The organism is Rhodococcus tukisamuensis NBRC 100609, from assembly GCF_001894985.1.
GTDB classification, from domain to species: Bacteria; Actinomycetota; Actinomycetes; order Mycobacteriales; family Mycobacteriaceae; genus Rhodococcus_G; species Rhodococcus_G tukisamuensis.
Map to the genome: position 1 here is coordinate 113092 of NZ_BCXG01000004.1, position 115343 is coordinate 228434.

Consider the following 115343-nt stretch of genomic DNA (forward strand, 5'->3'; position numbering starts at 1 on the left):
CCCACGATGTCATTGCCCCCAAAGTCATCCGACATGGCCGGTTGTCTCCTCTTCGTTCGCACGATTGCGCACCGCCGACGCCACGGCGATCTTCGACCGCACCGCCAGACCGCCCTTGAGCGCCCACCGCACCGGAGCCTGCCACCAGTGCGGATGCCGGTCCGCCTGGAACCGGTAGGCGCTCTGGTGGTGAGCCGGCAGCATCAGTTCGGGGTGGCGCCCGGCCGCGTGACCCTTGGTATGGGTGACCTCGGCGGACGGGACGAACACGTTGAGCCAGCCGGCCCGGCCCAGCCGGTCGCCGAGGTCCACGTCCTCCATGTACATGAAGTAGCGCGAGTCGAAACCGTTGACGGCGTCGAACGCCGCGCGGCGCATCAGCAGGCAGGACCCGGACAGCCAGCCGACCGCACGCTCGGAGACCTGCTCGTTCTCCTGACGGTAGCGCTGCGTCCACGGGTTCGACGGCCACACCGTGCCGAGCAGCGCGTGTCCGGCGCCGGACACCAGTCCGGGGACCTCGCGGGCGGACGGGTAGACGCTGCCGTCGGGCTCGAGCACCAGCGGCCCGAGCGCGCCCGCCCGCGGCCAGCGCTCGGCGGCGGCGAGCAGGGTGTCGATGGATCCGGCGCCCCAGCGGATGTCGGGGTTCGCGACGACGACGAACTCGCACGCGGGATCCAGCTCGGCGACCGCGCGGTTGATCGCGCCGCCGTAGCCGATGTTCTCCCCCGTGCGCAGCAGGCGCACGTTCGCATTCGACGCGGCGGCCGCCTCCGGCGCACCGTCCGTCGAACCGTTGTCGACCATGACGACCTGCGTCGTCAACCGGGTTGCGTCCTGGAGGCTGTCCAGGAACTCCTGGAGATGCCTGCCGGGCGAATAGGTAACCGTCACCACGGCCAGCTGCGAACTCACGCGGGCAACCTTAGTCGCAGACCGCGGGCACCTCCGCCAGGGCCGCCTCCAGCGCCGCGCGCCACGGCCGCAGCGGGGTCAGACCCGCCGTCGCCCACGCCGCCGGGGAGAGCACCGAGTAGGCCGGACGAGGGGCCGGCCGCGGGAACTGCGCGGTTCCGCAGGGCCGTACCCGTTCCGGGTCCGCGCCCACGGCGGCGAACACCGCGCGGGCGAGGTCGAACCAGCTGGCCTGCCCGGAGTTGGTCGCATGCAGGACGCCCCTGACCGCGTCGCGGCCGGCCAGCTCGAGCAGACCGGCCGCGAGGTCACCGGCGAAGGTCGGCGAGCCGACCTGGTCGTCCACCACGTCGACGTGGTCGCGCTCGCGTTGCAGCCGCAGCATCGTGGCCACGAAGTCGGATCCGGTCCCGGTGTACACCCAGGCGGTGCGGACCACCACCGCGGCCGGGTCCGCGGCCAGCACCGCCCGCTCCCCCGCCAGCTTGGTCCGCCCGTACACGGTCCGGGGACCCGTCGGCGCGTCCGGCTCGTACGGGACGGTCGCGTCGCCGGCGAACACGTAGTCGGTCGAGACGTGGACCAGCCGGGCGCCGACGCGCGCGGTGGCCTCGGCAAGGGTGCGCGGCCCGTCGACGTTCACCCTGGTCGCGGCGGGCTCGTCGGACTCTGCGGCGTCGACCGCGGTGTACGCGGCGCAGTTGAGCACCACCGAACCGGGCCGAACAGCCGCGGCCACGGCGTCGGGATCGGTGATGTCCAACTCGCCCGACCCCAGGCCGACGACGTCCAACCCGAGAGTGGCACCACGGCGGAGCAACTGGGTACCGAGCTGGCCACGGGCGCCGGTCACAAGGATCTTCGTCACATCGGAAAGTCTGGCACGCCGGTCCGAGGTCCGAGACCGGGGCCGTTTCGTCAGTAGCCTGAGACCGGGTCGAAGGGACACCGTATCGACAGGAGGACCTAATTCGTGCCGGACAGCAAGGTGCGCGGCGGCAGTACGCCGGGCCGAAGACCGCCCAGGGGTGATCGGTCGCGCCCGACCACCTCGGCGGGCGGGCTGACCGCCCACCCGGGACGACTGGCCCTTGCCATCGTGTCGGCGCTGGTCCTCGTGGTCACCGGGTTCGCCTGGCGCAGTGTCGACTCCCTCGAGGCCAACCTCGCCACCGCCCGACTCGGGCTCGGCGGCACCAAGGACGGCGCGCTGGACATCCTGATGGTCGGCACCGACAGCCGCACCGACGCGCACGGCAACCCCCTCTCGCAGGGCGAGCTCGACTCGCTGCGCGCGGGCGACGCCGAGGCCGACAACACCGACACCGTCGTGCTGATCCGGGTGCCCGTCGACGGCAGTTCCGCGACCGCCCTGTCGATTCCGCGCGACTCCTACGTGGACGTCCCGGGCATCGGCAACTCCAAGATCAATGCCGCGTTCGGCGCGACCAAGGCCACCGAACTCGACCGGCTGAAGGCGGAGGGCGAATCCGACTCCGAGGCCGAGCAGCAGGCCACCCAGGCCGGCCGCGAGGCCCTGATCAAGTCGGTCGCGAACCTGACCGGGGTGACCGTGGACCACTACGCGGAGGTCGGTCTGCTGGGATTCGTCCTGCTCACCGATGCCGTCGGCGGCGTCGACGTGTGCCTGAACAACCCGGTGGACGAGTGGATGTCCGGGGCCAAGTTCCCGGCAGGCGAGCAGACCCTCCGCGGCGCCGACGCGCTGTCCTTCGTCCGGCAGCGACACGACCTGCCCCGCGGCGATCTCGACCGCATCGTCCGCCAGCAGGTGTTCATGGCCTCGCTGGTGCACCAGGTGCTCTCCGCGAAGACGCTGAGCAACCCGAGCAAGCTGAGCCAGCTCAGTTCCGCGGTACAGCGCTCGGTGGTGATCGACGACGACTGGGACATCCTCGGTTTCGCCAAGCAACTGCAGGGTCTCGCCGGCGGCGAGGTCAAGTTCGAGACGATCCCGGTCGTCGACATCAACGCGACCACCGACTACGGCGAGTCCATCGTGCAGGTCGATCCCAAGGCTGTCCGCAAGTACGTGGCCTCGCTCGCGGGCCAGGGCGAGGACACTGACTCCGACGCGGCGTCGACACCGTCGGTGGACCCCTCGACCGTGACGGTGGACGTCGCCAACGACAGCGGAATCGGCGGGCTGGCGACACGGGTCGCGGAGGCGTTGTCCGCGAAGGGCTTCCTCGAGGGCGCGGTCGGCAACAACACCGGCACGTCGGTGAGCACCAGTCGGGTCCTGGCCGCCGACTCCGACTCCGACGGCGCGAAGTCGGTCGCCGCGGCGCTCGGCGGGCTGCAGGTGGTCGGCGACCCGTCGCTGCCGGCGGACACCGTGCGGGTGGTGCTCGCCACCGACTACTCGGGTCCCGGTTCCGCCTCGGCCACCACGTCCGGTTCCGCCGAACCGACCTCCGACATCGTCGAGAAGGGCACCAACACCACCCCGGTCACCCCGGGGCCGGCCATCGATGCCGGCCGCAAGGGACCCCAGTGCGTGAACTGATGCGGTGTGTGAACTGATGGCCGTTCGACTGGTGCAGTGCGCCAACTAGAGAAAGCGGATTCGTGAGCGAGACCAACCTGACCGCGGCCCTGCTCGACCCGATCCTGCAGCGGGACCCGGCGCGGCCGCGCGTCACCTACTACGACGACGCCAGCGGCGAGCGCATCGAGCTGTCCGCGCTCACCCTCGCGAACTGGGCTGCCAAGACCGCGAACCTGCTGCGCGACGAGTTCGGTCTGCTGCCGGGGGCCCGGGTGAGCGTGCTGCTTCCTGCGCACTGGCAGTCCGCCGCCGTCCTGCTCGGCTGCTGGTGGACGGGTGCGGAGGTGCTGCTGACCGCCGCCGACGACGCGGACCTGGCACTGGTCACCGCCGAGGGACTGGACGAGGTCGCGGACCTGCCCGAGGTGGCCGTGCTGTCCCTCGACGCGTTCGGCCGCCCGGCCGACAACCTGCCGGTGGGCGTGACCGACTACGCGACCTCGGTGCGGGTGCACGGCGACCAGTTCCGCCCCGACGCGGCGGCGGCCGGCGCCCCCGCTCTGGACGGCCTGACCGTCGCCGAGGTCCTGGCGGACGCTCGCGAATCCGCGGCGGCGCAAGGCTTCTCCGCCGACGACCGGGTGCTGTCCACCACCGGGTGGTCGAACACCCGCGAGCTGACCGACGGACTGCTGGCCGTGCTGGCAGCCGGAGCCTCGCTGGTGCAGGTCGCGAACCCGGACGAGCAGAGGTCCGAGCGTCGCGTCGCGAGCGAGAAGGTGACCCGGGTGCGGGCAGGCTAGCCGCTCAGCCCACCCAGGCTGCCGAGGCCGCCCATGCCCAAGCCGCCGCCCAAGCCGCCGCCGTTGCCGCCGTTGCCGCCGCCGTTGCCGCCGCCGTTGCCGCCGTTCATGCCTGTCAGCAGATTGCTGATCAACCCGATCATGGCCAGCAGTACGTTCTCGCTGATCGATCCCATCGTGCCCTCAACTCCTTGCGTTACCGGAAACGGTCACACCGCACCGCCGTGACAGTGCGCTGTCCTCCGCGCCGCGCCCCGATCGCCGCACTGCTCCCATTGAACGCCTCACCCGGGGCATTGGCCAGGGTCGCTCGGCATCTGGCACCGGGTGCACGACCGGACACCGCGCCGCGCAGAGACCCGGCGCGGCGCGGTGGCTCAGGCGGCCAGGGCCTGAACCGGCGACACCCGTGCCGCGGCCCTGGCCGGCAGCAGCGCCGCGGCCACGCCCGCGACCCCGCCGACCAACACGATCACCACCAGCGTCAGCCAGGCCGAGGACGGCAGCACCACGTCCCCGGCACCGAACACCGATGCCGTGCCCGCCACACCCAGCACCAGGCCCAGCAAGACCCCGACCGCCGACGCGACCACCGCCACCAGCACGGCCTCGTACACCAGCAGCGTCCGCAGGCCCGCCCGGCTCACCCCGACCGCGCGCAGCAGTCCGGACTCACGCCGCCGCTCGAGCACCGACAGCGCCATCGTGTTGCCGACCCCGATCAGCGCGATCAGGATCGCCACCGACAGCAGTCCCACGACGATCAGCAGCAGCGTGTCGAGCACCGAGGCGAGCGCGGCGCGCATGGCCACCGCGCCACCGACCTCCGCGGTCGGGTCGAGTTGTCCTGCCGCGTCGGTGATCTCGGACTGCACCGAGTTGACCTGTTCGTCGGTCAAGCCGTCGGCCAGCCGGATCCACAGTGACTCGGTGACCGGGGCGGGAGTCATCGCCAGCACCTCCGACCGCCGCACCAGCGCGGGTTGTCCGTCCGGCCCGGCGACCACCGTCAACGCCCGTGTGACCCCGTCGTGGCGGAGTTCGAGCCACTGTCCCACGGCGACGCCGAGGGCGTCGATCTGCTCGGGCGAGAGGGAGATCTGCCCGGCCTGCGGCAGTGCGAGCGGGATCCGCAGCGCCGCGCGGGTGGCATCCGGGTCCACACCGGATAGGGTCACCCGTTGGCCGTTCGGGGCCGTCGCCTCGGCGCGCAGCAACGGCGCCACTGCCGTCACCCGGTCGAGTGCGCCGACCTGGCGCTCGAGGTCGACGGGTATGCCCTGCGGCGCGGCGCTGACAACGGTCACGTCGACGGGGAACTGCTCGTCGAGCGCCTTCGGCGCGCTGGCCCCGACCGCCGCGATGCCGACCACCATGGTCGCGGTGACCGTGACGCCGACCAGCAGCGCGGTCGCGGTCGCGGTGGTGCGGCGCGGGTTTCGCAGCGCGTTCCCCACCGCCAGCTCCCCCAGCGGTCCGGCCAGCCGTGCCGGGGCCCGCCCGAGCGCGGCCACCGCGGCGGGAATGACGGTGCGGCCCAACAGGACCACGCCGAGGAAGAGGAGGATCCCGCCGCCGCACGCGACGGTCACCTGTTCGGCGCGAACCCCCGCGGCCAGCACCACCACGCCCACGAGCAGCCCCGCGCCGCCACCGACGTTGCGGGCCAACGAGGACGAGGCCGGTTCGGGCTTCGCCTCGACGGGGGCCAGGGCGGCGAGTGGCGCCACCCGCGTCGCCGCCCGCGCGGGCGCCATGGCTGCCAGGTAGGTCACCACGAGCCCGACCGCCAGGCCGGCCCCCACCGCGGCCGGCGAGACACCGAGGGTGTCGAGCGGGACCGGGGCGTCGAGGGCTCCGGCCACCCGGGTGACGGCCCAGGCCAGCCCGACCCCGACCAGTACCCCGGCGACGGAGGCCACCAGCCCGACGGCCAGCGCCTCGATCCGCACACCGCGCCGCACCTGGGCGCCGGTCGCCCCGATGCAGCGCAGCAGCGCCATCTCCCGGGTCCGCGCGGCCACGAGCACCGCGAATGTGTTGGCGATGACCAGCCCCGACACCACCACCGCGATCGCCGCGAAGGCCAACAGCACGTTGCGGATCACGTCGGCGCCGCCGAGGTACTCGGCCGAGGCCGCCGCCGCCTGCTCGGCCCCGGTCCGCACGGTGGCATCCGGCCCGAGGGCGCCGGCCACCGCCGCGACGAGTGCCGACTGATCTCCGTCGACGCCGGCCGCCCGGATCTCGTGGTGCGCCCCGCCCGCGGTCCAGGTCGCGAGCTGGTCCGCGGTGGCGAACAGCGAGACCCCGCCCATCCGCCGGGCGCTCCCGGACAGGTCGACCTCCCCCACCACGACGGCCTCACCCGAGACCTCTCCGGGGTCGGCCGAGAGCGCGGTCACCGCAACCCGGCTGCCGAGCGGGAGCCCGGAGCCGGAGCCGACGGCCACCTCGCCGGGTGCGTCGGGGAAACGCCCGTCCGACAGGCGCTGCCAGCGCAGGTCCTCGTCGACCGCAAGCGAGGTGGCGGTCCCGAACAGCTTCCCGTGTTCCGCCGCGGACACCCGCACCGCGGTCTCGGTGTCAGTGGTCACCGCCCGCACCCCGGCCACCTCGCCGACGGCCACGGCGGCGCGGCGGGCCTGCTCCGCGTCGCCCGCGTCTGCCACCACCACGTCGGTGTTCCGGTACTGCCCGGCAAGGGAATTCGTGATGCCGGCCTGCGTGGTGGCGCCGAGCACCAGCGTCGCCACCACAAACGCGACGGCGATCAGGACCGCGAGGGCGGAGGCCAGGTAGCGGCCCGCGTGGGCGCGGGCCTGCGCGAGGGTGAGGCTCAGCATGTGCGCGCCCCGAGCTCACGCATTGTCTCGATCACCGAATCCGTCGTGGGACTGTCGATCTCGCCGGCGATGTGGCCGTCGGCGAGCAGCACCACCCGGTCCGCATAGGAGGCGGCGACCGGGTCGTGGGTGACCATCACCACGGTCTGACCGACTTCGCGCACGCTGGCCCGGAGCAGGCCGAGCACCTCGGCACCCGAATGGGAGTCGAGGTTCCCGGTGGGCTCGTCGGCGAAGATCACGTCCGGCCGGGGCAGCAGGGCCCGCGCGACCGCGACGCGCTGCTGCTGGCCGCCGGACAGCTCGTGTGGCAGGTGGCCGAGCCGGTGCCGAAGGCCGAGTCGGGTGACCACCTGCGCCATCCAGTCGGGGTCGGGGCGCATCCCGGCCAGCCGCATCGGCAGCAGCATGTTCTCCTCCGCGGTGATTACCGGCAGCAGGTTGAACGCCTGGAACACGAATCCGATGCGGTCACGACGCAACTCGGTCAGCGCGCGGTCGCCGAGCCCGGTCAGGTCGGTCTCCCCCAGGTAGACCCGACCACCGGAGGCCTCGTCGAGGCCCGCGAGGCAGTGCATGAGGGTCGACTTCCCCGAGCCGGACGGTCCCATGATCGCGGTGAACTCCCCGCGGCGGAAGTCCACGTCCACCGCGTCCAGCGCGCGAACCGCGGCCTCGCCCTCCCCGTACAGCTTCGTCAGTGCGACCGCACGGGCCGCCGGATTGTCCAGTGTCGTCATGAAATCGACGCTACGAGCGCGGACCGGTCGGGCGCATCGGCGCGCGGTGGGATCCAGGGCGCGGGAGCATCGGCGTGCGGGGGGACCCACCGGGCGGCCCCGTCATACCTGGGTAGGACGTCAGCCGCGGAGCAGGTCCTCCGGCCGCACCAGCCCCGCCTGGTAGGCGAACACCACCGCCTGGACCCGGTCTCGCGAACCGGTCTTCGAGAGAACCCGTCCCACATGGGTTTTCACCGTCGCCTCGGAGACGAAGAACTTCGCCGCGATCTCGCCGTTCGACAGTCCGTGCGCCATCGCCTCGAGCACCTCCACCTCCCGCTTCGTCAGTGCCTCCGGCAGCTGCGGACGTGCCACGGGGGTCGCCCCGGCCAGTATCGGGCCGACGTGCTGGAGCAGCCTGCGGGTCGACCGGGCGGCGATGACCGCGTCGCCCCGGTACACGGTCCGCACCGCGTCGAGCAGCTCCTCGGGCTGGGCGTCCTTGAGCAGGAACCCACTGGCCCCCGCGGAGATGGCCGCGAGCACGTACTCGTCGTTGTCGAAGGTGGTGAGCACCACCACCTTCGGGGACAGCTCCAGCGCCGCGAGCCTGCGGGTGGCCTCGATGCCGTCCATGTTCGGCATCTGCACGTCCATCAGCACCACGTCCACGGGTACCCGCGTCAGCTCGCGCAACCCCTGCTCGCCGTCGGCGGCCTCGACCACCACGCTCATGTCCGGCTGGGAGTCGATCACCATCCGGAAACCGGCCCGCACCAACTGCTGGTCGTCGACCAGTCCGACCCGGATCGGCCCGGATTCCGTCATGTCATGTCCTCTCGTAGGGCAGTTCGACCTGGACCCGGTAGCCGCCGCCGGCCTGCGAACCCGCCGCGAACCGGCCCCCGTGCAGTTCGACCCGCTCCCGCATCCCGATCACACCCTGCCCGCCCGCGCTCGGTGCGACCAGGGCGGCGGCGGCGCCCCGGCCGTCGTCGACGACGGTCAGCTCGAGCGCCCGCTCGCCCCACCGCTGGCCGACCGTCACCTGCGCGGCGGGTCCGGCGTGCTTGAGCACGTTGGTCAGCGACTCCTGCACGATGCGGTACGCGGTCAGTTCCGCCCCGGTGGACATCTCGTGGGCCTCGCCCTCGACCTGGTGCACCACCGCGAGGCCGCCGCGGCGCATCTCCGCGATCAGGTCGTCGATGTCGGAAACCCTTGGCGTGGAGCTGTACTCACGGGGATGGTCCGAACGCAGCACCGACAGCAGCGCGCGCATGTCGGTCAGCGCCTGTCGCCCGGTCTGGGCGATCGTCTCGAGCGCGGCGACCGCCGCGTCGGGGTCTGACCTGGCGCTGTAGCGTCCGCCGTCGGCCTGCGCGATCACCACCGTGAGCGAATGCGCGACGATGTCGTGCATCTCCCGGGCAATTCGGGTCCGCTCGTTGATCGCGGCGATCTCCGCCTCCTGCGCGCGCTCGAGCTCGAGCAGCCGGGCCCGTTCGGTCAGACCCTCCAACTCCTGGTTGCGCACCCGGCGCAGGTCCCCGAACGCCCACACCGCGACCACGAACACGATGAGGAATGCCGTCAGGAAGACCTTGCCCTGCCACGTCGTGGACTCGCCGCCGAAGTACCGCATCCCGGCGCCGATCACGCCGAGAACGGCGAGGCCCAGCCCCCAGCTGCTGGCCCAGCGTGGGCCGTAGCCGGCCAGGGCGTACACCGCGATCGGCACCGCGATCACCGAGGGCAGCATGGTGTGCGGAACGACCACCAGGTGCAGCACCGAGAAGCCCGCCACGGTGAGCCCGGCGGCCGCGACCCGGGTCCGGCGCCAGGCGAGCGGCACGGTCATGCCGAGCGAGACGACCAGCCCAATCCAGCCCTCGCCCGAGGTGAGCGTGAGCAGGCCACACATCAGCGTGAGCACGACGGCGATCGCGCGGTCGATCCCGACCACGTGCGCGGCACTCCAGCGGTACCAGCGCTCGCCCAGCGGGAATCGGACCATGTCGCCAGCGTAGCCACCGGACGGCGCCGCACCGCACCGCGGCCACGGCCGACCCCACAAACGCCAGTTCCCCGATGTCACATCGGGTGTCCCCGGGGGGGAACCGATGTGACATCGGGGAACGTGGGGTGGTGGGCCGCAGGGCCTGTCGAGGGGCTGTGCGGTCAGCTCACTTGAGCAGTGCGCGGGACATCACGACCCGCTGAATCTGGTTGGTGCCCTCGTAGATCTGGGTGATCTTGGCGTCGCGCATCATCCGCTCGACCGGGAAGTCGGTGGTGTATCCGGCGCCGCCGAACAGCTGCACTGCGTCGGTGGTGACCTCCATCGCGACGTCCGACGCGAAGCACTTCGCGGCGGCCGAGATGAAGCCGAGGTTCTTCTCGCCACGCTCGGCGCGGGCCGCCGAGGTGTAGACCATCAGGCGTGCGGCCTCGACCTTCATCGCCATGTCGGCGAGCATGAACTGGACGGCCTGGTTGTCGGCGATGGCGCGGCCGAACTGCTTGCGGTCCTTGGTGTAGGCCAACGCGGCGTCGAGCGCGCCCTGGGCCAGGCCGACGGCCTGCGCACCGATGGTCGGGCGGGTGTGGTCGAGCGTCTGCAGCGCGGTCTTGAAGCCGGTGCCGGGCTCGCCGATGATGCGGTCGCCCGGGATGCGGCAGTTCTCGAAGTACAGCTCTGCGGTCGGCGAACCCTTGATGCCGAGCTTGTGCTCGAGCGGGCCGACGGTGAAGCCCTCGTCGTCCTTGTGCACCATGAACGAGCTGATGCCGTTGGCGCCCTTGTCCGCGTCGGTCACGGCCATCACGGTGTACCAGGCGGACTGGCCGCCGTTGGTGATCCAGCACTTGGAGCCGTTGAGGATCCAGTCGTCGCCGTCCGCCTTGGCTCGGGTGCGCATCGCGGCGGCGTCGGAGCCGGCCTCGCGCTCGGACAGCGCGTAGGAGGCCATCGCGTCACCGGCGGCGATCGACGGGAGCACCTGCGCCTTGAGCTCCTCGGAGCCGTTCAGGATCAGGCCCATGGTGCCGAGCTTGTTCACGGCGGGGATCAGCGACGACGAGCCGCAGACGCGGGCGACCTCTTCGATGACGATGCAGGTGGCGACCGAGTCGGCACCCTGTCCGCCGAACTCCTCCGGCACGTGCACGGCGTTGAAGCCGGAGTTGACGAGGGCGACCCGTGCCTCCTCGGGGAAGCGGGCCTTCTCGTCGACCTCCTTGGCGTACGGCGCGATCTCCTTCTCCGAAAGCGCGCGGATCGCCGCCCGGAGCTCGTCGTGCTCTTCGGCGAGCTTGAACAGGTCGAAGTCCGGGTTTCCAGCCATCTGCAGCTCCTCTGGGAGAAAGTGGTGATCCGCCGCGACCGAAGTCCGACGCGGCACTCAGTGCCAAACTGAGGCCACTATACCCCAACCACCGGGACGTTCCTGGCGCACTACGTGCCACGGTGCGGCACCGAGTGCCAGACCCTGCGCAGGATTGGCGCCGCCTTGACTCCGGCCCCGCGGTCAGCGCCCCGAACCCAGCCGCTCCTGCAGCAGGTCCGCCACCCGGTTCGGCGCGGTCCCGCGCGGGAAGACCGCAACCACCATCTCGTCGGCGAACCCGTCCGCTCCCGCGGCCCGGTGGACCCGCGTCCGGATCTCGGCCAGCGCGGCGCGCAACTCGCCCGAGGTGGCGCGCACCCCGTCGCGCACCATCCGACGCAACAGGTAGTTGTGGGTGGCGGTCACCGAGGCCGCGAACTGCACCAGCTCGAGGTCCGCCTCGTCGGGCAACTCACGACGCAGGTACTCCACGAACAGCCGCTCGTAGCGGTAGCCCGTCACGATCTCCCGGTCCCGCAACGCCGGTACGCCCTGGACCACCGCGTAGCGCCGTTCGGCCACGTCCCGCCAGTGCGAGAAGCGCTCGAACACCAGCATGGCGGCGTCACACACGGCCTTCCACGGGTCGTCGTGGTCGGCGTCCAGGTACTCGGCGGCCTGGGTCAGCAGCGTCTCGTGGTCGGCGAAGACCACGTCCTCCTTCGCCCGGAACTGCCGGAAGAAGGTGCGCCGCGAGATGCCCGCCGCCTCCGCGATCTCGTCGACGGTGGTGGCCTCGTAGCCCTTCTCGGCAAACAGCCGCAATGCCTCCGCCACCACTGTGAGCCGAAACTGTGCGGGATCGTCGCTGGGCATGCGGACCAGCGTAGGCCCTGCGGGCCTGTGCGCCTTTCTGGTAGCCGGAGCAACCAGAAAGGCGCACAGGCGGCGGAGCCGCCTAGGGGGCGACCGACGACCAGTCGGCGAACCCGGTGGGATCGTGCCTGCCGAGGCTCGCGTGCTCGAACAGGCCGGCGCCGGGCTCACCGTTGCAGGTGGCGCTGGCGGAGAAGTCGCTGACGCCGAAGGGAATACGGCCCGCGATCGCCGGGTCGGTGAGGTCGTAGACCGCGCGTTCGACCCACTTGCGTCCGCGCCACTGGCCGTGCGTCCACTCGGGATCGCCGCCGTAGCCCGCGCCGACGTGCAGCGCGATCCCGGTTCGCGGGGTCACCTCGATCGTTACCGGGCTGCCGTCGGCCGCGGTCAGGTGCAGGGTGGCCGCCCGGGCCCGCCGGGTGCCGGAGACGTAGTCGAACTCGACCCGCGGCCAGCCGAGCTGCTCGATCCGGCCGTCGTTCCAGACCCGGGTCGCGTCGTTGAGAGTGCGGAACCCGTCCGGGCTCTCCTGGATGATCACGATCACCGAGAACTCCTCGAACCGCAACGGCACGTACAGCCACCAGAAGCCCTCGGACGGGTTGTCGACGAGCCGGCCCGCCGGGTCGCCGTCGCCGACCGGGCGGATCCCCCACGACCGGTCGCGGGTGCCCATCCACCGGTCCGGATCGACGACGACGTCCTCGCCGTCGACCGACAGCACGCCCGACCAGGTGCCGGTCTGGGCGAACCGGCTCGAATCCAGCTGCGGCCGCAACCCGTTCATGAGCAGGTGCGGCTGCTCCTGCACCGCGGGGCAGGAGCCCTCCCAGGTGAGGTCGAATCCGAGGCCGCCGGCGTCGTCGCCCTCGCACACCACCCGCAGCCGCCGTAGCGGCTCGAGCACCTCGATGCGGAAGCCGCCGACCGCCAGGTCCAGCGAACGCTCCTCGAGCGCGTCGGAGAACCGCACCGCCCACTGCCGATCACCCTTGCGGACGGTCGCGAACGCGTCGGTGACACCCAGGTTCGGGTACGCCCCGAAGCCGGTCACCAGGAACAGGTCGCCCTCGGTGTCGAGGGCGTTGAAGTACGAACGGTCGTAGAAGTTCTTGTCGCTGGTGGCGACCCGCGCCATCGACAGCGAGGTCTGGTGGATCGGGTACTCGTCAAGCGGCGCAGGCATGTCGACTCTCCCAGGTTGGAATTCGTTGCAACGATGAACGTAAATCCGAACGTCGCAGAATCTAACCCGGAAGTCCCGCCCCGATGCGCGAAACGGGCAACTGCCCGCCCGCGCTTCTCGGTCAGCCCAGCAGTTGGGCGCGCAGCGCCGCGTCCTTCTCGAGCACCATCGACTCGAGGCCGGCCTGGAACTTCTCCATCGCCGCCCGCAGCGCCGGGTCCGACGCCCCGAGGATCCGCGCCGCCAGCAGGCCCGCGTTGCGGGCGCCGCCGATGGACACGGTCGCGACCGGAACCCCGGCCGGCATCTGCACGATCGACAGGAGCGAGTCCATCCCGTCGAGGTACTTCAGCGGCACCGGCACGCCGATCACCGGCAGCGCGGTCGCCGACGCGACCATGCCGGGCAGGTGCGCGGCCCCGCCGGCGCCCGCGATGATCACCTTCAGCCCGCGATCGGCCGCCTCGCGGGCGTAGTCCAGCATCCGCTGCGGGGTGCGGTGCGCGGAGACCACGCCGACCTCGAACCGGATCCCGAACTCCGCCAACGCTTCCGCCGCTGCCTCCATCGTCGGCCAGTCGGAGTCGCTGCCCATGATCAGGCCGACCTGAGGCCCGTTCGTATCACTCACCGTGTCACTCCCCGTCAATTCGCTCGGCTGGTTCAATTCCCCGTCGCTTCGCTCGGCTGGTTCAATTCCCCGTCGCTTCGCTCGGCTGGTTCAATTCCCCGTCGCTTCGCTCGGCTGGTTCAATTCCCCGTCGCTTCGCTCGCCCCGCCATGCACGTCCCAACCGTCGGTCCACTCCCCGTGCGAGAGCCAGTGCGCCGCACGCTCGGCGCGCTCGCGCACCTGCGCCACGTACGCCGCGTCGTCGATCGAACCGCCGGCCGCGCCGACCACGTTCACGTGCCCGATCTTGCGGTCCTTGCGCTCGCCCTTGCCGTACAGGTGCACCTTCGCGTCCGGCATCCGGGCGAACAGGTGGTGCAGTCGCTCGTCCATGCTCATCGCCGGCGCCTCGGGCGCCCCGAGCACGTTCGCCATCACCGTCACCGGCGCGATGGGCGAGGTGTCGCCCAACGGGTAGTCGAGCACCGCCCGCAGGTGCTGCTCGAACTGCGAGGTCCGCGCGCCGTCCTGCGTCCAGTGTCCGGAGTTGTGCGGTCGCATGGCCAGCTCGTTGACCACCAGCCGGCCGTCCGTGGTCTCGAAGAGCTCCACCGCCATCGCCCCGACCGCGCCGAGCTCGGCCGAGATCCGCAACGCCAACTGCTCGGCCTCGGTCGCGAGCTCCACGGGCAGGTCGGCCGCGGGCGCGATCACCACGGCGCACTGCCCGTCCCGCTGCACGGTCTCCACCACCGGCCAGGTGGCACCCTGGCCGTACGGCGAGCGCGCGACCATGGCGGACAGCTCGCGACGCATCGAGACCTTCTGCTCGACCATCAACCGCACGCCCTTGTCGAGCTGCTCGGTGACGATCGCCTCGGCCGACTCGGCGTCGGTCGGCATCCACACGCCCCGGCCGTCGTAGCCACCGCGGACCGCCTTGACGACGATCTGCCAGCCGTGCTCGTTGCCGAAGCGCTCCACGTCCCCGGCCCAGGTCACCTCGGCGAAGGCCGGCACCGGCACACCCAGCTCGGCGAGCCGCCTGCGCATCGCCAGCTTGTCCTGCGCGAAGACCAGCGCGTGCGGCGGCGGCTGCACGTTGACGCCCTCGGCGACCAGCACCTCGAGGTGTTCGGTGGGCACGTGCTCGTGGTCGAAGGTGAGCGCGTTCGAGCCGACCGCGACCCGGCGCAGCGCGTCCAGGTCGGTGTGGCTGCCGAGCACCACGTCGGAGCTGACCTGTGCGGCCGGCTCGTCCGGTCCGCCGGAGAGCACCCGAAGGCACTGGCCCAGCTCGATCGCGGCCTGGTGCGTCATCCTCGCCAGCTGCCCGCCACCGATCATCGCGACCACCGGCATGCCGGCGGCAGGGCCTCGTGGGCTCGTGGGGCGGGGCTGGGATCCGGGTTCAACGCTCACGACTGAACATGGTGTCATGCCCGGTTCGCCGTGGGTACGTCGAGGTCGGCGGCACCCCCCGAACGCGACGGACGCCCCACCCATCCTGACAGCCGCCTGAGATCGGAGTGTCCGTCGCACGTCACACCGGGCTCTTTCGTAGACTCAACCGTTGTGTCATTTATCGATCAAGTCGTGAGCCGCCTCCCCCGACCCCTGCGGGGGCTGGTGTTGCAGCATCACGAACTGGTCAAGTTCGCCCTCGTCGGCGGCACCACGATGATCTTCGACCTCGCGATCTTCTACTCGCTGAGCCTGACGATCCTCGAAGAGAAGCCCGTCGTCGCCAAGATCATCTCCGGCGTGATGGCGACGATCCTGAGCTACATCCTCAACCGTGAGTGGGCGTTCAAGCACCGCGGCGGACGCGAGCGCCACCACGAGGCGCTGCTGTTCTTCACCATCAGCGCCGTCGGCGTGGGCCTGGCCGCCGCCCCGCTGTGGATCGCGAACAACGTCTTCGACATCCGCGGCACGCAGGACGTCACCACCGTGGTGATCGTCGACTTCGTGCTCAACTACATCATCGGCAACCTGCTGCAGATGGTCTTCCGGTTCTGGGCGCTGCGCCGCTTCGCGTTCCCCGAGGAGAACGGCCGCGTCGAGCCCGACGGCACCATCGCGTTCGACGCGACCCCGGACCAGCTCGCCGAGGAAGAACTCGACCACAGCTGAGGGCTATCGCGGTTCGACCGGCGCGACGGGATCCTCACCGCGGGCGGTCGGCACGAACACCGCGAACAGCGCCGGTCGACGGCTCTGCAGTGCGAGGCGTCCGCCGTCGGCCTCGACCAGCGCCCGCGCCAGTGCCAGGCCCACCCCGGTCGACCCCGCCCCGGAGAACCCGCGTTCGAAGATGTGCGGGGCCAGCGCGTCGCTGACGCCCATGCCCTCGTCCGACACCTCCACACACACCATCGCGTCGCGCCGAGGCTCGACGCCCGGCACCATCCGCACCAGCACCGTGCAGGTGCCCGCGCCGTGCCGCAACGCGTTGTCGACCAGGACCGACACCGACTCCCGCAGTCGCGGCGCCGTCGCCGACGCCCACAGGTCCGGTGACCCGCGCAGCACCAGCGACCGTCCGGCCTGCTCGAACTGCGGCTGCCACTCCGCGACCACCGTCCTCAGCTCCGCCAGCACCGGCACCCGGCGGTGCCCGCCGCCGAGAGTCCGGGACGAGCGCACCAGGTCGTCGATCGCCTGCGTGAGCCGATCCACCTGGGCGAGCGCCTCGTCCGCCTCGTGGACCACCGCCGGGTCCGGGTGCACGGACAGCTCGTCGAGCCGCAACCGGACCGCGGTGAGCCGGCTCCGCAGCTGATGGGAGACGTCGCCGACGAGCTCGCGCTCGCGCTGCAGGCGCCCCGCGATCTCGACGGTCGCGGAGTCCAGCACGTCCGAGACGCGGTCGAGTTCGGGGATCCCGTGCCGCCGCGCGTCCTGACGGAAGTCGCCCTGCGCCAGCCGGGCGGCGCGGTCCGCCACGTCCTGCAACGGGTCCGCCAGCCGGCGGGCGGTGACCGATGCCACCGCCACACCCGCGCCGAAGGTCACCAGCACCACCAGCCCGACGGCGGCGGCGGCCTGCCGCTGCATCGTCTGCATCCGGTCGGCCGACACCTCGAGCCGCAGCGAACCGGACTTGCCCATCGAGATCGACTCGACGAGCGGCTCGTCGAGCGGCTCCGCCCCGATCTCGACGTGGGCGACCGAGTCGTCGGGCATCGGATAGGTCACCGAGAGCCGGCCGCCGTCCGGGATCGCCAACCGCAGCGTGTCGACGTCGAGCCCGCCCTCGATCACACCGGCCTCGCCCTCCTGCGAGATGATCTCGTCGGCCAGCTGGTCGAGCCGGTTCTGCAGGCTGGTCCGACTGAAGTCCTCGACCCACATCCAGCCGAGGTACATCAGCGGCAGGCCGAGCAGCAGACCGGTGAGCAGGACGACGGCGACGATGGACTGCAGGATGCGACGACGCACTTCGGCGGCCTGTCAGTTGTTGAAGCGGAACCCGACACCGCGGACGGTGGCGATGCGACGTTCGGCGACCGGACCCTCGTCACCGATCTTCCGACGCAACCACGACATGTGCATGTCCAGCGTCTTCGACCCGCGCAGATCCGCGTCGCCCCACACCTCGTGCAGGATGACGTCGCGCGAGACCACCTCGCCGGCCCGGTCGATGAGCACCTTGAGGAGTTCGTACTCCTTGTTGGCCAGGGCGATCTCGGTCCCGCCGACCAGCACCCGGCGGGCGGCCGCCTCGAGCCGGATGTCGCCGACCTCCACCACCGAGTCGTCGGCGTTGCCGCCGCGGCGCATCAGGGCGCGCACCCGGGCCATCAGCTCGGCCAGCCGGAACGGCTTGCCTACGTAGTCGTCCGCGCCCGCGTCGAGGCCGACCACGAAGTCCACCTCGTCGGTTCGCGCGGTGAGCATCAGCACCGCCAGGCTGGACCCCTTGGCGCGCAGCTGTCGGCAGACCTCGAGCCCGTCGATGCCGGGCAGCCCGAGGTCGAGGATCAGCAGGCTGAAGGTCCCGCCCAGGGCCATGTCGAGCGTCTCGGGTCCGGTCTGGGCGACGGTCACGGTGTAGCCCTCGCGGCCCAGCGCGCGGGAGAGCGGCGTGGCAATGGCCTCGTCGTCCTCGGCAAGTAGTACGGCAGTCACGTCACCACAGTACGGAGCCGCGCAACCGCTGCGTATCCGTTGCCACCGATCAGCCGAAATCGACTGCTCCGCCGGGGTTCTCCCCCGGGTCCAGGTACGTCGAGTCGAACACCTGGTGGTAGAGCAGCGAATGCACCCGCTGCACGTCCGGGATGTCCTCGAACTCGAGCGGATCGTCGGCGGCCGACACGATCACCAGGGTCCCGGTCCTCAGCATCCGGTCGAGCAGACCGTGCCGGAACTGCACATTGCTGATCCGGCCCAGCGGAATGTCGATGCCCGTGTGGGTGATCACGCCGTGCCGGATCAGCACCCGACGGTCGGTGATGATGAAGTGCGTCGACTTCCAACTGACGAGCGTGCCGACGCATCGCCAGCCCACGATCCCGAGCCACCCCGCGAGCACGACGAGGAGGGCCACCGTGCGCGCTGCCCCCTCGAGACGCGACTGGGCGAGGCCGGCGAGGAACCCGGCGGCCGCCGTCGCGAGGAGAAACGTGATCGCCGGCAGCAGCAGCATCTTCCAGTGCGGGTGCCGGTGCAGCAGCAGTTCCTCGTCCGCGGCGAGGGCATCGTCCGGGTATCCCATGCGCGAAATTGTGCCACCTATGCTCGGCCGGAGACCGTGCCCTCCACGACCGGCCCGGCCACGTCCTCCGCCAAGTCCACCGCCGCGTCCGCGGCGGCATCCGCGACATCCAACTGCGCCTCCGCCTGCAGCGCCGCGGCACGTTCCGCCGCCTCCTGTTCCGCGGTCGCCAGTTCCTCCGGGGTCGGCGGGGACCCGGAGATCAGCGCGTTCGCCCATCGCGTCGACGGGTCGATGTCGAGCAGCAGGGCCTTCACCAGCAGCGTCATCGGGATCGCCAGCAGCGCTCCCAACGGGCCGAGCACCCAGCCCCAGAACACCAGGGCCAGGAAGGTGAGCGTCACCGACAGTCCGACCGCGTCGCCGACGAACTTCGGCTGGATCACCGACTGGATGATCACGTTGATCACGCTGTAGACCACGATCACCCAGAGCATCAGCACCGGACCGCCCTGCAGCAGGGCGATCAGGGCGGGCGGGACCAGGCCCACCACGAACCCGACGTTCGGGATGTAGTTCGTGATGAAGGCGAGCAGGCCCCACAGGATCGGCAGCGGAATCCCCATGGCCCACAACGCGGCCGTGTCGATGACCGCGACGATCAGGCCGAACACGGTCGAGACGATCAGGTAGCTGCGGGTGCCGCCGGCGAACGAGGAGAACGCGTAGGCGATGTCGGGTCGTGAATACGCGACGGCCCGCATCCGCTCGCCGAACGAACTCGCGTCGAACGCCATGAAGATCAGCAGCGCGAGGATGAAGAAGAGGTTCGAGAACACCCCCAGCAGCCCGACCAGGATGTCGTTGACCAGCCCCACCACCTTGCCGAAGTCGATGTTGGACAGGGCCTTGTCGACCTGGTCGGAACCGATGTTCAGGCCGGCGAGCCAGCCCTGCACGTCCGCCAGCAGTTGCTCCGCCTTGTCCGCGTAGTCGGGGAGCAGCGTGGCCAGCTGCGCGATCGAGATCGCGAGCGAGGCAACCAGCCCCAGCAGGATCAGGTTGACGGTGGTGAGCGTCGCGATGACGGCGACCCACTTGGGAGCGCCCTTGCGCTGCAGCCAGTTTCCCAGCGGCTGCACCGCGACGACCAGCATCAGGGCCAGGAAGACGGGCCCGACGACACCGGCGAAGGCCCGGACGCCGGCGATCGCGACCACCGCGCCCGCCATGCCGAGCAGCACGACCACCCCGCGGGGCAGCACCGCGGGCGGGGCAGGCGGCGGTGCGGGTGACGCCTTCACTTCCACACCGTCGCCCGGGACGCGACACCCGGCAGCAGACCGAGGATCGGCAGCCCGATGGCCAGATGGGCCACGCTGGTGGCGATCCGGTCACCGGTGACGGCGTCGTAGGCGAAAGGCAGCACCGCCGCTGCGAGGGTGAGCAGGCCGACGATCCAGCCGAAGAACGTCTCCCCGCCCGGCGTCGTCGCCGACAAGACGTACAGCAGTACCGCGGCGAGCAGCGTCGCAACGAACCCGAGGACGGCGAACCGGACGGCCACGGTGAGGTCGGGCAGCCACGGCGGTGCCAGCGGGTCGAGTCCGAACACCCGCACGATCAGGGTGACCACCAGCGCGGTCAGCCCGGTGACCAGTGCAGCGGCAACGGCACCGGACCAGAACTTGCCGGCCGCGATGCCGCGGGTACGGGCTCCCGGCGCTCCGGAATAGGTCGTCAAATGAGTTGTCCTTCCTCGGCCACTGAATCAGCACCGAGGTTCGCACCGGGGCGGCCGGGGCGGCATCACCCACGACGGATGACTTCGCAACCGGCGAATGTCACCCCCCACGGATGATGTCCGACCTGCGGCGACGCCGACAGAATTCTTGCGAAGCGCACCATGCTCATCACTCGCCACCGACAAGACGAGAGGAACCAGCCATGACGGACCAAACTGCAACCCACCAGGCTGAGAACACTGTCAAGCAAGGTTTCGCGGCCGGGGCCTCCATCGCCGCCGCTGTTCTGTTGATGACCGTCGGCATCCTGCAGCTGTTCCAGGGCATCTCCGCCGTCGCCAAGGACACCGTCCTGGTGGTCGGGCCCGAGTACACCTACCAGTTCAACGTCACCACCTGGGGCTGGATCCACATCGTCGTGGGCATCCTGATCGCGCTGACGGGCCTCGCGCTGCTCAGCGGCGCCACCTGGGCGCGGGTCACCGCCATCGTGCTGGCGGCGCTGTCGATCATCGCCAACTTCCTGTGGCTGCCGTACTACCCGCTCTGGTCGATCCTCATCATCGCGCTCGACGTCGTGGTGATCTGGGCAGTGACCACCTGGGACAACGATCGCTACTGAGTCAACCGGGCACAGACGCGACGGAGGGCGCGGGTCCAGCAGACCCGCGCCCTCCGTCGCGTCCGGACACGTCCGGACGCCCGCTCAGTCCCGCGGCCGTAGATCCGTCGCGTCCGGACACGTCCGGACGCCCGCTCAGTCCCGCGGCCGTAGATCCGTCGCGTCCGGACACGTCCGGACGCCCGCTCAGTCCCGCGGCCGTAGATCCGTCGCGTCCGGACACGTCCGGACGCCCGCTCAGTCCCGCGGCCGTAGATCCGTCGTGTCCGGACACGTCCGGACGCCCGCTCAGTCCCGCGGCCGCAGGTGCGTGACGTCGCCGGCCGCGACCGCCACCGGCTCGCCGCCGCCGTCCGGCAGCACCACGATGCGGCCCTGTTCGTCGACGTCCGTCGCGACACCGAGGAGCTCGCGGTCCCCCGGCAGGCTCACCCGGACCGGCTGGCCGATCGTCGCGCAGCGGGCGCGGTAGTCCGCAGCGAGGCCCGCGGTGGCCCAGCCGTCCTCGCGCCACGCGTTCCACTGGACCGCCAACTCCCGCAGCACCGCGCGCAGCAACGTGTCCCGGTCGATGGTGGCCGCGCCCGCCAGCGCCAGCGACGTCGCGGTCGGGACCGGGAGCTCGTCCTCGGTGAGGCTGACGTTGAGCCCGACGCCCACCACCACCGAGGGCACCGGCACCGTCTGCGACACCTCCGCTAAGATGCCCGCCACCTTCCGGCCCCCGACGAGCACATCGTTGGGCCACTTGAGGCTCGCATCCACCTCCGCCACCGAGCGCAGCGCGTTGACCACCGCGACCCCGGTGAGCAGCGGGAGCCAGCCGAGGCTGGAGATCTCGAGGCCGGGCATGCGCAGCAGCACCGACACCGACAGCGCCGACCGCGGCGGCGCCACCCAGGAGCGGGCGTGCCGGCCACGGCCGTGGTCCTGGAACTCCGCGACCAGCACCGCGCGGTCGAGGTCCGAGTCGGCGGCGCGCGCGAGCAGGTCGGCGTTGGTCGAGCCGGTCTCCTCGACCAGGTCGAGGCTCGCGTAGGGGGCCCGGGAGGCGCCGTCGGGCCCCGAGCTCACCAGGGCCTTGCGCAGGGCGTCCAGGTCGAGGGGTGGCCGGTTCAGGTCGGTGTACATGCCCCCGAGCCTATGGGCGGCCCGGTCGGCGCGCGACCCTCCGATCGGCCGGCCGATTCGACGCCGACTTGATACTCGCCAGTAGCTTGGGTTCAATGGTTGTACCCAATCTGCCCTCGGTCGACGGCCCCCGGAACCCTCTGGATAAACTCTGTCCTTATGACGAGTGTCCAGGACCCCACCGCGCAAGAGGCGTCGAGCACCCCTGATATCCACACGACGGCAGGAAAGCTCGCTGACCTGCACCGACGCCAGGCGGAAGCCATGCTCCCGAGCGGCGAGGCCGCCGTCGAGCGCGTCCACGCCAAGGGGAAACTGACCGCCCGGGAACGCATCACCGCGCTCCTCGACGAGGGCTCCTTCGTCGAGCTCGACGCGCTCGCCCGGCACCGCAGCGTCAACTTCGGTCTGGCCGACAACCGGCCCGCGGGTGACGGCGTCGTCACCGGTTACGGCACCGTCGACGGCCGCGACGTCTGCGTGTTCAGCCAGGACGCCACCGTCTTCGGCGGCAGCCTCGGCGAGATCTACGGCGAGAAGATCGTCAAGGTCATGGACCTGGCGCTGCGGACCGGCCGCCCGCTCGTCGGCATCAACGAGGGCGCAGGCGCTCGCATCCAGGAGGGCGTCGTCTCGCTCGGCCTGTACGGCGAGATCTTCCACCGCAACGTCCAGGCGTCCGGTGTGATCCCGCAGATCTCGCTGATCATGGGCCCCGCCGCCGGCGGCCACGTCTACTCCCCCGCCCTCACCGACTTCGTGGTGATGGTCGACCAGACCTCGCAGATGTTCGTCACCGGCCCCGACGTGATCAAGACCGTCACCGGCGAGGACGTCACCATGGAGGACCTGGGCGGCGCCCACACCCACATGGTCAAGTCCGGCGTCGCGCACTACGTCGCCTCCGGCGAGCAGGACGCCCTCGACTACGTCAAGGACCTGCTGTCCTACCTGCCGTCGAACAACCAGGCCGCGGCCCCGCGCCTGGCGCCGTCCGACCCGATCGACGGCTCCATCGAGGACTCGCTCACCCCCGAGGACCTCGAGCTGGACACGATCATCCCGGACTCGGCCAACCAGCCGTACGACATGCACGAGGTCATCCGTCGCCTGCTCGACGACGACGAGTTCCTCGAGGTGCAGGCCGAGCGCGCCGCGAACATCATCGTCGGCTTCGGTCGCGTGGACGGCCGCAGCGTCGGCATCGTCGCGAACCAGCCGATGCAGTTCGCCGGCTGCCTCGACATCGACGCGTCCGAGAAGGCCGCGCGGTTCGTGCGCACCTGCGACGCGTTCAACGTCCCGATCATCACCCTGGTGGACGTGCCCGGCTTCCTGCCCGGCACCGACCAGGAGTACAACGGCATCATCCGCCGCGGCGCGAAGCTGCTCTACGCCTACGGCGAGGCGACGGTCGGCAAGATCACCGTCATCACCCGCAAGGCGTACGGCGGAGCGTACGACGTGATGGGCTCCAAGCACATGGGTGCCGACGTCAACCTGGCGTGGCCGACCGCGCAGATCGCCGTGATGGGTGCCTCGGGCGCCGTCGGCTTCGTCTACCGCAAGCAGCTCAAGGACGCCGCGGCGTCGGGCGCCGACGTGGACGCGCTGCGCCTGGAGCTGCAGAACGAGTACGAGGACACCCTGGTGAACCCGTACGTGGCCGCCGAGCGCGGCTACGTCGACGCGGTCATCCCGCCGTCGCACACCCGTGGCCAGATCGTTGCCGCCCTGCGACTCCTGGAGCGCAAGATGGTGACGCTTCCCCCCAAGAAGCATGGGAACATCCCGCTGTGACGACGACAGGCGACATCTTGAGCGACTCCGTACTCGAAGACGTCGAGGTGCTGGCCGAGGCCGCGGCGACCGTCGACTCCGCCGCTGCGGCGGAGGCCGCGGCGACGGGCGCAGCCGACACCCGGACGCCTTTCCTCACGGTGCTCAAGGGCTCTCCGACGGACGCCGACGTGGCCGCACTGGTGACCGTGTTCGCGGCCGCAGCCGCGGCGGCGGACAGCGTGGTGGACAACACCCCGCAGGACCGCTGGGGTGAGCCGGTGCAGATGCACCGCACGCGCGCACCGTTCTCCCCGTACTCGTTCCAGAACCGGGCGTGACCCGGCTCGTCCTCGCCTCGGCCTCGCCTGCGCGGTTGACAGTGCTGCGCAAGGCGGGGATCGAGCCGTACGTCCACGTCTCGGGCGTCGACGAGGACGCGATCCAAGCCGCGCTCGGTCCCCGGGCCGCACCGGAGCACGTCGTCACGGAGCTGGCCCGGGCGAAGGCGTCGGCGGTCCTGCCGGACCTCCCCGCCGAGATCGTCGCGGACGCCGTGGTGATCGGCTGCGACTCGATGCTGCTGATCGACGACGAACTACAGGGCAAGCCGCACACCGCGGCCGTCGCCCGAGCCCGCTGGCGCTCCATGGCCGGCCGCAGCGGCACCCTGCTGACCGGGCACTGCGTGCTGCGGGTCCGTGACGGCGCCGTCGTCGACGAGGCCGCCGCGGACAGCGCGACGGTGGTGCACTTCGGGACCCCGTCGGGCGACGACCTCGAGGCCTACCTCGATTCCGGCGAACCCATGCAGGTCGCGGGGGCCTTCACCCTCGACGGGCTCGGCGGCTGGTTCATCGACCGGATCGAGGGCGACCCGTCCAGCGTGATCGGCATCGGCCTGCCGCTGGTCCGGCGTCTGCTCGGCGACCTGGGCGTCGGTATCTCCGAACTCTGGGCCGCTACCCCCGCCAGCTGAACGTACGCACGCCAACCGAACGTGCACCCCGCCAACTGAAGAAATCGCCCACCGACAACCGCGATCACGGTTGTCGGTGGGCGATTTCGTGTCCCTACCGGGGGCCCGTCCCTAGCGGGCCCCGTTCCCGTCCGTGTGCTCCTTCAGGACGGGTCCGACGACGCGCAGGGCGGCCGGCGACGTCATGCCCCAGTGGGTGCTGGCCACGCGATGGTTGCGGACATCGCCACTGACGTACTTCTCCCAGCCCGTCGCCGCGAGTTGTCCCGTCGGATCATCCTCGCCCGCAGTGAAGAACAGCACCTCGCCGTCGAAGATCTCGGGCCGGTACGCCGCGGTCAGCTCCGAGTTGTGCTCGGCCGCGACGAGGAGCCGGCCGACGATCTCGGTGGCGCGTTCCTCGCTCTGCCCGGTCAGCAAGCCGAACATTGCAGCAACCTGGTCCAGGGTCATGTCCGTGACCTGCTGGTCACCGACCCCGTCCATCCCCATGCCGCTGAGCAGGTCTCCCATCGTCAGCTCGGCACCTCCACCGGTCGCAACGACTGCGGCCTCACTCTCGGCGGTGTAACTGTCGAGCATCGCCAGCAGTTCCACCGTCTCGCCCTCTTCCTGCAGTTGCACCGCAATGGCGTGGCTGATCACGCCGCCGAGCGACCAGCCGAGCAGGTGGTACGGCCCGGACGGCTGCACCCGACGGATCTCGCGGAGGTAGACCTCCGCGACGGCCTCGATCGAACCGGGCAGCTCGCCGTCGCCCAGCACCGCCGGCGTCTGCAGTCCGTAGATCGGCCGGTCCGCGTCGACATGCTGGGCCAGCCCCGTGTAACACCAGGCCAGTCCGACAATCGGGTGGACACAGAACACCGGCGGCCGTGACCCCGTCGTGCGGATCGGGAACAGTACCTCGAAGGTCTGGTCGGCGTCGGTGTCGCCGCGCTCGATCTGCCGGGCCAGTGCCTCCGGCGTGGGATCGGAGAACAGCCACGGCATCTGCACGATGGTGTCGAGTTCGGTCCGCAGCCGGCTCACCACACGCATCGCGCTCAGCGAGTTGCCACCGAGGTCGAAGAAGCTGTCGTCCAGCCCCGCTCGGTCCACCCCGAGCACCTCGACGAACGCCGAGGCGATCGCCAGTTCCGTCGGCGACACCGGTGCGCGGTACTCACGTACCTCCGCCGCCGGCGCCGGCAAGGCCCGGCGGTCGAGCTTGCCCGACGAGTTGAGCGGGAAGTCGTCGAGCACCAAGATCTGCGACGGCACCATGTACGACGGCAATGCCGCCCCCACCGCAGACTTCAGCGCGACCGGATCGAGCACCGCCCCCGGCTCCCCGACGACATAGCCGACGAGCATGTCCCCGGCAGTCGCCTGATGCGTTACCACGACAGCGGCCCGCGCCACACCGGCCGACCGGGTCAGCGCCGCCTCGATCTCGCCGAGCTCGATGCGCAGTCCACGCAGCTTGACCTGGAAGTCGGTGCGGCCCAGGAACTCCAACTGACCGTCCCGGTTCCACCGAACTAGGTCACCGGTGCGGTACATCCTGCCGCCACCGGACCCGAACGGATCGGCCACGAAACGATCGGCGGTCAGGTCCGGACGGCCCTGATAGCCACGGGCCACCTGGTCGCCGGACAGGTAGAGCTCACCCGGCACGCCCACCGGAACCGGCTTCAGGCGTGTGTCCAGCACGTACGCACCGGTGTTCCACACCCCACGCCCGATCGGCACCACCGCACCAACCTCGCCTTCGACGCGGTAGGCGGTCGAGGTCACCGTGACCTCGGTGGGTCCGTAGGTGTTGTCGAGAACGGCATCGGTCCGGTCGGCGAAGCGCCGGGCCAGGTCGGCCGACAACTCCTCGCCGCCCGCGAGGACGTACCGCAGCGACGACGGCAGTTGCAGCGACGGGTCCGCAAGGAAGACGTCGAGCATCGACGGCACGAACTCGGTGACCGTCACCTCCCACTCCTCCAACGTCGCCGCCAGGTACTCGGGGTCGCGATGGCCGTCCGGCTTCGCCACCACCAGCCGGGCCCCGGCGTGCAGGGGCAGGAACAGTTCCCACACCGACACGTCGAAGGTGACGGGGGCCTTCTGCAGCACCGTGTCGGACGGGCCGAGCGGATACCGGCCCTGCATCCACGCAATCTGGTTCACGGCCGCGTCGTGACTGACCGCCACACCCTTCGGCCGTCCCGTCGATCCCGAGGTGAAGATCACGTAGGCCGTGTTCTCGCCCCGCAACGGCGCGCACCGCTCGGTGTCCGCGACCGGAAGCCCGGAGAAGTCCGAGACGTCCAGTTCGTCGAGGTTCACCGACCGAATGCCCTCCGGGCATTCGAATGCGTCCCGCGCGGTCGACAGCACGATCGTCGCGCCGGAGGTGCCGAGAATGTACTCGGATCGCTCCATCGGCTGATCCGGGTCCAATGGCACGTAGCCGCCGCCGGCACGGACTATCGCGTACATCCCGATCACCATCTCCAACGAGCGGTGCACCGCCAGTCCCACGAGCGACTCGGGCCCCACCCCCTGCGAGATCAGCCAGCGCGCGTGACGGTTGACCGCCGCGTCGAACTCCGCATAGGTCAGGTGCCGGCCCTCGAAGACCACCGCCGTCGCGTTGGGAGCGGCGGCGACCTGGGCGTCGAATCCGTCGAGCAGCACGCCGGCCGGCATCGGCACCGCGGTCTGGTTCCAGTCCTCGAGCATCGTGCGCCGCTCGTCGTCGTGCAGTAGGTCGACGTCCCCGACGGGCACCGCCTCGGTCGCGACCACTGCACGGAGCACACGCTGGAACGACTCCACGAACCTCGTGATCGTCGACTCGTCGAACAGGTCCGTCGAGTACGTCAGGTTGGCGACGATTCCGTCCGGCCGACGGTTGTCGTCGTACCGGTCGGAAAAGGCGAAGTCGAGGTCGAACTGGGTGACGACCGTGTCGAGTTCGACACCGGAGACACGCAGACCCGCCAACTCGAAGTCCGTACGCCCGAGATTCTGGAACGCCATCGACACCTGGAACAGCGGTGAATGCGCCTGGGAACGAACGGGATTCAGCGCATCTACCAGCCGCTCGAACGGCACGTCCGCGTTCGCGAAGGCCGCCAGATCCGATTCCCGAACCTGCGCGAGCACCTCCGCGAAATCGGCCTCGGGACGAATATCGGTACGCAGCACCAGGGTGTTGACGAACATGCCGACCACATCGTCGAGCGCCGCCTCACCACGCCCGGCGATCGGAGAGCCGATCACGACATCCCGGGATCCGCTCAGCCGGCTCAACAACACCGCCAGCGCTGTGTGGACCACCATGAACGGGGTCGCCTGGCGCGCTCTCGCGTACTCGCTCAGCGCCAGGTGCAGGTCCGCCTCGATCTCGAAGGTCGTCGCGGCACCCCGGTTCGACGCGATCGCGGGACGCGGCCGATCCGTAGGCAGTTCGATCAGTTCCGGAAGCCCTGACAACGCAGACGTCCAGTACCCGAGCTGCTTCGAGAGCAACGACTCCGGATCCTCCTCGGACCCGAGCACCTCCCGCTGCCACAGCGCGAAGTCCGCGTACTGCACCGCGAGCGGTTCCCAGGTGGGCGCTTCCCCGAGACTGCGGGCGGCATAGGCCACCATCACGTCACGAGCCAACGGCCCCACCGACCAGCCGTCTGCACTGATGTGGTGCACCACGAACACCAAGACGAACTCGTCGTCTCCGACTTCGAACAACGCTCCGCGCAGCGGGACGTCCGACGTCACGTCGAACCCCTGCGAGAGCAGTCCGACGACTCGCCCAAGCACCTCGCCGGGTGCAACCGGGATCGGCGTCATCGCCGGTACCGCTCGCGTAGCCGGAACGATCACCTGGTACCCGGAACCGTCGGCTTCGGGGTACACGGTGCGCAACGACTCGTGCCGTTCGAGCACGTCACCGACCGCGGCCCGCAGCGCCACGACGTCAAGTTCTCCCGAGAGCCTGATCGCCAACGGAATGTTGTACGCGGGCGACGCCGGATCGAACTGGTTGAGGAACCACATCCGAGACTGAGCCAGCGACAGCGGAATTCGCTCCGGACGTGGCGCCGCCACCAGCGCCTTCCGCCCACCCGAACCCACATGCCGCTCCACCGCGACGGCGAGCCCAGCGACCATCGAGGCCTCGAACAGCACCCGCACCGGCACCTGCGTGTCCAGCGCCGCGCCGAGGCGCGAGATCACCTGGGTGGCGATCAGCGAGTTGCCGCCGAGCTCGAAGAAGTCGTCGTCGGCACCGACCCGCTCGATCCCGAGCACCTCGGCGAACACGCCCGCCACGATCTCCTCGATCGGCGTCGACGGCGCGCGGAACTCGCGCGCCGCGAACTCCGGCACCGGCAGCGCCCGCTTGTCCAGCTTTCCGTTGACCGTCACCGGCAGCGCGTCGAGGACCACCACCTGCGCCGGCACCATGTACGCCGGCAACGAACCCGCCAGCTCGTCGCGCAACACCTGCTGGTCGAGGGCGACCTCCGGGTCGGCGACGACGTAGCCGAGCAACCGCTGCCCGGTGTGCGGGTCCTCGTGCACCGTCACCACGGCCTGCGCCACGCCGTCGCACCCGGCCAGGGCCGCCTCGATCTCACCGAGTTCGATCCGCAGCCCGCGCAACTTCACCTGCGAGTCGGCGCGGCCCTGGAAGTCCAACTGACCGTCGGCGGTCCAGCGCACCAGGTCGCCGGTGGCGTACATCCGGGTCCCGGCCTCGCCGAACGGGTTCGCCACGAACTTGCTCGCGGTGAGCTCCGCGCGGTCGTGGTAGCCCCGGGCCAGTCCGAGCCCGGACACGTACAGCTCACCCACCACGCCGAGGGGCACCGGCCGCAGCCGCGTGTCGAGCACCATCGCGCCGACGCCCCCGACCGGCGGACCGATGGTGATCCGGTCACCGACCGAGATCGGCCCGGTCAGGGTGACGACGATCGTGGTCTCCGTCGGTCCGTAGCCGTTGATGAATCGCCGACCCGGCGCCAAGCGCGCCACCAGCTCCGGCGGGCAGACGTCGCCGCCCACCGCGACCATCTCCAGTGCAGGCAGGTCCTCGGGCCGAATGGTCCCGAGCGCGGCGGGCGCGCTCATCACGTGGGTGACCGACTCCTCGCGCAACAGCGCCGCGAGCTCGTCGCCGCCCATCACCGCCGGCGGCGCGACCACCATGGTCGCGCCGGCACTGAACGAGGCGAGCATCTCGAACAGCGACGCGTCGAAGCTGGCGGAAGACAGGCGGAGCACCCGTGACTGCGCGGTGATCGCCATGTCCGGGTTGGCGTCCGCGGTGAACGGGGCGAGGCCGGTATGGCTCACCGCCACGCCCTTCGGCATGCCGGTGGAACCCGACGTGTAGATCATGTACGCCACGTTGTCCGCGGAGAGCGGCGTCGTCCGGTCCCGGTCGGTGACCGGGCCGTCGGACCAGCCCTCGGCCACCTCGCCGTCCAGCTCGACCCACTCGGTGATGCCCGGCAGGCCCTCACGGATCCCGGCGACCGTCAGGCCCAGCGCCGCACCGGAATCGGTGAGGATGTGCTCGATCCGCGCGGCCGGCAGCGCCGGGTCCACCGGCACGAAGGCCGCGCCGGCCTTGGCGACCGCCCACATCGCGACCACTGCCTCGACCGACCGCGGGAACGCCAGCGCCACGAAGGACTCCGGGCCGACGCCACGCGAGATCAGCAGCCGCGCCAGGCGGTTCGAGTCGCAGTCGAGCTCGGTGTAGGACACCTGGCGGCCGGACGCGGTCAGCGCGGCCTTGCCCGGGTCCAGGGCAGCACCGGCAGTGAGGATCTCCGGGAGCAGCCGCACCGGCAGTGGCGTCGCGGTCGCCCGCTCGGCGAGCACGGCGCGTTCCGCCTCGTCGAGCAGGTCGAGTTCGCCGACCGGCAGGGCCGGGTCGGCGGCAACGGCCCCGAGCAGCCGCACCAGTCGCGCGACGAATCCGCGCACCGTCGACTCGTCGAACAGGTCCGCCGCGTAGGTCACCGAACCCATCAGTCCGTCCTCGGAGTCCCGGAAGGTCAGCTCCAGGTCCAGCTTCGCGACCGCGATCTCCGCGTCGAGCGCGGACACCTCGATGCCCGGCAGCTCGAACGACGTCGCCCCCAGGTTCTGCAGCGCCAGCGCCACCTGGAACAGCGGCGAATGTGCCTGCGACCGAGGCGGGTTCACCACCTCGACGACCCGCTCGAACGGCACCTCGGCATTGCCGAACGCGGCCAGGTCCACCGCGCGGGCCTGCGCCAGCAACTCCGTGAATCCGAGCGTCGGGTCCACCTCGGTGCGCAGCACCAGCGTGTTGACGAACATGCCGACCAGGTCGTCGAGTGCAGCCTCGCCGCGACCGGCGATCGCGGTGCCGACGGTGATGTCCGTCGACCCGCTGAGCCGAGACAGCGTCGCCGCCAGCGCGGCGTGCAGGACCATGAACAGGGTGGACTGCTCGGCCAGCGCGAGCTCCCGCAGGCGACCGGCCAGTTCGGCGTCGACGCCGAACTCGGTGCGCGCCCCGCGCATCGACATCACCGGCGGGCGCGGACGGTCTGTCGGCAACTCCAGCATTGCCGGCACGCCCGCCAACTGCTCACCCCAGTAGCCGAGCTGAACCGCGGCCAGCGACTCCGGGTCGTCCTCCGACCCGAGCACCTCTCGCTGCCACAGCGCGAAGTCCGCGTACTGCACCTCGAGCGGCTCCCACGTCGGCGCCAGCCCCCCGGCGCGGGTGGCGTAGGCGACCATCACGTCGCGCGCCAACGGCGCCAGGGAGAAGCCGTCCGCACTGATGTGGTGCACCACGACCGCGAAGACGTGCTCCGCAGTGCCGGTCTTGAACAGCCTGGCACGCAACGGAATCTCCGTCGAGACGTCGAATCCGCGGGACACGAAGTCGAACAGCGAGGCCGTCAGCACATCCTCGGACACCTCCGTCTCGTCGAGGTCCGCCTCGATCTCGCCGACACCGACCACCACCTGGGAGGGACCGGCCGCCGAGTTCGGGAACACGGTGCGCAACGACTCGTGCCGTGCCAGCACGTCCCCGACGGCCGCTCGCAGCGCCGCCACGTCGAGTTCCCCGGTCAGCCGGATCGCCAGCGGGATGTTGTAGGCCGGCGAGCTGGTGTCGAACTGGTTGACGAACCACATCCGGGACTGCGCGAGCGAGAGCGGGATCCGCTCCGGCCGCGGACCAGCCACCAGCGCGACCCGTCCGCCGCCGCCGACGTGCCGCTCCGCCGCGACCGCGAGCCCGGCGACCGTCGAGGCCTCGAACAGCACCCGCACCGGCACCTGCGTGTCCAACGCGGCACCGAGCCGCGAGATCACCTGGGTGGCGATGAGCGAGTTGCCGCCGAGCGCGAAGAAGTCGTCGTCGGCGCCGACCCGCTCGACCCCGAGCACGTCCGCGAACACGCCGGCCACGATCTCCTCGATCGGCGTCGACGGCGCCCGGAACGCGACGGCCTCGAAGGCCGGCACCGGCAGGGCCTTGCGGTCGAGCTTGCCGTTGACCGTCACCGGCAGCGCGTCGAGGACCACCACCTGCGCGGGCACCATGTACGCCGGCATCGATGCCGACAGCTCGCTGCGCAGCTTCTGCGGGTCGAGCGCGACCTCCGGGTCGGCGACGACGTAGCCGAGCAACCGCTGCCCGGTGTGCGGGTCCTCGTGCACCGTCACCACGGCCTGCGCCACGCCGTCGCAGGCGAGGAACGCCGACTCGATCTCGCCGAGTTCGATTCGCAGTCCGCGCAGCTTGACCTGTGAGTCGGCGCGGCCGACGAAGTCCAGGTCACCGTTCGCCGTCCAGCGCACCAGGTCGCCGGTGAGGTACATCCGGGTCCCGGCCTCGCCGAACGGGTTGGCCACGAAGCGGGCCGACGTGAGGTCGGTACGGTCGTGGTAGCCGCGGGCCAGACCGGCACCTGACAGGTACAGCTCGCCCACCACGCCGATCGGCACCGGCCGCAGCCGCGCGTCGAGCACGACTGCGCCGACGCCGCCGATCGGTGCGCCGATGGTGATCCGGTCACCGGCGGCCAGCGACGCGGTCCGGGTGACGACGATGGTGGTCTCGGTGGGGCCGTAACCGTTGAAGAACCGCCGACCGGGTGCGAGCCTGGCCACCAGTTCCGGCGGGCAGACGTCGCCGCCGACGCCCACCACCTCGAGATCGGGCAGGTCCTCGGCGCGCATGGTCCCCATCGCCGCGGGCGCGCTCATCAGGTGGCTCACCCGCTGATCGCGCACCAGTCCCGCGAGTTCGTCACCGCCGACGACCTCCGGCGGCGCCACCACCATGGTCGCGCCGGTGCTGAAGGACGTCAGCATCTCGAACATCGAGGCGTCGAAGCTGGCCGAGGCCAGTCGAAGCACACGTGATGTGGCGGTGATGACCATTTCGGGGTGGGCGTCCGCGGAGAACGCGGACAGCCCGGTGTGGGTGACCACCACGCCCTTGGGCATGCCGGTCGAGCCCGAGGTGTAGATCATGTACGCGACGTTGGTGGCGGACAGCGGCGCCGTCCGGTCCCGGTCGGTGACCGGTGCGTCGGACAGACCCTCGGCCAGGGCGGCGTCGAGTTCGAGCCACTCGGTGGTGCCCGGCATGTCCTCGTGGACCCCGGCGAGCGTCAGGCCGAGCGCCGCACCGGAGTCGGTGAGGATGTGCTCGATCCGCGCGATCGGCAGCGCCGGGTCCACCGGCACGAACGCGGCCCCACTCTTGGCGACCGCCCACATCGCGACGACCGATTCGAGGCTCCGCGGGAACGCCAGCGCCACGAAGGTCTCGGGTCCCATTCCTCGCGAGATCAGCAGCCGCGCAATCCGGTTCGACGTCGCGTCGAGCTCCGCGTAGGTCATCTCGGCGCCGGATCCGATCAGCGCGACCTTCTCCGGGTCCAGTGCCGCACCGGTGGCGAGCATCTCCGGCAGCAGCCGCGCCGGCAGCGGTCGCGCGAGCGCCCGCTGCGCCAGGGTCGCCCGCTCGCTCTCGTCGAGCAGGTCCAGCTCGCCGACCACCACGGCCGGCTCGGCCACGACCGAGCCCAGCAGCCGCACCAGGCGCTCGACGAAGGTCCGCGCCGTGGACTCGTCGAACAGGTCCGCGGCGTACGTCAGCGAACCGGCCAGGCCGTCCGCGCTCTCCCGGAACGTCAGCTCGAGGTCCATCTTCGCGACCGAGGCGTCCGCCTCGAGCGCCGACACCTCGATGCCCGGCAGCTCGAACGAGGCCAACCCCTGGTTCTGCAGCGACAGGGCCACCTGGGCCAGCGGCGCGTGCGCCTGCGAACGCGGCGGGTTCACCACCTCCACGACCCGCTCGAACGGCACGTCGGCGTGACCGAACGCCGCCAGGTCCACCGCGCGGGTCTGCGCCAGCAACTCGGTGAAGGTCAGGGTCGGGTCCACCTGGGTGCGCAGCACCAGGGTGTTGACGAACATGCCGACCACGTCGTCGAGTGCGGCCTCGCCGCGACCGGCGATCGGGCTGCCGACGGTGATGTCGGTGGATCCGCTCAACCGGGCCAGCTGCACCGTCAGCGCCGCGTGCAGCACCATGAACAGCGTGGACTGACGCCCCCGAGCCAGGTCCGTCAACTGCTCCAGCAGCTCCGCGTCGATCGTGAAGTCGGTGCGCGCGCCGCGCATCGACGCCAGCTGCGGGCGCGGGCGGTCCGTCGGCAGCTCCAGCAGCGCGGGTGCCCCGGAGAGCTGCTCGACCCAGTAGCCGAGCTGGACCGCTGCCAGCGACTCCGGGTCGTCCTCCGACCCGAGCACCTCGTGCTGCCACAGGGCGAAGTCCGCGTACTGCACCTCGAGTGGCGCCCACGTCGGGGCCTGCCCCTCGGCGCGCGCCAGGTAGGCCACCATCAGGTCCCGCGCCAACGGGCCTGCCGAGAAGCCGTCCGACGAGATGTGGTGCACCACGAACGCGAAGACATGCTCCGATGCCGATGCCCGGAACAGGCGTGCGCGCAACGGGATCTCCGCCGACACGTCGAAGCCCCGCAACGCAAACTCGGTGAACGCGGCCATCATGCCGTCCGACGACGCCGTCACCTCGTCGAGGTCCAGCCGGACGTCGTCGATGCCGACGACCACCTGGGACGGTCCGTCCGCCGAGTTGGGGAACACCGTCCGCAGCGACTCGTGCCGCGCCAGCACGTCACCGACGGCCGCCCGCAGCGCCGCGACGTCCAGGTCGCCCGACAGCCGCACCGCGACCGGAATGTTGTAGGCAGGCGAGGCGGTGTCGAACTGGTTGATGAACCACATCCGGGACTGTGCGGGCGAGAGCGGGATCCGCTCCGGCCGCGGACCCGCCACCAGCGCCGGGCGCCCACCGGAGCCCGCGTGCTGCTCGAGTGCCACGGCCAGCGCCGCCACCGACGATGCCTCGAAGAGCACTCGCACCGGCACCTGCGCATCCAGCACCGCACCCAGCCGCGAGACCACCTGCGTCGCAATCAGCGAGTTGCCGCCGAGCGTGAAGAAGTCGTCGTCCGCGCCGACCCGCGGCACTCCGAGCACGTCCGCGAACACGCCGGCCACGATCTCCTCGATCGGGGTCGACGGCGCCCGGAAGGCCCGCACCTCGAACACCGGAGCCGGCAGCGCCTTCCGATCCACCTTGCCGTTGGCACTCAACGGCATCCGATCGAGCACCGTCACCGACACCGGCACCATGTACGCGGGCAGCCGCCTCGCAAGCGCCGACCTCAGGTCGTCCGCCGAGACGGTCCTACCCGCCGCCGCCACCACATAGCTCACCAACCGGTCACCGAGATGCCGGTCGTGATGCAGCACGACCACGGCCTGACCGACCGAACCATGTTCGAGCAACGCGGCCTCGATCTCGCCGAGCTCGATTCGCTGACCCCGCAGCTTCACCTGGAAGTCCGAGCGTCCGATGTACTCGAGGTGGCCGTCGCCATTCCACCGCACCAGGTCACCCGTGCGGTACATCCGGGAACCGTTGTCCCCGAACGGGTTGGCCACAAAGCGATCCGCCGTCAGGTCGAACCGGCCACCGTAGCCGCGGCCCACGCCGACTCCGCCGACGTACAGCTCACCCTCCACACCGGCCGGGACCAGCTGCATCCGACGGTCCAGCACGAACAGATCGATGTTCGCGACCGGCGATCCGATCGGCACTCCGGGGCCGTCGGTGACCGTTGCGCCGAAGAAGGAGACCACGTCCGAGGCCTCGGTCGGTCCGTAGCTGTTGACCACCCGCAGACCCGAATTCATCAGCGCCTCGAGCTTGCCGAGCCGGATCGCCTCGCCACCGAGGAAGACCACCTCGAGGGCGGACAGGACACCGTCGGCGTCGCTGTCGACAACCGCCTCGAACGCGCTGGGCGACATGTTCGCCACCGCGACACCCGAACCGACCGTGGCGGCGGCCTCGACAATCCGCAGGATGTCCCGCGGATCGAAGCCGTCCGCGGCGAGATGGATCGCCCGACCCTCCGTCAGCGCGGCCCACACGTTCTTCTGCGTCAGGTCGAAACTCGGCGAGGAGGCGATCAGCAGTCCTCCGTCGCCGGAAGGCAGCTCACTGCGGTACCAGGCCAAGGTGTTCTCGATACCCGCCATCGGCACCAGCGTCGGCTTCGGCTTGCCGGTCGACCCGGACGTCGAGATGACGTAGCCCAGACGAGCGCCGGCCCCGGGCTCACGCCAACGGTCGACCGGACGCGCGAGCGGGCCTGCCGCCACGCCGAACTCGCCCGTCTGCACGACGTCGACCGAAAGGTCGCGGGCCGTGTCGCTCACCACGCACCGGGCTCCGGTGTCCGCGACGATGGACTCGATCCGTTCTGCGGGATAGGTCGGGTCGATCGGCGCGTAGGCCGCCCCCGCCTTCCACACGGCCAGCATCGCAACGATCCATGCCACCGACCGCGGCAGCACCAGGGCCACCACGTCGTCGGCTCCGACGCCCCGTCGGACCAGCTCGGCCGACAACGCGGTCGATCGTGTGTCGAGCTCCGCGTAGGTCACCGATTCGTCACCGGCCGCGACCGCGACCGCGTCGGGGAACCGGTCCACCCGGTCACCGAACAGCGACACCGGTGACGTCACCGAGGACGGCGAACGACGGCCCCGCGACCACCCGAGCACTCGGGCGCGCTCGACCTCGTCGAGGATCTGGACGTCCCCGACCGCGACGGACATGTCGGTCACAATCGTGGACAGGATTCCGCGGAACGTCTCGGCGAACGACGCGATCGTCGACTCGTCGAAAAGATCTGTCGCGTACTCGAACTCGGCGAGCATCCCCCCGCCGCCCGCATCAACCTCGGACATCGTCAGCTGCAGGTCCACCTTCGCGGCGCCCGCGTCGTAGTCGACCCCGGAAATCGTCAGTCCCGGCAGCTCGAGCGAGGCCTGCGCGAAGTTCTGGAACACCAACATGACCTGGAACAGCGGGTGTCGGGCCTGCGAGCGAGCCGGGCTGAGCACCTCGACCAGTCGCTCGAACGGCACATCCGCATGCCCGAACGCCTGCAGATCCGACACCCGGGTACGCGCGAGCAGGCCCGCGAGGGATTCCGCCTGGTCGAGCGCCGTTCGCAGCACCAGTGTGTTGACGAACATGCCGACGACGTCGTCGAGCGCCGCCTCGCCGCGCCCTGCCACGGGGGTGCCGACTGCAATGTCGTCGGTACCGGACAGCCGCGAGAGCAGGACGGCCAGGGCCGCGTGCACGACCATGAACAGTGTGACGTGGTTCTCCCGCGCCACCCGGTTCAGCCCGTGCTGCAGGTCAGCGTCGAGCGAGAAGCGATGCCGCGCACCACGGTACGAGGCGACGCTCGGCCGCGGCCGGTCACCCGGCAGGTTCAGCTGGTCCGGCAGGCCCTCCAGAGCGACCCGCCAGTGGGCGAGCTGGCCGGCGATCAAGGACGTCGGATCGTCCTCGGAACCGAGGACCTCACGCTGCCACAGCGCAAAATCCGCATACTGCACGGCCAACGGCGCCCAGCCCGGCGCCTCCCCACGACTGCGGGCCTCGTAGGCCACCATCACGTCGCGGGCCAGCGGCCCGACGGAGAACCCGTCGGCGGCGATGTGGTGCACGACGACGACGAGGACGTGGTCGGTGTCGGAGAGCTCGAACAGTCGTGCCCGCACCGGAGCACCGGTCGTGACGTCGAAGCCTGCCGAGGCGACCTCGGCCAACGCCGGAATCAGCGCCTCCGGCGTGACCGGCAGGCCGACGATGTCGACTCCGGCCTCGGATGATGTCAGGATCCGCTGCCGCGGACCGTCGTCCGAGCCGGGGAAGACGGTCCGCAGGGACTCGTGCCGCTCGAGCACATCGGCCAGCGCGGCGCGCAGCGCCGCGACGTCCAACTGCCCCGACAGCCGCAGCGCGATCGGCACGTTGTACGCCGCCGACTCGGGATCGAACTGGTTGAGGAACCACATCCGGGACTGCGCCAGCGAGAGCGGGATCCGCTCCGGGCGCGGGCCGGCGACCAGAGCCGCACGTCCACCCGTCCCGGCGTGCCGCTCGACGGCCACCGACAACGCCGCCACCGTGGACGCCTCGAACAGCATCCGCACCGGCACCTGGGTCGCCAACGCCGCGCCGAGGCGCGAGACCAGCTGGGTGGCGATCAACGAGTTCCCGCCGAGCGCGAAGAAGTCGTCGTCCACGCCGACCCGCTCGATGCCGAGCACGTCCTCGAACACGCCGGCCACGATCTCCTCGATCGGGGTCGACGGCGCGCGGAAGGCCCGCGCCTCGAACTCCGGCACCGGCAACGACTTCCGGTCCAGCTTGCCCACCACGGTGCGCGGGAGCTCGTCGAGCACGACGATCTGCGCCGGCACCATGTACGCCGGCAACGACCCGGACAGCGCGTCGCGCAGCACCTGCGGATCGAGGGCGGTGTCCGCGTCGCCGACCACGTAGCCGAGCAACCGCTGGCCTGTGTGCGGGTCCTCGTGCACCGTCACCACCGCCTGCGCCACCCCGTCGCAGCCCGCAAGTGCCGCCTCGATCTCACCGAGCTCGAGGCGCAGTCCGCGCAGCTTGACCTGCGCGTCGCCGCGACCGACGAAGTCCAGCTCACCTGTGGCGGTCCAGCGCACCAGGTCGCCGGTGGCGTACATCCGGCTACCGGGCAGACCACCCGGGTTCGCGACGAAGCGGCCCGCGGTCAACGCGGCCTGCTCGTGATACCCCCGGGCCAGCCCGGCACCGGACAGGTACAGCTCACCCACCACACCGACCGGCACCGGCCGCAGCCGGGCGTCGAGCACCGCCGCGCCCGCACCGCCGATCGGCACACCGATGGTGATCCGGTCGTCGACAGAGAACGGCTCGGTCAGGGTGATGACGATCGTGGTCTCGGTCGGGCCGTAGCCGTTGACGAACCGTCGCCCCGGCGCCAAGCGCGCCACCAACTCCGGCGGGCACACGTCACCGCCGACTCCCACCATCTCGAGGTCCGGCAGGTCCTCCCCGCGCAGGGTCCCCAACGCCGCGGGCGCACTCATCACGTGGCTCACCCGCTCGTCCCGCAACAGCACCGCGAGCTCGTCGCCGCCCACGACCTCCGGCGGCGCGACCACCATGGTTGCGCCGGTACTGAACGCGCCCAGCATCTCGAACAGCGACGCGTCGAAGCTCGCCGACGACAGCCGCAGCACCCGCGACGCGGCGGTGATCGCCATCTCCGGACGTGCCTCGGCGGTGAATGCCGTGAGGCCGGTGTGGGTTACCGCCACGCCCTTCGGCGTACCCGTCGACCCCGACGTGTAGATCATGTACGCGACGTTTTCCGCGGACAGCGGTGCCGTCCGGTCACCATCCGCGACCGAGCCGTCCGGCAGCCCCTCGGCGACGTCGCCGTCGAGCTCGAGCCACTCGACGATGCCCGGCAGCCGGTCGCGGACCCGGGCCACCGTCAGCCCCAGCGCCGCACCGGAATCGGTCAGCATGTGCTCGATCCGCGCGTCCGGCAGCGCCGGATCCACCGGTACGAACGCCGCGCCGGTCTTGGCGACCGCCCACATCGCGACCACCGACTCCACCGACCGCGGGAACGCCAGCGCCACCACCGACTCGGGTCCGGCGCCCCGCGAGATCAGCAGCCAGGCAAGACGGTTCGACGTTGCGTCGAGCTCGGCGTAGGTCATTTCGGTGCCGGACATCGTCAGTGCGACCTTCTCCGGGTCCAGCGCCGCGCCCGTGCTCAGGATCTCCGGCATCAGCCGGACCGGATGCTGCGTCGCGATCGCCCGCTCCGCGAGCACCGACAGCTCTCCCCCGTCGATCAGGTCGACCTCGCCGACGAGGACCGCAGGGTCGGCCGAGACCGAGCCCAGCACCCGGACCAGCCGGTCGACGAACCGCTGCGCGGTGCCGCCGTCGAACAGGTCCGCCGCGTAGGTCAACGAGCCCGACATGCCCTCCTCGCCCTCGCGGAAGGTCAGCTCCAGATCGGTCTTCGCGACGTCGATCTCCGGGTCGAGCATCGTCACCCGCACGTCCGGCAGCTCGAGCGAGCCGACGCCCTGACTCTGCAGCGACAGCGCGACCTGGAACAGCGGCGAATATGCCTGCGAGCGGGGCGGGTTGGCGACCTCGACGACCCGTTCGAACGGCACGTCGGCGTGCCCGAATGCGGCCAGGTCGACCCCGCGGGTCTGGGCCAGCAGGTCCGCGAAAGTGAGCGTCGGGTCCACCTCGGTGCGCAGCACCAGGGTGTTGACGAACATGCCCACCACGTCGTCCAGCGCCGCCTCGCCGCGGCCGGCGATCGGGCTGCCGACGGCGATGTCGGTGGAGCCGCTGAGCCTGGCGAGCTGAAGCGACAGCGCCGCGTGCAGGACCATGAACAGGGTCGAGCGGTGCTCGAGCGCGAGACCGTTGAGTCGCTCGGTCAGTTCCGCACCGACCACGAAGTCGACGCGGCCGCCGCGGTAGGACGCGACCGCCGGCCGGGACCGGTCTGTGGGCAGTTCCAGCACGCCCGGGACGCCGGCCAGCCGCTCCGCCCAGTAGGCCAGCTGGACCGACGCCAGCGATTCCGGGTCGTCCTCGGACCCGAGCACCTCACGCTGCCACAGCGCGTAGTCCGCGTACTGCACCGCCAGCGGCGCCCAGTCCGGGCACTCGCCACGAGTCCGGGCCTCGTAGGCGGTGAACACATCGCGGGCCAGCGGCAGGGTCGAGAAGCCGTCTGCGCTGATGTGGTGAACCACCAGCACCAGCACGTGCTCGCTCGCGTCGAGGCGGAACATGCCGCCGCGCAGGGGGATGGCGGCGGTCACGTCGAAGCCGCCGGAGACAAGACCGAAGATCGCGGTCCGCAACTCGTCCTCACCGTCGACATCGACCGGGGTGAGGTCCAGCGCCACCTCGGTGCCGGCCAGGATTCGTTGCTGCGGACCCTGATCGGAGTCCGGGAAGAGGGTGCGTAGGGACTCGTGCCGGTCGATGACGTCGCGCACGGCGGCCGCGAGCGCGGCGGCGTCCAGGGCGCCGGTCAGCCTGACCGCGAGTGGGATGTTGTACACCGCGGACGCGGAATCGAATCGGTTGAGGAACCACATCCGCTGCTGGGCCAGTGAGAGCGGGATCCGCTCGGGCCGCTCCCCCGCGACCAGCGGGATCCGGTCCGCGGCCTCGTGGGTGTCCACCAGGGTCGCCAGGCCCGCCACGGTCGAGTTGCCGAAGACCTCCCGAACCCGCAGATCGGTGCCCGCGGTGGCGTTGACCCGGGCCACCACCTGGGTCGCGCTGAGCGAGTTGCCGCCCAGCGCGAAGAAGTCGTCGTCCGCACCGACCCGCTCGGTCCCGAGTACCTCGGCGAAGATGTCGGCAACCACCTGTTCGGTGGCCGTCCGCGGCGGCAGGTACTCGCGCACCTCGAACACCGGCGCCGGCAAAGCCTTCCGGTCCAGCTTGCCACCCGGCGTCAGCGGCACCGTCTCGAGCACCGTCACCGACGCCGGCACCATGTACTCCGGCAACCGATCCCGCACGAAGGCGGTCAGCGCGGCGGTGTCCACCTCGACACCCGCCCGCGGCAGCACGTACGCGACCAGCGACCGGCCACCGGCCGGGCCGTCGAATCCGACCGTCGCCGCGAAGTCGACATCCGCATGGGCGGACAGCACCGCGTCGATCTCACCCAACTCGATCCGGTGGCCGCGGATCTTCACCTGGGCATCGGTCCGTCCGAGGTACTCGAGAGTCCCCTCCCGCGTCCAGCGCACCAGGTCACCGGTCCGGTACAGCCGCGAACCGGCCGCTCCGAACGGGTTCGCCACGAACCGCTCCGCCGTCAACGACAGGCGGGCATGGTAGCCACGCGCCAACCCGGCGCCCGACAGGTACAGCTCACCCGCGACACCGACCGGCACCGGATGCAACCGGGCATCGAGCACCACGACGTCGGTCCCGACGACCGGGCCACCCAGCGTCACCGGAGCGCCGGGCACCATCGGATCCGAGTGGGCCGCAACCACTGTCGACTCGGTCGGCCCGTACGCGTTGAACATCCGGCGTCCCGGCGCCCACCGCTCCACCAACGACGTCTCGCAGGCGTCGCCGCCGACGACGACCACCTCGAGCAGGTCGAGGCCCGCCGGGTCCACCGTCGCCAGGGCCGCCGGCGTCACGAACGCATGCGTCACGCGTTCCGCGCGCAACAGCCCGGCGAGGGTGTCGCCGCCGTAGACCTGCGTCGGCGCCACCACCATCGTGGCCGCGCCGCCGACCGCCATCATCAGTTCCAGGATCGACGCGTCGAAGCTCGGCGACGCGAAGTGCAGTGTCCGAGAGTCGCTGCGAACCCCGTACCGGGCGCGCTGGTCACTCGCGAACGCACCCAGACCGGCGTGCGTGACCACCACGCCCTTCGGGACGCCCGTCGACCCCGACGTGTAGATCACGTAGGCCGGACTCTCCGGACGCACCACACCGGACAGCTCGCCGTCGGTGATCGTCGCCGAACTCCTGGCCGCGACTCGCTCCGCGTCGACCGCGTCGTCGAGCATCAGCCACCGGACCGACTCGCCGAGCGCGCCTCGGCTCCGTTCCACCGTGAGACCGATCGCCGCACCGGAATCGGAGAGCATGTGCTCGATCCGCTCGGCCGGATAGGTCGGATCCACCGGCAGGAATGCCGCACCCGTCTTGGCGACCGCCCACACCGCCGTGACGGATTCGACCGACCGCTCCAGGGCCACCGCCACACACGACTCCGGTGCCGCTCCCCTGGCGATCAACTCACGCGCGACCCGGTTCGAGCGGGCATCCAACTCGGCGTAGGACAGAACTGTCCCCTCGAACGACAGCGCGTCCCCGGCCGGATTCGCCGACACGGCCTGCGCCAGCAACGATGCCAGGGTCGGACCGACCGGCTCGGGCCGTGACGGCGCCGCACCCAATTCCCGCAACGACATTCGCTCGGCCGCGTCGAGGATCTCGATGTCGCCGACCGGGACCGCGGGCGTGCGCACCGCGGCGGTGAGGATCCGCAGGAAGCGCGTGGCGAACTCGACCACGGTTGCCTCGTCGAACAGGTCACTCGCATAGACGAACTCGGCTGCGGCACCCTCGCCGTCCACCAGCTCGCCGACCGTCAGCTGAAGGTCGAACTTCGCGACCCCGAAGTCGAGGGGTTCGCGGTGGATCTGCAGACCGGGCAGGGCAAAGCCGTCGACCTGCAGGTCCTCAAACGCCAGGACCACCTGGAACAGTGGGTGGTACGCCGTGGATCGGGCCGGGGCCACCACCTCGACCAGGCGCTCGAACGGCACGTCCGCCTGCCCGAACGCGGCGAGGTCGACGTCCCGAATGTCGCGGAGCAGTTCGTCGAAGGTCAGCGCGCCGGCGACGTCCGAGCGCAGCACCAGCGTGTTGACGAACATGCCCACCACGTCGTCGAGCGCGGACTCACCGCGGCCGGCGACCGGGGTACCGATCGCGATGTCGGTGGACTCGCTCAGCCTGGCCAGCAGCACCGCGAGCGCGGCGTGCAGCACCATGAACGGCGTCGCGTTCGCACGGCGGGCCAGCTCCCGGACGCCGTGGTAGACGTCGGCGTCGATGCTGAACGGCACTCCGGCGCCGCGATAGGTCGGGGACGTGGGACGCCGGTGGTCGTGCGGCAGCGCGAGCAGGTCCGGCAGTCCGGCCAACTGCTGCGACCAGTACCCGAGCTGGCGTGCAGCCAGAGACTGCGGGTCCGATTCCGACCCGAGGATCTCCTGCTTCCACAGCGCGTAGTCAGCGTACTGCACCGGCAACGGCTCCCATCCGGGCGCCGTGCCGTGTGCGCGAGCGCTGAACGCGGACATGACATCACGTGCCAACGCCTGCATCGACCAGCCGTCGATGCTGATGTGGTGCACCACCATCGACAGGACGTGCTCGCCGGGGGCCACCCGGAACAGGCGCAGCCGGATCGGCAACTCGGTGGTGACGTCGAACCCGCCCGCCACCTCCGCGCGCAGGCGGTCCGCCAGGTCGGCCGACGCCACCACGGCGACCGGCAGGCCGACCACGACGTCGCCCGCCGCCAGGATCTGCTGGCTGGGGCCGTCGACCGAGTCCGGGTAACGGGTGCGCAGGGACTCGTGCCGGCCCGTGACGTCGGCGACCGCGTCCTGCAGCGCGTCGATGTCGAGCGTGCCGCTCAGTCGCAGTGCCACGGCGACGTTGTAGGCACCGGAGCTGGTGTCGAACTGGTTGAGGAACCACATCCGGGACTGCGCCGGCGAGAGCGGGATCCGGTCGGGACGGACCGCCGGTACCAGCGGCCGTCGCACACCGGTGCCGTTGGCGTCGTCGAGCCGGGCGGCGAGCGCCCCGACAGTGGGTGCCTCGAACAGGTCTCGGACGCTCACCCGCACGCCGAGTTCGGCGTCGAGCCGGGCGAGCAGTCGGGTGGCGAGTAACGAGTTGCCGCCGAGGTCGAAGAAGTTGTCCGATGTACCGACCCGGTCCGCGCCCAGCAGCTCGGCACAGACCCCCGCGACCACGACTTCGGTGGCGGTGACGGGGGCGGCGAACTCCGCGCCGGCGAACTCGGGTTCGGGCAGAGCCTTCCGGTCGAGCTTGCCGTTGGCATTCAGCGGAAGCGCGTCGAGCACGACCACTACCGAGGGCACCATGTACGCCGGCAGGTCGCGCCCCAGGGAGTCGAGCAGCGCCGCACGGTCGATCTCCGCACCGACCGCCGGCACCACGTAGCCGGCGAGGTACTCACCACGGGCTCCCCCGCGCAGCAGCACCGCGGCCTGGGCGACCGAGTCGTCACGCGTGAGCGCCGACTCGATCTCGCCCAGCTCGATTCGCTGGCCACGCAGCTTCACCTGGAAGTCGGTGCGCCCCAGGTATTCCAGTTCACCCTGTGCGTTCCACCGCGCCAGGTCGCCGGTCCGGTACATCCGCGCGCCGGGGCGGCCGAACGGGTCGGGCACGAATCGGTCCGCCGTCAGGTCCGGCCGCTGGACGTACCCGCGCGCCAACTGGACGCCCGCGAGATAAAGCTCTCCCGCGGCGCCGACCGGGAGTGGACGCAGCCTGGCGTCCAGCACGTAGGTCTGGGTGTTCCACACCGGCGCACCGATCGGGACAACCGTCTCCGCACGGTGCGTCTCGTGGAAAGTGACGTCGACCGACGCCTCGGTCGGGCCGTACAGGTTATGCAGCCGTGCCCGACTGCGCCGGTGGAACTCGGCGACTGCACTGGCCGGCAGCGCCTCGCCGCTGGCGAACACATGGCGCAGGGACTCGCACCGGGACAGGTCGGCGTCGGCGAGGAACAGCTCGAGCATCGACGGCACGAAGTGCAGCGTCGTGATCCGCTGGTCGTGGATCACCGCCTCGAGGTACCGCGGGTCGCGGTGGCCGTCGGGTTCGGCGATGACCATTCGTGCGCCGGTCTGCAACGGCCAGAACAGTTCCCACACGGACACGTCGAAGGTGACCGGGGTCTTCTGCAGTACCGCGTCCTCGCCGCCGAGCGGGTACCTGCTCTGCATCCACAGCAACCGGTTGACGATGCCGGAGTGCGGCACCGCGACGCCCTTGGGCCGCCCGGTCGAGCCGGACGTGTAGATCACGTACGCCGTGTTGTGGTCGCGCAACGGCGCCCGCTCCGACGCCGTCAGCGGCGCATCGTCGAGGCCGGACAGGTCCAGGGTGTCCACCGCCACAGTCGCCGCGGCGTCGGCCATGCCGGCGGCGTCTGCCGAGGTGGTCAGTACCAGCACCGGCCGGGCCTGGGACAGAACGTATCCCGTCCGCTCGGCGGGCTGGTCGGGGTCGATCGGCACGTACGCGCCGCCCGCGGCGAGGACCGCGTAGATGCTGACCATCAGGTCGACGGAACGTCGCATCGACACCGCGACCATCGACTCGGGTCTCACTCCGGCGGCGAGCAGGTGCCGTGCCATGCGATTGACTCGTCGGTCGAGTTCGAGGTACGAAACGCACTCGTCGCCGGCGACCAGCGCGACCGCGTCCGGGGTCGCGGCAACCTGCTCGACGAACAGGTCGACCAGGGTGGCCGGGGCCACCGGGTGGTCGGTGTCGTTCCACTCCGAGACCACCAGGTCTCGCTCACCCGGGGTGAGGATGTCGATCTCCGCGATCGCGAGGTCGGGCTGCGCCGCCATGGTGTCCAGGATGCGGATCAGGCGGGAGGACAACAGCGTCACGGCGGCGCGGTCGAAGGACTGCGGCGCGAACCGCAGGCTCAGGCGCAGCCGTGGGTCGAGGATCGACATCAGGGTCAGCGGGAAGTGCGTCGCGTCATGCGCGTCGAGGTCGAGCACCCGCATCCCACCGATGTCGGTGTTCTCGTCGAACCCGGACTTGTCGACGGGGTACGACTCGAACACCGTCAGGGTGTCGAAGAGCTCCCCCACCCCGACGGCGGCCTGGATGTCGCCGAGACCGACGTGGTGGTGGTCGAGCAGGTCTGCCTGGTCGCCCTGCAGCCGGGAGAGGAACGCCGTGACCGACTCGTCCGGGTCGATGCGGACGCGGACGGGCACGGTGTTGATGAACAGGCCCAGCATCGACTCGACGCCTGCCAGCTGCGGCGGGCGTCCGGACACGGTGGCGCCGAAGGTGACGTCTTCGCGGGAGAGCAACCGGGCCAGCAGCAGACCCCACGCCGCCTGGATCACCGTGTTCACGGTGATCCCGTGCTCGCGGGCCATCCGGCCGATCCCGTCCTCCAGCCCGGCGGGCAGGTCGACGGTCAACTCCTCGGGCAGCGGGCCGTGCTCCCCCGGCACCCGGGCGGGCGCGAGCAGGGTCGGCTCGGCGACGCCGTCGAGGGCCCGCGCCCAGGCGGCGTGCGCGGCGTCGGCGTCGGACTCGCCCAGCCAGGCCAGGTACTCGCGGTAGGAGCGTGGCCGGGCCAGCCCGACGACGTCGGCACCGGCGGCGTAGGAGACCAGCAGTTCGCGGACCAGCAGCGGCATCGACCAGCCGTCGAGCACGATGTGGTGGTTGGTGACGGCGAGCGTGTAACGCTCAGGTGCCGTGTGGACCAGAAGGATCCGCAGCAGCGGCGGCGCGGCCATGTCGAACCGCTCGGTGCGCTCGTCGTCGAGCAGCTTCTGCAGGCGCACCTCCCGCTCGTGCTCCGGCAGCGCCCGGACGTCGACCTCGCGCCACGGCACGTCGACGTGCTCGAGCACGATCTGCACCGCGGTGCCGTCCTCGGCGTACCCGAACGCGGTGCGGAGGTTTTCGTGGCGGCGCACCAGATCCGCCACGGCAGAACGCAACCGGCTCGAGTCGACGACGCCGGCCAGGCTCAGCCGCAGCTGCGCGGTGTAGACGTCGACCGTCTGCTCCGACAGCTCGGCGTGGAAGAGCAGGCCGCGCTGCAGCGGCGAGAGCGGCCACACGTCGGACAGCAGCGGGTAGCTGCGCTCCCACCGGTCGAGCTCGTGCTGGCGCACCCGGACCAGCGGCAGGTCCGAGGGGGTGAGTCCACCGGCGCCGGGCTGCTCGGCGTGCGAGGCAAACGCCAGGAGCGCGCATCGCCACAGGCTGGCGAGCTCGCCGACGTCCTCGGCGGTGAGCAGGCCTGTCGGGAATGCGAAGGTGGCCGACAGGCGCGGCCCGTCGAGCTCGTCGTCGACCACGGCGTTCACGTCCACCGCCGCGGCGACGGTCATGCCGGGTCCGCTGGTGGCGTTGAGGTCCGGTGCGTCCGTGTCCGGGATCCAGCCGAGGCCGCGCAGCGCCTCGGGCACCTGCGCCGCACCGGTGCGGCCGAGGTAGTTGAAGCTGACCTGTGGCTGGCCCAGGGACGCGAGCACCGGAGCGGTCTCCTCGTCGAGGTACCGCAGCACACCGAATCCGACACCGCGGTTCGGCACCTCGTGCAGCTGCTCCTTGACCGCCTTCATCACGGCGGCGGCCGCGTGACCGCCGACCATGGCGTCGTCGAGGTCCACCGCGCCCAGGTCCAGCCGCACCGGGAACATGCTGGTGAACCAGCCCACGGTGCGGGACAACTCGGCACCCGCGACGGCGGCGTCCTCGCGGCCGTGGCCCTCGAGCGTGAGCAGGACGCCCGACGACGAGTCGAGCCCGCGGTCCCGGCGCCACACCGACACCGCCACCGAGAGGGCCGCGACGAGCCCCTCGCTGACACCGCATCGGAACGCGCCGGGCAGACTGGTCAGCAGGGCCTCGGTGACGTCAGTGGGCAACTCCACCCGCACCCGGTCCGTGGTGGCCACCGTGTCGAGCTCCGGGTCGAGGGCGCGGGACCCGAGCGTCGGGTCCGGACCGGCGAGAACTCCTGTCCAGTAGTCCATCTCGCCGGCAAAGGTCTGCTCCGCGGCCGAGTCGATCACGCCGTGGGCCCAGCGCCGCAGCGAGGTGCCGACCGGCGCGAGCGCCACCTCGGCGCCCGCCGCGGCCTGCATCGCGGCCTGCGCGAAGTCCGGGACGATGGTGCGCCAGGACACCCCGTCGACGACGAGGTGGTGGGCGACGATCAGCAGCCGGCCCGCGACCTCGGTGCCATCGGATTCCGGTGCCAGCCAGACGAACTGGAGCATGACCCCGTCGGCCGGGTCCAGCCGGCCGGCGGCGGCGTCGCACTCGGCGAGCAGCGCGGCGGCGAACGCGTCGCTGCCGGGGGCCGCGTCGACGGTGACCCTGCGCAGCAGGCGGGCCGGGTCGATCGAGTCGGCCCGGGTCTCGAAACCCCAGCCGTCGGTGGTGGGGAGGAACCGGCTGCGTAGTGCATCGTGGCGGTCCGTCACTGCCGCGACCGCCGCGGTCAGCGACGCGTACTCGACACCGTCGGGCAGCGTCAGCGCGATCGCCTGGAAGAACCGGTCCGGGCCGCCGCGGGCGAGCATCGAGTGCACGATCGGCGTCAGCGGCACCGTGCCGATTCCCGCGCCGTCGAGTTCCACGAGTGCCGCGGACTCCGAGTCCTCCGCCTGCACCGCGACCCTGGCGATCTCGGCAATGGTCTTGCGCTCGAAGACGTCCCGCGCCGAGAAGCGCAGTCCACGCTCCTTGGCCCGCGCGACGAGCTGGATCGCGATGATGCTGTCTCCGCCGACGGCAAAGAAGGACTCGTCGACGCTGACCCGGTGCGCTCCGAGCAGGTCCGCGACCACCTCCGCGATCACCTTCTCCGCGTCGGTGACCGGCTCGCGGTACTCCGCGGTGGCCGCACCGAACACCGGGATCGGCAGGGCGCGGCGATCCAACTTGCCCGCGGTGGTCAACGGGACGCTGTCGATCACCATCACCACGGACGGCAGCATGTGGCCGGGCAGGAACTCGCCTGCCCGGGCGATGACCTCCGTCGGGTCCACGGCGTGGCCCGAGCGGGCCCGGACGTAGGACACCAGCGCGATCGCACCGTTGCTGCGCTCGTGCGCGATGGTGACGGCGAAGTCGATGCCGTCCTGCGAGGTCAACGCGGCGTCGATCTCGCCGAGCTCGATCCGGAACCCGCGGATCTTGACCTGATGGTCCGCACGGCCGACGAACATCAGCTCGTGGTCGTTCGTCCACCGGACCTCGTCGCCGGTCCGGTACATCCGGGAACCCGGCTCCTCGAAGGGGTTCGCGACGAACCGGTCGGAGGTCAGACCCCGCCGGTCGTGGTACCCGCGGGCGAGCGCCGGGCCGGCCAGGTACAGCTCACCGACGGCCCCCACCGGCACCGGACGCAGCCGGCGGTCGAGCACCAGGGCACTCGCACCCTGGATCGGGGCGCCGATGGTGATCCGGTCGTCCACCGCGAGCGGGTGCCCGGTCGTGATGACGATCGTCGTCTCGGTCGGCCCGTAGCTGTTGGTGAAGCTGCAGACGTCGGCGAACTTCTCGACGAGGTCCGGCGTGCAGACGTCGCCACCGACGACCACCGCCTGCAGGTCCTCCAGACCCTTCGGGTCGACCGACCCGAGCACTGTCGGCGCCGAGATGATGTGGGTGACCCGCTGCGACCGCAGCAGGTCCACGAGGTCGTCGCCGCCGTAGACCTCCGGCGGGGCCACCACCATCGTGGCGCCCGCGCTGAAGGCCTGCACCATCTCGAAGACCGAGGCGTCGAAGCTGGCGGAGGAGAAGCGCAGCACCCGGGACTCGGACGTGATGTCCAACTCCGGCCGCGCCGCGGCCGCGAAGTTGACCAAGCCGGCGTGGGTGACCACCACGCCCTTCGGCAGACCCGTCGATCCCGAGGTGTAGATGACGAACGCCGGGTTGGCGACGCAGAGGGCGTGACGCCGGTCCGCGTCGGTGATCGGATCCGTCGACAGCGCCGAGTACCGGGCGATCGTCTCCGCGTCGTCCGTGGTCAGCCAGTCGACCGAGGACGGCAACGCGCCGCACAGCGCCGCCGTGGTCAGCCCGACCAGGACGCCGGAGTCGGTGACCATGTGCATCTTGCGGTCCGCGGGCAGCTCCGGGTCGATGGGCAGGAATGCCGCGCCGGACTTCGCCACCGCCCAGACGGCGACGAGCGCCTCGACCGACCGGGAAAAGGAGAGCGCCACGAACGACTCGGGGCCGACGCCCCGGTCGACGAGCAGTCGTGCGAGCTGGTTGGACCGGGCGTCGAGTTCCCGGTAGCTGACCCGCGCGTCGCCGGCGAGGATCGCGATTCCGTCCGGGTTCGCCGCGGCGCCGTCCCCGAGCAGGTCCGGCAGCAGTCGCGGGGCGGATGCGGCGGGCCCACGCAGCGGCACCAACTCGGCGCGTTCGTCGTCGTGGAGGACGTCCAGCCCGGACACCCGCGCCGCGCCGTCAGCCGCGGCGAACTGGGTGAGGTACTCGAGGAACCGGGCGTGGTGGCCCTGCAGGTCCTCGGCGGTGTACAGGTTCGGGTTCGCCTCGAAGTCGAGGTGCGGACGGCTTCCGGCGACGCTCGGGTAGATGTTGACGGACAGGTCCTCCACCGGACCGGTGGTCAGCACCCGCATCCGACCCGTCAGGTCGCCGAAGCGAATCTCGCTGTGGAACATCATGATGTTGATCGCCGGCCCGAAGAGACCACGCTGCCCGGCGCCGGAGCCGAGCCCGCGACGCATGTCCTCGTGGCGGTAGCGCTGGTGGCGCAGCGCCCCGGTCAGTTCCAGCTGCACCGCGGCGACGAGCTCCGAGACCGTCGTCTCGTGGCCGACCTGGACCCGGAGCGGGATCACGTTGGACACCATGCCGCCGGACCGCCGCATCTGCGCGGTGGTCCGCGCCGACACCGGCAGGCTCAACGCGACGTCGCTCTCACCGGTGAGCCGGGAGAGGAAGGCCGCCACCGCGGCGATGGCGATCGGCGTGAACGCCGACTCGTTGGCCTCGATCGCGGCCTCGGTGGCCTCCGCCAGCGGCCCTCCCGCCACCAGCGAGAACGGACCGACCGCCGCGGTACTGGCGGCGAGGCTGATCGGCTCGGGCAGCTCGCGGGTCCGCTCCGCCCAGTACTCGCGGTCCTTGGCGAACCGGGCGGACTCCCGGTAGCGGGTCTCGTCCTCGCAGATCTCCCGGACGGGACTGGCCTTGTGGTCGGCGGCGGCCCTGCCCTCGACCGCCGCCGTGTACAGCTCGGCCACGCGGTTCATGTACGTCATCGCGCCGAACCCGTCGAGCGCGATGTGGTGGATGCGGGCGTACCAGTAGTAGCGGTCCTCCCCGATCCGCAGCACCGCGGACTCGATCAACCGGTCCGTCACGAGGTCGATCGGGGCGCTGTACTCGGCGCGCATCCAGTCCTCGGCTGCCCCGGCCGGGTCCGTCGCGGAACGCAGGTCGACGATCTTCATCTGGTCGTTGAGCGTCTCGTCGATGACCTGCGCGGGCTCACCGTCGTGCTCGACGATCCGGAGCATCCCGGTGCCCAGCTCACGCGAGGCGAGCGCTCCCGCCGCCTGCATCGCATCCATGTCGAGGTCGCCGACCACGTCGACGCACTGGGCAATGGTGATCGGCACATCCGGCAGCAGGTGCTGCGCGAACCAGATCCCGCGCTGCGCGGCCGAGAGTGGGAACGCATCCACACCACCGTTCGCATCCGTCTGCGGAGAGTTGAGGATGTCGGACTCGCGGACGGAGTCACGTGCAGGAACCACCGGTAGAACCTCTCGAAATGATTGCTGAACCCCACCAGACTCGACACTTGGGCAAAGTGTCCAGCTATCGGGGAAATATGGGGTCTGTGCTGGGGAACCTTCGTGTCAACGGCGAGGATCGGACGCTGCAGTTCAGGGCACACGGATCGGCATGTGTCTGTGCGCAGAGAATACGAGATCCGGCGGACATCGCGCACGAGTATTGGACAATCATTCAACTTCCGAACAAGCGTCACCCGCATTTGGTCATCGATGAATCCATGCAGGTCAAGGTGCAGTACCGTAGCAAGGATCTGTCGATCGCGGTACGCCTGGCGATCGGCGGGAACGCCTGGGCGGGCGGCGGCCTGGGCTGCGTCCGCCTAGAATTGAGGCCGCCCCCGCCCGCCGCCTTGTCAGGAGCCCACCTGTGCCCGTAGCCGCCGATTCCCATGCAGCCTTCGCGGCCTATGCCCACCCCGAACGGCTGGTTACCGCGGACTGGCTCGCCGGCCACATCGGGGCACCCGGCCTCAAGATCGTCGAGTCCGACGAGGACGTGTTGCTCTACGACGTCGGACACATCCCGGGCGCGGTGAAGATCGACTGGCACCTGGACCTCAACGACCCGGTCACCCGCGACTACATCGACGGCACGGCCTTCGCAAAGCTGATGAGCAGCAAGGGAATCCGCCGAGACGACACCGTCGTCATCTACGGCGACAAGAGCAACTGGTGGGCCGCCTACGCACTGTGGGTGTTCACCCTGTTCGGCCACGAGGACGTGCGCCTGCTCGACGGCGGCCGCGACGCGTGGATCGCCGAGAACCGCGACACCACCCTCGACGTTCCCGAGAACCAGCCCACCGACTACCCGGTGGTCGAGCGGGACGACGCGTCGATCCGCGCCTTCAAGAACGACGTCCTCGGCCACCTCGGCCAGGGTCCGCTGATCGACGTGCGTTCTCCCCAGGAGTACACCGGCGAGCGCACCCACATGCCGGACTACCCGGAAGAGGGCGCGCTGCGCGGCGGGCACATCCCCACCGCGGTGTCGATCCCGTGGGCCAAGGCGGCGGCCCCCGACAGCCGGTTCCGCAGTCGACCGGAGCTCGAGGAGATCTACGCCGACTTCGCCACCACCGACAACGTGGTCGCGTACTGCCGGATCGGCGAGCGGTCGAGCCACACCTGGTTCGTGCTCACCCACCTCCTCGGGTTCGAGAAGGTACGCAACTACGACGGCTCCTGGACCGAGTGGGGCAACGCGGTGCGGGTCCCCATCGTCAAGGGCGAGGCACCCGGCGTGGTGACCGAGATCGGGGCGTCGTGACCGCACTGCCCGCCCCGCTCGCCGAGATCGTCGACGACTTCGCCGCCGTCGACGGGCAGGAGAAGCTGCAGCTGCTGCTGGAGTTCAGCCGCGAGCTGCCGGACCTGCCCGCGGAACTCGCGCAGGCCGCGATGGAGCCCGTCCCGGAGTGCCAGTCGCCGCTGTTCCTGTCGGTGGACGCCACCGACCGCGCGCACGTGCGGTTGCACTTCAGTGCGCCGCCGGAGGCCCCGACGACGCGTGGCTTCGCCTCGATCCTGCACCAGGGGCTGGACGGGCAGAGCGCACAGTCGATCCTGGACGTGCCCTCCGACTTCTACTCTGCCCTCGGCCTCGCCGACGCGGTCAGTCCGCTGCGGCTGCGGGGCATGTCCGCCATGTTGACCCGAATCAAGCGACACCTGTAAGGAATGAAGTCCAGTCGTCTCGCGACGACGCACACAATGCGGTGAGCTGACGTCCGGCCCTGTCGGACTGCGTGCCTGTCCTCCCATCGGTAGAATTTCCGGTCGGAGGCCGCTGTGTCCGGCCACCCTCCCGGACCGGCTCGGTCTACGCCTGAAGCACACCACTCGCGAGAACTGGATGCTGCCAATGGAATTTACTGAACTCGCCGACTACCCCGTCTCCCCGGGCACCCTCACCGAATGGCTGCCCACGGTCAGTCCCCCGGCCGCTTCGTCCGCCGGACCCTGGTACGACGACCCCCGGCCCGCCTCGTTCGTCCAGGCGGCCCGCCTGCGCGAGGCGGCCACCCACACCGGGCCGGGGCACGAGTCCTGGCTCGGCACCGCGTTCACCGTGGCCGGCCCGCTCGACGAGGCCGCGTTCGGGCGGGCGCTGCGGGTCTGGATCGACCGGCACGAGGCGCTGCGCAGCCACGCCGAGGTCGAACCCGCCACCGGCAGACTCAGCCGGCAGACCTTCGACGACGGCGTGGTCTCGGTGTGCCCGCTCACCCACGGCCACCGGTCCTCGGCCGTGATCTTCGAGCACCTGCACGACCTGTTCGACCGCGCCACCTCCCCCCTGTCGTGGCCCGCGTTCGCCTTCGCGACCGTCGCGGCCCCGGACCCCGACGACGGCTTCACCGTCTACTTCGCCGCCGACCACGCGATCATCGACGGCCTGACCATCGTGTTGATCGCGCACGCGATCGAGGCGCTGTACCGGCAGGAACAGGGCGGTCCCGCCGCGGGCCTGTTCCCGGTGGGCAGCTACCTCGACTACGGCGTGCGCGAACGTGAGGACGCCGCCGACCTCGACGCCGCCGCGCCCGTCGTGCGCTCGTGGCGGGAGGCGCTCGACCGCAACGACGGCCGGCTGCCGCGGTTCCCGCTCGAACTCGGCGACCGGCCGGCCGGGCCGGTGCCGCAGGGTGCCCTGTCGGCCTGGGTGCTCGATGCCGAGGCCGCGGACGCCTTCGCCGTCGCCTGCCGGAAGGTCGGGCACAGCTTCTTTGCGGGCGCCCTGGCCTGTCTGGGCCTGGTGGGCGCCGAACTCGCGGGCGAGGACCGCTTCGACACCGTCACCCCGATGCACACCCGCAGCGACCCCTACGCCGCGGCGTCGGTCGGCTGGTACGTGGGTATCGGTCCGATCAGCTTCGACGTCCGCGGGGCGCGGTCGTTCGGCGAGCTGGCCGGCCGGGCCGCCCAGCAGATCGCGGCCGCCAAGGACTCTTCGAAGGTCCCCTTCGACCGGGTCTGCGAGGTCCTGGGCCGGGGCGCGCGGCCGCGGTTCGTGGTCTCGTACATGGACGTCAGGTTTGCGCCGTCCGCCTCCCGCTGGTCGGAGTGGAACGCCCGCGCGCTGCGCAGCAAGCAGTACGACGACTCCGTCTACATCTGGATCAACCGCACCCCGCTGGGGGTCAACATCGCGTCGCGGTACCCGAACACCGACGTCGCGACCGCCAACGTGCACCGCTACCTCGCCCGCCTGCGGATCCGGTTGGAGGAGGTCGTCGGGACCGGCAGTTGCGCGCTCGGCGAACCGCTCCACCACTAGGCTCGAGAACTACTTGTCAGTAGTGTTTGCCGCCTCCCGAGAGCCGCTAGTGTGAATTGGCTATCCAATTACATCGGCGTCCTGGACGGTGCATACACTCCCAACAGACGCCCGTCCATACCTGCCGGGCAGCGACCCCGGCCGGGGGACCGACGCGGTTTCCCATGCGACCAACAGGAGGCTCAGTGCCCAGTCATGCCAGCGCGCACATCACCAAGGTGCTCGTCGCCAACCGCGGCGAGATCGCAGTCCGGGTGATCAGGGCGGCAGCGGACGCAGGCCTGGCCAGCGTCGCCGTCTACGCCGAGCCCGACGCGGATGCGCCCTTCGTGCGCCTTGCCGACGAGGCGTTCGCCCTCGGCGGCCAGACGTCCGCCGAGTCGTACCTCGTCTTCGACAAGATCCTCGACGCGGCACGCAAGTCCGGCGCGGACGCCATCCACCCCGGCTACGGCTTCCTCTCCGAGAACGCCGACTTCGCCCAGGCCGTCATCGACGCCGGGCTGATCTGGATCGGCCCCTCGCCGCAGTCCATCCGCGACCTCGGCGACAAGGTCACCGCCCGGCACATCGCCGAGCGCGCCAAGGCCCCGATGGCCGCCGGCACCAAGGACCCCGTCAAGAACGCCGACGAGGTCGTCGAGTTCGCCAAGCAGTACGGCGTCCCGGTCGCGATCAAGGCCGCCTTCGGTGGCGGTGGCCGCGGCATGAAGGTCGCCCACACCGTCGAGGAGATCCCCGAGCTCTTCGACTCCGCCACCCGCGAGGCGATCGCCGCCTTCGGCCGCGGCGAGTGCTTCGTCGAGCAGTACCTCGACAAGGCCCGCCACGTCGAGGCCCAGGTCATCGCCGACCAGCACGGCAACGTCATCGTCGCGGGCACCCGCGACTGCTCGCTGCAGCGCCGTTTCCAGAAGCTGGTCGAGGAGGCGCCCGCGCCGTTCCTCACCGACGACCAGCGCGCCCGGATCCACAGCTCCTCGAAGGCCATCTGCAAGGAGGCCGGCTACTACGGCGCCGGCACGGTCGAGTTCCTCGTGCAGGGCGACACCGTCTCGTTCCTCGAGGTCAACACCCGCCTTCAGGTCGAGCACCCGGTCACCGAGGAGACCGCGGGCATCGACCTCGTGCTCCAGCAGTTCAAGATCGCCAACGGCGAGGAGCTGGAGTTCACCGAGGATCCCGCACCGCGCGGCCACTCCTTCGAGTTCCGGATCAACGGCGAGGACGCCGGCCGCGGCTTCCTGCCCGCCCCCGGCCCGGTCACCAAGTTCGTGCCCCCGACCGGCCCCGGCGTCCGCATGGACTCCGGCGTCGAGTCCGGCTCCGTCATCGGCGGCCAGTTCGACTCGATGCTGGCCAAGCTGATCGTCACCGGCGCCACCCGCGACCAGGCCCTCGCCCGCGCCCGCCGCGCGCTGGCCGAGTTCCACGTCGAGGGCCTCGCGACGGTCATCCCGTTCCACCGCGCCATCGTCGAGGACCCCGCGTTCATCGGCAACGGCGAGAGCTTCGACGTCTACACGAAGTGGATCGAGAACGAGTGGAACAACACCGTCGAGCCGTACACCGCCGGTGAGGCGCTCGAGGAGGACGAGGCCCTGCCGCGTCAGGCCGTCGTCGTCGAGGTCGGCGGACGCCGCGTCGAGGTGTCGCTGCCCGGTCAGTTCTCGCTCGGCGGTGGCGGATCCGCCAACGGCGCCACCCGCAAGAAGCCGAAGCCGCGCAAGCGCGGCGGCGGCGCGGGCGGAGCGGCGTCGGGTGACGCCGTGACGGCCCCCATGCAGGGCACCGTCGTCAAGGTCGCCGTCGAGGAGGGCCAGGAGGTCGCCGAGGGCGATCTGATCGCCGTGCTCGAGGCCATGAAGATGGAGAACCCCGTCAACGCGCACAAGGCCGGCATCGTGACCGGACTGGCCGTCGAGCCGGGCGCCGCCATCACCCAGGGCACCGTGCTCGCTGAGCTCAAGTAGCACAAGCACTCTCACAGCGCCCCCGGTTGCCCAGGCAACCGGGGGCGCTGTGCTGTGCGCGCACTATCCTGTTCCCATGGCAGAGGTTCCCGAGATCCGCATCGGCACCGCCGAACGCGAACAGGCGCTCGAGGCGTTGAGCCGCCACTTCAGCGACGGTCGGCTGACGGTCACCGAATTCGACGAACGCAGCAGTCAGGTCGCCGCGGCCACCACCCGCGGCCAGATCGAGCGGGTGTTCGCGGACCTCCCGGCCACGGCGGGACCCGGCTCCCCCGCGCCCGCCGAACCGGCCCGACGATTCCAGCCGGACTGGTCCGGACGGGCGATGGCCGTCATCCCGATCGCCGCGCTGGTCCTGTTCTTCGTCACCGGCAGCTGGCTGTGGTTCCTGGCCGTCCCCGCGGCGGGCGCCCTGCTCTTCGGAACCGACCGCGAACGCAACGAACGCCGGCGTCGTGATCGGCGCAACGACCGAGAGGACCGCAACTGATGGAACCGATCGAGGTCAACGCCGGCGCCTGGTACCTGCGGGCGCTGCGCGCCGACGAACGGGTCGACGACCGGCCGGCGCTCGCCGACGGCGGGATCGACGACCCGGACTACGTCGCCACCCGCACCGCGCAGTGGGCGGCCGACGAGCACTACTCGTGGGCGGTGTGCCAGCCGAACACCGGCGAACTGCTCGCCGAGGTGGGCCTGACCCTGGACGGACCCAGGGCCGTGCTGGCCGGCTGGGCCCGTCCCGGGCACGAGGATGCGCTGGGTACCGCGACGACCGTGATCCGCCGGTTCGCCGAGGGCGCGCTGGAGTTGACGGTTACGTGAGCAGGTTGGCGCGCAACGCATCCCGGTCGGCCGCCGAGATTCCCAGGCCGTCCGCGAAGTAGCCCTCGACGTCCCCGAAGCTGGCGTGGAGCTGCTCGAGCGCGGCCTCGAGGTAGGCCCTGCGGACGCCGAGGATCGGCAGCAGCAGATCGGGGTTGCCGCCCGCGGCACGGAACTTGTCGAAGACCGGCGCGAGGGCCGGCAGCAGCTGCTCGTTGGTCAGCAGGTAGTCCGCGAACGCGTCCTCCTTGCTGACCCCGAGGAACAGCAGCAGCGACGCGGTCGCCCAGCCCGTCCGGTCCTTGCCGGTGGTGCAGTGGATCAGCGCCGGCATGTTCTGCGCCCGCGCCAGGTCCGTGAACAACGTGCGGTAGGCCGCGACTGCGCTGGGCAGGGTGACGAAGTCCCCGTAGACCTTGAGCAGGAATTCGTTGGTGTCGCCCGTGCCGAGCAACTCCTCCGCCACCTTCGGGTCTGTGAGGATGTGCTGCATCATCGCCGGGGCCGCACTCTGGTCCGCGTCCGCGAAGACGTCCAGCGCCACCTCCTTCGCGCCGCTCGGGGCCCGGTCGGGCAGCACCTCCCGCTCGGCCTCGGTCCGCAGGTCGAAGACCGTGGCGATGCCGAGGGCGTCCAGCGCGGCGACGTCACCGTCGGCGACGCGCCCGAGGTCGGTCGACCGGTAGACGACGCCGGTCCGAACCCGGGCCCCGTCCGCTGTCGGATAGCCGCCGATGTCGCGCAGGTTGGGCACGGAGGGGATCGGGACTGCCGCTCCCGTGGTGGGTGTGATGCTCATACCCAGCAGGCTAATCCACGCTCACCAGTAGTAGTCCTTGCGGACGATCATCGTGAAGCGGCGGGCCTCCCGCTCCAGGACCTTTTGCCACAGCGCGTACCTGGCCCTGCTCAGCGGCAGGTCGTAGGCGCCCAGGTAGTCGACGATGTCGTAGCTGAAGCTCTGCTTGAACTGGCCGATCCCGTGGAACGGGTGCGCCTTGTCGTCGGCGAACGCCGCGGGCGGTGTCCCACCCATGTCGTATCGGACGCATCCGGACTCCCTGGCCCACTCGATCATCGCCCACTGGACAGCATGCCCGACGCCGTGCGCACCGAGCCCGCTCTGCGCGGAGGAGTCCTCGCGCTTGCGCACCGAGGCTCCGTTCATGTAATACGCGTTGCGCCCCAACTTCATCGCAAACCCGCCCGCCATCACCTCGCCCTCGAAGCGGGCGACGAACAACTGGCCGTTCCCGGACGACTCGTAACGCCCCCAGAACTCCTCGTAGTACTCGTAGCTCCGAATCCCGAAGCGGCCCTTCGCGGTATCGGAGAGCAGGTCGAACACGAGGCGGCAGTTGGCAGGGGTCGCCGGCACCCGGTCGACGCGCACCCCGTCCCGCTCGGCCCGCCTGATCCAGCGCCTGGCCCTGGTACTGAACCGCGACATCACCTCCGTCGGCTCTCCGGAGATGTCGAGCACAATGGTCGACGAATTTGCCGCGATGGAACGCGCCTGCCGGAAGCCCCGAGCGAGGAGCTGGCCGCGTTCGACGTCGCCGAACCTGATCTTGGGCTCGATCTTCACAGCAAAGACGCCGTGGGCGCGGGCGAACTCCGCGAGCAGGTCGACAACCGAGATCACCCCGTCGACGCCGACCACGCCGGGTCCTCCCGGCAGGTACCAGAGCTTCCCGAGCGCCACAACCCGCTTCTCGAGAACAGTCACGGCGAGTCCGTCGACCATGAGGTGCACGGGGTGGTAACCGTTGAATCGCTTCTGCTCCGCGTAGTCGCGACTGCGCCAGACGTCACCGCCGTCGGGGTTGGCGACGATCAGGTCGTCCCAGCCCTCGACTTCGGACGGGTCCGCCATCCGCACGGTCACGACGCAACCCGCCCGTCTCGCCGGACACCACGGAACCGTAAATCTTTAGCAAACGAAAGCAACTAGTCACACCCCTACACACAGAACCAGTCCAACTGCTGGATTATGCACAAGGCTCACCCCCTGCGGGCATGAATTCGAGGGTGAATTCGATCAGCAACCATCAAGCAAACCGCGCGGACGACAACCAGCTGGTGGGCTCACCGCACGCTGCGTGTGGGCCAGTCGGCAGGAGTCAGTGCCACAACCGGTCAGCATCGCCGGACGAGGTCAGCACCCGGTCCAAAGCGTCGACCGCATTGTCGAGTTCGGCGGCGGTGACGGTCAGCGGCGGCCTGAATCTGATCCCCCGCTCCCCCGTGCCCAGGATCAGCACGTGTTCGCGTTCGCGCAATTCGGTGAGCACCCCGTCGCGGCGGGCCGGCGAGTCCAGCGTCACCGCGCACATCAGTCCGCGACCGCGCGGGTCGGTGACGCATTCGTGCCTGGCGGCCAGCCAGTCCAGCCGGCCCAGTAGGTGCGAGCCCAGCAGTCGCGCCCGGTCGATCAACCGGTCCCGCTCGATCACCTCGAGAATTCGCCGGGCCCGGACCATGTCCGTCAGATTGCCGCCCCAGGTGGAGTTGACGCGGGAGGAGACCCGGAACACGTTGTCTCGCACCTCGTCCACCCGCCCGCCGGCCATCACCCCGCACACCTGAGTCTTCTTCCCGAACGCGACCACGTCGGGGTCGAGGCCGAGTTGCTGGTACGCCCAGGACGTTCCGGTCATGCCGACACCGGTCTGCACCTCGTCGAGCACGAACAGCGCGTCGCGGCGCCGGCACAGCGCCGCCATCGCCTGCAGGAACTCCGGGCGGAAATGGTGGTCGCCGCCCTCGCCCTGGATCGGTTCGGCCAGGAAGCAGGCGATGTCGTGGGGATGTTCGTCGAACGCGCGGCGCGCCTGCGACAGTGCTCGCGCCTCGGCGGCCGCCACGTCCCGGCCGGGTTCGAGGTAGGGGGCATCGATCCGGGGCCAGTCGAACTTGGGGAACCGCGCCACCTTGCCGGGGTCGGTGTTGGTCAACGACATCGTGTAGCCGGTACGTCCGTGGAAGGCGTGGGTCAGGTGCAGTACCCGGGTGCCGAGCGCCGGGTCGATCCCGCGCGCCTCGTTGTGCCGGCTCTTCCAGTCGAAGGCGACCTTGAGCGCGTTCTCGACGGCCAGCGCCCCGCCGTCGACGAAGAACAGGTGCGGCAGCGCCGGGTCGCCCAGCACCCGCACGAAGGTCTGCACGAACCTCGCCATCGGCACCGTGTAGACGTCGGAGTTGCTCGGCTTGTTCACTGCGGCGGCGGCCAGTTCGGCGCGGAACCCCTCGTCATCGGCGAGGTCCGGGTGATTCACGCCCAGCGCGGAGGAGGCGAAAAAGCCGAACATGTCGAGGTACTCGGTGCCGTCGCGGAGGTCGACGAGCAGGCGTCCGCGCGAGCGGTCGAGGTCGAGAACCAGGTCGAAACCGTCCACCAGCAGGCTCTCCCGCAGCACCGTGAGCACCCGGTCCGCGGGCAGACCCGCGGACGACTCGGATGACCACATCGCGGTGCTCATGCGCCCAGGATAGGCGCATTTACGTGAAATTGACCATCCCACAGGAAATATGACGGCCTGGACGCTACCGATCGTAAAATGTCTGCAGGATGATGGTGCTGCGGGTCTGCACGTTGGCCGTCACCCGGATCTTCTGCAGCAACGCCTCGAGCGCCCGCGGCGACGCCACCCGCACCAGCAGCACGTAGCTGTCCTCCCCCGCCACCGAGTGGCACGCCTCGATCTCGGGCAGGTGCTCGAGCCGGGCGGGGGCGTCGTCCGGGCCGGACGGATCGAAGGGGGTGATCGCGACGAACGCGGACAGACCGTGCCCGACGGCCTCCGGGTCCACCTTCGCCGTGTAGCCGCGGATCACCCCTCGCGCCTCGAGTCGGCGTACCCGCGACTGCACCGCCGAGACCGACAGCCCCGCCTTCTCCGCAAGCGTCGACAGGGTCGCCCGCCCGTCCGCGATCAGCTCACGCACCAGCAGGGTGTCCGTCTCGTCCAGTTTCTCCGGCACCCGCGCAGGCTAACGCAGCGCACACTGGTCTCGGCGCACCCTCGCGACGAAAGGACACCGACATGATCCTTCCCGACACCGACAGCCTGCGGACCCGGGCCGAGGCGGCGCTGGCCGCGTGCGGGGCCCGCGACGACCATCCCAACCCCGAAGGCGCGCTGACGGCCCGCACCCCGATCACCGGCGGCGTCCTGTGCCGGTTGACTCCGACCACATCGACGCAGGTCAGCGACGCCGTCGCCGACGCGCACGACGCCTTCCTCCGGTGGCGGACGGTGCCGGCGCCGCAGCGCGGCGCGCTGGTCCGGCGGCTCGGCGAACTGCTGACCGAGCACAAGTCGGACCTCGCGGCCCTCGTCACGCTCGAAGCGGGGAAGATCACCTCCGAGGCGCTCGGCGAGGTGCAGGAGATGATCGACGTCTGCGAGTTCGCGGTCGGGTTGTCCCGGCAGTTGTACGGCCGCACGATGCCGTCCGAGCGCGCGGGCCACCGCCTGATGGAGACCTGGCACCCGCTCGGTGTGGTCGCGGTGATCTCCGCGTTCAACTTCCCCGTGGCGGTGTGGTCCTGGAACACCGCGCTCGCCCTGGTCTGCGGCGACACCGTGGTCTGGAAGCCGTCCGAACTGACGCCGCTCACCGCGATCGCGTGTGATGCGTTGCTGCGCCGGGCCGCCGAGGACGTGGGTGCGCCGGCCGGGGTCCATCGCCTGGTCCTCGGCGCCGGGCCGGTCGGCGAGCAGCTCGTCGACGACCCGCGGGTCGCCCTGGTAAGCGCGACCGGGTCGGTCCGGATGGGCCGGGCGGTCGGGCTGCGGGTCGCGCAACGCCTCGGTCGATGCCTGCTCGAGCTCGGCGGCAACAACGCGGCCGTGGTCGCGCCGTCCGCGGATCTCGACCTGGCCGTGCGCGGGATCGTGTTCTCCGCGGCCGGGACTGCCGGCCAGCGCTGCACCAGCCTGCGCCGGCTGATCGTGCACTCCTCGGTCGCCGACGAGACGATCGAGCGGGTCGCTTCCGCCTTCCGGCAACTCCGGGTCGGCAACCCGCTCGAGGCGGACACCCTCGTCGGTCCACTGATCCGCGAACGGTCCTGGGAGGCCATGACGGCCGCGCTGGACAAGGCCCGGGCGGACGGCGGCACCCTGGTGTGTGGCGGCGAACGGGTGGAGTCGGGCGGCGGTCACTACGTCTCCCCCGCGCTGGTCCGGATGCCCGCGCAGACCGCGGTGGTGCGTGAGGAGACCTTCGCCCCAATCCTGTACGTGCTCACCTACGAGACCCTCGACGAGGCGATCGCGCTGCACAACGATGTGCCGCAGGGGCTTTCGTCCTCGATCTTCACCACCGACCAGCGCGAGGCCGAGCGGTTCCTCGCGGCCGACGGCTCCGACTGCGGGATCGCCAACGTGAACATCGGCACCTCCGGCGCGGAGATCGGCGGCGCCTTCGGCGGCGAGAAGGAGACCGGGGGCGGCCGCGAGTCGGGATCCGATGCGTGGAAGGCCTACATGCGGCGCGCCACCAACACCGTCAACTACTCCGATCAGCTTCCGCTCGCCCAGGGTGTGAAGTTCGGGCGCTGACGTGCCTTTGCGCACTCTTGGTAGCAGTAGCAGCCAGAAGTACTCACAGGCGGCGGAGCCGCTCGTCGTAGTCGGCGCGCGCCCTCGCATCCACCGAGTCGACGGCCCGGTTGCCGCCGACGACCTTGCGGACCAACCCGACCAGTGGCTCCGGCGCGAGCGCGAGCGCGACGTCCACGGCCGCCAGGTAGCCGGGGACCGGGGTCTGTGCCCGACGCGTCGAGACCGTGCGCACGACCGCCGCCGCGATGTCCTCGGGGTCGACCGTCGGCAGTCCCTTGCCCAGCGGAAGCCCGGAGGTCAGCGTGGTGCGGACCGCGCTGGGCAGCACGGTGGACACACTGACCCCGTGTTCGGCAAACTCCAGCCGGGCCGTCGACGAGAGTCCCACGGCCGCAAACTTGCTGGCGTTGTAGACGGCCAGCCCCGGGATCGCGACCTTGCCCGCGAGCGAGGCGACATTGACGATGTGGCCGCGGCCGCGGGTGATCATCGCCGGGGTCACCGCCCGCATGCCGTGGATCAGCCCCCACACGTTCACGTCGATCGTGGCCTCGCCGATCTCGTCCGGCTCCTCGAGGAACGGCGCGACCGGCATCACCCCGGCGTTGCCGACCAGCACGTCGACGGGCCCGAGGTCGGCCGTCACCGCCGTCACGCAGGCGTCCCACGACGCCCTGGTCCGCACGTCCAGCGTGTACGCCCCTGCCGCCGAACCGATCTCGGCCACCACCTCGTCAGCCGCGGCACGATCGAGGTCGGCGACCGCCACCCTGGCGCCGCGCGCGGCCATGGCGTGCGCGGTGGAGCGACCAATTCCGCGCCCCGCACCGGTGATCAGGACGACGGCTCCGCGCAGGTCAATCCCGGGGTACTTCACCGAGTCTCCATCTCGTAGGCGCGCTCGTCGAACTCGCCGAGCCTGGTCTTCATCCGCGCGGTGGACCACGGCCAGTTGAAGCTGTTGCGCCCGTTGACGTCCAGGAAGTAGCTCTGGCATCCACCGGCGTTGTAGACGGTGGTGGCCAGCGCCTGCTGCACCTCGGCGTTGAAGGCCGCCTGCACCTCCGGGCGGGTCTCCATCCGGGTCCAGTTGCCGTCCCTGGCCGCGGCGATCGCCTTCGCCAGGTAACCCAGCTGCGCCTCGAGGATCATGAACGCCGAGGTGTGGCCGGTGCCGAGTGCCGGGCCCAGCAGCACGTAGGCATTGGGGAACCCGGCGATCGTGGTGCCGAGATAGGCCTGCGGGCTGCCCTTCCAGTGCTCGTCGAGGCTGCGGCCCTCGCCGTCGAAGATCTTGCCGCCGATCGGCATGTCGAGGATGTGGAAGCCGGTGCCGAGGATGATCGCGTCGACCTCCCGCTCGGCACCGTCGGCCCCGACCACCGTGTTGCCCCGGACGGAGGCGACCGCGTTGGGGTGCACCTCGACGTTGGGCCGGGTCAGCGCCGGCAGGTAGGTGTTCGACAGCAGCAGGCGCTTGCAACCGAGGGTGTAGTCGGGCGTGAGGGCCTTCCGCAGCTCGGGGTCGCGGACCTGGGCACGCAGCTGCGCCTTGCCGATCTGCTGCACGATCCGCAGGATCCACGGGTGCCGGAACCCCAGCCCGAGCGCCTCCATGATCGAGTACTCGATCGCGCGCAGGACGCGGTGCGCGCCCGGAATCCGGCGCATCACCCAGCGTTCCGCCTGCGGCACGTGATGGTCCGGCTTCGGCAGCACCCACTGCGCGGTGCGCTGGTAGAGGTGAAGCTCCCCCACGCTCGGTGCGATCGCGGGCACGAACTGTACCGCGGAGGCGCCGGTGCCGACGACCGCCACGCGCTTGCCCGCCAGGTCGTAGTCGTGATCCCAGCGTGATGAATGAAACACCTTGCCGCCGAAGGTGTCCAGGCCGGGGATCGGCGGCACCAGTGGTTCGTTCCAGGGGCCGACGGCCGCGACCACGGAGTTCGCGGTGAGCGTGCCGCTCGAGGTCTGCAGCACCCAGCGATGGGCCGACTCGTCCCAGTCCGCGCGGATCAGCTCGGTGCCGAAACGCACATGCGCGTCGACCCCGTGTTCGGCAGCGGTGCGGTCGATGTAGCGACGGATCTCGTCCTGCCCCGCGAACAGCCTGCTCCACTCCGGATTCGGCGCGAACGAGAACGAGTACAGCCCGGACGGGACGTCGCAGGCACACCCGGGGTAGTCGTTGTCGCGCCAGGTGCCGCCGAGCGAATCGCCCTTCTCGAGGATCGCGAAGTCCGTGATCCCCATCCGCCGCAGGGTGATCCCGGCGCCGATGCCGGAGATGCCGGCCCCGACGACGAGGACCTCGTAGTGCTGTTCCTGTGTCATACGAAGGCCTTTCGAGTCGTGCGCAGGGCGGCCTCCAACGTGGCCAGACGCCTGCGGTCGTCCATGAAGTTCGGGCCCATCACGGCGAGGTCCTCGGCGGTGGCGTCGAGCCTGACGACCCGGGTGCCCGCCGCCGTGGCGGCGGCGATCTCCGCGTCCAGGCCGGCGCTCATCCAGCTGCGCAGGACCAGTCGCTCCGCACGGGCGGCGCCGCGGGCGCGCACGGGGCCGGTGGAGGCCATCGGCGCCAGCACCACCAGTTCGTCGAGTTCGAGCGGAGCAACCAGGTCCGCGGACGCGGTCGAGGCCGCGCCGCCGTCGACGTAGCGCCTGCCCCCGATCCGGACCGGCGGCATCCACCCCGGGATCGCCCAGGACGCGCGAAGCGCCTGCGAGAGTGTCGCTTCCGGCGAGCCGGGCGAGCCGAACGCGACGCGGGTGCCGGTGTCGTAGTCCATCGCGACCAGCCAGGTCGCGGGGTGCGGGACCCAGTCACGGTCGGGGTTCAGTCCCACCGCGAGCCGGTGCAGCCAGGACGCGTCGCCCCCGCCGGTCGGCAGCAGTCCGCTCAGCGCCGTCGCGGGCGCCACCTCGTGGCGCAGGCCCGCGCGGACGAGCGTCGGCGAGCCCACGCCGAGTCGGGGCAGCGGTGGCATCCGGCCGGGCGCGTCCGCGAGGTGATCGCGCAGCGCCGGATGGGTCGGCTGCTCCCCCAGCTGCATGGACAGCAACTCGCCGACGCTGACCCCGCTACCGAGCATGGTGACCAGTTCCGCCCCCGCGGAGGTGCCGACGAGGACGTCCGCGTCACGGGGATCCCAGCCGAGCCCGTCGCGGACCGCCACCAGCGCCGCCACCGTCCAGGCCGCGCCGAGGGTTCCGCCGCAGCCGATGACGAGGCCACGGCGGATTTGTGTGTCACTCGAAGTCATATTCAGAAACTAGCAGTATTCGAATACGATGGGTATGCCAAATCTGAAGTTTCCCTGAACGGAGTTGCGATGGCGCGAATGACCAGGTCGGAGAGTCAGGCCCAGACCAGGGCCGACCTGATCGCGACCGCGCGCGACCTGTTTCTCGCCGACGGGTACGCCGCAACCTCGCTGGAGAAGGTCGCCGAGCAGGCCGGTTACTCCAAGGGCGCGGTGTACTCCAACTTCCGCAACAAGAACGAGCTGTGCCTCGAGGTCCTCCAGCTGATCCACGTCACCAAGGGCGCCGAGGTGGCGGAGGTGATGTCGCAGCAGGCGCCGCTTGAGGATCGGTTGACGGCGTTCGAGAGCTGGGCGCAGCGCACGCTCGGGGACGTCGGATGGACGACACTCGAGTTCGAGTTCATCGTGCTGGCGCGCCACGACCCGGAACTCCGGGCCGCGCTCGTGGCCAGCCTCGACATGGCGCGCGGCATCGTGGCCGCCCTACTCGGTGCGCTCGTGGCGTCCGGCGAGGTCGCGCTGCCGATGTCGGTGGACGACGCCGCGACCAGCGTGCTGAGCATGGGCGTCGGTCTCGGCATCCAGCGCGCCATCGACCCCACCATCTCGACCGGCATCGTCACCCGAAACCTCCGCGCGCTTCTCACCGCTGCCGGCTCCGCGGATCTACCCTCACAAGCGTGACGAACTGGCAGAAGCTCGCGCAGGACATCGCCGACGACGTGCTGTTCCCGGCCGCGGACAGCGTCGACGCCGACGGCGAGATCCCCGTGAGCCATTTCGAGGTGCTGGCCGACGCGGGCTTCTACGCGATGGCGGCGCCACCCGAGCGGGGCGGTCCCGCGCTCGAACTCGACGACCTGGTCGCGGTGGTGGAGACTCTCTGCGGCGGCTGCCTGGCCACCAGCTTCACCTGGCTGCAGCACCACGGCGTGGTCGCCGGACTCGCGGGCAGCCCGAATCAGATACTGCGCGAACGGCACTGGGACGGTCTGCTCGACGGAACGGTCCGCGCCGGCGTCGCCTTTGCCGGGGCGATCCCCCAACCACCACTGCTGTACGCGCGCCGGGTGGAAGGCGGCTACCTGCTGGACGGGGTGGCGCCGTTCGTCACCGGCTGGGGCATCGTCGACCTGCTGCAGCTGAGCGCGCGTGACGAGTTCGACGACTCGATCGTGCACACGCTCGTCGAGGCCGTCCCCGCCGCCGGAATCACCGTCGAGGACCTGCCGCTGATCGCGGCCCGCGGCAGCAACACCGTGCGCGTCCGCTTCGACGGGTACGAGGTTTCCGACGACCGGGTCGTGAATGTGGCGTCCCCCGAGCAGTTCCGGGCCGGACAGACCTTCGGGTCGTGGCTCAACGCGTGCATGGCGACGGGGGTGACGCGGCGGTGCCTCACCGAGCTTGCCGAGCTGGGTTGTGACACGACCGTGTTGACGGACGAGCTCTCGGGTGTGCGCGCGAATCTCGATACGGCGCTTGCAGGTCGCGGCGATCTGTACGCCGCGAGAGCGCAGGCCAGCGAACTCGCACTGCGGGCCGCTGCCGCACTGGTGACGGCCACCGGCAGCGCCGCCGCCCTGAGCGGCAGCACGGCCGAACGACTGATGCGCGAGGCGACACTGACCCTCGTCGCGGCGTCACGCCCGCAGATCCGCCGCACGCTGCTGGACCGACTCGGCGGTGCGGCCGGCAACTGAGCCGAGGCTACTCACCGGCGTCGATGACGGTCCGGAGGGTGGCGAGCTGCTCCGCGGTGAGACCCGCGGGTTGCAGGACCGCATTCCATCCGTCGACGTACTCGGCCGTGTACTTGTGGCCGTGCCCGCCCGGAACGCCGGTGGAGAACGGCAGGTCGGCGGTGATCTGCCAGAACGTCACAAACGGTATCCAAACCATGTCCTCGAGCACGTCCCGCCCGGGCGGCTGACCGATCCAGTCAGGCTCGCTCAGGACGAGGTTCGGACTCCACCAGACGATCGGGTCGGAGGGGTGCATCAGGTACAGCACCCGGGTGCCGTCCCACGGGCTCCCCGTGGGAGGAATTCCGGCCTCGGGGTCGTTGCTGAACCGCACCGTCCGCCCGTTCTTGTAGACCGGCTCGACTTCCGGGCTCCCCGGCTCCCGCCGGTCGCTGAACTCACGGAACAGCGTGTTGAAGTTGGGAGGGCCGGCGAACAACGTTCCCGAGGTGCGGTTGCGCAGGTCGTACTCACCGCTGAAGGCGGTCTCGCCGCCGAACGAGCCCAGGCTCTCCCCGGCGACGAACAGCTGGGGACGGTTGTCCGGCGGTAGCTTCGACCACACGTCGTAGACCGCGTCGAACAGGTCGCGCCCGGCTTCCCTGGCCTTCGACTGGTCGACCAGGTAGGAAATCCACGACGGCAGGTACGAGTACTGGATCGCCACGGTCGCCGCGTCGCCGCCGGTGAGGTACTCGAAGCTGTCCACCAGGGCCGGGTCCACCCAGCCGCTCCCGGTCGTGGTGACCACGAGCAGGTTGCCGCGCTGGAAACCTCCGGCCCGGCTGAGGTCCTCGACCGCCAACGCCGCCCGGGACTCGGAGTCCGCCGACGACGCCAGACCGGCGTAGGCGCGAATCGGTTCCAGGGCCGGGTGGTCGACGAACTGACCGATCTGGTCGGTGGACGGGCCGTCGCCGATGAAGCTGCGCCCCTGCCATCCCAGCGAATCCCACGGCACCACCGATCCCGGGCCCCCCGACCGCAGGCTGGTGGCCGGCTGCTGCACACCCTCCGGGGTCATCGTGTCGCGCAACGAGAAGGCCCCGTTGGCGGCGCCGACGAGGCCGCCGAGCAGTACTCCCGAGACCACCGCGTAGACCAGCCCCGCGATGAGAAACCAGCCGACCACCCCCGCGGCCCGCCGCCCGATCCACCGGTTGAGCAGCCTCGCGCTCGCGCGGTACAGGCCGCGGACGCCGCGTCCGATCACCAGGAGGAGACAGAACACCACCGCCGCGACGACGGGCGCGAGGACCACGAGCGGGATGTTGTACTCCGTGACCCCCATCAACGCGCGGATCTGGTGCTGCCAGTACTGCCCGACGCCGAACGAGACGGCGAACAGCACCACCGCACTGACGAGGAACACCAGCCAGGGCCGGCGCCCCGGACGCCGCGGAGACCGGTCGGCGAACGCCCGCCACACGAAGGCCGCGAACACTCCCAGCCCGTACCCGATCGCGGCGGTGATTCCACAGACCACTCCCTGCAGCAGACCCCCACGCGGAAGCAGCGACGGGGTGAACGACAGACAGGCGAAGACGAGTGCACCCCAGCAACCGGGAAGGGTGGCGTACAGCAGCTTCCGGCGCTCGCCGGACTCGGGCGGCGCACCGTCGTCGACTCCGGCGGCGGACGGACCGCCGGGCGAATCCAGGACCTTCGGCTCCATGGCCACCTCCGCCTACCGCACCGGCTACTCCCAGCCGGAGCTCGGAATCCACGTCCATATCGCCCAGATCACGACGACATCGATCGCGATGATCACGCTGGCCCACCCCGGGTGGTAGGGCAGCCACAGGAAGTTGACGACAACAGACAGTCCCGCGATGACGACGGCCAGCGTCCGCGCCCAAATCCCGCCGCCGAGCAGGGCGACGCCCACCAGCGCGATCAGCACACCGAGCACGATGTGGATCCAGCCCCACACGGTCAGGTCGAACTCGTAGGTGTAGTCGGCACCGACGGCGAAGACCTCGTCGGCGACCGCGGCGATCCCTTGAAGAACCTGGAGGATACCGACGGTGACGAAGAGGACCGCGGCCCCGATCGACGTGCCGGCCGCGACATGCTGTTTGTGGCTCAACTGATCGGACACGACGGTTCACCTCTCCGGACTCGGAAACGCTGCGCCCCCTCAGTGTGCGCCCATCCGCCCGTGTCGGTGGGCCGAGGCACTATGGACACCATGGACACGGTGCTCGGCAGGTTCTCCGCCCCCACCCGGGAGTGGTTCGCCGGCGCCTTCCCCGCACCCACCGCCGCCCAACTGGGGGCCTGGGAGGCGATCGCGGACGGCTCACATGCGCTGGTCGTGGCCCCGACCGGATCCGGAAAGACCCTCTCCGCCTTCCTGTGGGCACTCGACCAGCTCGCCACCCGTCCGCACGACGAGAAGCGTCCACCGGGCACCACGGTCCTGTACATCTCGCCGCTCAAGGCCCTCGCTGTCGACGTCGAACGCAACCTGCGCGCACCGCTGGTCGGGATCACCCAGACCGCGAAACGACTCGGGCTGGCGCCGCCGGAGATCACCGTCGGCGTCCGCTCCGGCGACACCACGCCCGCGGACCGCCGCGCCCTGGTCCGCACGCCCCCCGACATCCTCATCACCACCCCCGAGTCACTGTTCCTGATGCTCACCTCGGCGGCCCGCGAATCGCTCGCCACCGTGCGGACCGTCATCGTCGACGAGGTGCACGCCGTCGCGGCGACCAAACGCGGTGCGCATCTCGCTCTCTCGCTCGAACGGCTCGACATGCTGCTCGAGCGTCCGGCCCAGCGAATCGGGCTCTCCGCCACCGTCCGGCCGCACGAGGAGGTCGCGCGGTTCCTGGCCGGCGCGGCGCCGGTACACATCGTGTGCCCACCCGCACCGAAGACCTTCGACCTGACGGTGCGGGTACCGGTCGAGGACATGACGGAGCTCGGGGTCACGGCAGCATCCGACGACTCGAACTCTCCTGCGCCACAACAGGGCTCGATCTGGCCGCACGTGGAGGAACAGATCGTCGACCTGGTCCTGGAGCACTCCTCGTCGATCGTGTTCGCAAACTCGCGCCGACTCGCCGAGCGGCTCACCGCCCGGCTCAACGAGGTCTACGCCGAGCGGCTCGGCGCCCCCGTCGACACCGTCCACCGGCCAGCGGCGCAGATCGGCGCCCCCACCGAGGTGAACCACGGCGCGGACCCGCTGCTGGCCCGCGCCCACCACGGCTCGGTGAGCAAGGACCAGCGGGCGATCATCGAGGACGACCTCAAGTCGGGGCGACTGCGCTGCGTGGTCGCGACCAGCAGCCTCGAACTCGGCATCGACATGGGCGCGGTCGACCTGGTCGTCCAGGTCGAGGCGCCGCCCTCGGTGGCCAGCGGACTGCAGCGGGTCGGCCGGGCCGGGCACCAGGTCGGCGAGATCTCCCGCGGGGTGCTCTTCCCCAAGCACCGGACCGACCTGATCCACTGCGCGGTCACCGTCGAGCGGATGACCGCGGGCAAGATCGAATCGCTCGCGGTGCCGGCCAACCCGCTCGACATCCTCGCCCAGCACACCGTCGCCGCCTGCGCGCTCGACCCGCTCGACGCGGGTGTCTGGTTCGACGTGGTCCGGCGCACCGGGAGTTTCGCCGCCCTGCCGCGCTCGGCCTTCGACGCCACCCTCGACCTGCTCGCGGGTCGGTACCCCTCCGACGAGTTCGCCGAGTTGCGCCCGCGGCTCGTGTGGGACCGCGACGCCGACGTGCTCACCGGTCGGCCCGGCTCGCAGCGCCTCGCCGTCACCTCCGGCGGCGCCATCCCGGACCGCGGCCTGTTCACCGTCTACATGGTCGGCGAGAAACAGTCCAGGGTCGGCGAACTCGACGAGGAGATGGTCTACGAGTCCCGCGTCGGCGACGTCTTTGCGCTCGGCGCCACCAGCTGGCGTATCGAGGAGATCACTCACGACCGGGTCCTGGTCAGCCCCGCGTACGGACTGCCCGGCCGGCTTCCGTTCTGGCACGGCGACGGCCTCGGCCGGCCCGCCGAACTCGGTGCTGCGCTCGGCGAGTTCCTGCGCGAGATGTCGCTCGGCGACGCCGGCGACCTGCGCACCCGCCTCACCGACCAGGGCCTGGACACCAACGCCACCACCAATCTGCTGGCGCTGGTCGAGGAGCAACGGACCGCGACCGGCCAGGTGCCCACGGACCGGACCCTGGTGCTGGAGCGGTTCCGTGACGAGCTCGGCGACTGGCGACTGGTGCTGCACTCGCCGTACGGGCTGCCGGTGCACGCGCCGTGGGCGCTGGCGGTCGGTGCCCGACTGCAGGATCGCTACGGGATCGACTCCACGCCAACGGCATCCGACGACGGCATCATCGTCCGGCTGCCGGACACCGAGGACGCGCCGCCCGGCGTGGACCTGTTCGTCTTCGACCGCGACGAGATCGAGGACATCGTCACCGAACAGGTCGGCCACTCCGCCCTGTTCGCGTCCCGGTTCCGCGAGTGCGCGGCCCGTGCCCTGTTGCTGCCGCGTCGCAACCCCGGCAAGCGGGCGCCGCTTTGGCAGCAGCGACAGCGGTCCGCGCAGCTGCTCGACGTGGCCCGCAAGTTCCCGACCTTCCCGATCCTGCTCGAGACGGTGCGCGAATGCCTGCAGGACGTGTACGACCTGCCCTCGCTGACCCGGCTGTTCGACGCCGTCGGCCGCAAGCAGATCCGGCTGGTCGAGGTGGAGACCGCCTCGCCCTCCCCGTTCGCCGGCGCGCTGCTCTTCGACTACGTCGGCGCGTTCATGTACGAGGGCGACAGCCCGCTCGCCGAACGCCGCGCCGCCGCACTGTCGCTGGACTCGACCCTGCTCGCCGAACTGCTCGGCCGGGTGGAGCTGCGCGAACTGCTCGACGCGGATGTCATCGACCTCACCGAACGCGAACTGCAGCGCCTGGTCCCCGACCGCAAGGCGAGGGACGCGGAGGGCGTGGCCGACCTGCTGCGCCTGCTCGGGCCCCTCACCACGGAGGAGATCTCGGCGCGGGCTGTCGCCGAGCCGCGGGAGTGGCTGGCCGAACTGGAAACCCGCAAACGCGTCATGCGGGTCGCCTTCGCGGGCCGCCGGTGGTGGGTGGCGATCGAGGACGCCAGCCGGATGCGTGACGCCCTCGGGGTGCCGCTGCCGATCGGGACGCCCGCCGCGTTCATAGAGCCGGCCCTGGACCCGCTCGGCGACCTGGTCGGCCGGTACGCGCGCAGCCACGGCCCCTTCACGCTCGCCGACGCCGCCGCCCGGTTCGGGCTCGGCACCTCCGTCGTGCGGGACGTGCTGCGCCGGCTCGCCGTCGACAAGCGCGTCGTCGAGGGCGAGTTCCGGCCCGCGGAGTCGGGCAGCGAGTGGTGTGACGCCGAGGTGCTGCGCCGGCTGCGGCGCCGCTCGTTGGCCGCCGCGCGGCGGGACGTCGAGCCGGTCGAACCGGCGGCGCTGGGCCGATTCCTGCCCGACTGGCAGCACGTGGGCGGCGGCCTGCGCGGTATCGACGGCGTCGCGGCGGTGATCGAACAGCTTGCGGGCGTACCGATCCCGGCCTCGGCCTGGGAGTCGACGGTGCTGCGGTCGCGGGTGCGCGACTACCAGCCGGCGATGCTCGACGAGCTCACCACCACCGGCGAGGTGCTGTGGTCGGGCGCGGGGCAGATCTCCGGCAGCGACGGCTGGGTGCGCCTGCATCCCGCCGACGCGGCGCCGCTGACACTGACGCCGGCGGACTCCACCCAGCTGTCCGAGCAGGCCCGCGCGATTCTCGACGTGCTCGGCTCGGGCGGCGCCTTCTTCTTCCGAAACCTCGCCGATCAGGTCGGGTCCACGGACGACGAGTCCCTCGTGGCCACGCTGTGGGAACTGGTGTGGTCGGGACAGGTGAGCGGCGACTCGTTCGCCCCGCTGCGCGCGCTGATGTCGGGCACCACCCGGTCCACCCCCAGCCACCGGGCGCCGCGCCGAACCCCACGGGCCCGCCCATACCGCGCGCTCGCGCGACCCACGCTGCCCACCCGGACCGGACCCCCGACGGTGGCCGGACGCTGGTCGATCCTGCCGGAACTCGAGGCCGACCCGACCGTCCGGGCCCACGCCCGCGCCGACCTGTTGCTCGAGCGATACGGGGTCCTCACCCGGGGTTCGGTCGTGGCCGAGTCCGTGCCCGGCGGCTTCGCCCTGATGTACAAGGTGCTGCGCGGGTTCGAGGACAGTGGCCGGTGCCGCCGCGGCTACTTCGTGAACACCCTCGGCGCCGCCCAGTTCTCGACCTCCGAGGTGGTGGACCGACTGCGCGGATACGGCGACGGCACGGTCGCCGAGCCTGCGCGCACCGCGGTGGCGCTGGCGTCGACCGACCCGGCGAACCCGTTCGGCGCGGCGCTGCCCTGGCCCACCGTCGACGGCGGGCACCGGCCAGGACGCAAGGCGGGCGCCCTGGTCGTGTTGGTCGGTGGCGAGCTCGCGCTGTACGTCGAGCGGGGCGGCAAGACGATGCTCACCTTCACCGCGGACCCCGGTGACCTGCACACCGCCGCGATCGCGCTGGCCGACCTGGTGGACGGGGGCGGCGTCGAGAAGATCGTCATCGAGAAGGTGGACGGCGAGTCGGTGCACACCAGCGGGCTCTCCCCCGCCCTGGTCGAGGCCGGGTTCTCCGCCACCCCGCGCGGGCTGCGCAAACGGACCTCCTACGCGCGGGGCTGACCGTGCCCGAAGGTGACACCGTCTGGCAGGCCGCGGCCCGGCTGCGCACCGCGCTGGCCGGGAAGGCGCTGACGGTCAGCGACTTCCGGGTGCCGCGGTACGCGACGGTGGACCTGACGCCGGGACCGGTCGAGGAGGTGCTCAGCCGCGGCAAGCACCTGTTGATCCGGATCGGCGACGCCGCGGTGCACACCCACCTGAAGATGGAGGGCGCCTGGCACGTCTACCCGGCGGGCACGCGGTGGCGACGGCCCGGCTGGCAGGCCCGGGTACTGCTGGGCACCGACGATTTTCTGGCGGTCGGATTCCAGCTCGGGATCGTCGAGGTCGTCCCCCGGGCCGACGAGGCCGGCGTGGTCGGGCACCTCGGCCCGGACCTGCTCGGCCCCGACTGGGACGCCGGCCGCGCCGCGGCGAACCTGGCGGCGGACCCGGGCCGGCCGATCGGCCTGGCGCTGCTCGACCAACGGGCGATGGCCGGTGTCGGCAACGTCTACCGCAACGAACTGTGCTTCCTGCGCGGCGTGCATCCCGCGACCCCGGTGGCCGCCGCCGGCGAACTCCTCGATTGGGCCGAGCTCGCGCACCGACTGCTGGTGGCGAACCGGGACCGCACCGTCCGCGTCACCACCGGCGACCGGCGCCGCGGCCGGACCACGTGGGTGTACGGCCGTGCCGGCAGGCAGTGCCTGCGCTGCGGCACCCTGGTCGAGTCGGGACCTCTCGGCGACGACGCGGCGCCGGAGCGGCAGATCTTCTGGTGCGCCAGCTGTCAGCCCGCCCGGACCTGACCCGCGCTCACACGAAGTCGAAGAGCGGTGGCACCAGCAAGACGACCAGTACCGCCCACGCCCCGAATACGGGCAGGTAGCGGGTCTGCCAGCGTTCGGTCGCCTCGAATCCGCTTCGGCCGCGGACGAATCCGAGCAGCAGGCGGGCAGACCACACGAGGTTCACGAGCAGGACGAGGTTCAGTCCCAGTGCGACCACCTTGTTCGGTGTGAAACCGAACTCCGCGATCCGGGTCAGCATCGCCGCCAACATCATCAGGTCGACCGCCAGCGCACTGACGACGAGCACCAACTGGAGTCGGTCGAACAGGTCCGGCGGCGCCAGCGGGTCCCGCGCCGACGTCGCGTACAGCACCAGTCCCAGCACGACCACGAGGATCAGATCCATCAGGATCAGCAGGTTCCGGTCGACGTCACCGACGTTGCCGTCCACCGCGAAGGCGGCGAGCAGGACGAGCAGCATCACGATCGTGATCGGCGTGAACACGCGGGTCAGGACGGGCGCGATGTTCTCCACCACGCTCTGCTTCGCCTCGACGAGCCACGCCGCGACAATGACGGCACCGGCCGCGCCGAACGGCAGTACCCAGTCCTCGATCACCCACTCCATGTCGGTGCCGAGCGAGGTGAAAGCGCCGACCGTCAGCCCGATGAGGACGCCGCCGCCGAGCGCGAGGAGCGTCAGGTACACGACCCATTCGCCGGTGAACCGGATGAAGTCCATCCGTCTGCGGTCGGAGCGCCACTCGCCGCCGACGTACGCCAGTCCGACGGCGAACCACAGCACGACCGGTACGTGGATCGCGGCGATGATCTCGGTCGACCCCTCCGGATCGAACGGAAAGAGGTTCAGCACCAGCGCGGCCCCCGCGAACGGCACCGCGAGCGCGGCCGCAACCCGGGCGCTCACACGGCGCTTCCACGCGAAGTAGCCCGCGAGGAACGGCAGGATGAACACGCTGACGTTGCGCGCGAAGACGTTGTCGTCCAGTTCCGCCCACCGCGCCAGCTCGAGGGTTGCACCCGCACAGAGGGCGAGTGCGAGAACGACGAACAGTTCACGACGGGGCGGGTGCGTGCTCGTGCCGGTCTCCGCCTGGACGAGCACCAACTGCTTCCAGAGGCGTTCGGAATGCTCCCGGGCGAACTCGCGGGAGATGGCGTCCACACTGCCCATCCGTTTGACCGCGACGAGGAAGGCCTCGTCGTCGGCCAGTCCGGCGGCGGCGAGGTCCGAGATCCGGTCGCGCAGATGGTCTTCCATCTCGTCGACGTCCGCGGACGAGATCACGCGATGCCGTTCGACGTAGCCGCGCCACTGGCCGATCTGGGACTCCAGTGCGGCGTCGGCCATCACGACCACCCCTGCGCGACGGCGGACGGTGGCAACTGCGCGCTGCGCCACACCTGGTTCAGCGCGTCCGCGACGACGTCCCACTGGCCGCGCCGCTCGGCGAGCACGCCGCGGCCCGCCTCGGTGATCGCGTAGTGCTTGCGCCGGCGCCCGGCGTCCGAGGTTCCCCACGACGCCGAGACGTACCCGGACCGCTCCAGGCGATGCAGCAACGGGTACAGCATCCCGTCCGTCCACTGGATCTGTCCCTTGGACAGGTCGTGGACCCGCTTGAGGATGGCGTACCCGTACGACTCGCCGTCCACCAGGATGCCCAGCACGAGCAGTGTCGCCGAGGCTGCCACCAGATCCTTGTCGATGTGCACAGCACCTCCCATACCTAGATCTGCTAGCCATGAACCCTAGCAGCTCTAGGTATGAGCGCCAGGGACAGGCGAACCGACGTCGGTCACGGGCGGGCCGCTCGGTCGAGCAGATCGAGGCAGTGCCGGATCAGCCGCTCCCGGGGCACGGTGACGGTGCCGTCGAGGTAGCCGATGAAAAGGCTCGTCAGGGCGCCGACGAGACCGAGCGCCCGCAGGGCGCGTTCGTCGGGATCGGCAACGCCGCGCAGCTGATCCTGGACCAGCACAACGAAACTCGGGGCCAAATCCAGGCCGCGTCCGCCCAGCGCGGGGTCCCGCAGCGGCGCCAGCAGCAGAACCCGGCCGGCTTCGGGGTGGTCGAGGACGAGGGCCACGAACGCGCGCACCGCGAGTTCGGCGGTCTCCGTCGGGGTCTCGGCGCCGGAAACCGCGGTCACCAGGGCGGCACGGGCCTGCTCGCCGACCTCCGCGTACACCTCTCGGATGTAGGTGTCGCGGTCGGCGAAGCTCTCGTAGAAGTAGCGCTCGGTGACACCGGCCGCCCGGCAGGCGGCGCGGACGCTCACGGCCGGACCGTCACCGGCACCGAGCAGATCCACCCCGACCTCGAGCAGCCGCATCCGTCGCTGCAGGCGGCGCAGGTCGAGGCCGGGGCGGTCACTGGTCATCGCCGCAAAGTCTAGGCAGCTCCGCTGCTCGTGCGCGGTTCACGGGTCCACAGACCCGTGAACCGCGCCCGAGCGCCGAAGGCGCCTGCGTCACATGTGGGTGCCGCCGTCGATCCGGATCTCGGTGCCGGTGACGAACTTTGCGTCGTCGGAGGCGAGCATCGCGACGACGCCCGCGACGTCCTCCGGCGGCGCGAAGCCCTCGCCGATCCACGGGTACAGCTTGCCGATCAGGCTGGGGTCGACGCCCTCCTCCGGAAATCCCGGGTTGCTGGTCATGCCCGAGGCGATGGAGCCGGGCTCCACGGCGACCGCGCGCAGACCCTGCTTGGCGTACTCGAGGGCGATGGCGTGGGTGAAGGACCGAATGCCGCCCTTGGTGGCCGCGTAGGCCGCCATGTACGGGTGCGCGAAGGACGCGGAGGTGGAGCTGAAGTTCACCACCACGCCCTTGCCGGACTCGAGCAGCGCGGGCAGTGCCTCCCGCGTGACCAGGAAGGTGCCGGTCAGGTTGACCCCGATCATGGTGTTCCAGAAGTCCAGCGTGGTCTCCGCGGTGTGCGAGGACCGCAGGATGCCGGCGGCGTTGACGAGCACCTGCAGGCCGCCGAGCTCGGCGATCGCGCCACCGAGCGCGTCCCGCACCGAGTTCTCGTCGGAGATGTCCGCGACGACCGTGCTCAGCCGGTCCGCGACGCCCGCCTCCTCGGCGCGCTGACGGGTCAGGGCCAGCCCGTCCTCGGACACGTCCGCGGCGGCGACGATGCCGCCCTCGGCGAGGATCCGGGCGACCGTCGCCTGCCCGATGCCCGAGCCGGCACCGGTGATCAGCACCTTGCGGCCTTCGAATCGATTCATGTCCTGCACTCCTTCTCGTGTGGTCAACATGCCCTTGACTGCAAGCTACGCCAAGATGGCACAACGTGCCATGATGGTGTGCATGGCGGACCCCACTGCGCAAGTCCCCCGCTCACTCACCGAGCGACGCAAGGCCCAGACCCAGCTGGAAATCGCCCGCTGCGCCGCCGAACTGTTCGCCGAGCGTGGCACCGCGGCGGTCACCGCGGACGAGATCGCGGCCGCTGCGGGCATCGGGCTGCGCACGTTCTACCGCTACTTCCGCACGAAGGAGGAGGCGGTCACGCCGCTGCTCGCCGGCGGCGTCAGCGGCTGGATCGCCGACCTGGCGGCCGCTCCCCGCGAGCTCACTGCCGTCGCCGCGCTCGAGTCGTCCGCCCGTCGCACCCTGACCCGCACCGACCGGTTCGGCGTGGACGGGCTGCGCCTGACCCGCGCGCTGCTGCGCGCCGTGCCGGGCGACCCGGCCCTCGAGTCGGTGTGGTTCCGGGTGGTGCACGACGCCGAGGAGTCGCTGGTGTCGGTGCTCGGCGAGCGACTCGGCCCCGGCGCGGACCCGCTCGAGGTCCGACTGCTCGCGGTGGCGGGCAACACCGCGATGCGCCTGGCCGTCCAGACCTGGGCCGGGACCGGCGACGCCGCCGCGGGCGAGGAGTCCGGACCGAGCCCCGCGGACATCGCCGTCCGGTGCATCCGCACCCTGACCGCCGGCGTCGCGGCTGCGGGTGTGCGTACGCCTCAGGGATGACGCGGCCTCCGACTTACGGACCACCGCCTTCTCAGCGAGTTCACACCTGACGCCGATGTGCGTCACGGGTGGAGGCGGCAGGGTGGAACCGGTCCGGGAAACTCCCGCACGGGAAGGCTCGAGATGTTCACCGCACCCCTCGCCGTCGTCGCCCTGCTCGTCATGGCGATCTCCGGCCACCTCGCCCGCTCGGCGCCCCGAAGCGTCGTGCGCACGCACTGACGAGCCGTGCCGACCCGGGCTGTGCGCGTGCCCCGAGCTGGAACATGCCAAGCTGTAATGCATGCCGCGCACGCCCCTGTCCGCCGAGGACTACGCCAGCCGAGTCAGCGCATACGTCTACGGCAACGTGCTGATCCTGGCCGCACTCGTGCCACTGCACAACACCAGCGTGGTGCACGCGGGGCTGACCATCATCGGCACCGGGCTGTCGACCTTCGTCGCGCACGCCTTCGCCGAGTCCGTCGGGCGCAGCACCCGCTCCGGGCGACCGCTGACGAAGATGGAACGCCTGGCCGAGCTGCGCGACTCGGTGCCGGTACTCACCTCCGCCGTGATCCCCGCCGCGCTGGTGGGCCTCGGCGCGTTGGGATGGATCGACCTGCGTACCGCACTGATGCTCGCCGAGATCTGGGTCGTCACCCGCATCGCCGGCATCACCTACATCATCACGCGGCTGCGCGGCGAACGACCCAACCGGGGCACCCTGGCCGCCTCCATCGGGCTGGCCCTGATCGCCATGGTCGTCGTCGCGGTCAAGCTGCTGCTGACCCACTGACAGTCCGGACGACCTAGTCTCCGGGCTGCGCCGCGGACCGCACCGGCTCGAGAATCTCCGCGCGCGCCTCGGGGGCCGCCGCCCGCAGCGCGTCCGCCGACGTGTCGTCGGGCTGGGCCTGAGAATGCACCTCCGCCTCCACCCGCGCCCGGTACGTCTCGACCTCCCGGTCCACGGTCGCCTCGTCCCAGCCCAGCACCGGCGCCACCAGGTTGGCGACCTGCTCGGCGCAGTTCACGCCGCGGTGCGGGTACTCGATCGAGATGCGGGTGCGCCGCGCCAGGATGTCCTCGAGATGCAGTGCCCCCTCCGCGGCCGCCGCGTACACGGCCTCCACCTGGAGGTAGTCGGGCGCATCGGTGATGGGCGCCAGCAGTTCGGGCGCCTCCTCCGCGAGCTCCAGCACCTCGTGGATCAGCGAACCGTACCGGTCGAGCAGGTGCTTGACCCGGTACGGGTGCAGCCCGTACTGCTCGCCGACCTGCACGGTCTGGTTCACCAGTGCGAAGTAGCCGTCCGCGCCGACCAGCGGCACCTTCTCGGTGATCGAGGAGGCCACCCGCGCCGGGACGTCCTCGGCGGCCAGGTCGACGGCGTCCTCGGCCATCACCCGGTAGGTGGTGTACTTGCCGCCCGCGATGGCCACCAGGCCCGGCGCCACCCGTGCCACCGCGTGCTCACGCGAGAGCTTCGAGGTCTCGTCGCTCTCGCCCGCCAGCAGCGGCCGCAGCCCGGCGTACACACCGTCGATGTCGTCGTGGGTGAGCGGGGTGACCAGCACCTTGTTCACCTGGCCGAGGATGTAGTCGATGTCCGCCTTCGTGGCGGCCGGATGCGCGAGGTCGAGGTTCCAGTCGGTGTCGGTGGTGCCGATGATCCAGTGCCCACCCCACGGGATCACGAACAGCACCGACTTCTCGGTACGCAGGATGATCGCCGCCTCGCTGACCACCCGGTCGCGGGGCACCACGATGTGCACACCCTTGCTCGCCCGCACCCGGAACCGCCCGCGCTGGTTCGACAGCGCCTGGATCTCGTCGGTCCACACGCCGGTGGCGTTGACCACCACGTGGCCGCGCACCTCGGTGGCCTGCCCGTTCTCCGAATCCCGTACCCGCACACCGGAAACCCGGTCCGCCTCACGGAGGAAGCCGACCACCTGCGTCGAGGTGCGGACCACCGCGCCGTAGTGCGCCGCCGTCCGGGCCACCGTCATGGTGTGCCGGGCGTCGTCGACCACGGTGTCGAAGTAGCGGATACCGCCGATCAGCGCGGAGCGCTTGAGCCCGGGCGACATTCGCAGCGCACCGGACCGGGTCAGGTGCTTCTGGGCGGGTACCGACTTGGCGCCGCCCATCTGGTCGTACAGGAAGATGCCGGCCGCGATGTAGGGCCGCTCCCACACCCGATGGGTGAGCGGGAACAGGAACTCGAGCGGCTTGACCAGGTGCGGGGCCAGCGTCGTCAACGACAGCTCGCGCTCGCGCAACGCCTCTCGCACCAGGCCGAACTCGAGCTGCTCGAGGTAACGCAGGCCGCCGTGGAACATCTTCGACGACCGGGACGACGTCCCGGACGCGAAGTCGCGGGCCTCGACCAGCGCCACGCGGAGGCCGCGGGTGGCGGCGTCGAGTGCCACGCCTGCGCCGACCACTCCACCGCCGACCACGACGACGTCGAACTGCTCGGACCCGAGCCGGTCCCAGGCCTCCTGACGCTGGCTCGGACTGAGAAGAAACTGTGTTCCCGGCTGTGTGCTCAACGCGGGCTCCTGTGTGTTGACGGCGGATTCGGACCCAGGCTAGTAGTTTCGAGCCGTGTATGTCGCCGCCATCGACCAGGGCACCACCTCGAGCCGCTGCATGATCTTCGATCACGCAGGCCGGGTGGTCACCTCGGCCCAGCAGGAACACCAGCAGATCTTCCCGCGCGCCGGCTGGGTCGAACACGACCCGACGGAGATCTGGCAGGCCGTCCGGGAGGTGACGGCGGCCGCCCTCTCCAAGAAGGATCTGACCCGCCACGACATCGCCGCGGTGGGCATCACCAACCAGCGCGAGACCACCGTCGTCTGGGACCGGAACACCGGAAAACCCGTGTACAACGCCATCGTCTGGCAGGACACCCGCACCGACGAACTGTGTACCGAACTCGCCGGCGACGCCGGCGCGGACCGCTACCGCTCCATCGTCGGGCTGCCGCTGTCGACCTATTTCTCCGGACCGAAGGTCCGCTGGATCCTCGACAACGTCGAGGGCGTGCGCGAGCGCGCCGAGGCCGGCGAACTCTGCTTCGGCACCATGGACAGCTGGATCCTGTGGAACCTCACCGGCGGCATCGACGGCGGGCTGCACATCACCGACGTGACCAACGCCTCACGCACCATGCTGATGGACCTGCAGACCCTGTCGTGGGACGAGCAGATCTGCGCCGACCTCCGCATCCCGACCTCGATGCTGCCGCAGATCCACAGCTCCTCCGAGAAGTACGGCGAGGTCCGCCCGCGCGGGATCCTCGCGGGCGTACCCATCGCGGGAATCCTGGGCGACCAGCAGGCCGCGATGTTCGGGCAGGCCTGCCTACGCCCGGGCGAGGCCAAGAACACGTACGGCACCGGTAACTTCCTGCTGCTCAACACCGGCACCACACCAGTGTTCAGCGAGCACGGCCTGCTGACCACGCTCTGCTACCGAATCGGCGCCGCGCCGGCCGTGTACGCCCTGGAGGGCTCGGTGGCGGTCACCGGGTCGCTGGTGCAGTGGCTGCGCGACAACCTCGGAATCATCAACTCCGCCAAGGAGGTCGAGGTGCTGGCGACCACGGTTCCGGACAACGGCGGCGCCTACTTCGTGCCGGCCTTTTCCGGGTTGTTCGCCCCGCGCTGGCGACCCGACGCGCGCGGTGCGATCGTGGGGCTCACCCGCTTCGTCAACAAGGGGCACCTCGCGCGGGCCGCGCTCGAGGCCACCGCGTTCCAGACCCGCGAGGTGATCGAGGCCTGCGTCGCGGACTCCGGGGTGGCGCTGACCGAACTCAAGGTGGACGGCGGCATGGTGCTCAACCAGACGCTGATGCAGTTCCAGTCGGACATCCTCGACGTCCCGGTGATCCGGCCGGTGGTGAACGAGACCACCGCGCTCGGCGCCGCCTACGCGGCCGGGTTGGCGGTGGGATTCTGGTCCGGGGAGGACGACATCCGCAACAACTGGGAGGTCGGGCAGACCTGGACACCCGCGATGCCGGCCGCCGAACGCGATCGCCTGTACCGGGAGTGGAACAAGGCGGTCGAGCGCACCTACGACTGGGTCGACTGACGACGGCCGGAGCCTATGCCGGGCGGGGTCGGGCCAGATCAGGCCCGGCGGTGCGCTCAACCTCCGCCCGCCACGTCTGCAGTCGCTCGCGCCAGTAGTCCGCGGCCGGCCCCGGCCCCGTCTGCGTGATCCGCACCGTGACCCGCTCGTCGGTGCCGGCGTCCCCGGATTCCTGTGCACACCCGATTTCGTCGGAGCACCCGATTTCGTCGGAGTCCCCGACTTCGTCGGCGTCCCCGGCCGGACCGACCACTTCGAAGTCGAAGCGAACCTCGATGCGCGGGCCGCCCGAGTCGTCACGCCAACCCCAGACCATGAGGACCGTCTCGCCCGGGACGAACTCCAGGACGACCCCCGGACGGGAATCCCACGGCATTCTCACCTGCTCGTAGGCCCCGTTCAGTTCGAAGCCGGGCCACCACCTCGCGGCCGGCCAGTACCGCGTGACGGAGTCCCAGACCTCCTGCAGGCTCGCTCGCATCGTGGCGGACTCATCCGGGTCCGCGAGTGCCGTCGCCTGCCCGCCGTCCGCGGTCATCGTGTCGAGCAGCCGGAGATCCTCGATGGACACCAGGGCCGCCGCCGGAGTCCCGTTCCTGGTGATCGTGATCCGCTGACCCCCGTAGGCCACCCGCGAGACCAGGTCTCGCAGTTCCGCTCGTGCCTGCCCGAATGTCGCCGTCATCGACTTCATGTCGGGATCGTAGGAGCGGACACCGACAGGTGCGGGCTCGGATCAGGTCCCGGCCGGGGCCCGCACCGAAGCGGGAGTCGAGAGCCCGAGAGCCCGAGAGCCCGAGAGCCCGAGAGCCCGAGAGCCCGAGAGCCCGAGAGCCCGAGAGCCCGAGAGCCCGAGAGCAACAGACTGATCGAATCCGAAAAGGTACGACACGCCGAGTACGTACAAAACGCGGATTCGGTACCGATTCGGCGCGTCGTACCGAAGCGGCGCGTCGTACCTTTCGAGTTCGGTGTCGCATGGTGTTTTCTCGGCCCCGGCCGCCGCCCACCGCCCCTCCGGCGCGCGCTCGCGACGCCGGGCGGCTCAGGTCAGCGCTTGGTGCGCGTCACCCAACCGGGCGACGGCCTCACGCAGCGTGTCCGGGCCGTTCGTCGTGAAGCACAGGCGGAGGCTGTGCCGGTGGCCGTCGTCGACCGCGAACGCGGGGCCCGGCACGAAGGCGACCTGGCGTTCGACCGCGGCGGCCAGCAGCCGGCCGGTGTCGGTGCCGTCCCGGAACCCCAGCCAGCTGAACATCCCGCCGCCGACGGCGGTCGCGTCGACCGTGTCCCCGAACCGTGCGGCCACCGCGTCGCTGAGGGCGGTCGCCCGGAGCCCGTACTCGGCCCTGATCCTCGTCAGGTGCGCGGCCAGCCACGGCCCGTCGGCCAGCAGTTCCGCCGCGACCTGCTGGGTCAGGCTCGAGCCGCACAGGTCGGCGCCCTGCTTCACCAGTTCCACCGCCGCGCAGATCTCGGCCGGTGCGCACAGCCAGCCGACCCGCAACGACGGCGCCAGGACCTTCGACACACTCGACAACCGGATCACCCGATCCGAATGCGCGGCAACAGGTTGCGGCGGCGGTCCGCCAAACCAGATCTCGCCGTACGGGTCGTCCTCGATCACCCAGAAGCCGTAACGCTCGGCCAGTGCGGCGAGCCGGCCACGCCGGACCGAGGACAGGGTCACCCCGCGCGGATTGTGGAAGTTGCTCACCGTGTGCACGAGCACCGGCCGCTCCCCCGACGCCAGCAGCTCTTCGAGGCGATCGGTGCACATCCCGTCCGCGTCCAACGGCACGGTCAGGACCCTCGCCTCCGCCGTCCGGAACACCTGCAGCGCGCCGGTGTAGGCCGGCTCCTCGACCACGACGGTGGCGCCGGGGTCGAGCAGAACCTGCGCCAACAGGCTCAACGCCTGCTGCGAACCGTGGGTGATCACCACCCGCTGCGGGTCCACCGCGGTGGGCCGGGCCACGCTCTCCCGGTCGGCCACCACCTCGCGCAGCCCGAACCAGCCCGCGGTCTCGGTGTACTGCACCGACCCCGAGGTGCTCAGCGCACGGTCGGCCGACTCGCGGATCCGTTCCCGCGGAACGAGTTCCGGGTCCGGAAGGCCTCCGGCAAGGCTGATCACGTCGGGACGCGCGGTCACGGTGAGCAGGTCACGGATGGCGGAACTGCGCAGTGCGCGCATTCGTCGGGCGAGCACGAGCGACATGGGAACTCCCGGGGGCAGACAGCACGGACAAGGCAGGAACACCTGGTCGTCCCGGATCTGCGGGGCGGGGGCGGCGAGGGGCCGGTCGTGCCGGCCACCCCGCCACTATTCCACAGATAAATCCACCATATGAACACCAAGTCTCATATTTTGAGACACGGCGCTCTCGTGGGGTCCCACTCGGAGCTCAGTCGAGGTCGTCGTGGCGCATCAACTGGCGCGCGGCCTCGGTGATCGACCCCGCCAGCGAGGGGTACACCGAGAACGTCTGCGCCAGGTCGTTGACCGACAGGTTGTGCTGCACCGCGATCGTCAGCGGGAGGATCAGCTCGGAGGCGGTGGGAGCGACCACCACGCCGCCGATCACCACACCGGTGGCCGGGCGGCAGAAGATCTTCACGAAACCGCGACGCAGACCCGACATCTTGGCGCGCGGGTTGGTGTTCAGCGGCAACATCACGGTCCGCGCGGGTACCTCACCGGCATCGATGGCGGCCTGGCTGACACCGACCGTCGCAATCTCCGGCCGGGTGAACACCGCCGACGCCACCGTCTTGAGCTTGATCGGCGTCACGCCCTCGCCGAGCGCGTGGTACATCGCGATGCGCCCCTGCATGGCCGCGACCGAGGCCAGCGGCAGCAGGCCGGTGCAGTCGCCAGCCGCGTAGATCCCGGACACCGTGGTGCGCGAGACCCGGTCGACCCGCAGGTATCCGCCGCGGTCCAGTTCGATGCCCACCTTCTCGAGCCCGAGCCCGGAGGTGTTCGGCGTCGACCCGACCGTCATCAGCGCATGGCTGCCCTCGACGGTGCGCCCGTCGGACAGTCGCACCACGACGCCGTCCGCGGTCCGCTCGACGACGTCCGCGCGAGCATGCTTGACCAGCGTCACACCCCGCTCGGAGAGTGCCTCCTCGAGCACGAGCGCCGCGTCCTCGTCCTCGTGCGGCAGCACCCGGTCACGACTCGAGACCATCGTGACGTGCACGCCCATCTCGGTGTACGCGGAGACGAACTCGGCGCCCGTGACGCCGGAACCGACCACCACCAGGTGCTCGGGCAGCGCCTCGAGGTCGTAGAGCTGACGCCAGTTGAGGATCCGCTCGCCGTCGGGCTGCGCGCCGGGCAGCACCCGCGGCGAGGCGCCGGTGGCGATGAGCACCACCTCGGCGTCGAAGAGTCGCTCGCTGCCGTCCGCGAGAGTGGCCTTGACCTGGTGAGCGGCCATCCCGATCACCGAGTCGACGATCTCCGCCGTGCCGGCGAGCAGTTCCACCCCCACGGTCTGGAGCCGGTCTCGGATGTCCGAGGACTGGGCCTGGGCCAGGGACTTGACCCGCGAGTTGATCTGGGGCAGCGAGATCGTCGCCTGGGTGATGTCGAGGGTGATGCCGAGGTCGGTGGCCTTACGCATGTCGGTGCGCACGCCGGTGGACGCGATGAAGGTCTTCGACGGCACGCAGTCCCACAGCACGCAGGCGCCACCGAGTCCGTCCGAGTCGATCAGCGTCACACCGGCCCCGTGCTGCGCGGCCACCAACGCAGCCTCGTAGCCGGCCGGCCCGCCACCAATGATCACGATCCGGGTCATCTGTCCTCCATGTTTCGGCAGCACATCACACACTTTTTCGGTGAGTCCACGCTATTGCACCGGGCATCGCTCACGCACGCTGGCCCACGTTCGAGTGGGGCCGCACACACGAAACCGCCATGTCCGGTTCGCGGCGGTGATCCGACGGTTTAGGCTTTTGTCGTGCCGATCTATGCCGCCTACGGATCCAACATGCATCCGGAACAGATGCTCGAACGCTGCCCGCACTCGCCGATGGCGGGAACGGGCTGGCTGCACGGGTGGCGGCTGACCTTCAGCGGCGGCGACATCGGCTGGGAGGGCGCCCTCGCGACCGTCGTCGAGGACGCCGACTCCAAGGTCTTCGTCGTGCTCTACGACGTCCCCGACGAGGACGAGGCCAGCCTCGACCGGTGGGAGGGCTCCGAGTTCGGGATGCACCGCAAGATCCGGCTGCGCGTCGACACCGGGGGCGAACCGGTACTCGCCTGGCTCTACGTGCTGGACGCCTACGAGGGCGGACTGCCCTCGGCCCGCTACCTGGGTGTGATGGCCGACGCCGCGGAGATCGCGGGCGCCCCCGCCGACTACGTCCGCGACCTGCGCACCCGCAACAGCCGCAACGTCGGGCCCGGCACGCCCGGCTTCTCCGGCTGACGCCCCGCCCCGACCGGCCGCCGGCCCGCCCGTCTGCTCCGCCCGCCCCGCCTACCCGGCGTCGGCCAGCACCAGATTCGCCAGCACCCGAACGCCGACCGCGAGCGCGCGCTCGTCCAGGTCGAAGGTCGGCTGGTGGATGTCGAGGCAGTCACCGACCCCGGACCAGACACCGAGCCGCGCCATCGCGCCCGGCACCTCCTCGAGGTACCAGGAGAAGTCCTCGCCGCCGCCGGACTGCGGGGTGTCCGAGAGCGCGTCAGGGCCGAGCGTGGCGACCGCCTGCTCGACCATCCGCGTGGACACCACGTCGTTGACCACCGGCGGCACCCCGCGGCGGTAGTTCAGCTCGTACCGCACGCCGGTCGGCGCGAGCAGCCCGTCCACGATCTCCCGGACCATCGGCTCGAGCAGCGCCCACGTCTCGTGGTCGCCGGTCCGCACGGTGCCGACCAACCGGCCCGACCGCGGGATGGCGTTCGGCGCCTGCCCCGCGCTCACCGCGCCCCACACCATCACGGTGCCGGTGCGTGGGTCGATCCGCCGGCTCAGCAGGCCCGGCAGGCCGGTGATGACCGTGCCCAGTGCGTACACCAGGTCGGTGGTCAGGTGCGGCCGGGAGGTGTGTCCGCCCGGCGAGTCCAGCACCAGCTCGACCGTGTCCGCGGCCGAGGTGATCGCGCCGAGCCGCACCCCGACCTTGCCCGCCTCGAGACGCGGGTCGCAGTGCAGCGCAAAGATTCTGGACACACCGTCCATCGCGCCCGCGGCGATGACGTCGAGCGCGCCGCCCGGCATCACCTCCTCGGCGGGCTGGAACACCAGCCGCACCCCCACCGGCAGTTCCGGCGCCTGCGCCAGCGCGAGGCCGGCGCCCAGCAGGATGGTGGTGTGCGCGTCGTGACCGCACGCGTGCGAGACACCGGGCACCGCGGACGCGAACGGCAGTCCGGTGTCCTCCTGCATGGGCAGCGCGTCCATGTCCGCGCGCAGCGCGATCCGCGGACCGGTCTCCGGACCCAGGTCACAGGTCAGCCCGGTGCCGCCGGGCAGCACCTGCGGGGCCAGCCCGGCCGCGAGCAGTCGCGTGGCGACGAACTCCGTGGTCGCGAACTCACGGCGCGCAAGTTCCGGGTTGGCATGAATGTGCCTGCGCCACAGCGACAGGTCGGTCTCGTGTTCGGCGACCCACCGGTCGAGCCACTCGCTCACTGTCGGCCCGCCCGGCGACGCTCGACGCCCTCGAGCAGTCGCTGTCGCTGCGCCGGGTCCGAGGCCACCGCGACGGCGGTCCCAGCCAGGGCCCGTGCGCCGTCCAGGACGGCCAGATCCGCGGACGCCGTCACGCAGGCCGCCGCGAAGGCAGGCTGGTGGGTGGCGGCGCCGCCGGACTCGAGGCCGATCACCGGGTGAATGCCCGGCAGTACGTGTGTCACGTTTCCCATGTCGGTACTTCCCAACGGACGCAGCCCTTCCCACATCGGGGCCAGCGGACTGCGCCCCATCTCCTCGATCAGTTCACGGTAGGCCTGCACCATCCAGGGATCCGGCACCAGCTCGGCGTAGTCCGGTGAGACGGTGCGGATCTCGTGCGTACAGCCCGCCGCGAGCGCCCCCGCGGCGAAGCAGGCCAGCACCCGCTCGCTGAGGTTGCCCAGCGACTCGACGCTGCGGGCCCGCAAGTAGTACAGCATCTCCACGTGCGCGGGCACGATGTTCGGCGCGATGCCGCCGTCGCTGACGATGCCGTGCAACTGCTGGCCCGCATAGAGGTGCTGGCGGAGCAGCCCGACGCCCACCTGGGCGACCGTCGCCGCGTCGGCCGCGTTGCGGCCCAGTTCCGGAGCGGCCGAGGCGTGCGACTCACGACCGCTGAAGGTGACGGCGAGATCGGCCATGGCCAGGGAGGTGGCGCCGGCGATGTCCTCCGGTCCGGGGTGGACCATCATCGCCGCCCCGAGCGGGTCGAACACCCCCCGCTCGAGCATCAGCACCTTCCCACCACCGCTCTCCTCGGCCGGGGTGCCGAGCACTCGCACGGTGATGCCGAGCCGGTCCGCGAGCGGTGCGAGCGCCAGTCCCGCACCGACCGCGGACGCGGCGATGATGTTGTGCCCGCAGGCATGTCCGATCTCCGGCAGTGCGTCGTACTCGGCGCAGATCCCGATCACGAGCTCGCCGCTGCCGAAACTGGCACTGAAGGCGGTCGGCAGCCCCGCGACCCCGGACTCGACCTCGAAACCGTGCTGGGCGAGCAACTCCGCGGTCTTCGCGGCGCTGCGGTGCTCCTCGAACGCGAGCTCCGGGTCCGCGTGGATCGAATGCGACAGCGCGATCAGGTCGGTCTTCGCCGAGGCGATCGCATCGTCCACTTCCGAGTTCACACGGTCAGTCTCTCACTCTCCGCCGCCACGCCGCGCCGACGACTCGGCCGGGCCGGACGGCTCAGCCGAGCTTGAGGTTGCCTGCGTCGGTGGGAACGGCGAGCGCGGTGAGGATCGGCGCGTGGATGCCGGCCTTGATGCGCCCCAGGTTGTCCCCGCGGACGTTGGTCGACGCCGCGGCCCGGGCCACCGCTGCCGCCAGGACCCCGTCGCCCTCGACCGCCTCGTGGACGATGCCGCCGGCGACCGCGTCGGGTCCGCCGTAGCGGCGGGCGCTGGTCATGGCCTCCACCGCGGTCGCGCGCGGCAGCTGCGTGGTCATCAGCGAGTTCATGCCGATCGTGAAGCCCATGTTCAGGTTGGCCTCGGGCAGGCAGTAGAAGCCGCGGTCCGAGCGCATCACCCGCTGGTCGTGGGAGGTGGCGAGCATGGCGCCGGCGCCGAAGGCGTGGCCCTGCACGGCCGCGACCGTGGTCATCGGGAACTCGAGCAGCCGCGCGAACACGGTGTGGACCCGGTCCAGGTACCAGTGCGCCTTGTCGAGGTTCCCGAACAGCCAGTCGGTGTCGAGACCGTTGGTGAAGAACTTGCCGGTGGCGGTGGTGACCAACGCCGCGGGACCCTCGTGGGCCTCGACCTCGTCGAGGCGGGCGTGCACGGCGTCGATCCAGTCGGGGTGGAAACGGTTCTCGCTGTCGGTCTGACCTGCGTTGCCGAGGTACAGGATGAAGACGTCACCGTCGCGCTCGAGATAAGGCATGGCCGAATACTACCTACGGGTAACTTCCCGTGTCGTCAGTACTGTGTCCGGTCATGGGCAATCTCGAACAGCAGGCCGCGCGCGTCATCGGCGAACGCACCGGAGCCCCGAGGCACGACATCGCGATCGTGCTCGGATCCGGCTGGCAGGAGGCCGCCGACGCGTTCGGCGAACCGGTCGCCACGGTGCCGATGGCGGAACTGCCGGGCTTCGCCGCGCCGTCCGCGGCCGGGCACACCGGCCAGATCCGCTCGGTCCGCGTCGGCGACACCCCCGTGTTGCTCCTGCTCGGGCGCACCCACGCCTACGAGGGCCACGACCTGTCCCGGGTGGTGCACCCGGTGCGCACCGCCTGCGCGGCGGGCGCGGGCACGGTGATCCTGACCAATGCCGCCGGCGGGATCCGGCCGGACCTGGAGGTCGGGCAGCCGGTGCTGATCGCCGACCACCTCAACCTGACCGGCCGGTCGCCGCTGACGGGCGCCGAGTTCGTGAACATGGTCGACGCCTACTCCCCCGGCCTACGGGCGCTGGCCCGCCGCGTCGACCCCTCCCTCACCGAGGGCGTGTACGCGGGCCTGCCCGGACCGCACTACGAGACGCCCGCCGAGATCCGGATGCTGCGCACCCTGGGTGCGGACCTGGTCGGCATGTCGACGGTCCACGAGACGATCGCCGCCCGCGCGGTCGGCGCCCGGGTGCTGGGCCTGTCCCTGGTGACCAACATGGCCGCCGGGATCACCGGCCAACCGCCCGACCACACCGAGGTGCTCGCGGCGGGCGCCGCCTCAGCGGCGGCGGTCGGCGCCCTGCTGCGATCCGTGGTGGCCGCACTGTGACCGACGAGGCCGCACCGACCGACGAGGCCCCGCTGGCCTTCGGCACCGCCGGGCTGCGCGGCCCGCTGCGCCCCGGGCCCGGTGGGATGAACGTCGAGACCGTCACCCGCACCACCGCCGGCCTGGCCGCATGGCTGCAGGGCCGCTGCCTCGGCGGCAGCGTCGTGGTGGTCGGGCGCGATGCCCGCCACGGGTCCGCGGAGTTCGCAGAGGCCGCGGCGGAGGTGCTCGCGGCTGCCGACTTCTCCGTGGTCCTGCTGCCCCGGCCGCTGCCCACACCGGTGCTGGCCTTCGCGGTCCGTCGCCTCGGCGCGCAGGCCGGGGTGCAGATCACGGCGTCGCACAACCCGGCGACCGACAACGGGTACAAGGTGTACCTCGGCGGCGGGGCGCAACTGGTCTCGCCGGCCGACCGGGAGATCGAGGGCGCCGTCGCGTCGATCGGTCCCGCTTCGGAGGTGCCTCGCCTGCCGGTCGAACCCGCCGACGACGCGCTGCTCACCGAGTATCTCGCCCGGGTGGCGTCGCTCCCCCGCGGCACGGCGCGACGACTGCGAATCGCCCTGACGCCGTTGCACGGGGTGGGCGGCGAGACCGTGGTCGCCGCGCTCACCGCGGCCGGATACACCGACCTGCACACCGTCACAGAACAATTCGAGCCGGACCCGGACTTCCCCACCGTCGACTTCCCGAACCCCGAGGAACCGGGGGCCACCGATGCGCTGCTCGCACTGGCGGAGCGGGTGGACGCGGACCTCGCGATCGCGCTCGACCCCGACGCCGACAGGTGTGCGGTCGGCGTGCCCGGGCCCGACGGCTGGCGGATGCTCTCCGGCGACGAGACCGGCGCCCTGCTGGGCCAGTACCTGATCGGCGTGCAGGACCCCGGCTCGAACCCCCTCGTCGCCACCACCATCGTGTCGTCTCAACTGCTGTCGAAGATCGCGGCGGCCCACGGCGCTCGGTTCGCGCAGACGTTGACCGGGTTCAAGTGGCTGGTGCGCTCGGGGCCAGGCCTGGTGTACGCCTACGAGGAGGCGATCGGGCACTGCGTCGACCCCGACGCGGTGCGCGACAAGGACGGCATCTCCGCGGCGGTGGTCGTCGCCGACATCGCGGCCGGCTGGAAGGTCCAGGGCCACACCCTGCTCGACAGGCTGGACGCACTCGCCGTGCAGTTCGGGGTGCACGCCACCGCGGCGGTCTCGCACCGGGTCGAGCGGCTCGAAGAGATCACCGCGATGATGGAGCGATTCCGGGCGGCACCACCGACCGAACTGGCCGGCGACGCGGTGACCGCCGACGACCTCCTCGACCGGCGGGGCCAGGCGCGGACCGACGCGGTGGTGCTGCAGGGCAGCCGCACCCGAATGGTGGTGCGCCCGTCGGGAACCGAGCCGAAGGTCAAGTGCTATCTCGAGGTCGTCGAAGCGGTCTCGAACCACGCCGACCTGCCGCGCGGCCGCGCCGGCGCCGCCGCCCGCCTGCGTGCGCTGACCGAAGTCGCCCTCGGGTTGTGACTGGTCCCTACACTTCGTGGCGATGAACGAGGACCCGATGCTGCTCGACGCGGCAGTGCACCCCGACCCCCCGCATCCGCCCGCGCCCCGGCATCACAAGGCGCCGATGCTGATCGCGGCGTTCGCCGTGGGCCTGCTCGCGGCGGCCGGGATCGTCGCGGCAGCCATGATCTGGATGCCCGCCCCGGAGCGGGCCACCGTCGCGGTTTCCCCGGTCGTCGCCGCACCGCCGAGCACCGTCTACATCACGGTGCCCGCGGCTCCCCTGCCGCCGGCACCTCCGGCCGAGCCCCCGGCGCCGGCCGTCGACGCACAGCCCGCCCCGGCCCTCGCGGCACCCACGGTGGACGGCACCGACGCGCAGGGCTTCCTCGGGTCCGCGGCCGCCAGTTGCCGGTCCGGCCATCCCGCGGTGGCCGTGGTGCGGACCGAGAAGTCGCGCGCGGTGATCTGCGAGGCCGACGACGGTGGTCGCTACTACCGGGCGCTGCGACTGCGCGACGGCGCCCCGCTCGAGGTGGGCGGCGCGGCGGCCGCCGGCGACGGCTTCGTCGCGCGCACCGGCAGCTACGCCTACTTCGTGTCCCCGAACGGGCTGACCGTCAGCCGCTGGGGGAACGCCCTCTCGCAGGAGCCCGCGATCGAGTACTGGTCACGCTGAGCGGTGAAGGACCTCAGATCCAACGGGGGCCGAACTGCCGGTCCCCGGCATCGCCGAGCCCGGGGACGATGAACGCGTCCTCGTTCAGGCCCTCGTCGACGGCGGCGGCGACCAACCGGACCGGGAACCCCGAGTTCTCCAGCGCCGCAACACCCTGCGGGGCGGTGACCACGCAGACCGCGGTGATGTCGGTGGCTCCGCGGGCAACGAGCAGTTCGATGGTGTGCACCATGGAACCACCGGTGGCCAGCATCGGGTCCAGGACGTAGACCGGGATACCGGACAGGTCGTCCGGCAGCGACTCGAGGTACGGCACCGGCTCGTGGGTCTGCTCGTCGCGGGCCATGCCGACGAACCCGACCTGCGACTGCGGGATCAGCGAACTGGCCTGCTCGACCATGCCGAGTCCGGCGCGGAGCACCGGCACCAGCAGCGGCGGCTTGGCCAACCGCACCCCGCGGGTCGTCGCCACCGGGGTCTGCACGTCGAAGTCCTCGATCTCGGCGTCCCGGATGGCCTCGTAGATGAGCATCTGGGTGAGCTGACGCAGCGCGGACCGGAAGGTGGGGTTGTCGCTGCGGGCGTCACGCATCGTGGTCAACAGCGCGGCCGCCAGCGGATGATCGACGAGTTGCGTCTCCATACCGCCAACAATATGCGCCGAGGGGAACCGGTGCGGGGCAGGAAGCGTCCAACCCGGTGACAGGACACTTCATTCAGCCCGGGGGGAACCGAGATGAACGAGTTTTCGGCGACGACGGACGGCATCCGCGGCTTCGGCGCCGCGGCGGGAGCGATGGCCACACGGGTGCAGGGCGCAGCGGTGGGGGCCGCGGCGGCCGGACCGGCCCTGCTCGGTCCGGCATTCGGCCTGATCGGCGCCGACTTCGTGGCGGCCTTCGCGGCCGCGCAGGGCGGACACGTGCGCGCGCTCGGCGCGCTGGCCGGGGTCCTCGACGGCATGGGCGGCGCCGCATCGGCCACCGCCGATGCGTACGACGCAGCCGACCAGGGCGTCGCGGCCGCGCTGCGCGCCACCGGCGCCGGGCTGGAGGCCTGAGCATGCTCGGCGTCGACGTCCTGGCCCGGCCCCTGCTCGAACTGCTCGAGACCTTCGGCACCGGGGTGATGCCGCCCGACGGCCCGGCGGACGCGCTGCGGGTCGCCTCGGTGGCGCTCGACGCCGCCTACGCCGTCGCCAGTCGTGGCCTCGCCGAACTCGGCGGCGTGTGGTCGGGCGCCGCCGCGGAGGCCGCGGCGGCGAAGGCCGAGCAGACGCAGGTGCAGCAGGTGCAGCTCTCGGACCGCGGCCAGGAGATCGCCACGGTCCTCACCGCGGCGTCGCAGGACGTGAACACCGGTGTCGCCGAACTCGAGGCCGTGGTGCAGTCGTTCGTGTCGGTGACGACGGCCGCCGGTCCGGCGCTCGCCACGCCCGCCGGCCAGGTGATGATCATCGCGGCCGCGCTCGACCACCTCTCCCGCGGCCTCGCCGTGGTCGCGCGTGTGCGGGCGGAACTGACCGCACACACCGGGGCGATGACCGCGCTGACCACCCCCGAGCCGGGCGTGGACCCGGCCGATCCCGGCGCCGTCACGGCCGCGGTCCGGCCGTCCGGCGCCGGCCCCACGGTGGACACCGCCGGCCTGCAGCAGCGCGGTGACGCGTTCAGCGGCTTCGGGCGCAGCTTCGCGAACGCGGCCGCCGCCCCCGGTGACGCCTACCCGGGATTCGCCGGCGGCGCCCCGATGCCCGCGAGGTCCGGTGGCCGGGTCGCCGGTCCGGGGCGCCCGGGTGCGACCGGTTCGGGTTACGGCGGCCCAGGTTTCGGCGGCTCCGATTTCAGCAGCTCTGGCAGCGGGTCCGCGGGCAGCAGCGGCGGCAGCGTCGAGGTGTTCCTGCCGGACGGCACCACGGCGATGGCCCCGAACCAGCAGGCCGCCGACGCCGTGCGCAACGCGCTGAGCCAGCAGGGGGTGCCGTACGTGTGGGGCGGCACCACCCCGGGGCAGGGTCTGGACTGCTCCGGCCTGACCCAGTGGGCATACGGCGAGGCCGGGGTGCAACTGCCCCGGCTCGCGCAGGAACAGGACATCGGGATCGCGGTCGACCAGTCCGAGCTGATGCCCGGTGACCTCGCCGTGTGGGACGGGCACGTGGCGATGGTGATCGGCGGCGGTCAGATGGTCGAGGCAGGAGACCCGGTGCAGGTCAGTTCCGTGCGTACCGAGAACATCGGCATGGGCTTCCACGGCTTCTACCGGCCCACGACGTGAGCGCCGACCAGTCGCCGGTCGCTCCGCAGCCTCCGGTCGCTCCGCAGGCTCCGCTCCTGCGGTCCGACGTCGCGACGGCGACGGCGCACAACCCGGCCGGCACCGTCACGGTGCGCTGCAGCGACCGCGGCCTGCCGCTGGAGGTACGCCTCGACCCCCGCGAACTACGGTACGGCGGCGGCCACCTCGCCGCGACCATCCTCGAGGTCGGCCGCCTCGCCACCGCCGAGGCGAGGGCCCGGCGGCGTATCGAACTCGCCGACGCCGGCGTGCCCCCCGACGTCCTCGACGCCCTCGGCCTGCCCACCCGCGCCGCACTGGCCGAGGCCGAGCGCACCGCGGACGCCGACCGGCCCGCCCCGACCAGTTGGCTGCGGCCGTTGTGAGCGGGGTCGAGATGGACCGGGTCGTGTCCGCTGCCGCCACCCGGCTCGAATCACTGGAGACGGCGCTGCACCTGCTGGGCGGCCTGCGGGCCCGGGTCACCCACGGCTCCGGCGTGGTGAGCGTCGAGGTGGACGAGAACGGCGGCATGACGGGGCTGTGGATCTCCGAGTCCCTCGACCGAGTCGACGCCACTGACCTGGGCCGGGCCGTCACGGAGACCGCTGCCAGCGCCGCGGATGTGGTCTCCACGCAACGAGATCGGATCCTGGCATCGCTTCACGACGTGTTCACCTACTAGGCTTCCCGCCATGGCAGGAGACATCGTCCCGATCCAGCTCGGTCTGACCGACGGAGACCTCGTTACTCTGTGGGCTCCGCGCTGGCGGGAGGGCGACGACGAGTGGGAAGCGTTCCTCGGTCACGAGGAGAACCTCTACGCGTTCGAGTCGGCCGCCGAACTCGCCGCGTTCGTCCGCGGCAACTCGGAGCACGACCTGGTCGAGCATCCGTCGTGGGCGACGGTCGTCGCGCTCTCCGCCGCCGAACTCGAGCCGGACGAGGCGAACGTCTACGACCTGATCGGGGCGCCGGAACTGGCGGCCGAGGATCCGGACCCGGACGTCCTGACCAAGCTCGCGGAGACCCTCGAGATGGCCCAGAGCCTCGGGGACGTCTGCGACCTCGACGTCGTCACCCGGTTCTTCAGCTCGCACCCCCTCCTCGGTGCGCTGCCGGGCGCGCCCGGCACGTTCGAGGACCGTGAGGGCGAGCAGCTGTGGGCGAAGGTCGGCGCCGCCCTGGCCGACGGCTGGGACGACGTGCTGGACGCGATCGACGCCGTGGTCGCCACGCCGGCGGTCGACGCAGCCGCGGTCGCGGAGGCCGAGGCAGAGATCCTGGCCGCCGAGGAGAACACCGTCGACGCCGACGACGCGGCGGGCGACGACGAGTCCGACGAGGACCTCGAGTTCATGACGCTCGACCTCGACGACGACACCACGGATCCGATTGCCCTTGCGGCGGCAGAGGAAACGTTCTGGACTTCGGTCGGCATCGACCCGATCAAGATCATCACCGCCGCGGAGACCTACTACACCCTGCGCTGCTATCTCGGCGACGAGCCGGTCTTCCTCGGCCGGGCCGGGCGGATCCAGGTGTTCACCTCGGAGCGCGCACTGGCCCGGTACCTCGCCGACAACCACGACCACGACCTCGCGAGGGTGAGCACCTACTCGGACGTGCAGGCCGCGGCCGTCGACGGCGCACTCGAGGTCGAGGTGACCGACGAGAACATCTACGTGCTCCCCGGCCTGGTCGACGACCTGGCCGCGGGTCCGCAGGCCGTGGACGTCGACCAGCTCGACCTGGCGGTCGAGTTGTTCACCGACGCCGCGGAGTACGCGAAGGACCCGAGCACCGAGGCTGCGCTCGCCGCCTCCACCCCGTTGGGCTGGTACGTCTCGTACACCCTCAACCCGGACCCCACCCGGCTGGCGCCGTCCGCGCCGTACCACGCGGAGTCCGAGGCCTGGCGCGCCCTCGAGCGCGAGTTCGAGGCCCGGCTGCGCACCGACTGACCGGCCGATCGGCGGCCGGCCTCGACACCGGTCAGCCGATCAGCACCGCGTAGCCCGGCTTGACCACCTCGTCGATCAGCCGCAGCCGGTCCGGGAACGGGATGAACGCCGACTTGATGGCGTTGATGGTGAACCGTTCCAGGTCGGACCATCCGTAGCCGAACGTCTGGACCAGCTTGAGCATCTCCTCGCTCATGCTGGTCGCGCTCATCAACCGGTTGTCGGTGTTGACGGTGACCCGGAAGCGCAGCCGGGCCAGCAGGTCGAACGGGTGCTTCTCGAGACTCGCCACCGCCCCGGTCTGGACGTTCGAACTCGGGCACAGTTCCAGCGGAATCCTCTTGTCCCGCACGTAGTTCGCGAGCCGACCCAGGCTCGCGGCGCCGTCCGACGAGACCGTGATGTCGTCGGTGATCCGCACCCCGTGACCGAGCCGGTCCGCGCCGCAGAACGCGATGGCCTCGTGAATCGACGGCAGCCCGAACGCCTCACCCGCGTGAATTGTGAAGTGCGCGTTGTTCGCCCGCATGTGCTCGAATGCGTCGAGGTGCCGGCTCGGCGGGTGCCCGGCCTCGGCGCCCGCGATGTCGAATCCCACCACGCCGCGGTCCCGGAACCGCACCGCCAACTCCGCGATCTCCCGGGACCGGGCCGCGTGCCGCATCGCGGTGAGCAGGCACCCGATCCGGATCTCCTTGCCGAGGTCCCGGGCCATCGCGACGCCCTCGTCGAAGCCCGTCAGGGTGTGGTGCACCACCTCGTCGAGGGTGAGTCCCCGCTCGAGGTGCTGCTCCGGCGCGAACCGGACCTCCGCGTAGACCACCGAGTCCGCGGCCAGGTCGAGCGCGCACTCCCGCGCCACCCGCGCCAGACCCGCCGGGGTCTGCATGACCGCGACGGTGTGCTCGAAGGTCTCCAGGTAGCGCACGAGCGAACCGCTGCCCGCGGCGTCGGCGAACCACCCGGCGAGGCTCGCGGCGTCGTCCGCCGGCAGACCGTCGTACCCGCAGTCGTGCGCGAGTTCGAGCACAGTCGCCGGACGCAGCCCGCCGTCGAGGTGATCGTGCAGCAGTGCCTTCGGCGCCGTGCGCAGTGAGGGAAGGTCGAGCGGAAAGGTGCTCATGACCCGACGCTAGCGCGCTCGGGTCCGATCCGTTCGATGACCAGTGGCGCCGGAACGTACGTGTCGCCGACCGAGCAGGCCCCGTCCAACGCGGTGCGCGCGGCCCCGAACCGTGACGGATCGTCGGTGTACAGGGTCAACAGCGGCTGCCCCACCCGCACCGGGTCGCCCGGCCGGACGTGCCAGCGCACGCCGGCGCCGGCCTGCACGGGTTCGCCCTGACGCAGCCGGCCTGCCCCGAGCAGCCGGGCCGCGATCCCGACGGCCATCGCATCCAGCCCGGTCACGACGCCGGAGCAGGTCGCGGACACCACCTCGCTCTCCCGTGCACGCGGCAGCGGCGCGGCCGGGTCGCCGCCCTGGGCCCGCACCATCGCCCGCCAGCGGTCCATCGCCCGCCCGTCGAGCAGCGCCGCCGCCGGGTCGGCCGCATGCAGGCCGGCCGCGGCGAGCATCTCCTCGGCCAGGGTCAGGGTCAGCTCCACCACGTCGGACGGCCCGCCGCCCGCGAGCACCTCCACCGACTCGGCCACCTCGAGCGCGTTGCCCGCGGTGTACCCGAGCGGGTTGTCCATCGCGGTGAGCAGCGCAACGGTGCGCATCCCGGCGTCCACGCCGAGCTCGACCATCACGGTGGCGAGTTCCCGGGCCCCCGCCAGCGTCTTCATGAAGGCTCCCGCCCCCACCTTCACGTCCAGGACCAGCGCCCCGGCACCCTCGGCGATCTTCTTGCTCATGATCGAGCTGGCCAGCAGCGGGACGGACTCGACGGTGCCGGTGACGTCGCGCAGCGCGTAGAGCTTCCGGTCCGCGGGCGCCAGGCCCTCCCCGGCGGCGCAGACTACGGCCCCGACCTCGGGATTCGCGAGAATTTCGAGGATCTCCCCGCCCGTCAGCTCGGCCCGCCAGCCGGGGATCGACTCGAGCTTGTCGAGCGTGCCACCGGTGTGGCCGAGGCCCCGGCCGGAGAGTTGCGGCACCGCGGCGCCACAGGCGGCTACCAACGGGGCGAGCGGCAGGGTGATCTTGTCCCCCACTCCGCCGGTGGAGTGTTTGTCGACGGTGGGCAAGGACAGCGAGGACAGGTCCATCCGCCGTCCGGAGGCGATCATGGCCGCAGTCCAGCGGGCGGTCTCGGCACGGGACAGCCCACGGAAGACGATGGCCATGGCCAGGGCCGACATCTGCTCGTCCGCGACCTCGCCGCGGGTGTAGGCGTCGATCAGCCAGTCGATCTGCCGGTCGGTGAGCTCGCGGCCGTCGCGTTTGGCGGTGATGACCGAGATCGCGTCGATCACGACTGCGGCCCCCGTACCCGGCCGAGGTCCTCCGGGCCGAACGCCGAGGGCAGCAGATCCGCGAGAGATACAGCGCCCGTGGGGGTGTCGACCAACAGCGCGGATCCGCCGTGCTCGAGCAGCAACTGCCGGCACCTGCCGCACGGCATCAGGATGTGGCCCGAGGCGTCCCGGCAGGTGAACGCCCGTAGCCGTCCGCCACCGGTAGTGTGCAAGTTACTGACGAGTCCACATTCGGCGCACAGGCTCAGGCCGTATGAGACATTTTCCACATTGCACCCGACCACAATTCGGCCGTCGTCGACCAGTGCCGCCGCCCCCACCGGGAACCGCGAATAGGGCGCATAGGCACCCCCCATCGCCTGATCCGCCTTGTACCGCAACGCATTCCAGTCGATTTCCGTCACGGTTGACCATCCTGGCACGCCAACTGAATGGATGCAGAAGATCGCCCGGGCGGCCCCAGAACCTTCGGGCAGGCAAACCTAAGATGCGTCCGATTCGCTCGTACGAACCGCCCGTCAAATTAGTTCCCACATTGGCAGAGGATTACAGTGCAGGGAGTCGGTTCAGGTTCTCGTCGCGCCAAGGCTGAAAACTCCAGGGTCGTCCCCAGAAACAGCCACTAGGGGTGCGACGCGTCCATCAATGACGTTGGAGGCACAGCACTCGATGAGTAGCACGACTGAAGCCGCTCCGGCAAAGGAGCGCACACGGTCGCTATACCGGGGCGACCCCGGAATGTGGTCTTGGGTTCTACACCGGATCACGGGCGTCGCGACATTCTTCTTTCTCTTTGTCCACGTGCTCGACACCGCGCTGGTGCGAGTCAATCCGGACACCTACGACAAGGTCATCGAGACCTACAAGAACCCGCTCGTCGGGCTCATGGAGCTCGCCCTGGTCGCGATGGTGCTCTACCACGCGCTCAACGGCGTCCGCGTGATGCTCGTCGACTTCTGGTCGAAGGGTCCGCAGTACCAGCGCCCGATGCTCTGGATCATCATCGCGATCTGGTTCGTGGTCATGATTCCCGGCGCGGCGCGCATCTTCTACAACATGTTTGCGGGGCACTGACATGACTGAAGCCAAATCACTCGGCACGTCCTACGACCGTCCCGCCAGCCTGGACAGCCCGCGCTCGCCGCGTCGCGAGTCCAAGAACAACTTCGAGCTCTACGCCTGGTTGTTCATGCGCCTGTCCGGTCTCGCGCTGATCGTGCTGGTCCTCGGCCACCTGTTCATCATGCTGATGGTCGACGAGGGTGTGCACCGGATCAACTTCGCGTTCGTGGCCGGCCGCTGGTCCAGCCCGTTCTGGCAGATGTGGGACCTGTCCATGCTCTGGCTCGCCCAGCTGCACGGCGGTAACGGACTGCGCACGGTGATCGCGGACTACTCGCGCAAGGACTCGACGCGCTTCTGGCTGAACACGATCCTTGTGGTGTCCATGATCCTGATCATGGCTCTCGGCACCTACGTCATCTTCACCTTCGACCCCAACATCACGGCCTAGGGGAGCAGAAACTTCATGCAGGAACATCGTTACGACGTCGTCATCGTCGGCGCCGGCGGCGCCGGGATGCGCGCAGCCATCGAGTCCGGCCCCCGCGCCCGCACCGCGGTCCTGACCAAGCTCTACCCCACCCGTAGCCACACCGGCGCGGCCCAGGGCGGCATGTGCGCCGCACTGGCGAACGTGGAGGAAGACAACTGGGAGTGGCACACCTTCGACACCGTCAAGGGCGGCGACTACCTCGCCGACCAGGACGCCGTCGAGATCATGGCCAAGGAGGCCATCGACGCGGTGCTGGACCTGGAGAAGATGGGTCTTCCCTTCAACCGCACCCCCGAGGGCAAGATCGACCAGCGTCGTTTCGGTGGTCACACCCGCGACCACGGCAAGGCCCCGGTCCGCCGGGCCTGCTACGCCGCGGACCGCACCGGTCACATGATCCTGCAGACGCTCTACCAGAACTGCGTCAAGCACGACGTCGAGTTCTTCAACGAGTTCTACGCCCTCGACCTGGCGCTGACCGAGACCGAGGACGGCCCGGTCGCGACCGGTGTCATCGCCTACGAGCTCTCCACCGGCGAGATCCACGTCTTCCACGCGAAGTCCATCGTGTTCGCCACCGGCGGCTCGGGCCGGATGTACAAGACGACGTCCAACGCCCACACCCTCACCGGCGACGGCATGGGCATCATCTTCCGCAAGGGCCTGCCCCTGGAGGACATGGAGTTCCACCAGTTCCACCCGACAGGACTCGCCGGCCTCGGCATCCTGATCTCGGAGGCCGTGCGCGGCGAGGGCGGCATCCTCCGCAACGCCGACGGCGAGCGGTTCATGGAGCGCTACGCCCCCACCATCAAGGACCTCGCGCCCCGCGACATCGTGGCTCGGTCCATGGTGCTCGAGGTGCTCGAGGGCCGCGGCGCCGGCCCGAACAAGGACTACGTCTACATCGACGTGACCCACCTCGGCGAGGAGGTGCTCGAGGAGAAGCTCCCCGACATCACCGAGTTCGCGCGTACCTACCTGGGTGTCGACCCGGTCACCGAGCTGGTCCCCGTGTACCCCACCTGCCACTACGTGATGGGCGGCATCCCCACCAAGATCCGCGGTGAGGTGCTGCGCAACAACGAGGACATCGTCCCCGGCCTGTACGCCGCCGGCGAGTGCGCCTGCGTCTCCGTGCACGGCGCGAACCGTCTCGGCACCAACTCGCTGCTCGACATCAACGTCTTCGGTCGCCGCGCCGGCATCGCCGCCGCGGAGCACGCCGAGAACACCGACTTCGTGCCGCTGCCGGAGAACCCGGCGAAGATGGTCGAGGAGTGGCTCGAGGTCATCCTCTCCGACCACGGTCACGAGCGCGTCGCGGACATCCGCACCGAGCTGCAGCAGACCATGGACAACAACGCGTCCGTGTTCCGCACCGAGACCACGCTGACCAACGCGCTCAAGGACGTCCGCGCCCTCAAGGAGCGGTACAACCACATCACCGTGCAGGACAAGGGCAAGCGCTACAACAGCGACCTGCTCGAGGCCGTCGAGCTCGGCTTCCTGCTGGAGATGGCCGAGGTCACGGTCGTCGGCGCGCTCAACCGCAAGGAATCGCGTGGCGGCCATGCCCGCGAGGACTTCCCGGATCGCAACGACGCCGAGTACATGCAGCACACGATGGCATACAAGGAGGGCGACGGCCTGCTCTCCGACATCCGTCTCGACTACAAGCCGGTAGTCCAGACCCGCTACGAGCCGATGGAGCGTAAGTACTGATGTCCGCACCCGTTGTAGACAAAGACGCACCCGCCCTGCCGCCCGTGCCCGAGGGCGCCGTCATGGTCACCCTCAAGATCGCCCGGTTCAACCCGGAGGACGGCGAGGGCCAGCGCTGGGAGAGCTTCCAGGTCCCGGCCCTGCCGACCGACCGCATGCTGAACCTGCTGCTGTACGTGAAGGGCTACCTGGACGGCACCCTGACGTTCCGTCGCTCCTGCGCACACGGCGTGTGCGGCTCGGACGCGATGCGGATCAACGGTGTCAACCGCCTGGCCTGCAAGATCCTGATGAAGGACATGCTGCCCAAGGACGGCAAGCCGGTCACCATCACCATCGAGCCGATCAAGGGTCTGCCGGTGGAGAAGGACCTGGTGGTCGACATGGAGCCGTTCTTCGACGCGTTCCGCGCCGTGAAGCCGTTCCTCATGACCACCGGAAACGAGCCGACCCGCGAGCGGATCCAGTCGCAGGCCGACCGCGCCCGGTTCGACGACACCACCAAGTGCATCCTGTGCGCGTGCTGCACCACCTCGTGCCCGGTGTACTGGAGCGACGGAAGCTACTTCGGCCCGGCCGCGATCGTGAACGCACACCGGTTCATCTTCGACAGCCGTGACGAGGGCGCCGCCGAGCGTCTGGACATCCTGAACGACAAGGAAGGCGTGTGGCGCTGCCGCACGACCTTCAACTGCACCGACGCGTGCCCCCGCGGCATCCAGGTGACGAAGGCGATCCAGGAAGTCAAGCGCGCGCTGCTCTTCGCGCGGTAGCGAAGCGGCAAGCCGCGAACTACGGCACCGCGTGCGGTAGTTCGAATCTCAACATCTGGTATGTAACAAGAAAAGGCACGGTTCTCATGTAACGAGAACCGTGCCTTTTCCGATGTCCAGTCGGCTACCAATCGGTTACCCTTATATGTACGAACGATGCGCCCTCGGTCAGAGGTCGCACTCACGAAGGGACCGGGGACCACGGCAATGGAGTCAGACTTCGCATCTCGACTGAACAAACTCTTCGAGACCGTGCACCCGGCCGGACGGAAACCGCACACAAACACCGAGGTTGCCGAGTCACTCAATGCGGCCGGGCATCGAATTTCGAAGCCATACATCTCGCAGCTGCGCAACGGCCAGCGGACCAACCCGTCACCGGAGACGGTCGCGGCGCTCGCGCAGTTCTTCAAGGTCAAGTCCGACTACTTCTTCGACGACATCTACGCAGCGCGCATCGACCACGACTTGGAATTGCTTGCGCAGCTTCGGGGTTACGGACTGCGCCGGCTCTCGGCCCGGGCATTCGACCTGTCCTCCGAGTCCCAGGAACTACTGACCGCGATGGCCGAGAAGCTCCGGCGCAGCGAGGGCCTACCGGCCACTCCCCCGGACTCCACCGAATAGCCGAAGGGGCCGGGTGCATCGCACCCGGCCCCTTTCGCGTACGGTGTTCGAGAATTTGCGATGGGGGATTGAAATCGTGACGACGAGACGCCGTGGTCGGGCTGCCCGACGCGCATTTGCCGTCGGCCTGCTCGTGTCCACCACCGTGGTCCTGCCGGCGTTCGTGATTGCGCAGTCCGCCGCAGCGCCGGCGTACTCCGACGGGGCGGCCGTCGAGGTCAGCAAATCCGGAGACAAACACGGCGGCGGACGGCCCGACTGCGGCTGGCCTGGCGACCACGACGACCACGATCACGACGACCACGATCACGACGACGACCGCGACGACGACCGCGACGACGACCGCGACGACGACCGCGACGACGATCACGATCGCCGCCACCACCACCACCACGATCACTGCGGTGGCGGCAATCCGACCACCTCGGTCAGGCCCACTACGACGGTCCCGCCGACCACCACCGTCGTGCCGACCACGTCGGTCGCGCCCACCACCACGGTCGCACCCACCACCACCACGGTCGCACCCACCACGTCAGTCGCACCCACCACCACCACGGTCGCGCCCACCACGTCAGTCGCGCCCACCACGTCAGTCGCGCCCACCACTTCGGCGGCAAAGCCTACGACCTCCGCCAAGCCGACCACCTCGGTCAAGCCCACGTCGTCGGCCAGGCCCACGACCTCCGCCAAGCCGACCACCTCGGTCAAGCCCACGTCGTCGGCCAGGCCCACGACCTCCGCCAAGCCGACCACCTCGGCCAAGCCGACCACCTCGGCCAAGCCCACGACCTCCACCAAGCCCTCTGCCGGCAACCCTGCCAGTCCGCCCGACAAGACCGAGGCGCCCGACAAGACCGAGGCGCCGGCCGTGCCCGGCGACGATGCGGGGCAGAGCGGCCCGGGCCAGGACCCGCCGTCGCCGGACGGGCACCCCGAGACGGCGCCCGACGCTCAGTCACCGGCCGACCCACGGCCCGACGCACCGCAGCCCGATGGCTCACGGCCCGACGACCCGGCGTCTGAAACCCGTCCCGCGGACGTCCGACTCGAAGCGCTCACCGCACGTCTCGGCACCGCGCCGTCGTCCATCTCGTCGGCCGTCGCGCCGCACCAGGCCGGCACCACCGAGGCCGATGCGACGGAGCTCTCCGCGGCTCCCGCCCTGCCCCGTGGTGACGTCGGCGCGGCCACCGCAGGCGTCAGCGCCGTGCTGGTCGCCGCGGGCGGCACCGGTTTCGCCAGCTTCCGCAGTGCCCGGGCCACCCGCACCCGCCTCAACCTGGCCCGCGCCGAGTTCCTGGATCCACTCTGATGCCCGGAACCGAGTCGGGAAGCCGCCCGATCCGCTCGCACCGCCGCGTCTTCGCGGCGGTCGACGCCGTCCTCGACATGGCCGCACAAACCCACGCGGTGACCATCGAGGACATCGCCGCCGCGCTCGCCGAGACCAGGCGCCGTCCCATCCAGATCGAGTTCGCGGACCTCGGCCCGGGCGTCTGGGGGCAGCGTCGCGAATTCTCGGACCGCGACGAGATCGTGCTCGCCCGCAGCCTGCCCAGCGTCGAGCGCACCCTCGCACACGAGATCGGTCACATCGTCTTCCGCCACCCCGGTGCCGAGACCGCGGAGACCACCCTCGCCGCGGACGACGACCTGATCGCGTACATGCTCAGCCAGCGGGCCGCGGCGTCCGCCGACCTCTCGCACGAGGCGCTGCACGAGTGGGAGGCCGAGGCCTTCGCCGCGCGACTGCTCCAGCGGCTCGGGCACTTCGAGCAGGACCAGAACTGGCGTCCGTTGCTCTGCTACGACGAGGCCCTCGGATGATCACCTGGGTCATCGCGCTGATCTGCTCCGCGGCCGTCGGCGCGCGAATCGGTCGACTCACCGTCCGCCCGCCGTCCCTGGCCCGGGTGTCCATTGCGCTGTCGGCGATCGCGGTCACGGTTGCCGCGACGGTGCGCACCCCCACGATGATCGACATGCTGGACTCCGCGGGTCTCGGTACCGCCGAGACCACGTTCACGGTGGCCTGGATCGTCTTCGCCACCGCGACGGCGCTGATCGCCGCCGTCTCCCTGCCCCGGGTGAGCGCCTGGCCGCAGTGGCTGCCCTCGGCCGGCGCCGTCGTCACGGGGCTCGCGGTGACGGCCGTCGAGTTGCTCGATGCGGGTCACAGCATGGTGACGGACCTGTACCTGGCCGCGACCATGCTGTTCGCGGTGGGCGCCGGCGCTCGGCAGTGTCGGTGGAACCCGCTGGGCCGCGCGATCGGCCTGTTCTGCGCCGGCTCCCTCGTCGTCGCCGCGGCGAGCCTGCGGGCCATGGTGGCCGGGCCGTCGCAGGTCCTGGAACTCTCCAACCCGTGGTGGTCGGTCGCGATCGTCCTGATCAGCGCCGGCTGCTCGTCGGTGATGGTGGAGGCCTGGTTCCGGGCCAAGTCGGACCTGCGCCGCACGTTCGGCCTGTGGTCGATGCTGACCACCGCGCATCCCGAACTCCTCGACACCGACTACCGGTCCGCGACCGCGGCCCTGACCTCGAGCGACCGTATCTCGCAGATCCTCGACGGCCTCTACCTGCACGCCGGCGGCGGCCTCGTCCGGGCGGGCGACACACCCCCGCCCGCCACGCCGTCCGAGCACGCCGACGCCGTCGCACAGTGGCTGCACCGCACCGCCACCGCGGTGGAGTTGATCGACCCCGCCTGGCTCAGTACCCCGGACCACCTCAGCGACCGCGACTGGGTCGTCGCCGTCGCGACCGCCTACGCCGCCGGTCCTGTGGCCTCGGCAATCGGCACGGCATCGGATACCCTGCCTACTCGATGACTGCACGCGGACGATCCCTCGCCACGCTGATCACCGCGGCCTCGATCGCACTGATCGGCGCCCCCGCGGCGGCCCAACCGATGCCGGAGGCCCCCGGCAGCAGCACCGTTACCACGACGCCCTACGCCACGCCGAACACCGACGGCTGCCCGCACCGCAGTTCGCCGCCGCCGGCCATCGACCTCTCCGAGGTCCCGGCTCCCGGGAAGGCCGCGCCCTCGCCCCTTCCCGTCCCTGCCGACCCGGTCGGCGGCGGCCGACTCGGCGAGTGCGGCGCGCTCGCCCCCGCAGGCGCTCCCCCGCTGCCGGTCGACATCTCCGCCACCGGCTGGGTGCTCGCCGACCTCGACTCCGGCACCGTCCTCGCCGCGAAGGACCCACACGGCCGCTACCGACCGGCCAGCACCATCAAGATCCTGCTGGCACTGGTCGCCCTCGACGAGCTCGACCTGGACCGCACCGTCGTGGCCACCGAGGAGGACGCGAACACCGAGGGCAGCGCCGTCGGCCTGGGCAAGGACGGGCACTACACGAACCGGCAGCTGATGCAGGGCCTGGTGATGGCGTCCGGAAACGACGCCGCGCACGCGTTGGCCGCGCAGCTCGGCGGCGACGACGAGACCGTGGCCAAGATGAACGAGCGGGCCCGCTCGCTCGGCGCGCTGGACACCCGCGCCGCCACCCCGTCCGGGCTCGACGGCCCCGGCATGTCCAGCTCCGCCTACGACCTCGCCGTGGTCTTCCGGGCGGCCATGCGCAACAGCACCTTTGCCGATCTGATCCGCACCGAGACCGTGCCGTTCCCCGGCTTCCCGAAGGACCCGACCAAGCCGGACGACACCGAGCACCCCGGCTTCACCCTCGCCAACGACAACAAGCTGCTCTACAACTACGACGGCGCGCTCGGCGGCAAGACCGGCTACACCGACGACGCGCGGCAGACCTTCGTCGGCGGCGCCGAGCGGGACGGCAGGAAGCTCGCGGTGACGCTGATGGCCGGCGACGTCCTCCCGATCCGGCCGTGGGAGCAGGCCGTCCGCCTGCTCGACTACGGATTCGCGCTGCCCCGCGGCGCCCAGGTCGGTGTCCTGGTGGAGCCTGGCAGCGCCACTGCCTCCGGCGCGGCCCCGGTCACCGTGGCCGCCCGGCCGACGGTCTCCCAGACGGCCAGCGAGGTGTCCGCGGCCGGACCAGGCACCGCCGGGGACTCCGACATCCCACGGACCGCCGTCACGCTGGTCGGCGCGGTCCTCGTCGGGGTGCTGCTGCTCGCAGCGCACCGCCTGCAGCGTCGCCGCCGCTGACTCAGTCCCGTTCGCGACGACGGCGCAGCAGCCCACCGAGGCCGAGGGTGGCCGCGGCGCCGACCCCGACCAGCGCCACCGCCTCGGCCAGCGTCGGGCCGCTGGCCGGCGGCGCGCTCACCGCGAGGACCACGGGGTCCGGCGGCGGCACGAAGGCCAGCGCCTCGTTCTCCGACGCCGTGGCCGCCCAGGCGGTGGCCAGCAGCAGCAGCCGGGCGGTGAAGTAGATGAAGACCAGCAGGCCGATGATCGGCCCGAACGTCACCCCGGCGGGCGAGTTGGTCACCGCCTGCAGGTAGACGACACCGATCCGTTTGAACACCTCGAAGCCGACCGACGCGAACAGCGCCGCGGCCGCCGCACTGCGCACGGTCACCGGCTCCCGCGGCAGCCGGGCGATCGTCCACACGAACAGCGCCCACGTCGCCACCACCGCCAGCAGCGAGGTCAGCACCTGGACCACGACGGACACCCAGGCCACGTCGTCGATGCCCAGCCAGGTCAACACCGCCCCGGTCACGGCGCCGTCGGCGATGACCGTCAGCCCCACCGACACCGCCAGCATGCCGAACAGGCCCAACAGCTTGACCAGGTCCTTGAACTTGGTACGCACGAAGTTGGTCGCCGGGTGCCGCTGGTTCCACATGGCGCTGAGCGCCTCACGCAGGTTCGCCATCCAGCCGAGCCCGGAGTACGCGGCGACGAACAGGCCGATCACCCCGACGCGCGCGCGGGCGTCGATGGCCGCGGTGACCAACTCGTTGATCTGATCGCCCAGGTTGCCGGGCATCGCCTTGCTGATCGCGTCGTGGATCGACACCAGCCAGTCCGGGTGCTGCACCAGGATGAAACCGGCCGCCGCGAACCCCACCATCAGCAGCGGGAACAACGCGAACACGCTGAAGTAGGTGATCCCGGCGGCGAAGTAGTCGCCCTTCTGGTCCTGGTAGCGCCCGCCCGCCCGGATCAGGTGATCCAGCCACGGCCGTGCCGCCCGTTGACGCTCGAGAAAAGCCTTCACGTCCGGCACGATGTCTCAGCTTCTTCCGTCAGGCCTTCTGGGGCAGGAAACCGACCTTGTCGTACACCGTAGCGAGGGTTCGGGCCGACACCTCGCGGGCGCGGTCCGCGCCGGCCTCGAGGATCCGGTCCAGCTCCGCCTCGTCCGCGAGGTAGCCCTCGACCTTGGCCCGCAGCGGCGTCACGAACTCGACCAGCACCTCGGCGGTGTCGGACTTGAGATCGCCGTAGCCCTTGCCCTCGTAACCGAGCACCAGCTCGTCGATGCTGCGACCCGAGAGCGCCGACTGGATGGTGAGCAGGTTGCTCACGCCCGGCTTGGCCTCCCGGTCGAAGCGGATCTCACGCTCGTTGTCGGTGACCGCGGACTTGATCTTCTTCGCCGAGACCTTCGGGTCGTCGAGCAGGTTGATCAGGCCGGCGGGCGACGGTCCGGACTTGCTCATCTTCGACGACGGGTCCTGCAGGTCGTAGATCTTCGAGGTGCCCTTGACGATCTGCGCCTCCGGGACGACGAACGCCTTGCCGAACCGGGTGTTGAAGCGCTGCGCCAGGTCGCGCGCCATCTCCAGGTGCTGACGCTGGTCCTCGCCGACCGGCACCCGGTGGGGGCGGTAGAGCAGGATGTCGGCGGCCATCAGCACCGGGTAGGTGAACAGGCCGACGGTGGCGGCCTCGGTGCCCTGCTTGGCGGACTTGTCCTTGAACTGCGTCATCCGGCTGGCCTCGCCGAACCCGGTGATGCAGTTGAGCACCCACGCCAGCTGGGCGTGCTCGGGGACCTGGCTCTGCACGAACAGGGTGGACCGGTCGGGGTCGATGCCGAGCGCGAGCAGCTGGGCCGCGGCGATCTTGGTGCGCCGGCGCAGTTCCTTCGGGTCCTGCGGGACGGTGATCGCATGCAGGTCGGGGATGAAGTAGAAGGCGTCGAACTCGTCCTGCAGCGGCACCCACTGCTGCAGCGCACCGAGGAAGTTGCCGAGGTGGAACGAGTCGGCGGTCGGCTGGATGCCGGAGAGCACTCGGTGGCGGGCGGCGGTGCCGGTGGGCGCGGAAGTCGCTGGTGCAGAGGATTCGGAACTCGACATGCGCTCGATCCTTTCATGTCCCGGCCGAGCCCCACCGCCACGCCCCGTCGGCGCCGGGACCGGTCAGGACTCGAGCGTGGTCAGCCGGTGCCCGGCCGCGACCCACCGCCGCGTCAACGACGCACCGGCGTCCTCGTCCGCCTGCAGGATCAGCCGGAACGCCGCCGCGGCCGCGTCCGCGGCGCGGTCGTCGACGGCCTCGGCGAACCAGCGCAGCTCGCCGGGCTCGGCGGCGAGCAGCTCGCCGGCGTCCCGGACCACCACCACCAGACCACGCGAGTCCCCGAGCCAGTCGGCGGCATCGCGCAGGCACTCGTCGAAGGCGTCCTTGTTGGCCCCGAAGTAGTACGGGAACTGCAGCGCCGCCGCGAACTCGTCGAACACCGCGGACACTGTCGGCATCGCCCGCCCACGGACCACCCGGGTGGTGTAGCCGGCGGCGGCCATCACGTATGCCACGTTGTCCGCGGCCCGTGGGGAGGCGGTGAGCAGGCCGACCGCCGGGCCGGAACGGGCAGAGACGAATCCGGTCACCGTGGTCATCAGCGCATCCTCACGAAGCTGGTGTAGTGGTCGGCGGTGTACCAGGCGGAGCCGTCGCTGCCGGTGACGATCCGCTCCGCGTCGCGCGTCTCGCCGCGACGCTTCGGGTTGACGTCCCACTCCCGGTAGCTGACCGTAGCCCCCGACCCGGTCTTGGCGGGCAGCGTCCGGTCCCGGTTACGCCAGGGGTCGCCGCCCTTGGTGCCCGGCGCGTTCGCCGAGTCCGGCCAGTCGCCGGCGTCGATCTCGGCGAGCGTCGCGAACGCGGCCGCGGTGATCGCGGCCGGGACCACCCCGCGGGGGCCGGCGGTCTGCGCCGGGGTGGCGGCCTGGCTGCTGGTTGCTGTCCGGGCTCGCGTGGACGTCGCGTCCGTGACCGACCCGTCCGGCTCTACGACCAAACGCTGCGGCATCGTCGAGGTGACCGGCGCCTGCGTGGTGGTCACGGACTCCGCGACCATCGTGTCCTGCCCGGTGCCACCGCCGCTGCCCGCCGTGGCGTACGCGACCAGCCCGAGCAGGACCAGCAGCAGCACCCCGACGACGACGCGGGAGCGGGTCCCGAGCCGGCTCACCGGTACTGGACCGTGACCGGCGCATGGTCGGACCAGCGCTGGTCGTAGGCTGCGGCCCGCTCGACGACGGCCTCCTTGGCCAGTTCCGCGAGCGCGGGGGTGCACACCTGGTAGTCGATGCGCCAGCCGGAGTCGTTGTCGAAGGCCTTGCCGCGGTAGGACCACCACGTGTACGGCCCGTCCACGTCCGGGTGCAGCCCGCGCATCACGTCCACCCAGCCGAACTCGCCGAACACCGAGCCCATCCAGTCCCGCTCGTGCGGGAGGAAGCCGGAGCTCTTCTTGTTGCCCTTGTGGTTCTTCAGGTCCCGTTCGGTGTGCGCGATGTTCCAGTCGCCGCACACCGCGACATGCCTGCCGTCCCGCTCGGCCTGGGCGGCCACCGCGGCGAGGTGCGCGCCGAACGAGTCGAGGAAGCGTTCCTTCTCCTCCTGTCGCGGCGTCTGCGCCTCCCCCGACGGCAGGTAGAGGCTGGCGACGGTCAGGTCGTCGAAGTCGGCCTCGAGGTAGCGGCCCGCGTCGGCGAACTCGTCGTCGCCGTGGCCGATCCGCACCGCGTCGGCGGGCCGGCGGGAGAGCACGGCCACCCCGTTGCGGCCCTTCGCGGAGGGTTCGGCGGAGGCGAGGTGCCAGCCGCCGTCGAGCGCGGGCGCGAGCGACTTGGCCAGCTGCGCGTCGGTGGCCCGGGTCTCCTGCAGGCAGACGACGTCGGCCTCGGTGGTGCTGAGCCACTCCAGCAGTCCCTTCGTGGCTGCGGCTCGGATTCCGTTGACGTTGACGGTCGAAATGATGTGCGGCACGGCAAGCACCGTATCCAAGAGCACCGCGAAAATCAGGTCGCGGCGGCTGCGGCGGCCCGGCGCTGCAGGATCACGGCGGCCGCCAGCACCCCGAGCCCGGCCACGGCCAGCATCGATCCCACCGCCGCCGGCGCCGTGTACCCGTACCCTGCGGCGATCACCACGCCGCCGATCCAGGCGCCGAACGCGTTGGCGATGTTGAGCGCGGCGTGGTTGAGGGAGGCCGCGAGGGTCTGCGCGTCCTCCGCGACGTCCATCAGCCGGGTTTGCAGTCCCGGCACCAGCGACGAGCCCGCGACGCCGACGAGGAACACGAACACCAGCGCGGTCACCGGGTTCCGAACGGCCAGCACGAACACCGCCAGGATCACCGCCATCGCGGCCATCGCGCCGAACAGTCCCTGCATCAGGGCCCGGTCGGCCAGGTAGCCGCCGAGGTAGTTGCCGGCCACCATGCCGACCCCGTAGATCATCAGGGCGAGCGGGACGAGGGACTTCGCCAGCCCCGACACCTCGGTCAGCGTGCTGCTGATGTAGCTGTAGACGGCGAACA

At 70.8% G+C, this 115343-nt stretch carries 88 protein-coding genes (1 of these 88 running past the window's edge); 39 read left to right on the forward strand and 49 right to left on the reverse strand.

The window, feature by feature from the left end:
- Positions 1 to 24: 24 nt before the first annotated feature.
- Together RT2_RS06035 and rfbD are read right to left on the reverse strand one after the other, a co-directional pair.
- Positions 25 to 918, reverse strand: a complete 894-nt coding sequence (locus RT2_RS06035; RefSeq protein ID WP_072843634.1) for a glycosyltransferase family 2 protein — start codon at positions 916 to 918, stop codon at positions 25 to 27.
- A gap of 10 nt (positions 919 to 928) precedes the next feature.
- Positions 929 to 1786, reverse strand: a complete 858-nt coding sequence (gene rfbD / locus RT2_RS06040; RefSeq protein WP_072843635.1) for a dTDP-4-dehydrorhamnose reductase — start codon at positions 1784 to 1786, stop codon at positions 929 to 931.
- Between the two features lie 195 nt (positions 1787 to 1981).
- Between rfbD and RT2_RS06045 the strand changes: the two genes are divergently transcribed.
- On the forward strand, positions 1982 to 3448 hold the full coding sequence (locus RT2_RS06045; RefSeq protein ID WP_072843798.1) for an LCP family protein: 1467 nt from the start codon (positions 1982 to 1984) through the stop codon (positions 3446 to 3448).
- 62 nt (positions 3449 to 3510) lie between these two features.
- Positions 3511 to 4233 carry a TIGR03089 family protein gene (locus tag RT2_RS06050; RefSeq protein ID WP_072843636.1) on the forward strand — a complete coding sequence of 241 codons (723 nt, stop codon included), beginning with the start codon at positions 3511 to 3513 and terminating at the stop codon, positions 4231 to 4233.
- Here the strand turns inward: RT2_RS06050 and RT2_RS06055 are convergent.
- The 10 genes from RT2_RS06055 to RT2_RS06100 all read right to left on the reverse strand — a co-directional run bounded on the left by RT2_RS06055 (position 4230) and on the right by RT2_RS06100 (position 15247).
- Positions 4230 to 4409, reverse strand: coding sequence for a hypothetical protein (locus RT2_RS06055; RefSeq protein WP_072843637.1), 180 nt, complete (start codon positions 4407 to 4409; stop codon positions 4230 to 4232). The two genes, RT2_RS06050 and RT2_RS06055, sit on opposite strands and share 4 nt — an antisense overlap.
- Before the next feature lie 201 nt (positions 4410 to 4610).
- The gene (locus RT2_RS06060; RefSeq protein WP_072843638.1) at positions 4611 to 7079 is read right to left on the reverse strand and encodes an FtsX-like permease family protein; all 2469 of its coding nucleotides are present in this window, start codon (positions 7077 to 7079) and stop codon (positions 4611 to 4613) included.
- The gene (locus RT2_RS06065; protein WP_072843639.1) at positions 7073 to 7819 is read right to left on the reverse strand and encodes an ABC transporter ATP-binding protein; all 747 of its coding nucleotides are present in this window, start codon (positions 7817 to 7819) and stop codon (positions 7073 to 7075) included. Before RT2_RS06065 ends, RT2_RS06060 begins: the two co-directional genes overlap by 7 nt.
- Positions 7820 to 7939: 120 nt before the next feature.
- Complete coding sequence (locus tag RT2_RS06070) at positions 7940 to 8629, reverse strand: response regulator (protein WP_072843640.1); 690 nt, start codon at positions 8627 to 8629, stop codon at positions 7940 to 7942.
- A 1-nt stretch (position 8630) separates the two neighbouring features.
- Positions 8631 to 9818 (reverse strand): sensor histidine kinase, encoded by a 1188-nt coding sequence (locus RT2_RS06075; protein WP_072843641.1) that lies wholly within the window; start codon positions 9816 to 9818, stop codon positions 8631 to 8633.
- A gap of 169 nt (positions 9819 to 9987) precedes the next feature.
- The gene (locus tag RT2_RS06080; protein WP_072843642.1) at positions 9988 to 11148 is read right to left on the reverse strand and encodes an acyl-CoA dehydrogenase; all 1161 of its coding nucleotides are present in this window, start codon (positions 11146 to 11148) and stop codon (positions 9988 to 9990) included.
- A 183-nt stretch (positions 11149 to 11331) separates the two neighbouring features.
- Positions 11332 to 12006 carry a TetR family transcriptional regulator gene (locus tag RT2_RS06085; protein ID WP_072843643.1) on the reverse strand — a complete coding sequence of 225 codons (675 nt, stop codon included), beginning with the start codon at positions 12004 to 12006 and terminating at the stop codon, positions 11332 to 11334.
- 82 nt (positions 12007 to 12088) lie between these two features.
- On the reverse strand, positions 12089 to 13195 hold the full coding sequence (locus tag RT2_RS06090; protein ID WP_072843644.1) for an Rv3169 family protein: 1107 nt from the start codon (positions 13193 to 13195) through the stop codon (positions 12089 to 12091).
- 121 nt (positions 13196 to 13316) lie between these two features.
- Positions 13317 to 13826: a 5-(carboxyamino)imidazole ribonucleotide mutase gene (purE, locus tag RT2_RS06095; protein ID WP_255312512.1), complete on the reverse strand. Its 510-nt coding sequence runs from the start codon at positions 13824 to 13826 to the stop codon at positions 13317 to 13319.
- 119 nt (positions 13827 to 13945) lie between these two features.
- Positions 13946 to 15247, reverse strand: coding sequence for a 5-(carboxyamino)imidazole ribonucleotide synthase (locus tag RT2_RS06100; protein ID WP_072843646.1), 1302 nt, complete (start codon positions 15245 to 15247; stop codon positions 13946 to 13948).
- A gap of 135 nt (positions 15248 to 15382) precedes the next feature.
- On the opposite strand from RT2_RS06100, the gene RT2_RS06105 reads away from it, so the two are divergent.
- On the forward strand, positions 15383 to 15943 hold the full coding sequence (locus RT2_RS06105; RefSeq protein WP_072843647.1) for a GtrA family protein: 561 nt from the start codon (positions 15383 to 15385) through the stop codon (positions 15941 to 15943).
- Between the two features lie 3 nt (positions 15944 to 15946).
- On the opposite strand, the gene RT2_RS06110 is transcribed toward RT2_RS06105, so the two are convergent.
- Genes RT2_RS06110 through RT2_RS06130 form a run of 5 tightly spaced genes read right to left on the reverse strand, consistent with a single transcriptional unit; the run spans position 15947 to position 20214 of the window.
- A complete protein-coding gene (locus RT2_RS06110; RefSeq protein WP_072843648.1) occupies positions 15947 to 17251 on the reverse strand; it encodes a sensor histidine kinase in 1305 nt (434 codons plus the stop codon).
- Between the two features lie 12 nt (positions 17252 to 17263).
- Complete coding sequence (locus tag RT2_RS06115; protein WP_072843649.1) at positions 17264 to 17941, reverse strand: response regulator transcription factor; 678 nt, start codon at positions 17939 to 17941, stop codon at positions 17264 to 17266.
- A 49-nt stretch (positions 17942 to 17990) separates the two neighbouring features.
- A complete protein-coding gene (locus tag RT2_RS06120) occupies positions 17991 to 18530 on the reverse strand; it encodes a PH domain-containing protein (RefSeq protein WP_072843650.1) in 540 nt (179 codons plus the stop codon).
- A gap of 17 nt (positions 18531 to 18547) precedes the next feature.
- Positions 18548 to 19774, reverse strand: coding sequence for an AI-2E family transporter (locus RT2_RS06125; RefSeq protein WP_304363107.1), 1227 nt, complete (start codon positions 19772 to 19774; stop codon positions 18548 to 18550).
- Positions 19771 to 20214, reverse strand: a complete 444-nt coding sequence (locus tag RT2_RS06130) for a DUF6069 family protein (RefSeq protein WP_072843652.1) — start codon at positions 20212 to 20214, stop codon at positions 19771 to 19773. The genes RT2_RS06125 and RT2_RS06130 overlap by 4 nt, the downstream gene beginning before the upstream one ends.
- A gap of 203 nt (positions 20215 to 20417) precedes the next feature.
- Between RT2_RS06130 and RT2_RS06135 the strand changes: the two genes are divergently transcribed.
- The gene (locus RT2_RS06135; protein ID WP_072843653.1) at positions 20418 to 20837 is read left to right on the forward strand and encodes a DUF7144 family membrane protein; all 420 of its coding nucleotides are present in this window, start codon (positions 20418 to 20420) and stop codon (positions 20835 to 20837) included.
- A gap of 288 nt (positions 20838 to 21125) precedes the next feature.
- Here the strand turns inward: RT2_RS06135 and RT2_RS06140 are convergent, their stop codons facing one another.
- Positions 21126 to 21968: a biotin--[acetyl-CoA-carboxylase] ligase gene (locus tag RT2_RS06140; RefSeq protein WP_072843654.1), complete on the reverse strand. Its 843-nt coding sequence runs from the start codon at positions 21966 to 21968 to the stop codon at positions 21126 to 21128.
- 159 nt (positions 21969 to 22127) lie between these two features.
- Between RT2_RS06140 and RT2_RS06145 the strand changes: the two genes are divergently transcribed.
- Genes RT2_RS06145 through RT2_RS06155 form a run of 3 tightly spaced genes read left to right on the forward strand, consistent with a single transcriptional unit; the run spans position 22128 to position 24726 of the window.
- Entirely contained in the window at positions 22128 to 23768 is a 1641-nt protein-coding gene (locus tag RT2_RS06145) for an acyl-CoA carboxylase subunit beta (RefSeq protein ID WP_072843655.1), read from the forward strand.
- A 17-nt stretch (positions 23769 to 23785) separates the two neighbouring features.
- Positions 23786 to 24088, forward strand: a complete 303-nt coding sequence (locus RT2_RS06150) for an acyl-CoA carboxylase epsilon subunit (RefSeq protein ID WP_245709414.1) — start codon at positions 23786 to 23788, stop codon at positions 24086 to 24088.
- Complete coding sequence (locus tag RT2_RS06155; RefSeq protein WP_072843657.1) at positions 24085 to 24726, forward strand: Maf family protein; 642 nt, start codon at positions 24085 to 24087, stop codon at positions 24724 to 24726. Before RT2_RS06150 ends, RT2_RS06155 begins: the two co-directional genes overlap by 4 nt.
- 111 nt (positions 24727 to 24837) lie before the next feature.
- Here the strand turns inward: RT2_RS06155 and RT2_RS06160 are convergent, their stop codons facing one another.
- Positions 24838 to 52359 (reverse strand): non-ribosomal peptide synthetase, encoded by a 27522-nt coding sequence (locus tag RT2_RS06160; protein ID WP_072843658.1) that lies wholly within the window; start codon positions 52357 to 52359, stop codon positions 24838 to 24840.
- Between the two features lie 409 nt (positions 52360 to 52768).
- Here RT2_RS06160 and RT2_RS06165 point away from each other — a divergent pair, with 409 nt between their 5' ends.
- The 6 genes from RT2_RS06165 to RT2_RS06190 all read left to right on the forward strand — a co-directional run bounded on the left by RT2_RS06165 (position 52769) and on the right by RT2_RS06190 (position 58482).
- On the forward strand, positions 52769 to 53671 hold the full coding sequence (locus RT2_RS06165) for a sulfurtransferase (protein ID WP_072843659.1): 903 nt from the start codon (positions 52769 to 52771) through the stop codon (positions 53669 to 53671).
- A complete protein-coding gene (locus RT2_RS06170) occupies positions 53668 to 54078 on the forward strand; it encodes a SufE family protein (RefSeq protein WP_072843660.1) in 411 nt (136 codons plus the stop codon). The genes RT2_RS06165 and RT2_RS06170 overlap by 4 nt, the downstream gene beginning before the upstream one ends.
- Before the next feature lie 187 nt (positions 54079 to 54265).
- Entirely contained in the window at positions 54266 to 55681 is a 1416-nt protein-coding gene (locus RT2_RS06175; RefSeq protein ID WP_072843661.1) for a condensation domain-containing protein, read from the forward strand.
- Between the two features lie 185 nt (positions 55682 to 55866).
- The gene (locus RT2_RS06180) at positions 55867 to 57654 is read left to right on the forward strand and encodes an acetyl/propionyl/methylcrotonyl-CoA carboxylase subunit alpha (RefSeq protein WP_072843662.1); all 1788 of its coding nucleotides are present in this window, start codon (positions 55867 to 55869) and stop codon (positions 57652 to 57654) included.
- Positions 57655 to 57730: 76 nt separating this feature from the next.
- Complete coding sequence (locus RT2_RS06185; RefSeq protein WP_072843663.1) at positions 57731 to 58147, forward strand: DUF1707 SHOCT-like domain-containing protein; 417 nt, start codon at positions 57731 to 57733, stop codon at positions 58145 to 58147.
- Positions 58147 to 58482, forward strand: a complete 336-nt coding sequence (locus RT2_RS06190) for a hypothetical protein (RefSeq protein WP_072843664.1) — start codon at positions 58147 to 58149, stop codon at positions 58480 to 58482. The genes RT2_RS06185 and RT2_RS06190 overlap by 1 nt, the downstream gene beginning before the upstream one ends.
- Here the strand turns inward: RT2_RS06190 and RT2_RS06195 are convergent.
- The 4 genes from RT2_RS06195 to RT2_RS06210 form a co-directional block, all read right to left on the reverse strand.
- The gene (locus RT2_RS06195) at positions 58475 to 59281 is read right to left on the reverse strand and encodes a tyrosine-protein phosphatase (RefSeq protein WP_092776208.1); all 807 of its coding nucleotides are present in this window, start codon (positions 59279 to 59281) and stop codon (positions 58475 to 58477) included. The two genes, RT2_RS06190 and RT2_RS06195, sit on opposite strands and share 8 nt — an antisense overlap.
- A 21-nt stretch (positions 59282 to 59302) precedes the next feature.
- Entirely contained in the window at positions 59303 to 60370 is a 1068-nt protein-coding gene (locus RT2_RS06200; protein ID WP_092776205.1) for a lipid II:glycine glycyltransferase FemX, read from the reverse strand.
- Between the two features lie 235 nt (positions 60371 to 60605).
- Positions 60606 to 61964, reverse strand: a complete 1359-nt coding sequence (gene lat, locus RT2_RS06205; protein WP_072843665.1) for an L-lysine 6-transaminase — start codon at positions 61962 to 61964, stop codon at positions 60606 to 60608.
- Positions 61965 to 62028: 64 nt separating this feature from the next.
- On the reverse strand, positions 62029 to 62466 hold the full coding sequence (locus RT2_RS06210; RefSeq protein ID WP_072843666.1) for an Lrp/AsnC family transcriptional regulator: 438 nt from the start codon (positions 62464 to 62466) through the stop codon (positions 62029 to 62031).
- A gap of 62 nt (positions 62467 to 62528) precedes the next feature.
- Between RT2_RS06210 and amaB the strand changes: the two genes are divergently transcribed.
- Positions 62529 to 64052 (forward strand): L-piperidine-6-carboxylate dehydrogenase, encoded by a 1524-nt coding sequence (gene amaB, locus RT2_RS06215; RefSeq protein WP_072843667.1) that lies wholly within the window; start codon positions 62529 to 62531, stop codon positions 64050 to 64052.
- 43 nt (positions 64053 to 64095) lie between these two features.
- Here amaB and RT2_RS06220 read toward each other — a convergent pair whose 3' ends face one another.
- From RT2_RS06220 to RT2_RS06230, 3 genes are read right to left on the reverse strand one after another with little or no spacing between them, the layout of a single operon-like run.
- Positions 64096 to 64932, reverse strand: coding sequence for an SDR family oxidoreductase (locus RT2_RS06220; RefSeq protein ID WP_072843668.1), 837 nt, complete (start codon positions 64930 to 64932; stop codon positions 64096 to 64098).
- Positions 64929 to 66392, reverse strand: a complete 1464-nt coding sequence (locus RT2_RS06225; RefSeq protein ID WP_072843669.1) for a flavin-containing monooxygenase — start codon at positions 66390 to 66392, stop codon at positions 64929 to 64931. Before RT2_RS06225 ends, RT2_RS06220 begins: the two co-directional genes overlap by 4 nt.
- Positions 66389 to 67324 carry a patatin-like phospholipase family protein gene (locus tag RT2_RS06230; RefSeq protein WP_072843670.1) on the reverse strand — a complete coding sequence of 312 codons (936 nt, stop codon included), beginning with the start codon at positions 67322 to 67324 and terminating at the stop codon, positions 66389 to 66391. Before RT2_RS06230 ends, RT2_RS06225 begins: the two co-directional genes overlap by 4 nt.
- A 69-nt stretch (positions 67325 to 67393) precedes the next feature.
- Between RT2_RS06230 and RT2_RS06235 the strand changes: the two genes are divergently transcribed.
- A complete protein-coding gene (locus RT2_RS06235; protein WP_072843671.1) occupies positions 67394 to 68011 on the forward strand; it encodes a TetR/AcrR family transcriptional regulator in 618 nt (205 codons plus the stop codon).
- Positions 68008 to 69030: an acyl-CoA dehydrogenase family protein gene (locus tag RT2_RS06240; protein ID WP_072843672.1), complete on the forward strand. Its 1023-nt coding sequence runs from the start codon at positions 68008 to 68010 to the stop codon at positions 69028 to 69030. Before RT2_RS06235 ends, RT2_RS06240 begins: the two co-directional genes overlap by 4 nt.
- A gap of 7 nt (positions 69031 to 69037) precedes the next feature.
- Here RT2_RS06240 and RT2_RS06245 read toward each other — a convergent pair whose 3' ends face one another.
- Complete coding sequence (locus RT2_RS06245) at positions 69038 to 70747, reverse strand: alpha/beta hydrolase (RefSeq protein WP_083577108.1); 1710 nt, start codon at positions 70745 to 70747, stop codon at positions 69038 to 69040.
- A 24-nt stretch (positions 70748 to 70771) separates the two neighbouring features.
- The gene (locus tag RT2_RS06250) at positions 70772 to 71173 is read right to left on the reverse strand and encodes a DUF7144 family membrane protein (RefSeq protein ID WP_072843673.1); all 402 of its coding nucleotides are present in this window, start codon (positions 71171 to 71173) and stop codon (positions 70772 to 70774) included.
- Positions 71174 to 71263: 90 nt separating this feature from the next.
- Here RT2_RS06250 and RT2_RS06255 point away from each other — a divergent pair, with 90 nt between their 5' ends.
- Positions 71264 to 75793, forward strand: coding sequence for an ATP-dependent helicase (locus RT2_RS06255; protein ID WP_217635612.1), 4530 nt, complete (start codon positions 71264 to 71266; stop codon positions 75791 to 75793).
- Between the two features lie 2 nt (positions 75794 to 75795).
- Positions 75796 to 76584, forward strand: a complete 789-nt coding sequence (locus tag RT2_RS06260) for a DNA-formamidopyrimidine glycosylase family protein (RefSeq protein WP_072843675.1) — start codon at positions 75796 to 75798, stop codon at positions 76582 to 76584.
- 7 nt (positions 76585 to 76591) lie between these two features.
- Here RT2_RS06260 and RT2_RS06265 read toward each other — a convergent pair whose 3' ends face one another.
- From RT2_RS06265 to RT2_RS06280, 4 genes are all read right to left on the reverse strand, one after another.
- Positions 76592 to 77938 (reverse strand): permease prefix domain 1-containing protein, encoded by a 1347-nt coding sequence (locus RT2_RS06265; RefSeq protein WP_072843802.1) that lies wholly within the window; start codon positions 77936 to 77938, stop codon positions 76592 to 76594.
- A complete protein-coding gene (locus RT2_RS06270; protein WP_072843676.1) occupies positions 77938 to 78303 on the reverse strand; it encodes a PadR family transcriptional regulator in 366 nt (121 codons plus the stop codon). Before RT2_RS06270 ends, RT2_RS06265 begins: the two co-directional genes overlap by 1 nt.
- 83 nt (positions 78304 to 78386) lie before the next feature.
- Entirely contained in the window at positions 78387 to 78971 is a 585-nt protein-coding gene (locus RT2_RS06275; protein ID WP_072843677.1) for a TetR/AcrR family transcriptional regulator, read from the reverse strand.
- A 90-nt stretch (positions 78972 to 79061) separates the two neighbouring features.
- Complete coding sequence (locus RT2_RS06280) at positions 79062 to 79829, reverse strand: SDR family NAD(P)-dependent oxidoreductase (protein WP_072843803.1); 768 nt, start codon at positions 79827 to 79829, stop codon at positions 79062 to 79064.
- Between the two features lie 28 nt (positions 79830 to 79857).
- On the opposite strand from RT2_RS06280, the gene RT2_RS06285 reads away from it, so the two are divergent.
- Positions 79858 to 80577: a TetR family transcriptional regulator gene (locus tag RT2_RS06285; protein WP_245709411.1), complete on the forward strand. Its 720-nt coding sequence runs from the start codon at positions 79858 to 79860 to the stop codon at positions 80575 to 80577.
- 283 nt (positions 80578 to 80860) lie between these two features.
- On the forward strand, positions 80861 to 81355 hold the full coding sequence (locus RT2_RS06290; protein WP_072843678.1) for a hypothetical protein: 495 nt from the start codon (positions 80861 to 80863) through the stop codon (positions 81353 to 81355).
- Positions 81356 to 81368: 13 nt separating this feature from the next.
- On the opposite strand, the gene glpD is transcribed toward RT2_RS06290, so the two are convergent.
- Positions 81369 to 83117 (reverse strand): glycerol-3-phosphate dehydrogenase, encoded by a 1749-nt coding sequence (gene glpD, locus RT2_RS06295; protein WP_072843679.1) that lies wholly within the window; start codon positions 83115 to 83117, stop codon positions 81369 to 81371.
- A 55-nt stretch (positions 83118 to 83172) separates the two neighbouring features.
- On the opposite strand from glpD, the gene glpK reads away from it, so the two are divergent.
- Positions 83173 to 84669 (forward strand): glycerol kinase GlpK, encoded by a 1497-nt coding sequence (glpK, locus tag RT2_RS06300; protein ID WP_255312514.1) that lies wholly within the window; start codon positions 83173 to 83175, stop codon positions 84667 to 84669.
- Between the two features lie 13 nt (positions 84670 to 84682).
- Here glpK and RT2_RS26190 read toward each other — a convergent pair whose 3' ends face one another.
- The 3 genes from RT2_RS26190 to RT2_RS06315 all read right to left on the reverse strand — a co-directional run bounded on the left by RT2_RS26190 (position 84683) and on the right by RT2_RS06315 (position 88481).
- Entirely contained in the window at positions 84683 to 85363 is a 681-nt protein-coding gene (locus RT2_RS26190; RefSeq protein ID WP_072843680.1) for a type II toxin-antitoxin system prevent-host-death family antitoxin, read from the reverse strand.
- 351 nt (positions 85364 to 85714) lie between these two features.
- Complete coding sequence (locus tag RT2_RS06310; RefSeq protein WP_072843681.1) at positions 85715 to 86890, reverse strand: aminotransferase-like domain-containing protein; 1176 nt, start codon at positions 86888 to 86890, stop codon at positions 85715 to 85717.
- A gap of 187 nt (positions 86891 to 87077) precedes the next feature.
- A complete protein-coding gene (locus RT2_RS06315; protein WP_072843682.1) occupies positions 87078 to 88481 on the reverse strand; it encodes an NAD(P)H-quinone dehydrogenase in 1404 nt (467 codons plus the stop codon).
- A gap of 162 nt (positions 88482 to 88643) precedes the next feature.
- Here RT2_RS06315 and RT2_RS06320 point away from each other — a divergent pair, with 162 nt between their 5' ends.
- The gene (locus RT2_RS06320) at positions 88644 to 89117 is read left to right on the forward strand and encodes a gamma-glutamylcyclotransferase family protein (protein WP_072843683.1); all 474 of its coding nucleotides are present in this window, start codon (positions 88644 to 88646) and stop codon (positions 89115 to 89117) included.
- 51 nt (positions 89118 to 89168) lie between these two features.
- Here RT2_RS06320 and RT2_RS06325 read toward each other — a convergent pair whose 3' ends face one another.
- From RT2_RS06325 to RT2_RS06335, 3 genes are all read right to left on the reverse strand, one after another.
- A complete protein-coding gene (locus tag RT2_RS06325) occupies positions 89169 to 90329 on the reverse strand; it encodes a M20 family metallopeptidase (protein ID WP_072843684.1) in 1161 nt (386 codons plus the stop codon).
- Complete coding sequence (locus tag RT2_RS06330) at positions 90326 to 91501, reverse strand: M20 family metallopeptidase (RefSeq protein ID WP_072843685.1); 1176 nt, start codon at positions 91499 to 91501, stop codon at positions 90326 to 90328. Before RT2_RS06330 ends, RT2_RS06325 begins: the two co-directional genes overlap by 4 nt.
- A gap of 61 nt (positions 91502 to 91562) precedes the next feature.
- Entirely contained in the window at positions 91563 to 92261 is a 699-nt protein-coding gene (locus RT2_RS06335; RefSeq protein ID WP_072843686.1) for an enoyl-CoA hydratase-related protein, read from the reverse strand.
- Between the two features lie 53 nt (positions 92262 to 92314).
- Here RT2_RS06335 and RT2_RS06340 point away from each other — a divergent pair, with 53 nt between their 5' ends.
- The 3 genes from RT2_RS06340 to RT2_RS25750 are packed head-to-tail and all read left to right on the forward strand — an operon-like array spanning position 92315 to position 95281.
- Positions 92315 to 93100 (forward strand): purine-nucleoside phosphorylase, encoded by a 786-nt coding sequence (locus tag RT2_RS06340; RefSeq protein ID WP_072843687.1) that lies wholly within the window; start codon positions 92315 to 92317, stop codon positions 93098 to 93100.
- On the forward strand, positions 93097 to 94620 hold the full coding sequence (locus RT2_RS06345; protein ID WP_255312515.1) for a phospho-sugar mutase: 1524 nt from the start codon (positions 93097 to 93099) through the stop codon (positions 94618 to 94620). Before RT2_RS06340 ends, RT2_RS06345 begins: the two co-directional genes overlap by 4 nt.
- Positions 94621 to 94642: 22 nt before the next feature.
- A complete protein-coding gene (locus tag RT2_RS25750; protein WP_169888177.1) occupies positions 94643 to 95281 on the forward strand; it encodes a hypothetical protein in 639 nt (212 codons plus the stop codon).
- A 13-nt stretch (positions 95282 to 95294) separates the two neighbouring features.
- Here the strand turns inward: RT2_RS25750 and upp are convergent, their stop codons facing one another.
- A complete protein-coding gene (upp, locus tag RT2_RS06355; protein ID WP_072843689.1) occupies positions 95295 to 95924 on the reverse strand; it encodes a uracil phosphoribosyltransferase in 630 nt (209 codons plus the stop codon).
- A 93-nt stretch (positions 95925 to 96017) separates the two neighbouring features.
- Here upp and RT2_RS06360 point away from each other — a divergent pair, with 93 nt between their 5' ends.
- Genes RT2_RS06360 through RT2_RS06380 form a run of 5 tightly spaced genes read left to right on the forward strand, consistent with a single transcriptional unit; the run spans position 96018 to position 99522 of the window.
- Positions 96018 to 96341 (forward strand): type VII secretion target, encoded by a 324-nt coding sequence (locus RT2_RS06360; RefSeq protein WP_072843690.1) that lies wholly within the window; start codon positions 96018 to 96020, stop codon positions 96339 to 96341.
- Between the two features lie 2 nt (positions 96342 to 96343).
- Entirely contained in the window at positions 96344 to 97558 is a 1215-nt protein-coding gene (locus RT2_RS06365) for a C40 family peptidase (RefSeq protein ID WP_072843691.1), read from the forward strand.
- On the forward strand, positions 97555 to 97944 hold the full coding sequence (locus RT2_RS06370) for a hypothetical protein (protein WP_245709409.1): 390 nt from the start codon (positions 97555 to 97557) through the stop codon (positions 97942 to 97944). The genes RT2_RS06365 and RT2_RS06370 overlap by 4 nt, the downstream gene beginning before the upstream one ends.
- Positions 97945 to 97967: 23 nt before the next feature.
- Positions 97968 to 98243, forward strand: a complete 276-nt coding sequence (locus tag RT2_RS06375) for a YbaB/EbfC family DNA-binding protein (RefSeq protein ID WP_139191216.1) — start codon at positions 97968 to 97970, stop codon at positions 98241 to 98243.
- A 10-nt stretch (positions 98244 to 98253) separates the two neighbouring features.
- On the forward strand, positions 98254 to 99522 hold the full coding sequence (locus RT2_RS06380) for a SatS C-terminal domain-containing protein (protein ID WP_072843693.1): 1269 nt from the start codon (positions 98254 to 98256) through the stop codon (positions 99520 to 99522).
- Positions 99523 to 99553: 31 nt separating this feature from the next.
- On the opposite strand, the gene RT2_RS06385 is transcribed toward RT2_RS06380, so the two are convergent.
- From RT2_RS06385 to RT2_RS06395, 3 genes are read right to left on the reverse strand one after another with little or no spacing between them, the layout of a single operon-like run.
- A complete protein-coding gene (locus tag RT2_RS06385) occupies positions 99554 to 100645 on the reverse strand; it encodes an adenosine deaminase (RefSeq protein WP_072843694.1) in 1092 nt (363 codons plus the stop codon).
- A complete protein-coding gene (locus RT2_RS06390) occupies positions 100642 to 101943 on the reverse strand; it encodes a thymidine phosphorylase (RefSeq protein WP_174556669.1) in 1302 nt (433 codons plus the stop codon). Before RT2_RS06390 ends, RT2_RS06385 begins: the two co-directional genes overlap by 4 nt.
- Positions 101940 to 102350: a cytidine deaminase gene (locus RT2_RS06395; RefSeq protein WP_072843695.1), complete on the reverse strand. Its 411-nt coding sequence runs from the start codon at positions 102348 to 102350 to the stop codon at positions 101940 to 101942. The genes RT2_RS06390 and RT2_RS06395 overlap by 4 nt, the downstream gene beginning before the upstream one ends.
- Positions 102351 to 102615: 265 nt before the next feature.
- On the opposite strand from RT2_RS06395, the gene sdhC reads away from it, so the two are divergent.
- The 9 genes from sdhC (at position 102616) to RT2_RS06440 (ending at position 110764) form a co-directional block, all read left to right on the forward strand.
- Positions 102616 to 103020 carry a succinate dehydrogenase, cytochrome b556 subunit gene (gene sdhC, locus RT2_RS06400; protein ID WP_072843696.1) on the forward strand — a complete coding sequence of 135 codons (405 nt, stop codon included), beginning with the start codon at positions 102616 to 102618 and terminating at the stop codon, positions 103018 to 103020.
- Between the two features lies 1 nt (position 103021).
- Entirely contained in the window at positions 103022 to 103459 is a 438-nt protein-coding gene (locus tag RT2_RS06405; protein ID WP_072843697.1) for a succinate dehydrogenase hydrophobic membrane anchor subunit, read from the forward strand.
- Positions 103460 to 103474: 15 nt separating this feature from the next.
- On the forward strand, positions 103475 to 105226 hold the full coding sequence (sdhA, locus tag RT2_RS06410) for a succinate dehydrogenase flavoprotein subunit (protein ID WP_072843698.1): 1752 nt from the start codon (positions 103475 to 103477) through the stop codon (positions 105224 to 105226).
- On the forward strand, positions 105226 to 105999 hold the full coding sequence (locus RT2_RS06415) for a succinate dehydrogenase iron-sulfur subunit (protein WP_072843699.1): 774 nt from the start codon (positions 105226 to 105228) through the stop codon (positions 105997 to 105999). Before sdhA ends, RT2_RS06415 begins: the two co-directional genes overlap by 1 nt.
- Before the next feature lie 207 nt (positions 106000 to 106206).
- The gene (locus RT2_RS06420) at positions 106207 to 106626 is read left to right on the forward strand and encodes a helix-turn-helix domain-containing protein (RefSeq protein WP_072843700.1); all 420 of its coding nucleotides are present in this window, start codon (positions 106207 to 106209) and stop codon (positions 106624 to 106626) included.
- Positions 106627 to 106702: 76 nt separating this feature from the next.
- Positions 106703 to 107941 (forward strand): hypothetical protein, encoded by a 1239-nt coding sequence (locus tag RT2_RS26115; RefSeq protein WP_174556670.1) that lies wholly within the window; start codon positions 106703 to 106705, stop codon positions 107939 to 107941.
- Complete coding sequence (locus RT2_RS06430) at positions 107941 to 108456, forward strand: M48 family metalloprotease (RefSeq protein WP_072843702.1); 516 nt, start codon at positions 107941 to 107943, stop codon at positions 108454 to 108456. The genes RT2_RS26115 and RT2_RS06430 overlap by 1 nt, the downstream gene beginning before the upstream one ends.
- Positions 108453 to 109460 carry a hypothetical protein gene (locus RT2_RS06435; RefSeq protein WP_072843703.1) on the forward strand — a complete coding sequence of 336 codons (1008 nt, stop codon included), beginning with the start codon at positions 108453 to 108455 and terminating at the stop codon, positions 109458 to 109460. Before RT2_RS06430 ends, RT2_RS06435 begins: the two co-directional genes overlap by 4 nt.
- The gene (locus RT2_RS06440) at positions 109457 to 110764 is read left to right on the forward strand and encodes a D-alanyl-D-alanine carboxypeptidase family protein (protein ID WP_072843704.1); all 1308 of its coding nucleotides are present in this window, start codon (positions 109457 to 109459) and stop codon (positions 110762 to 110764) included. The genes RT2_RS06435 and RT2_RS06440 overlap by 4 nt, the downstream gene beginning before the upstream one ends.
- Before the next feature lies 1 nt (position 110765).
- Here RT2_RS06440 and yhjD read toward each other — a convergent pair whose 3' ends face one another.
- From yhjD to RT2_RS06470, 6 genes are all read right to left on the reverse strand, one after another.
- Positions 110766 to 111794: an inner membrane protein YhjD gene (gene yhjD, locus RT2_RS06445; RefSeq protein ID WP_072843705.1), complete on the reverse strand. Its 1029-nt coding sequence runs from the start codon at positions 111792 to 111794 to the stop codon at positions 110766 to 110768.
- A 19-nt stretch (positions 111795 to 111813) separates the two neighbouring features.
- The gene (trpS, locus tag RT2_RS06450) at positions 111814 to 112872 is read right to left on the reverse strand and encodes a tryptophan--tRNA ligase (RefSeq protein ID WP_072843706.1); all 1059 of its coding nucleotides are present in this window, start codon (positions 112870 to 112872) and stop codon (positions 111814 to 111816) included.
- A gap of 63 nt (positions 112873 to 112935) precedes the next feature.
- Positions 112936 to 113415, reverse strand: a complete 480-nt coding sequence (locus RT2_RS06455; protein ID WP_072843707.1) for a barstar family protein — start codon at positions 113413 to 113415, stop codon at positions 112936 to 112938.
- Entirely contained in the window at positions 113415 to 113990 is a 576-nt protein-coding gene (locus RT2_RS25010; RefSeq protein ID WP_245709407.1) for a ribonuclease domain-containing protein, read from the reverse strand. The genes RT2_RS06455 and RT2_RS25010 overlap by 1 nt, the downstream gene beginning before the upstream one ends.
- Positions 113987 to 114790: an exodeoxyribonuclease III gene (locus tag RT2_RS06465; protein WP_072843809.1), complete on the reverse strand. Its 804-nt coding sequence runs from the start codon at positions 114788 to 114790 to the stop codon at positions 113987 to 113989. The genes RT2_RS25010 and RT2_RS06465 overlap by 4 nt, the downstream gene beginning before the upstream one ends.
- Before the next feature lie 32 nt (positions 114791 to 114822).
- Positions 114823 to 115343, reverse strand: the 3' portion of a protein-coding gene (locus tag RT2_RS06470) for an MFS transporter (protein WP_072843810.1). 694 nt of this gene lie beyond the right edge of the window; only the last 521 of its 1215 coding nucleotides appear in the window; the start codon falls outside the window, past its right edge — the gene reads right to left on this strand; it ends in the stop codon at positions 114823 to 114825.

Excerpts from the sequence above, each read along its gene's own strand:
- RT2_RS06055 (WP_072843637.1), bottom strand. The coding sequence starts at position 4,409 with ATGGGATCGATCAGCGAGAACGTACTGCTGGCCATGATCGGGTTGATC.
- RT2_RS06060 (WP_072843638.1), bottom strand. The coding sequence starts at position 7,079 with ATGCTGAGCCTCACCCTCGCGCAGGCCCGCGCCCACGCGGGCCGCTAC.
- RT2_RS06065 (WP_072843639.1), bottom strand. The coding sequence starts at position 7,819 with ATGACGACACTGGACAATCCGGCGGCCCGTGCGGTCGCACTGACGAAG.
- RT2_RS06070 (WP_072843640.1), bottom strand. The coding sequence starts at position 8,629 with ATGACGGAATCCGGGCCGATCCGGGTCGGACTGGTCGACGACCAGCAG.
- RT2_RS06075 (WP_072843641.1), bottom strand. The coding sequence starts at position 9,818 with ATGGTCCGATTCCCGCTGGGCGAGCGCTGGTACCGCTGGAGTGCCGCG.
- RT2_RS06080 (WP_072843642.1), bottom strand. The coding sequence starts at position 11,148 with ATGGCTGGAAACCCGGACTTCGACCTGTTCAAGCTCGCCGAAGAGCAC.
- RT2_RS06085 (WP_072843643.1), bottom strand. The coding sequence starts at position 12,006 with ATGCCCAGCGACGATCCCGCACAGTTTCGGCTCACAGTGGTGGCGGAG.
- RT2_RS06090 (WP_072843644.1), bottom strand. The coding sequence starts at position 13,195 with ATGCCTGCGCCGCTTGACGAGTACCCGATCCACCAGACCTCGCTGTCG.
- RT2_RS06100 (WP_072843646.1), bottom strand. The coding sequence starts at position 15,247 with ATGACACCATGTTCAGTCGTGAGCGTTGAACCCGGATCCCAGCCCCGC.
- RT2_RS06120 (WP_072843650.1), bottom strand. The coding sequence starts at position 18,530 with ATGGGATACCCGGACGATGCCCTCGCCGCGGACGAGGAACTGCTGCTG.
- RT2_RS06135 (WP_072843653.1), top strand. The coding sequence starts at position 20,418 with ATGACGGACCAAACTGCAACCCACCAGGCTGAGAACACTGTCAAGCAA.
- RT2_RS06140 (WP_072843654.1), bottom strand. The coding sequence starts at position 21,968 with ATGTACACCGACCTGAACCGGCCACCCCTCGACCTGGACGCCCTGCGC.
- RT2_RS06145 (WP_072843655.1), top strand. The coding sequence starts at position 22,128 with ATGACGAGTGTCCAGGACCCCACCGCGCAAGAGGCGTCGAGCACCCCT.
- RT2_RS06175 (WP_072843661.1), top strand. The coding sequence starts at position 54,266 with ATGGAATTTACTGAACTCGCCGACTACCCCGTCTCCCCGGGCACCCTC.
- RT2_RS06185 (WP_072843663.1), top strand. The coding sequence starts at position 57,731 with ATGGCAGAGGTTCCCGAGATCCGCATCGGCACCGCCGAACGCGAACAG.
- RT2_RS06190 (WP_072843664.1), top strand. The coding sequence starts at position 58,147 with ATGGAACCGATCGAGGTCAACGCCGGCGCCTGGTACCTGCGGGCGCTG.
- RT2_RS06195 (WP_092776208.1), bottom strand. The coding sequence starts at position 59,281 with ATGAGCATCACACCCACCACGGGAGCGGCAGTCCCGATCCCCTCCGTG.
- lat (WP_072843665.1), bottom strand. The coding sequence starts at position 61,964 with ATGAGCACCGCGATGTGGTCATCCGAGTCGTCCGCGGGTCTGCCCGCG.
- amaB (WP_072843667.1), top strand. The coding sequence starts at position 62,529 with ATGATCCTTCCCGACACCGACAGCCTGCGGACCCGGGCCGAGGCGGCG.
- RT2_RS06225 (WP_072843669.1), bottom strand. The coding sequence starts at position 66,392 with ATGACACAGGAACAGCACTACGAGGTCCTCGTCGTCGGGGCCGGCATC.
- RT2_RS06230 (WP_072843670.1), bottom strand. The coding sequence starts at position 67,324 with ATGACTTCGAGTGACACACAAATCCGCCGTGGCCTCGTCATCGGCTGC.
- RT2_RS06235 (WP_072843671.1), top strand. The coding sequence starts at position 67,394 with ATGGCGCGAATGACCAGGTCGGAGAGTCAGGCCCAGACCAGGGCCGAC.
- RT2_RS06245 (WP_083577108.1), bottom strand. The coding sequence starts at position 70,747 with ATGGAGCCGAAGGTCCTGGATTCGCCCGGCGGTCCGTCCGCCGCCGGA.
- RT2_RS06255 (WP_217635612.1), top strand. The coding sequence starts at position 71,264 with ATGGACACGGTGCTCGGCAGGTTCTCCGCCCCCACCCGGGAGTGGTTC.
- RT2_RS06265 (WP_072843802.1), bottom strand. The coding sequence starts at position 77,938 with ATGGCCGACGCCGCACTGGAGTCCCAGATCGGCCAGTGGCGCGGCTAC.
- RT2_RS06275 (WP_072843677.1), bottom strand. The coding sequence starts at position 78,971 with ATGACCAGTGACCGCCCCGGCCTCGACCTGCGCCGCCTGCAGCGACGG.
- RT2_RS06280 (WP_072843803.1), bottom strand. The coding sequence starts at position 79,829 with ATGAATCGATTCGAAGGCCGCAAGGTGCTGATCACCGGTGCCGGCTCG.
- RT2_RS06285 (WP_245709411.1), top strand. The coding sequence starts at position 79,858 with ATGCCCTTGACTGCAAGCTACGCCAAGATGGCACAACGTGCCATGATG.
- RT2_RS06290 (WP_072843678.1), top strand. The coding sequence starts at position 80,861 with ATGCCGCGCACGCCCCTGTCCGCCGAGGACTACGCCAGCCGAGTCAGC.
- RT2_RS26190 (WP_072843680.1), bottom strand. The coding sequence starts at position 85,363 with ATGAAGTCGATGACGGCGACATTCGGGCAGGCACGAGCGGAACTGCGA.
- RT2_RS06310 (WP_072843681.1), bottom strand. The coding sequence starts at position 86,890 with ATGTCGCTCGTGCTCGCCCGACGAATGCGCGCACTGCGCAGTTCCGCC.
- RT2_RS06315 (WP_072843682.1), bottom strand. The coding sequence starts at position 88,481 with ATGACCCGGATCGTGATCATTGGTGGCGGGCCGGCCGGCTACGAGGCT.
- RT2_RS06335 (WP_072843686.1), bottom strand. The coding sequence starts at position 92,261 with ATGCCTTATCTCGAGCGCGACGGTGACGTCTTCATCCTGTACCTCGGC.
- RT2_RS06340 (WP_072843687.1), top strand. The coding sequence starts at position 92,315 with ATGGGCAATCTCGAACAGCAGGCCGCGCGCGTCATCGGCGAACGCACC.
- RT2_RS25750 (WP_169888177.1), top strand. The coding sequence starts at position 94,643 with ATGAACGAGGACCCGATGCTGCTCGACGCGGCAGTGCACCCCGACCCC.
- upp (WP_072843689.1), bottom strand. The coding sequence starts at position 95,924 with ATGGAGACGCAACTCGTCGATCATCCGCTGGCGGCCGCGCTGTTGACC.
- RT2_RS06360 (WP_072843690.1), top strand. The coding sequence starts at position 96,018 with ATGAACGAGTTTTCGGCGACGACGGACGGCATCCGCGGCTTCGGCGCC.
- RT2_RS06365 (WP_072843691.1), top strand. The coding sequence starts at position 96,344 with ATGCTCGGCGTCGACGTCCTGGCCCGGCCCCTGCTCGAACTGCTCGAG.
- RT2_RS06380 (WP_072843693.1), top strand. The coding sequence starts at position 98,254 with ATGGCAGGAGACATCGTCCCGATCCAGCTCGGTCTGACCGACGGAGAC.
- RT2_RS06385 (WP_072843694.1), bottom strand. The coding sequence starts at position 100,645 with ATGAGCACCTTTCCGCTCGACCTTCCCTCACTGCGCACGGCGCCGAAG.
- sdhC (WP_072843696.1), top strand. The coding sequence starts at position 102,616 with ATGAGTAGCACGACTGAAGCCGCTCCGGCAAAGGAGCGCACACGGTCG.
- RT2_RS06405 (WP_072843697.1), top strand. The coding sequence starts at position 103,022 with ATGACTGAAGCCAAATCACTCGGCACGTCCTACGACCGTCCCGCCAGC.
- sdhA (WP_072843698.1), top strand. The coding sequence starts at position 103,475 with ATGCAGGAACATCGTTACGACGTCGTCATCGTCGGCGCCGGCGGCGCC.
- RT2_RS06415 (WP_072843699.1), top strand. The coding sequence starts at position 105,226 with ATGTCCGCACCCGTTGTAGACAAAGACGCACCCGCCCTGCCGCCCGTG.
- RT2_RS06420 (WP_072843700.1), top strand. The coding sequence starts at position 106,207 with ATGGAGTCAGACTTCGCATCTCGACTGAACAAACTCTTCGAGACCGTG.
- RT2_RS06430 (WP_072843702.1), top strand. The coding sequence starts at position 107,941 with ATGCCCGGAACCGAGTCGGGAAGCCGCCCGATCCGCTCGCACCGCCGC.
- RT2_RS06435 (WP_072843703.1), top strand. The coding sequence starts at position 108,453 with ATGATCACCTGGGTCATCGCGCTGATCTGCTCCGCGGCCGTCGGCGCG.
- RT2_RS06440 (WP_072843704.1), top strand. The coding sequence starts at position 109,457 with ATGACTGCACGCGGACGATCCCTCGCCACGCTGATCACCGCGGCCTCG.
- trpS (WP_072843706.1), bottom strand. The coding sequence starts at position 112,872 with ATGTCGAGTTCCGAATCCTCTGCACCAGCGACTTCCGCGCCCACCGGC.
- RT2_RS06455 (WP_072843707.1), bottom strand. The coding sequence starts at position 113,415 with ATGACCACGGTGACCGGATTCGTCTCTGCCCGTTCCGGCCCGGCGGTC.